The 103,972-nt window shown below is 67.7% G+C and carries 135 protein-coding genes, 3 tRNA genes and 2 pseudogenes (2 of these 140 running past the window's edge); 111 read left to right on the top strand and 29 right to left on the bottom strand.

Annotated elements, in window-relative coordinates; genetic code table 11:
• The 41 genes from ACFWYM_RS13035 to ACFWYM_RS12835 all read left to right on the top strand — a co-directional run.
• Positions 1-270 carry the 3' end of a hypothetical protein gene (locus ACFWYM_RS13035; RefSeq protein ID WP_384834553.1) on the top strand. 396 nt of this gene lie to the left of the window's left edge, so the window shows 270 of its 666 coding nt (coding positions 397-666); the start codon falls outside the window, past its left edge; the stop codon is at positions 268-270.
• Positions 249-482, top strand: coding sequence for a hypothetical protein (locus ACFWYM_RS13030; RefSeq protein ID WP_384834550.1), 234 nt, complete (start codon positions 249-251; stop codon positions 480-482). Before ACFWYM_RS13035 ends, ACFWYM_RS13030 begins: the two co-directional genes overlap by 22 nt.
• Before the next feature lie 156 nt (positions 483-638).
• Positions 639-1,373 carry a hypothetical protein gene (locus ACFWYM_RS13025; RefSeq protein WP_384834547.1) on the top strand — a complete coding sequence of 245 codons (735 nt, stop codon included), beginning with the start codon at positions 639-641 and terminating at the stop codon, positions 1,371-1,373.
• A 285-nt stretch (positions 1,374-1,658) separates the two neighbouring features.
• Positions 1,659-1,731: transfer RNA gene (locus ACFWYM_RS13020), tRNA-Arg, on the top strand.
• A gap of 40 nt (positions 1,732-1,771) precedes the next feature.
• Positions 1,772-1,844 (top strand) — tRNA-Asp (locus ACFWYM_RS13015).
• Between the two features lie 99 nt (positions 1,845-1,943).
• Positions 1,944-2,031: transfer RNA gene (locus ACFWYM_RS13010), tRNA-Phe, on the top strand.
• 141 nt (positions 2,032-2,172) lie between these two features.
• On the top strand, positions 2,173-2,340 hold the full coding sequence (locus tag ACFWYM_RS13005) for a hypothetical protein (RefSeq protein WP_384834544.1): 168 nt from the start codon (positions 2,173-2,175) through the stop codon (positions 2,338-2,340).
• Complete coding sequence (locus ACFWYM_RS13000; protein WP_384834541.1) at positions 2,337-2,708, top strand: hypothetical protein; 372 nt, start codon at positions 2,337-2,339, stop codon at positions 2,706-2,708. Before ACFWYM_RS13005 ends, ACFWYM_RS13000 begins: the two co-directional genes overlap by 4 nt.
• Complete coding sequence (locus tag ACFWYM_RS12995) at positions 2,705-2,866, top strand: hypothetical protein (protein ID WP_384834539.1); 162 nt, start codon at positions 2,705-2,707, stop codon at positions 2,864-2,866. The genes ACFWYM_RS13000 and ACFWYM_RS12995 overlap by 4 nt, the downstream gene beginning before the upstream one ends.
• A 181-nt stretch (positions 2,867-3,047) precedes the next feature.
• A complete protein-coding gene (locus ACFWYM_RS12990; RefSeq protein WP_384834537.1) occupies positions 3,048-3,374 on the top strand; it encodes a hypothetical protein in 327 nt (108 codons plus the stop codon).
• Positions 3,374-3,922, top strand: a complete 549-nt coding sequence (locus tag ACFWYM_RS12985; RefSeq protein WP_384834536.1) for a hypothetical protein — start codon at positions 3,374-3,376, stop codon at positions 3,920-3,922. The genes ACFWYM_RS12990 and ACFWYM_RS12985 overlap by 1 nt, the downstream gene beginning before the upstream one ends.
• A 298-nt stretch (positions 3,923-4,220) precedes the next feature.
• Positions 4,221-4,484 (top strand): endonuclease VII domain-containing protein, encoded by a 264-nt coding sequence (locus ACFWYM_RS12980; protein ID WP_384834533.1) that lies wholly within the window; start codon positions 4,221-4,223, stop codon positions 4,482-4,484.
• Positions 4,477-6,249, top strand: coding sequence for a hypothetical protein (locus tag ACFWYM_RS12975; protein ID WP_384834530.1), 1,773 nt, complete (start codon positions 4,477-4,479; stop codon positions 6,247-6,249). The genes ACFWYM_RS12980 and ACFWYM_RS12975 overlap by 8 nt, the downstream gene beginning before the upstream one ends.
• Positions 6,250-6,298: 49 nt before the next feature.
• Positions 6,299-6,910 carry a hypothetical protein gene (locus tag ACFWYM_RS12970; protein WP_384834527.1) on the top strand — a complete coding sequence of 204 codons (612 nt, stop codon included), beginning with the start codon at positions 6,299-6,301 and terminating at the stop codon, positions 6,908-6,910.
• On the top strand, positions 6,879-7,670 hold the full coding sequence (locus ACFWYM_RS12965) for a DUF6551 family protein (protein WP_384834525.1): 792 nt from the start codon (positions 6,879-6,881) through the stop codon (positions 7,668-7,670). Before ACFWYM_RS12970 ends, ACFWYM_RS12965 begins: the two co-directional genes overlap by 32 nt.
• A gap of 49 nt (positions 7,671-7,719) precedes the next feature.
• Positions 7,720-7,914 carry a BldC family transcriptional regulator gene (locus ACFWYM_RS12960; protein ID WP_384834522.1) on the top strand — a complete coding sequence of 65 codons (195 nt, stop codon included), beginning with the start codon at positions 7,720-7,722 and terminating at the stop codon, positions 7,912-7,914.
• A gap of 136 nt (positions 7,915-8,050) precedes the next feature.
• On the top strand, positions 8,051-8,242 hold the full coding sequence (locus ACFWYM_RS12955) for a hypothetical protein (RefSeq protein ID WP_384834519.1): 192 nt from the start codon (positions 8,051-8,053) through the stop codon (positions 8,240-8,242).
• The gene (locus tag ACFWYM_RS12950; protein ID WP_384834516.1) at positions 8,239-9,057 is read left to right on the top strand and encodes a hypothetical protein; all 819 of its coding nucleotides are present in this window, start codon (positions 8,239-8,241) and stop codon (positions 9,055-9,057) included. Before ACFWYM_RS12955 ends, ACFWYM_RS12950 begins: the two co-directional genes overlap by 4 nt.
• Before the next feature lie 119 nt (positions 9,058-9,176).
• Positions 9,177-9,911, top strand: a complete 735-nt coding sequence (locus ACFWYM_RS12945; RefSeq protein WP_384834513.1) for a VWA domain-containing protein — start codon at positions 9,177-9,179, stop codon at positions 9,909-9,911.
• Positions 9,908-10,036: a hypothetical protein gene (locus ACFWYM_RS12940; RefSeq protein ID WP_384834510.1), complete on the top strand. Its 129-nt coding sequence runs from the start codon at positions 9,908-9,910 to the stop codon at positions 10,034-10,036. The genes ACFWYM_RS12945 and ACFWYM_RS12940 overlap by 4 nt, the downstream gene beginning before the upstream one ends.
• Before the next feature lies 1 nt (position 10,037).
• On the top strand, positions 10,038-10,952 hold the full coding sequence (locus ACFWYM_RS12935; RefSeq protein WP_384834507.1) for a bifunctional DNA primase/polymerase: 915 nt from the start codon (positions 10,038-10,040) through the stop codon (positions 10,950-10,952).
• Positions 10,949-11,452: an HNH endonuclease gene (locus ACFWYM_RS12930; RefSeq protein ID WP_384834504.1), complete on the top strand. Its 504-nt coding sequence runs from the start codon at positions 10,949-10,951 to the stop codon at positions 11,450-11,452. Before ACFWYM_RS12935 ends, ACFWYM_RS12930 begins: the two co-directional genes overlap by 4 nt.
• On the top strand, positions 11,449-12,378 hold the full coding sequence (locus ACFWYM_RS12925) for a DNA-methyltransferase (protein ID WP_384834501.1): 930 nt from the start codon (positions 11,449-11,451) through the stop codon (positions 12,376-12,378). Before ACFWYM_RS12930 ends, ACFWYM_RS12925 begins: the two co-directional genes overlap by 4 nt.
• Positions 12,379-12,541: 163 nt before the next feature.
• Positions 12,542-12,739, top strand: a complete 198-nt coding sequence (locus ACFWYM_RS12920; protein ID WP_384834498.1) for a hypothetical protein — start codon at positions 12,542-12,544, stop codon at positions 12,737-12,739.
• Between the two features lie 215 nt (positions 12,740-12,954).
• Entirely contained in the window at positions 12,955-13,287 is a 333-nt protein-coding gene (locus tag ACFWYM_RS12915; protein WP_384834495.1) for a hypothetical protein, read from the top strand.
• Positions 13,284-13,523: a hypothetical protein gene (locus ACFWYM_RS12910; protein ID WP_384834492.1), complete on the top strand. Its 240-nt coding sequence runs from the start codon at positions 13,284-13,286 to the stop codon at positions 13,521-13,523. Before ACFWYM_RS12915 ends, ACFWYM_RS12910 begins: the two co-directional genes overlap by 4 nt.
• Positions 13,520-13,849, top strand: coding sequence for a hypothetical protein (locus ACFWYM_RS12905; protein ID WP_384834489.1), 330 nt, complete (start codon positions 13,520-13,522; stop codon positions 13,847-13,849). The genes ACFWYM_RS12910 and ACFWYM_RS12905 overlap by 4 nt, the downstream gene beginning before the upstream one ends.
• The gene (locus tag ACFWYM_RS12900) at positions 13,846-14,031 is read left to right on the top strand and encodes a hypothetical protein (protein ID WP_384834486.1); all 186 of its coding nucleotides are present in this window, start codon (positions 13,846-13,848) and stop codon (positions 14,029-14,031) included. Before ACFWYM_RS12905 ends, ACFWYM_RS12900 begins: the two co-directional genes overlap by 4 nt.
• Positions 14,032-14,139: 108 nt before the next feature.
• Positions 14,140-15,054 carry a glycosyl hydrolase family 16 gene (locus ACFWYM_RS12895; RefSeq protein ID WP_384834483.1) on the top strand — a complete coding sequence of 305 codons (915 nt, stop codon included), beginning with the start codon at positions 14,140-14,142 and terminating at the stop codon, positions 15,052-15,054.
• A complete protein-coding gene (locus tag ACFWYM_RS12890) occupies positions 15,054-15,275 on the top strand; it encodes a hypothetical protein (protein ID WP_384834480.1) in 222 nt (73 codons plus the stop codon). Before ACFWYM_RS12895 ends, ACFWYM_RS12890 begins: the two co-directional genes overlap by 1 nt.
• Positions 15,272-15,589, top strand: coding sequence for a hypothetical protein (locus ACFWYM_RS12885; protein WP_384834477.1), 318 nt, complete (start codon positions 15,272-15,274; stop codon positions 15,587-15,589). The genes ACFWYM_RS12890 and ACFWYM_RS12885 overlap by 4 nt, the downstream gene beginning before the upstream one ends.
• 112 nt (positions 15,590-15,701) lie before the next feature.
• A complete protein-coding gene (locus ACFWYM_RS12880; protein ID WP_384834474.1) occupies positions 15,702-15,923 on the top strand; it encodes a hypothetical protein in 222 nt (73 codons plus the stop codon).
• A 97-nt stretch (positions 15,924-16,020) separates the two neighbouring features.
• Complete coding sequence (locus ACFWYM_RS12875) at positions 16,021-16,221, top strand: hypothetical protein (RefSeq protein ID WP_384834471.1); 201 nt, start codon at positions 16,021-16,023, stop codon at positions 16,219-16,221.
• Complete coding sequence (locus ACFWYM_RS12870) at positions 16,214-16,408, top strand: hypothetical protein (protein ID WP_384834468.1); 195 nt, start codon at positions 16,214-16,216, stop codon at positions 16,406-16,408. The genes ACFWYM_RS12875 and ACFWYM_RS12870 overlap by 8 nt, the downstream gene beginning before the upstream one ends.
• The gene (locus ACFWYM_RS12865) at positions 16,405-16,584 is read left to right on the top strand and encodes a hypothetical protein (RefSeq protein ID WP_384834465.1); all 180 of its coding nucleotides are present in this window, start codon (positions 16,405-16,407) and stop codon (positions 16,582-16,584) included. Before ACFWYM_RS12870 ends, ACFWYM_RS12865 begins: the two co-directional genes overlap by 4 nt.
• A 324-nt stretch (positions 16,585-16,908) precedes the next feature.
• Positions 16,909-17,319, top strand: coding sequence for an SsgA family sporulation/cell division regulator (locus ACFWYM_RS12860; protein ID WP_384834462.1), 411 nt, complete (start codon positions 16,909-16,911; stop codon positions 17,317-17,319).
• Positions 17,316-17,585 carry a hypothetical protein gene (locus ACFWYM_RS12855; protein WP_384834460.1) on the top strand — a complete coding sequence of 90 codons (270 nt, stop codon included), beginning with the start codon at positions 17,316-17,318 and terminating at the stop codon, positions 17,583-17,585. The genes ACFWYM_RS12860 and ACFWYM_RS12855 overlap by 4 nt, the downstream gene beginning before the upstream one ends.
• A complete protein-coding gene (locus ACFWYM_RS12850) occupies positions 17,582-17,812 on the top strand; it encodes a hypothetical protein (RefSeq protein WP_384834457.1) in 231 nt (76 codons plus the stop codon). The genes ACFWYM_RS12855 and ACFWYM_RS12850 overlap by 4 nt, the downstream gene beginning before the upstream one ends.
• Complete coding sequence (locus tag ACFWYM_RS12845; RefSeq protein WP_384834455.1) at positions 17,809-18,024, top strand: hypothetical protein; 216 nt, start codon at positions 17,809-17,811, stop codon at positions 18,022-18,024. Before ACFWYM_RS12850 ends, ACFWYM_RS12845 begins: the two co-directional genes overlap by 4 nt.
• Complete coding sequence (locus ACFWYM_RS12840; RefSeq protein WP_384834452.1) at positions 18,021-18,218, top strand: hypothetical protein; 198 nt, start codon at positions 18,021-18,023, stop codon at positions 18,216-18,218. Before ACFWYM_RS12845 ends, ACFWYM_RS12840 begins: the two co-directional genes overlap by 4 nt.
• The gene (locus tag ACFWYM_RS12835; protein ID WP_384834450.1) at positions 18,215-18,790 is read left to right on the top strand and encodes a hypothetical protein; all 576 of its coding nucleotides are present in this window, start codon (positions 18,215-18,217) and stop codon (positions 18,788-18,790) included. Before ACFWYM_RS12840 ends, ACFWYM_RS12835 begins: the two co-directional genes overlap by 4 nt.
• On the opposite strand, the gene ACFWYM_RS12830 is transcribed toward ACFWYM_RS12835, so the two are convergent.
• Positions 18,772-19,011 (bottom strand): hypothetical protein, encoded by a 240-nt coding sequence (locus ACFWYM_RS12830; protein WP_384834447.1) that lies wholly within the window; start codon positions 19,009-19,011, stop codon positions 18,772-18,774. The two genes, ACFWYM_RS12835 and ACFWYM_RS12830, sit on opposite strands and share 19 nt — an antisense overlap.
• A gap of 126 nt (positions 19,012-19,137) precedes the next feature.
• Between ACFWYM_RS12830 and ACFWYM_RS12825 the strand changes: the two genes are divergently transcribed.
• The 34 genes from ACFWYM_RS12825 (at position 19,138) to ACFWYM_RS12660 (ending at position 44,298) form a co-directional block, all read left to right on the top strand.
• Complete coding sequence (locus ACFWYM_RS12825) at positions 19,138-19,461, top strand: hypothetical protein (RefSeq protein WP_384834444.1); 324 nt, start codon at positions 19,138-19,140, stop codon at positions 19,459-19,461.
• Positions 19,461-19,700: a hypothetical protein gene (locus tag ACFWYM_RS12820; RefSeq protein WP_384834442.1), complete on the top strand. Its 240-nt coding sequence runs from the start codon at positions 19,461-19,463 to the stop codon at positions 19,698-19,700. The genes ACFWYM_RS12825 and ACFWYM_RS12820 overlap by 1 nt, the downstream gene beginning before the upstream one ends.
• Complete coding sequence (locus ACFWYM_RS12815) at positions 19,693-19,929, top strand: hypothetical protein (RefSeq protein ID WP_384834439.1); 237 nt, start codon at positions 19,693-19,695, stop codon at positions 19,927-19,929. Before ACFWYM_RS12820 ends, ACFWYM_RS12815 begins: the two co-directional genes overlap by 8 nt.
• On the top strand, positions 19,913-20,614 hold the full coding sequence (locus tag ACFWYM_RS12810) for a hypothetical protein (RefSeq protein ID WP_384834436.1): 702 nt from the start codon (positions 19,913-19,915) through the stop codon (positions 20,612-20,614). Before ACFWYM_RS12815 ends, ACFWYM_RS12810 begins: the two co-directional genes overlap by 17 nt.
• A gap of 220 nt (positions 20,615-20,834) precedes the next feature.
• Positions 20,835-22,208 (top strand): hypothetical protein, encoded by a 1,374-nt coding sequence (locus tag ACFWYM_RS12805; protein WP_384834433.1) that lies wholly within the window; start codon positions 20,835-20,837, stop codon positions 22,206-22,208.
• Positions 22,209-23,289: 1,081 nt separating this feature from the next.
• On the top strand, positions 23,290-23,457 hold the full coding sequence (locus ACFWYM_RS12800; RefSeq protein WP_384834430.1) for a hypothetical protein: 168 nt from the start codon (positions 23,290-23,292) through the stop codon (positions 23,455-23,457).
• Positions 23,458-23,783: 326 nt separating this feature from the next.
• Entirely contained in the window at positions 23,784-24,179 is a 396-nt protein-coding gene (locus tag ACFWYM_RS12795) for a hypothetical protein (protein ID WP_384834427.1), read from the top strand.
• Positions 24,176-24,304 carry a hypothetical protein gene (locus ACFWYM_RS12790; RefSeq protein ID WP_384834424.1) on the top strand — a complete coding sequence of 43 codons (129 nt, stop codon included), beginning with the start codon at positions 24,176-24,178 and terminating at the stop codon, positions 24,302-24,304. Before ACFWYM_RS12795 ends, ACFWYM_RS12790 begins: the two co-directional genes overlap by 4 nt.
• Before the next feature lie 489 nt (positions 24,305-24,793).
• Entirely contained in the window at positions 24,794-25,894 is a 1,101-nt protein-coding gene (locus ACFWYM_RS12785; protein WP_384834422.1) for a transglycosylase family protein, read from the top strand.
• 69 nt (positions 25,895-25,963) lie between these two features.
• Positions 25,964-26,260, top strand: coding sequence for a hypothetical protein (locus tag ACFWYM_RS12780; RefSeq protein WP_384834419.1), 297 nt, complete (start codon positions 25,964-25,966; stop codon positions 26,258-26,260).
• A 550-nt stretch (positions 26,261-26,810) separates the two neighbouring features.
• Positions 26,811-27,095: a hypothetical protein gene (locus ACFWYM_RS12775; protein ID WP_384834416.1), complete on the top strand. Its 285-nt coding sequence runs from the start codon at positions 26,811-26,813 to the stop codon at positions 27,093-27,095.
• A complete protein-coding gene (locus ACFWYM_RS12770) occupies positions 27,095-27,577 on the top strand; it encodes a hypothetical protein (RefSeq protein ID WP_384834413.1) in 483 nt (160 codons plus the stop codon). Before ACFWYM_RS12775 ends, ACFWYM_RS12770 begins: the two co-directional genes overlap by 1 nt.
• A gap of 11 nt (positions 27,578-27,588) precedes the next feature.
• Positions 27,589-28,002, top strand: a complete 414-nt coding sequence (locus ACFWYM_RS12765; protein WP_384834410.1) for a hypothetical protein — start codon at positions 27,589-27,591, stop codon at positions 28,000-28,002.
• A 9-nt stretch (positions 28,003-28,011) separates the two neighbouring features.
• Complete coding sequence (locus ACFWYM_RS12760) at positions 28,012-28,317, top strand: hypothetical protein (RefSeq protein WP_384834407.1); 306 nt, start codon at positions 28,012-28,014, stop codon at positions 28,315-28,317.
• Positions 28,317-28,796, top strand: a complete 480-nt coding sequence (locus ACFWYM_RS12755) for a hypothetical protein (RefSeq protein WP_384834404.1) — start codon at positions 28,317-28,319, stop codon at positions 28,794-28,796. Before ACFWYM_RS12760 ends, ACFWYM_RS12755 begins: the two co-directional genes overlap by 1 nt.
• A gap of 3 nt (positions 28,797-28,799) precedes the next feature.
• Positions 28,800-29,189, top strand: coding sequence for a hypothetical protein (locus tag ACFWYM_RS12750; protein ID WP_384834401.1), 390 nt, complete (start codon positions 28,800-28,802; stop codon positions 29,187-29,189).
• Positions 29,190-29,193: 4 nt separating this feature from the next.
• A complete protein-coding gene (locus ACFWYM_RS12745; protein ID WP_384834398.1) occupies positions 29,194-30,954 on the top strand; it encodes a hypothetical protein in 1,761 nt (586 codons plus the stop codon).
• A gap of 384 nt (positions 30,955-31,338) precedes the next feature.
• Positions 31,339-31,908: a hypothetical protein gene (locus ACFWYM_RS12740; protein ID WP_384834395.1), complete on the top strand. Its 570-nt coding sequence runs from the start codon at positions 31,339-31,341 to the stop codon at positions 31,906-31,908.
• A gap of 46 nt (positions 31,909-31,954) precedes the next feature.
• Positions 31,955-32,482 carry a carbohydrate binding domain-containing protein gene (locus tag ACFWYM_RS12735; RefSeq protein WP_384834393.1) on the top strand — a complete coding sequence of 176 codons (528 nt, stop codon included), beginning with the start codon at positions 31,955-31,957 and terminating at the stop codon, positions 32,480-32,482.
• A gap of 9 nt (positions 32,483-32,491) precedes the next feature.
• Positions 32,492-32,992, top strand: coding sequence for a hypothetical protein (locus tag ACFWYM_RS12730; protein WP_384834390.1), 501 nt, complete (start codon positions 32,492-32,494; stop codon positions 32,990-32,992).
• A 17-nt stretch (positions 32,993-33,009) separates the two neighbouring features.
• The gene (locus ACFWYM_RS12725) at positions 33,010-34,539 is read left to right on the top strand and encodes a hypothetical protein (RefSeq protein WP_384834387.1); all 1,530 of its coding nucleotides are present in this window, start codon (positions 33,010-33,012) and stop codon (positions 34,537-34,539) included.
• A gap of 6 nt (positions 34,540-34,545) precedes the next feature.
• Entirely contained in the window at positions 34,546-34,857 is a 312-nt protein-coding gene (locus ACFWYM_RS12720; protein WP_384834384.1) for a hypothetical protein, read from the top strand.
• Positions 34,854-36,428: a terminase gene (locus tag ACFWYM_RS12715; protein ID WP_384834382.1), complete on the top strand. Its 1,575-nt coding sequence runs from the start codon at positions 34,854-34,856 to the stop codon at positions 36,426-36,428. The genes ACFWYM_RS12720 and ACFWYM_RS12715 overlap by 4 nt, the downstream gene beginning before the upstream one ends.
• Positions 36,429-36,502: 74 nt before the next feature.
• Positions 36,503-37,861: a phage portal protein gene (locus ACFWYM_RS12710; protein ID WP_384834379.1), complete on the top strand. Its 1,359-nt coding sequence runs from the start codon at positions 36,503-36,505 to the stop codon at positions 37,859-37,861.
• Positions 37,848-38,996, top strand: coding sequence for an HK97 family phage prohead protease (locus ACFWYM_RS12705; protein WP_384834376.1), 1,149 nt, complete (start codon positions 37,848-37,850; stop codon positions 38,994-38,996). The genes ACFWYM_RS12710 and ACFWYM_RS12705 overlap by 14 nt, the downstream gene beginning before the upstream one ends.
• Positions 38,997-39,057: 61 nt before the next feature.
• Positions 39,058-40,323, top strand: a complete 1,266-nt coding sequence (locus ACFWYM_RS12700) for a phage major capsid protein (RefSeq protein WP_384834373.1) — start codon at positions 39,058-39,060, stop codon at positions 40,321-40,323.
• 90 nt (positions 40,324-40,413) lie between these two features.
• Entirely contained in the window at positions 40,414-40,998 is a 585-nt protein-coding gene (locus tag ACFWYM_RS12695) for an endonuclease VII domain-containing protein (RefSeq protein ID WP_384834370.1), read from the top strand.
• A 2-nt stretch (positions 40,999-41,000) separates the two neighbouring features.
• Positions 41,001-41,417: a hypothetical protein gene (locus ACFWYM_RS12690; protein ID WP_384834367.1), complete on the top strand. Its 417-nt coding sequence runs from the start codon at positions 41,001-41,003 to the stop codon at positions 41,415-41,417.
• Positions 41,417-41,656 (top strand): hypothetical protein, encoded by a 240-nt coding sequence (locus ACFWYM_RS12685; RefSeq protein WP_384834364.1) that lies wholly within the window; start codon positions 41,417-41,419, stop codon positions 41,654-41,656. The genes ACFWYM_RS12690 and ACFWYM_RS12685 overlap by 1 nt, the downstream gene beginning before the upstream one ends.
• A gap of 87 nt (positions 41,657-41,743) precedes the next feature.
• A complete protein-coding gene (locus ACFWYM_RS12680; protein ID WP_384834361.1) occupies positions 41,744-42,295 on the top strand; it encodes a hypothetical protein in 552 nt (183 codons plus the stop codon).
• A gap of 10 nt (positions 42,296-42,305) precedes the next feature.
• On the top strand, positions 42,306-42,752 hold the full coding sequence (locus tag ACFWYM_RS12675; protein ID WP_384834358.1) for a hypothetical protein: 447 nt from the start codon (positions 42,306-42,308) through the stop codon (positions 42,750-42,752).
• Between the two features lie 10 nt (positions 42,753-42,762).
• Positions 42,763-43,110, top strand: coding sequence for a hypothetical protein (locus tag ACFWYM_RS12670; RefSeq protein WP_384834355.1), 348 nt, complete (start codon positions 42,763-42,765; stop codon positions 43,108-43,110).
• 274 nt (positions 43,111-43,384) lie between these two features.
• The gene (locus ACFWYM_RS12665) at positions 43,385-43,801 is read left to right on the top strand and encodes a hypothetical protein (RefSeq protein WP_384834352.1); all 417 of its coding nucleotides are present in this window, start codon (positions 43,385-43,387) and stop codon (positions 43,799-43,801) included.
• Positions 43,801-44,298, top strand: coding sequence for a hypothetical protein (locus ACFWYM_RS12660; protein ID WP_384834349.1), 498 nt, complete (start codon positions 43,801-43,803; stop codon positions 44,296-44,298). Before ACFWYM_RS12665 ends, ACFWYM_RS12660 begins: the two co-directional genes overlap by 1 nt.
• Positions 44,299-44,397: 99 nt before the next feature.
• On the opposite strand, the gene ACFWYM_RS12655 is transcribed toward ACFWYM_RS12660, so the two are convergent.
• Positions 44,398-44,727: an Lsr2 family protein gene (locus ACFWYM_RS12655; RefSeq protein WP_384834346.1), complete on the bottom strand. Its 330-nt coding sequence runs from the start codon at positions 44,725-44,727 to the stop codon at positions 44,398-44,400.
• 69 nt (positions 44,728-44,796) lie between these two features.
• Between ACFWYM_RS12655 and ACFWYM_RS12650 the strand changes: the two genes are divergently transcribed.
• From ACFWYM_RS12650 to ACFWYM_RS12600, 11 genes are all read left to right on the top strand, one after another.
• Positions 44,797-45,189 (top strand): hypothetical protein, encoded by a 393-nt coding sequence (locus ACFWYM_RS12650; protein ID WP_384834344.1) that lies wholly within the window; start codon positions 44,797-44,799, stop codon positions 45,187-45,189.
• Positions 45,190-45,203: 14 nt separating this feature from the next.
• Positions 45,204-45,476, top strand: a complete 273-nt coding sequence (locus ACFWYM_RS12645) for a hypothetical protein (RefSeq protein ID WP_384834341.1) — start codon at positions 45,204-45,206, stop codon at positions 45,474-45,476.
• A gap of 14 nt (positions 45,477-45,490) precedes the next feature.
• Positions 45,491-49,435, top strand: a complete 3,945-nt coding sequence (locus ACFWYM_RS12640) for a transglycosylase SLT domain-containing protein (RefSeq protein ID WP_384834338.1) — start codon at positions 45,491-45,493, stop codon at positions 49,433-49,435.
• The gene (locus ACFWYM_RS12635) at positions 49,435-53,397 is read left to right on the top strand and encodes a hypothetical protein (RefSeq protein WP_384834335.1); all 3,963 of its coding nucleotides are present in this window, start codon (positions 49,435-49,437) and stop codon (positions 53,395-53,397) included. The genes ACFWYM_RS12640 and ACFWYM_RS12635 overlap by 1 nt, the downstream gene beginning before the upstream one ends.
• 17 nt (positions 53,398-53,414) lie before the next feature.
• Positions 53,415-54,566, top strand: coding sequence for a DUF5047 domain-containing protein (locus ACFWYM_RS12630; RefSeq protein ID WP_384834332.1), 1,152 nt, complete (start codon positions 53,415-53,417; stop codon positions 54,564-54,566).
• Positions 54,567-55,640 carry a hypothetical protein gene (locus tag ACFWYM_RS12625; protein WP_384834329.1) on the top strand — a complete coding sequence of 358 codons (1,074 nt, stop codon included), beginning with the start codon at positions 54,567-54,569 and terminating at the stop codon, positions 55,638-55,640.
• On the top strand, positions 55,604-55,918 hold the full coding sequence (locus ACFWYM_RS12620; protein WP_384834326.1) for a hypothetical protein: 315 nt from the start codon (positions 55,604-55,606) through the stop codon (positions 55,916-55,918). The genes ACFWYM_RS12625 and ACFWYM_RS12620 overlap by 37 nt, the downstream gene beginning before the upstream one ends.
• Positions 55,919-56,067: 149 nt before the next feature.
• The gene (locus ACFWYM_RS12615) at positions 56,068-56,538 is read left to right on the top strand and encodes a hypothetical protein (RefSeq protein ID WP_384834323.1); all 471 of its coding nucleotides are present in this window, start codon (positions 56,068-56,070) and stop codon (positions 56,536-56,538) included.
• Positions 56,539-56,552: 14 nt separating this feature from the next.
• The gene (locus ACFWYM_RS12610; protein ID WP_384834320.1) at positions 56,553-57,323 is read left to right on the top strand and encodes a LysM peptidoglycan-binding domain-containing protein; all 771 of its coding nucleotides are present in this window, start codon (positions 56,553-56,555) and stop codon (positions 57,321-57,323) included.
• Positions 57,320-57,517: a hypothetical protein gene (locus tag ACFWYM_RS12605; protein ID WP_384834318.1), complete on the top strand. Its 198-nt coding sequence runs from the start codon at positions 57,320-57,322 to the stop codon at positions 57,515-57,517. The genes ACFWYM_RS12610 and ACFWYM_RS12605 overlap by 4 nt, the downstream gene beginning before the upstream one ends.
• Before the next feature lie 15 nt (positions 57,518-57,532).
• Positions 57,533-57,700, top strand: coding sequence for a DUF397 domain-containing protein (locus ACFWYM_RS12600; RefSeq protein ID WP_384834315.1), 168 nt, complete (start codon positions 57,533-57,535; stop codon positions 57,698-57,700).
• Between the two features lie 58 nt (positions 57,701-57,758).
• Here the strand turns inward: ACFWYM_RS12600 and ACFWYM_RS12595 are convergent, their stop codons facing one another.
• The 5 genes from ACFWYM_RS12595 to ACFWYM_RS12575 all read right to left on the bottom strand — a co-directional run bounded on the left by ACFWYM_RS12595 (position 57,759) and on the right by ACFWYM_RS12575 (position 60,118).
• Positions 57,759-57,977: a hypothetical protein gene (locus tag ACFWYM_RS12595; protein ID WP_384834312.1), complete on the bottom strand. Its 219-nt coding sequence runs from the start codon at positions 57,975-57,977 to the stop codon at positions 57,759-57,761.
• 22 nt (positions 57,978-57,999) lie between these two features.
• Positions 58,000-58,749: a hypothetical protein gene (locus ACFWYM_RS12590; protein ID WP_384834309.1), complete on the bottom strand. Its 750-nt coding sequence runs from the start codon at positions 58,747-58,749 to the stop codon at positions 58,000-58,002.
• 2 nt (positions 58,750-58,751) lie between these two features.
• On the bottom strand, positions 58,752-58,988 hold the full coding sequence (locus ACFWYM_RS12585; RefSeq protein WP_384834306.1) for a hypothetical protein: 237 nt from the start codon (positions 58,986-58,988) through the stop codon (positions 58,752-58,754).
• Positions 58,985-59,386 carry a hypothetical protein gene (locus ACFWYM_RS12580; RefSeq protein ID WP_384834302.1) on the bottom strand — a complete coding sequence of 134 codons (402 nt, stop codon included), beginning with the start codon at positions 59,384-59,386 and terminating at the stop codon, positions 58,985-58,987. Before ACFWYM_RS12580 ends, ACFWYM_RS12585 begins: the two co-directional genes overlap by 4 nt.
• Before the next feature lie 204 nt (positions 59,387-59,590).
• A complete protein-coding gene (locus ACFWYM_RS12575) occupies positions 59,591-60,118 on the bottom strand; it encodes a hypothetical protein (RefSeq protein ID WP_384834299.1) in 528 nt (175 codons plus the stop codon).
• 119 nt (positions 60,119-60,237) lie between these two features.
• Here ACFWYM_RS12575 and ACFWYM_RS12570 point away from each other — a divergent pair, with 119 nt between their 5' ends.
• Together ACFWYM_RS12570 and ACFWYM_RS12565 are read left to right on the top strand one after the other, a co-directional pair.
• On the top strand, positions 60,238-60,486 hold the full coding sequence (locus ACFWYM_RS12570) for a sigma factor-like helix-turn-helix DNA-binding protein (protein ID WP_384834296.1): 249 nt from the start codon (positions 60,238-60,240) through the stop codon (positions 60,484-60,486).
• A 31-nt stretch (positions 60,487-60,517) separates the two neighbouring features.
• A complete protein-coding gene (locus ACFWYM_RS12565) occupies positions 60,518-61,600 on the top strand; it encodes a hypothetical protein (protein ID WP_384834293.1) in 1,083 nt (360 codons plus the stop codon).
• Positions 61,601-61,639: 39 nt separating this feature from the next.
• Here ACFWYM_RS12565 and ACFWYM_RS12560 read toward each other — a convergent pair whose 3' ends face one another.
• Positions 61,640-61,855 carry a hypothetical protein gene (locus tag ACFWYM_RS12560; protein WP_384834290.1) on the bottom strand — a complete coding sequence of 72 codons (216 nt, stop codon included), beginning with the start codon at positions 61,853-61,855 and terminating at the stop codon, positions 61,640-61,642.
• An 81-nt stretch (positions 61,856-61,936) separates the two neighbouring features.
• Between ACFWYM_RS12560 and ACFWYM_RS12555 the strand changes: the two genes are divergently transcribed.
• Positions 61,937-62,149, top strand: coding sequence for a hypothetical protein (locus ACFWYM_RS12555; RefSeq protein WP_384834287.1), 213 nt, complete (start codon positions 61,937-61,939; stop codon positions 62,147-62,149).
• 53 nt (positions 62,150-62,202) lie between these two features.
• On the top strand, positions 62,203-62,406 hold the full coding sequence (locus ACFWYM_RS12550; RefSeq protein WP_384834286.1) for a LexA family protein: 204 nt from the start codon (positions 62,203-62,205) through the stop codon (positions 62,404-62,406).
• 2 nt (positions 62,407-62,408) lie between these two features.
• Here ACFWYM_RS12550 and ACFWYM_RS12545 read toward each other — a convergent pair whose 3' ends face one another.
• Both ACFWYM_RS12545 and ACFWYM_RS12540 read right to left on the bottom strand, forming a co-directional pair.
• Complete coding sequence (locus tag ACFWYM_RS12545) at positions 62,409-63,257, bottom strand: helix-turn-helix domain-containing protein (protein WP_384834283.1); 849 nt, start codon at positions 63,255-63,257, stop codon at positions 62,409-62,411.
• Positions 63,258-63,270: 13 nt separating this feature from the next.
• The gene (locus tag ACFWYM_RS12540) at positions 63,271-64,023 is read right to left on the bottom strand and encodes a DUF6879 family protein (RefSeq protein ID WP_384834280.1); all 753 of its coding nucleotides are present in this window, start codon (positions 64,021-64,023) and stop codon (positions 63,271-63,273) included.
• 174 nt (positions 64,024-64,197) lie between these two features.
• Here ACFWYM_RS12540 and ACFWYM_RS12535 point away from each other — a divergent pair, with 174 nt between their 5' ends.
• The 5 genes from ACFWYM_RS12535 (at position 64,198) to ACFWYM_RS12515 (ending at position 65,936) form a co-directional block, all read left to right on the top strand.
• Positions 64,198-64,413, top strand: a complete 216-nt coding sequence (locus tag ACFWYM_RS12535) for a hypothetical protein (RefSeq protein ID WP_384834277.1) — start codon at positions 64,198-64,200, stop codon at positions 64,411-64,413.
• A gap of 62 nt (positions 64,414-64,475) precedes the next feature.
• The gene (locus ACFWYM_RS12530) at positions 64,476-64,634 is read left to right on the top strand and encodes a hypothetical protein (RefSeq protein ID WP_384834274.1); all 159 of its coding nucleotides are present in this window, start codon (positions 64,476-64,478) and stop codon (positions 64,632-64,634) included.
• 202 nt (positions 64,635-64,836) lie between these two features.
• Entirely contained in the window at positions 64,837-65,031 is a 195-nt protein-coding gene (locus ACFWYM_RS12525) for a hypothetical protein (protein WP_384834271.1), read from the top strand.
• A gap of 123 nt (positions 65,032-65,154) precedes the next feature.
• Positions 65,155-65,670: a hypothetical protein gene (locus ACFWYM_RS12520; protein WP_384834268.1), complete on the top strand. Its 516-nt coding sequence runs from the start codon at positions 65,155-65,157 to the stop codon at positions 65,668-65,670.
• 32 nt (positions 65,671-65,702) lie between these two features.
• The gene (locus tag ACFWYM_RS12515) at positions 65,703-65,936 is read left to right on the top strand and encodes a hypothetical protein (protein ID WP_384834265.1); all 234 of its coding nucleotides are present in this window, start codon (positions 65,703-65,705) and stop codon (positions 65,934-65,936) included.
• A gap of 937 nt (positions 65,937-66,873) precedes the next feature.
• Here ACFWYM_RS12515 and ACFWYM_RS12510 read toward each other — a convergent pair.
• Positions 66,874-67,431, bottom strand: a complete 558-nt coding sequence (locus ACFWYM_RS12510; RefSeq protein WP_384834262.1) for a hypothetical protein — start codon at positions 67,429-67,431, stop codon at positions 66,874-66,876.
• 587 nt (positions 67,432-68,018) lie between these two features.
• Here ACFWYM_RS12510 and ACFWYM_RS12505 point away from each other — a divergent pair.
• Positions 68,019-68,177, top strand: a complete 159-nt coding sequence (locus ACFWYM_RS12505; protein WP_384834259.1) for a hypothetical protein — start codon at positions 68,019-68,021, stop codon at positions 68,175-68,177.
• Here the strand turns inward: ACFWYM_RS12505 and ACFWYM_RS12500 are convergent.
• Positions 68,161-69,684, bottom strand: a complete 1,524-nt coding sequence (locus ACFWYM_RS12500; protein WP_384834256.1) for a recombinase family protein — start codon at positions 69,682-69,684, stop codon at positions 68,161-68,163. The two genes, ACFWYM_RS12505 and ACFWYM_RS12500, sit on opposite strands and share 17 nt — an antisense overlap.
• A gap of 62 nt (positions 69,685-69,746) precedes the next feature.
• A pseudogene (locus tag ACFWYM_RS12495) lies at positions 69,747-69,887 on the bottom strand (TetR/AcrR family transcriptional regulator); the annotation flags it as partial.
• A gap of 182 nt (positions 69,888-70,069) precedes the next feature.
• On the opposite strand from ACFWYM_RS12495, the gene ACFWYM_RS12490 reads away from it, so the two are divergent.
• Genes ACFWYM_RS12490 through ACFWYM_RS12480 form a run of 3 tightly spaced genes read left to right on the top strand, consistent with a single transcriptional unit; the run spans position 70,070 to position 73,736 of the window.
• A complete protein-coding gene (locus ACFWYM_RS12490; RefSeq protein WP_384834253.1) occupies positions 70,070-70,372 on the top strand; it encodes an SHOCT domain-containing protein in 303 nt (100 codons plus the stop codon).
• On the top strand, positions 70,369-71,169 hold the full coding sequence (locus ACFWYM_RS12485; RefSeq protein ID WP_384834250.1) for an ABC transporter ATP-binding protein: 801 nt from the start codon (positions 70,369-70,371) through the stop codon (positions 71,167-71,169). Before ACFWYM_RS12490 ends, ACFWYM_RS12485 begins: the two co-directional genes overlap by 4 nt.
• Positions 71,166-73,736 carry an ABC transporter permease gene (locus tag ACFWYM_RS12480; protein WP_384834247.1) on the top strand — a complete coding sequence of 857 codons (2,571 nt, stop codon included), beginning with the start codon at positions 71,166-71,168 and terminating at the stop codon, positions 73,734-73,736. Before ACFWYM_RS12485 ends, ACFWYM_RS12480 begins: the two co-directional genes overlap by 4 nt.
• 62 nt (positions 73,737-73,798) lie before the next feature.
• Here the strand turns inward: ACFWYM_RS12480 and ACFWYM_RS12475 are convergent, their stop codons facing one another.
• Together ACFWYM_RS12475 and ACFWYM_RS12470 are read right to left on the bottom strand one after the other, a co-directional pair.
• Positions 73,799-74,275, bottom strand: coding sequence for an ATP-binding protein (locus tag ACFWYM_RS12475; protein WP_384834244.1), 477 nt, complete (start codon positions 74,273-74,275; stop codon positions 73,799-73,801).
• A gap of 240 nt (positions 74,276-74,515) precedes the next feature.
• The gene (locus ACFWYM_RS12470) at positions 74,516-74,851 is read right to left on the bottom strand and encodes a hypothetical protein (RefSeq protein WP_384834241.1); all 336 of its coding nucleotides are present in this window, start codon (positions 74,849-74,851) and stop codon (positions 74,516-74,518) included.
• Positions 74,852-75,206: 355 nt separating this feature from the next.
• Here ACFWYM_RS12470 and ACFWYM_RS12465 point away from each other — a divergent pair, with 355 nt between their 5' ends.
• Positions 75,207-76,304 (top strand): PLP-dependent cysteine synthase family protein, encoded by a 1,098-nt coding sequence (locus ACFWYM_RS12465; RefSeq protein ID WP_384834686.1) that lies wholly within the window; start codon positions 75,207-75,209, stop codon positions 76,302-76,304.
• A 1-nt stretch (position 76,305) separates the two neighbouring features.
• Here ACFWYM_RS12465 and ACFWYM_RS12460 read toward each other — a convergent pair whose 3' ends face one another.
• A complete protein-coding gene (locus ACFWYM_RS12460; protein WP_384834238.1) occupies positions 76,306-76,803 on the bottom strand; it encodes an SRPBCC family protein in 498 nt (165 codons plus the stop codon).
• Positions 76,804-76,868: 65 nt separating this feature from the next.
• The gene (locus ACFWYM_RS12455) at positions 76,869-77,732 is read right to left on the bottom strand and encodes a DeoR/GlpR family DNA-binding transcription regulator (protein ID WP_384834235.1); all 864 of its coding nucleotides are present in this window, start codon (positions 77,730-77,732) and stop codon (positions 76,869-76,871) included.
• Between the two features lie 403 nt (positions 77,733-78,135).
• Between ACFWYM_RS12455 and ACFWYM_RS12450 the strand changes: the two genes are divergently transcribed.
• A complete protein-coding gene (locus ACFWYM_RS12450) occupies positions 78,136-80,487 on the top strand; it encodes a hypothetical protein (protein WP_384834683.1) in 2,352 nt (783 codons plus the stop codon).
• On the opposite strand, the gene ACFWYM_RS12445 is transcribed toward ACFWYM_RS12450, so the two are convergent.
• The 4 genes from ACFWYM_RS12445 to ACFWYM_RS12430 form a co-directional block, all read right to left on the bottom strand.
• The gene (locus tag ACFWYM_RS12445) at positions 80,447-82,861 is read right to left on the bottom strand and encodes a right-handed parallel beta-helix repeat-containing protein (protein WP_384834232.1); all 2,415 of its coding nucleotides are present in this window, start codon (positions 82,859-82,861) and stop codon (positions 80,447-80,449) included. The genes ACFWYM_RS12450 and ACFWYM_RS12445 overlap by 41 nt on opposite strands.
• Positions 82,862-83,048: 187 nt before the next feature.
• Entirely contained in the window at positions 83,049-83,654 is a 606-nt protein-coding gene (locus tag ACFWYM_RS12440; RefSeq protein ID WP_384834229.1) for a hypothetical protein, read from the bottom strand.
• Between the two features lie 86 nt (positions 83,655-83,740).
• On the bottom strand, positions 83,741-84,565 hold the full coding sequence (locus ACFWYM_RS12435) for an MOSC domain-containing protein (RefSeq protein ID WP_384834227.1): 825 nt from the start codon (positions 84,563-84,565) through the stop codon (positions 83,741-83,743).
• A 53-nt stretch (positions 84,566-84,618) separates the two neighbouring features.
• A complete protein-coding gene (locus tag ACFWYM_RS12430; protein WP_384834224.1) occupies positions 84,619-85,059 on the bottom strand; it encodes a DUF6643 family protein in 441 nt (146 codons plus the stop codon).
• Between the two features lie 327 nt (positions 85,060-85,386).
• On the opposite strand from ACFWYM_RS12430, the gene ACFWYM_RS12425 reads away from it, so the two are divergent.
• Positions 85,387-86,724, top strand: a complete 1,338-nt coding sequence (locus ACFWYM_RS12425) for a TerD family protein (protein ID WP_384834221.1) — start codon at positions 85,387-85,389, stop codon at positions 86,722-86,724.
• A gap of 22 nt (positions 86,725-86,746) precedes the next feature.
• Here the strand turns inward: ACFWYM_RS12425 and ACFWYM_RS12420 are convergent, their stop codons facing one another.
• Entirely contained in the window at positions 86,747-87,973 is a 1,227-nt protein-coding gene (locus tag ACFWYM_RS12420; protein ID WP_384834218.1) for a glycosyltransferase, read from the bottom strand.
• A 58-nt stretch (positions 87,974-88,031) separates the two neighbouring features.
• Here ACFWYM_RS12420 and ACFWYM_RS12415 point away from each other — a divergent pair, with 58 nt between their 5' ends.
• Both ACFWYM_RS12415 and ACFWYM_RS12410 read left to right on the top strand, forming a co-directional pair.
• Positions 88,032-88,829 carry a glutamate racemase gene (locus ACFWYM_RS12415; protein ID WP_384834215.1) on the top strand — a complete coding sequence of 266 codons (798 nt, stop codon included), beginning with the start codon at positions 88,032-88,034 and terminating at the stop codon, positions 88,827-88,829.
• Positions 88,830-88,922: 93 nt separating this feature from the next.
• Positions 88,923-89,471, top strand: a complete 549-nt coding sequence (locus ACFWYM_RS12410; RefSeq protein WP_384834212.1) for a hypothetical protein — start codon at positions 88,923-88,925, stop codon at positions 89,469-89,471.
• Between the two features lie 49 nt (positions 89,472-89,520).
• On the opposite strand, the gene ACFWYM_RS12405 is transcribed toward ACFWYM_RS12410, so the two are convergent.
• Entirely contained in the window at positions 89,521-90,573 is a 1,053-nt protein-coding gene (locus tag ACFWYM_RS12405; RefSeq protein WP_384834209.1) for an O-antigen ligase family protein, read from the bottom strand.
• A gap of 235 nt (positions 90,574-90,808) precedes the next feature.
• On the opposite strand from ACFWYM_RS12405, the gene lnt reads away from it, so the two are divergent.
• Positions 90,809-92,413 (top strand): apolipoprotein N-acyltransferase, encoded by a 1,605-nt coding sequence (gene lnt / locus ACFWYM_RS12400; protein WP_384834206.1) that lies wholly within the window; start codon positions 90,809-90,811, stop codon positions 92,411-92,413.
• Here lnt and ACFWYM_RS12395 read toward each other — a convergent pair.
• The gene (locus ACFWYM_RS12395) at positions 92,382-92,849 is read right to left on the bottom strand and encodes a GNAT family N-acetyltransferase (RefSeq protein ID WP_384834681.1); all 468 of its coding nucleotides are present in this window, start codon (positions 92,847-92,849) and stop codon (positions 92,382-92,384) included. The two genes, lnt and ACFWYM_RS12395, sit on opposite strands and share 32 nt — an antisense overlap.
• 206 nt (positions 92,850-93,055) lie before the next feature.
• Here ACFWYM_RS12395 and ACFWYM_RS12390 point away from each other — a divergent pair, with 206 nt between their 5' ends.
• The 4 genes from ACFWYM_RS12390 (at position 93,056) to ACFWYM_RS12375 (ending at position 97,549) form a co-directional block, all read left to right on the top strand.
• Complete coding sequence (locus ACFWYM_RS12390) at positions 93,056-93,541, top strand: NUDIX domain-containing protein (protein ID WP_384834203.1); 486 nt, start codon at positions 93,056-93,058, stop codon at positions 93,539-93,541.
• Positions 93,542-93,597: 56 nt separating this feature from the next.
• Positions 93,598-94,797, top strand: a complete 1,200-nt coding sequence (locus ACFWYM_RS12385) for a methyltransferase (RefSeq protein WP_384834200.1) — start codon at positions 93,598-93,600, stop codon at positions 94,795-94,797.
• Positions 94,798-94,921: 124 nt separating this feature from the next.
• Positions 94,922-96,943 (top strand): FAD-dependent oxidoreductase, encoded by a 2,022-nt coding sequence (locus ACFWYM_RS12380; protein ID WP_384834198.1) that lies wholly within the window; start codon positions 94,922-94,924, stop codon positions 96,941-96,943.
• A 15-nt stretch (positions 96,944-96,958) separates the two neighbouring features.
• The gene (locus tag ACFWYM_RS12375) at positions 96,959-97,549 is read left to right on the top strand and encodes a PadR family transcriptional regulator (RefSeq protein ID WP_384834195.1); all 591 of its coding nucleotides are present in this window, start codon (positions 96,959-96,961) and stop codon (positions 97,547-97,549) included.
• Positions 97,550-97,625: 76 nt separating this feature from the next.
• Here the strand turns inward: ACFWYM_RS12375 and ACFWYM_RS12370 are convergent, their stop codons facing one another.
• Both ACFWYM_RS12370 and ACFWYM_RS12365 read right to left on the bottom strand, forming a co-directional pair.
• Positions 97,626-98,132 carry a hypothetical protein gene (locus tag ACFWYM_RS12370; RefSeq protein WP_384834192.1) on the bottom strand — a complete coding sequence of 169 codons (507 nt, stop codon included), beginning with the start codon at positions 98,130-98,132 and terminating at the stop codon, positions 97,626-97,628.
• A gap of 186 nt (positions 98,133-98,318) precedes the next feature.
• The gene (locus ACFWYM_RS12365) at positions 98,319-99,308 is read right to left on the bottom strand and encodes a fibronectin type III domain-containing protein (protein ID WP_384834189.1); all 990 of its coding nucleotides are present in this window, start codon (positions 99,306-99,308) and stop codon (positions 98,319-98,321) included.
• A gap of 274 nt (positions 99,309-99,582) precedes the next feature.
• Here ACFWYM_RS12365 and ACFWYM_RS12360 point away from each other — a divergent pair, with 274 nt between their 5' ends.
• Complete coding sequence (locus ACFWYM_RS12360) at positions 99,583-100,449, top strand: glycoside hydrolase family 75 protein (RefSeq protein ID WP_384834187.1); 867 nt, start codon at positions 99,583-99,585, stop codon at positions 100,447-100,449.
• Between the two features lie 46 nt (positions 100,450-100,495).
• Here ACFWYM_RS12360 and ACFWYM_RS12355 read toward each other — a convergent pair whose 3' ends face one another.
• Genes ACFWYM_RS12355 through dhaK form a run of 3 tightly spaced genes read right to left on the bottom strand, consistent with a single transcriptional unit; the run spans position 100,496 to position 102,614 of the window.
• A complete protein-coding gene (locus tag ACFWYM_RS12355; protein WP_384834184.1) occupies positions 100,496-100,906 on the bottom strand; it encodes a PTS fructose transporter subunit IIA in 411 nt (136 codons plus the stop codon).
• On the bottom strand, positions 100,903-101,610 hold the full coding sequence (dhaL, locus tag ACFWYM_RS12350) for a dihydroxyacetone kinase subunit DhaL (RefSeq protein ID WP_384834181.1): 708 nt from the start codon (positions 101,608-101,610) through the stop codon (positions 100,903-100,905). The genes ACFWYM_RS12355 and dhaL overlap by 4 nt, the downstream gene beginning before the upstream one ends.
• An 11-nt stretch (positions 101,611-101,621) precedes the next feature.
• Positions 101,622-102,614, bottom strand: coding sequence for a dihydroxyacetone kinase subunit DhaK (gene dhaK, locus ACFWYM_RS12345; RefSeq protein WP_384834178.1), 993 nt, complete (start codon positions 102,612-102,614; stop codon positions 101,622-101,624).
• Positions 102,615-102,924: 310 nt separating this feature from the next.
• Between dhaK and ACFWYM_RS12340 the strand changes: the two are divergent.
• Positions 102,925-103,972: pseudogene (locus ACFWYM_RS12340) on the top strand (PIG-L family deacetylase); it runs 1,304 nt beyond the window's last position.

Genomic DNA, 103,972 nt, shown 5'->3' with positions numbered 1-103,972 from the left:
AAGATTCCCTGTGCCCGCGCGCTGCGCTTCTCGCGCGACTGGATGGGGCGTCGTCAATCGGAATGGATTGAGGACATGCCCGGATGGGGCTGGTCGCTGGTGAGCGACTACGGCAAGCCGGAGCACCCTTGCCACGTGTCCCGCGCCGACTCGCGCGCCATGGCCGCCGACCACCTGACGGCGTTCCTCGCGCCGACCCGCGCGTACGGCGGCGACAACCTGACTGTGGACGAATGGGAGATCGGACCATGGCCGATGCCGAGCACCTGACGCCGCACTGGAGCGTGACGCCGGTCGCCTATGCGACCGGCCCGGTCCTTGAGTTCCGCGCCGCTCAGCTTGAACGGTATGGCGCAGAGGCCGACTTCCTTGCCACGCAGCGCGGCACGCTCGAAGCGTGGAGCGCTGGCCTCTACATGGAGTCCGCCTGGCTCGCTGAGTCGTGGGCGTACCACGCGGCCAAGGCAGTCAGCGAATCCTGACCTTCTCTGCCTCCGGGTGGGGTCCGGCGCACGCTGGACCGGGCAGGGAACCCCCGCGCTTCTGGAGGGCGGCGCGGGAAGAGGCGCCCCGGGGATCCACTCCTCGGCCCCGGGGCGCCTGCACACACATCAATTTGAATCTGAAGGGACACCCGCATGCCCAAGCTGAGTCAGATCGTCGCAGTGGAAAAGGGGCTCAAGTCCCGCACGGCGGCAGCGGTGACGAAGATCTATCACGACTTGCAGAAGCCCGCGCTCTTCGCGGGGCTCAGCCGGAAGTACACCCCTGTGGACGATGAAGGGGAACGGTTCCCGCCCGAGTCGACCCTCGTGCAGCAGCACGTTGACGACCAGCTCCGCAGTGCGGCAAGCCAGCTGACGAAGCTCTTTGATGTTGTGGCCACGAAGGAGGTGGGCAACACGGGGACGTTCGCTGACGTCGTAGTCGATGGCGTGACAGTGGTCGACGGCGCGCCCGTGCCGCTGCTGCTCTTCCTTGAGAAGCAGCTGGTCGACCTGCGCGCGATCATGGTCAAGGCGCCCACCTTGGACCCGTCCGAAGCGTGGCAACTGGACGAGAACGCGCACGGCTGGCGCACGGAGCCGGTGCAGACGATGCGCACGCGGAAGGTGCCGCGCACGCTAGTCAAGTACGAGGCGACCGACAAGCACCCGGCGCAGACCGAGGTGTACATGGTCGATGAGATCGTGGGGCACTGGGCCGCCACGAAGTTCAGCGGCGCCCTCGCGCCTGCCCGCCGTGACGTCCTGGTCGCGCGTATCGACGCCCTCGCGGACGCCGTGAAGCGAGCCAGGGAAGAGGCGAACGGCGCGGACGTTGAACAGGTACGCGTCGGCACCGCCGTGTTCGACTATCTCCTGGCGCCGTAAGGCGCCTCTAAGACCCCCGGGCTGAGCACCCGGGCCGCCCCCAAGATGAGGGGCGAAAGACTGAGTCTGAGATTCAGCCTTAGGCGCGCGTCGTGCGCTTCAGGTTCAGATTCTCGCTCCAGTCTCAGCACCTTCGCCGTTCTCCTGATCTACCTGGCGGGGAATCTGGCCGAGAGATGCCAGTTCAATTCTGGCTCGGGGCACTCGCGTCCCGATGGTGTAAAGGCAACACGCTCCGGTCTTCAAATTGAAACCCGCTCAACTGCGCAGGGGATAGAGCAAACCCAAGTGATGGCGCAATAGGCAGCGCTTCTGACTTCTAATCAGATTGTTGCGGGTTCGAATCCCGCTCACTCAAAACAGGGGGCCCCGGATGGTGATAGCCGGGGTCCCCGCCCGCCCTCGTAGCTCAATGGCAGAGCCGCGGCCAGTCATGCCGTGACAGAGGTTCGATTCCTCTCGTGGGCACCAACACCGCCAGTCCGGGCGCGGACTGACCCCGGCGCCCCCGGGGAGTTGCAGCACCACCCGTCGCATTGCGGTCCCTGCGGCGGCACAACTGAAGAGGCAGCTCCCGTAGCCCAAGTACGCGCGCGCCATGGCAGAGGCAGCCGACAAAGGTCGGTGACAGTTGCGGGTTCAATTCCCGCCGGGAGCGCGCAGGGGCGGGGGAATGGACGGCTATCCATGGCCGCCCCGCCCCTGCGCCCAACGCATGACACGTCCCCTCGGGGACCCGCGGCGCCGCATCTGCGGCGCCTTTCTCTTGACCCGCATCACCCGCCCTGAGGGGGGCGTCATGGCGACCATCGCCGATCTGGACATCACGCCGGAACAACTGAAGCGGCGCATCCGAGAGGGCGCACTCGCCCATGAACGGCACTTGCTGCACGACCCGGACCCGGACAGCCCGGACCCGCACGGATTCCCCGACCTGCGCAAAGGGATCAAGGGCGGTGCGCGGTGAAGGTGAACTGGTACGACAAGGACGGAATCCCCATCGACGCCGCGACCGCGAACGAACTTCTCGGAGACCCGGAGTACAAGCGGATCGGCTTGACTGAGGTTGCTTCTCGCGACCGGTCCGCCGTGCACCATGTATCAACGGTATGGCTCGGCCTCGATCACGGGTGGGGCACTGAGGGACTGCTCCTCTTCGAGACGATGGTGTTCGGTGAAGGTAGCTGGTCCGACCAGGACTGTCGGCGTTACGCGACCGAGCTTGAGGCGCGTATAGGCCACGCCGAAACGGTGGAGTTGGTCGCGGCCACGGTGCCGGATGAAGTCATTACTGAACTGGCCGCGTGGCCCTCGTCGGACGGCGACCCGTCATGACCCGCCGCGTCCGGCTCAAGAAGGCCGTACGCGCCCGCTCGCGGGGCGCTCAGACAGCGGCCGACGCGCAGGACCAGGAGCGCCCGGCGCGGGCGTCCAGGCGGGCGCGAGAGGTCACCGCGGCGGCGTCCCGGTTCCTTGCCCGGACCGAGCGGTGAACCGCCGCGACATCAGGCGCCGTTGCCCGCACGTCCCGCGCTGCACCCTGTGCGGCGCGTCGGGGGTGCGGCTGCATGCCGCGTCGATCCGCACGCACATCCTCAACCGTGACCTGTCGCCTGCGCTGCTGTGCGCGGGCTGCTGGCGGGACACGGCTCTCTCGGAAACGGAAGGACCGCCGTGACAGATCCAGTACCTGTTGAAGTGGACCGCGCTCTCGCGAAGCGCTTTGCCGAGCTGGCCAGCGCGAAGGAGGCGGCCGCCAGTTGGGCCAGGCACGTGAAGCAGTTGCGGGCCAGCATTCTCGAAGAGCTGGGCTATGACCCGGATGACCAGCGGCCCCCGTCGCGCATGGCCGTCGACTCCAGCGGCACGCCGTTGTTCGTGGTGGATGTGACGTACCGGGGCGACTTCGACAGGAAGGGCCTCGCCGCCAAGCACCCAGCGATCTATGCCGAGTTCGAGACCCTGACCCCGGTCAAGCAGATCAAGCCCCCGGACACGTGATGCGCGCCGATGTACGAGCCTTGATCGATTGGGCCACTGCGCACGGCTGGACGAATCTCGGGATGTCCGGGTCCGGCCACTACCGGTTGCGGTACACGAGCGGCGTCACGCTCACTGTGCCCAACACTCCATCCGACTCGCGCTCGATGCCGAACACGTGGGCTGATCTGGCCCGGCTCACGGGGCAGCGTCCGTACAAGCCGCGGGCCGCGCGCTATCGGCACACCGGCCAGCGGGCGCACTTCACCATGGAGGCCGCGGCCCGCGAGCGTGAGCGGCATCAGGCGATGCAGGCGCAGCGCCAAGCGGACAGGGAGCGACGGCGCAAGGCGGCACGGCAGAAGGCCAAGCACGTTCAGGACGTGCATGCCCGCCATGCCCGCGCCGTCGCGGAACTGCGCGCTATCGGGGGGCGGGTGGCGCAGCTGGCCGCTGGGTCTCCCGAACGCAGCCGTGCCCTGCGCCTGATTGCCCGGTGCCTGGATCTTGAGGCCGAGGCTGAGCGTCTCGGGGCACCGGTCCCTGTCCCCGTGGACGGCGGCAGCTGACACGCCATGTGCCGGAGGGATCTGCCCGAAGGGCATCTGTGGCTGTCGTCGATGATGGCTCATTCCATGAATACGGAATGCGATTACTGCTGTGCGTGCGGACATCCCCGTCCGGGATTCTTGGATCCGAGACTGAAATGGAAAGCGGAGGACAATGCCGCCGAAGAAGCGCACGTGCAAAGACTGTCCGCCAGGGTCGAAGCGCCCAACCCCGCACCCGGGGCCGAGGTGCGCGACGCATCACCGGGAAGAGGAGAAGCGGCGTAAGGCTGCGGCTCATGAACGGGCGGTGCAAACCATGTACGGACTGGCGCCCGGCGATTATGAGAAGCTCCGGTATTTGCAGAGTGGGCGGTGTGCTCTGTGTCGCCGCGCCAATGGGGCGACGATCCGCCTTTCGGTTGACCACGACCATAAGAGCGGCGCCGTACGCGGGCTGCTGTGCCGTCCCTGCAATTCGATCCTGGGGCACGGCCGCGACGACATCCAGTTCTTTCAGCGGGCGATCGGCTACCTGATGAGCCCGCCCGCCAGGCAACTGCAACGGGGGCCCGATGGCTGAGACCCGCAAATTCCATTGTCCGAGCTGCCGCAAGAACATCACAGCCACGGCGGGCAACTGCTACCGCAAGCACGACCGCGAGACAGGCACGGAGTGCAGCCGCTCGCGCAAGGATATTCCGGCCTGGCTACTCCAGCGCGGGCCGGAAACGGGGCCGGAGGACGACACCCCGGTCATCGGCCGCGACTACGCGCCGTGTCCCGAGTGCAGCCGCTCGCCGCTGCTGGACGGCGCGACCGGCTGCTACGTCGACCACACCACGGAGCCGCGCGGCCGGAGGTGCGCCATGTCCGGCAAGCCGTACGAGAGCGAGGACAGAGCGGCGGACGCGGCCGACTCCGCACCGCCCGAGGCAGAGGAGATGATCAGCAAGTGGGCGGCAACCGTCAAGAAGATCGAGGACAAGCAACTGCCCCCGTCCTCCCCGGAGTCGACGACTACGCCAAAGGGCTCGCCGCAGCGGCCGGACGCTCCAAAGGCGCCGCCTTGTGCGAGCACGGGCAGCGGTACACCCGCTGCGCCGTCGACGGTTGCGAGCACGCCGAAGAGCGGCAATGGAGCGCCTGCGCCGACGACCGTGAGCCTTGCTGCCTCAACCCTCAAGACGGCGTCTACGGAGAGTGCGACTGTCCCGAGGCCGACCGACGGCGAGGTGCAGCGGCCGGACGGGGCGCCGTCGATCGCAACTGGTACTCATCCGCGTGCGAAGACGGTTGCGAGTACGGCGTCTGCCGAGGCGCCGAAGGATGCGGAGCCTGTTGCCGCTGCGCCGGAGGCTGCATCGTCCAGCGCGAACGGGATAGCGAAGAGGATGCCGTACAGCGCCGACGCGACGAGCACGACCTTAAGTGGACGGTCGACGGCCCCCCTCTCGACTGCCCCCACCCCGGGCGTCATAGCGATCAGTGCGGACCGGACACCTGCGGATGCGCCGACCGCGACGGCTACGACTGCGACTGAGTTCAGCCAGCCTGGATCACCGTTCTCTCAGCCGGGCAAGATCGAACCGGCCCCGGCCGCAGTACCCATGTCGGTGGAGGGCGAGCAGGTCGCGGCGGCCCTGAAGCAGTTGTTCTTCGACTACGACCACCGCCGCAGTGGCGATAACCGCGGGGCTCAGGCGCATCTTGGGCCAAGCGAAATTGGATCGCCATGTGACAGGCGCCTCGCTATGGCGCTGCTCGGTATCCCGGCAGTGAATGCGGGCGGCGACGGCTGGTCGGCATTCGTCGGTACGGCTGTACATGAAGCCTTGTCGAGAATGTTTGAGTGGGCCAACGCGGGCAGCGGCAGATACGCGGTAGAGACTCTCCTCAACTTCCCTAATGAGCATGTCCCTAAAGGTACGGCGGATCTTCTTGACCGCACGCTCTGCATGGTCGGCGATCACAAGGTCCAAGGGAAGTGGTCACAGAGCAAGTTGCGTAGCGGCGGCATACCGCCCGGATACCGCGTTCAGCTTCACGTCTACGGATTCGGGCAGCGCCTGAAGGGCGAGCGCGTCGACCATGTGGCGCTCATCTCCTGGCCGCGCGAGTCGAGTTCACTCGATAATCTCTACGTGATCGTCGAGGAATACGACCCGGCGGTTGCACGCGATGCGCTCAGCAGAGTGGATCGAATAGCTGAGTTGATCACGGCGCTTGACCATGAGGACCCGCTCAAGTCGGCACGGGAATTCCCCGTCGCCGATGATTGCGCATTCTGTCCGTTCTTCGCGCCGGGTGATGCCTCGATGGAGAGGGGGTGCAATGGCCGTACCTGACCGTCTTGTTGAGGGCGCCGTACTCCTGAGCCCGGAGAAGGCGCGGCAGTTGACGGAGCAGATCAAGACGACCCTGTCCGTCGCGCACGAGCTGATCGTCACTGCGTGGGAGGGCCGCGCGTGGGAGGCGCTCGACTACGCCTCGTGGGATGCGTACTGCGCGGCCGAGTTCGCGGGCGCCCGCATGGTGCGGCTGGAGCGCGAGCAGCGGCGCGAGATCGTCGCGGACATGAAGGCCGCGCGCATGTCCAACACAGCCATCGGAACGGCGATCGGCGTCACCGAGTGCACGGTCCGCAATGATCTCAAGGCCCTCCAGCAAGATCGACCAACTTCGAAAAGTTTCGAAGTTGGTCCGCCGACGACGCTCGGCCTGGACGGAAAGGAGCGGCCAGCCGTGCACCCCGAGCCCCGCCCGATCCTCGCCGCGAACGGCAGACGTATCCCGCAGCGGGCGCAGCGCGACGCGATGACGTCGGGCCTGTCGACGCTGCGCGGACTGTGCGCCGGATTCGACTCGGTGGACGAGATCGAACCCGGCGTCACAGCAGATGAGGCCGCGCGATGGGCGCGCGACCTGACGGACACCATCCGTGTCCTCAACAAGATCCTCAAGAAGGTGAGGAGCTATGCCGACCATACAGCGAGCGACAGCGATTGAGATGATCCCGCTGTCCGCAATCGTGACAGACCCGCAGGTCAACACCCGCCCGGTAGACGACGGTTGGGTTGCGCGCCGCCTCAGTGACGGATTCGACTGGGGGAAGTTCGGCGTACCCACTCTGTCCGAGCGCGAGCGCGGCAGGCGATACGTGATCCTTGACGGACAGAACCGCACAGCGCTGGCGCGTCTTGCCGGATACGCGGACGAGAAGATCGAAGCCAAGGTGTACCGCGGTCTCGCGCTGCCCGATGAAGCCGCCCTGTTTCTGGGGCTGAACGACAGCCGCCAGGTCAAGATCATCTACAAGTTCCTCGCGCGGCTCACCGCCAAGGACCCGGACGCCGTCGCGATCAGCAACGCCGCTGCCCGGCACGGCTGGGAAGTCGCCGACCAGAACGGCACGGGCAGGATCCTCGCCGTCGCCGCGCTGGAGAAGGCGTTCCGCTATGGCGAGGACATCCTCTGCGAATCGCTCAGTGCCATCACGGATGCGTGGGGCCACGACGCGGACGCCGCAGCCGGGTCGATCATCCACGGCGTCGCCATGGTGCTGTACCGCTACGGCAGCGCGATCAAGTCCGCCGACTTCAGCAAGCGCCTGGCCATGTACCCGGGCGGCGCCACGGGGCTGGTCGCCGACGCCCGCGGGCTTCAGCGGTTCCAGGGCGGCAGCGTCGCGGCCAGCCTCGCTGAGGTCGTGGTGAATCACTACAACCGGCGTCGCAGCACTGGCCGCCTGCCCGACTGGATGGCGTGAAGCGACCGCCTGCGGGCGGCCCGACCACCCGCAATAGGAGGTGATCAGAATGGATAACGACCCCGAACCGCTGCTCACCCCGGGGCAGGTGGCAAGGATCTTCTGCGTGGACCCGAAGACGGTGACCCGGTGGGCCAAGGCCGGGAAGATCGGCTACGTCCGCACCGTGGGCGGCACGCGACGCTATCGCAGGGAAGAGGTCATGGCCCTGTACGAGGAATCACGTCACGAGCGTGTGACATGAGACGGCTCCGCGCGTTCATGCACCGGCTCTTCCCGCAGCTCCACTGGTGGGCCGAGGTATCCGGCGGACCGCTGCACTGGATATGCGCCGGATGTGAGGCGCGCCGGTATGAACTCCCCGTATCCGGAAGGAACTTATGAAGACCCGCGCATGGCTGGCCGCTCTCGCAATCGTGAGCGCTGCTGGATTAGTCGGCTGTGAGGACGGCCCCAAGTGCATCGACTGGGACACCAAGACCGTGACGACTCATTCGCGTGTGAACGGCAAGACGGTGTCGCACGCGAGGACTGTTCAGGTCTGTGACGAGTACGAGAAAGAGGACAAGTGACCACACCTCAAAGCCCGTTTGCACAGCCCAGTGCGGGCGGGGCAGGCGACAAGTTCGACGGTGTCCAGCTGAACGGGCATCTGTTGCTGATCTATCCGGGCGCCGTGAAGACCGTGCCGACACAGAGCTTCGGGGACAAGGAAGCCATAGGCGCAGAGGTACATGTGCTGGACGCCGTCGACCAGGCGACCGGATCAGCACCCGTCTTGCGGGATACGCTGATCTTCGGCGCCGTTCTTATCGGCCAGCTGAGGACCGAGGGACAGCGCGGCGGCATGGTCCTCGGACGGCTCGGCCAGGGGGCCAACACCAAGGGCAACGCCCCGTGGACGCTCATGGATTACACGCCCCAGGATGAGGCGGTGGCGCGGGCGTACATCGCCACGCACCCGCGCGAGCAGTTCACGCAGCCGCAGGCTCAGAGCGTGGCACAGCCCCCTGCCTGGTCCGCTACAGCCGTACCGGGAACGCCGCAGCACGACATGTGGGCGGGCGTGCAGGCGGCGCCCGCGGGCCCTCCGGCGGGGCAGTGGGGGACGCCGCCCTCCGGGCAGCAGCCCTCGCCGCAGGGTGCCCCTTCGAACGGGGCTGCGACGGCGGCCCCTGCGGGAGCTGCACCCGGTAACCCCGCCCCTCAGTGGGGGGCTCCTGCTGCTTCAGCGCAGGCAGCCCCTGCCCCGGCCGCCCCTGCCTCTCCGTCTGCCGTTGATCCGAAGGACGCCGAGATCCTTAGGTCAAAGGGCGTGAACCCTGACGGCATGTCAGCCGAACAAGTACGCATGATCGCAGCGACGCTCGGAGGGCCGCCCTTCTAGTCCCACTGCACCACCACGACGGACGCGACCCGGATGGGCGCGTCCTTTTCCATGTCCGAAAACGGGGCCCGTGGCAGCGCGGGCCCCTTCGTCATGCACCCACCCGCGAAGGAGTCCGCATGTTCCGCAGCAAGAAGACAAACGCCCCCCTGCCCGCGCCGACCGGCACCGGCCCGGCCGTCAGCCTGAGCAAAGTCCCACCCGGCCTGGTCAGCCTCACCAAGACCGCAGCCGTCAGCCTGGAGAAGTCGGGGCTGACCGGCCAGCGCGCCGCCGTGTATCTGGTCCTCGATCACTCGGGCAGCATGTACCCGTACTACGAGGACGGCAGCGTCCAGCGACTGGCCGAGCAGGCGCTCGGGCTGTCCGCCAACCTGGACGACGACGGCATTGTGCCGATCGTCTACTTCGGATCGGACGCGGAAGCCCCCGACCCCATCGACCTGGACGGGTACGCCGGAGTCATCGACCGCACGCACGCGGCTGTGTTCTGGGGGAGCACCGACTATGCGGCGGCGATGCGCGCCGTGATCGCCGACTACCAGGCGGGGTTGCAGTCCACCCCCGCGCTGGTCATCTTCCAGACGGACGGCGTCCCCGACAGCAAGGCCGATGCGGCGGACGTGCTCCGCGAAGCCTCGCTGCTGCCGATCTTCTGGGCCTTCGTCGGCTTCGGCCAGAGCATCAGCTTCCTGGAGAAGCTTGACGATCTTCGCGGCCGGAGGGTCGACAACGCCTCGTTCTTCCACGCCGCCGACCCGCACAGCGTCACGGACGCGGAGCTGTACGACGGCATCACGCACGAGTACGCAGCCTGGCTGGCCGCCGCGTCCGGTGCGGGCATCGTCCGGTGAAGCGCCTGGAGCGGGCGGCCGGGCCCCTCGCTGCCGTCATCGTCACGCTGTGGATCCTGCTTGTGGTCGCGGGCGTGGCACTCGGGTTCGCCGGGGCCGCCTGGCTGTGGGCGCACGCCCAGTAGCGTGGGCCTGATCGGATACGCCGTGGCAGCGGTGCAGCGAGGCTGGTCCGTCTTCCCCTGCAATCCCTGTGGCACCCGCTGCCCGCAGTCCGGCGACGTCATCGACAAGCAGCCGCACCTTGTCGTTCCCAGCAAGCCCTACAAACTGCGATGGGGCGAGTGGGCGACCAGCGACCTTGACCGCGTGATCGAGGCGTGGACCTACTCCCCGATGGCGAACATCGCGGTTGCGTGCGCGCCGTCCGGGCTGCTGGTCGTGGACTGCGACGTGTGCAAGGGGCCCAACCAACTGGAGGGCACCGCGTACGCGGACCTTCACGAGCGCCTCGGTCCGCTGGTCGACGGGACCGATGTGCTGCGCGAGATCTGCGAGCGGTGTGGCGGGGACTGGTCGGAGCTGATGGACACCTACCGCGTGCAGACGGGGCGGCTCGGCATGCACGCCTACTACCGGTGGCCAGCCGGACTGCCCGCCTCGCAGGCGTCCCCGGTCAAGGGTCTCGTGGACGTGCGCGGCAACGGGGGCAGTCAGGGCGGGTATGTGCTGGCTGCCGGTTCGCGCACCACGTCGGGCCCCTACCTCGTAGAGCACGACGCACCGGTCCGCGACGCCCCGCCGTGGCTTGTTGAGCTGTGCCGCGAGAGGCCCCAACCCGTCCGCGCCAAGCCGCTGTTCGCGCAGCCGCGAAGGACGGGCGGGATCTCGGGGCTGGCCGATACCGTCCGCGACGCCGCGCCCGGCAATCGTTCGAACGCTCTTTATTGGGCCGCTCGTTCGGCGTGCTCGGACGGCATCCCGATCGAGGACGCCGTCGACCAGCTCGGGGCGGCCTACAGCGGCGACGGCGGGCAGCGCCAGGCGCTAGCGACGATTAGGTCGGCTTATAGAAACCAGTCGAGAAAGGAAGGGCGTTGAGAGTTCGCGTCCTTAGCATCCTGCCGAAGTATGCGATCACCGAAGACGGCCGAATATACGGCCCTCGTGGCTGGTTGAACCCATCGGCAAATCCAATAAGCGGATACCTGCACATCACGACGGGGCCCGCAGGGGCTCCGAAGCGCTGGCTGGTTCACCGCCTCGTAGCGCTCGCCTATCTTGGGGATCCCCCCAGCGCTCAACACGAAGTAGCGCACCTCAATGGGAACTCGCGCGATAACCGGATCGAGAACCTTGCGTGGAAGACGCACGCCGAGAACGAGGCAGACAAAGCCATGCACGGAACAAAGCGGTGTGGCGAGCGGCACGGCAGCGCGAAGCTGACTGATGCGGAGGCCGATGAGATCCGCGCAGAGTACAAGAACGGTGTCCTGTCCCACGTCATGTTGGCTGAAGTCTACGGCGTTGCTTCATCAACCATCACGAGGATCATCAACGGCAATGCCTACCGCCCTGAGCAACGGAACGAGGGACGTTGATCCATCACCGCGACAACGGTGCGCTGCTCCTGGTCGGCGATGCGCTCGAAGTCCTGTCGGCCGCCCCCGAAAAGTCCGTGAACTGCATCGTCACCTCACCCCCGTACTTCGGGCTGCGCGACTACGGCACGCCAGGACAGTACGGCCTGGAGGCCACGCCCGCTGCGTATGTCGAGACGATGCGCGCGCTGTTCGACCAGGCGCTGCGCGTGCTCGCCGACGACGGGACGCTGTGGCTGAACCTCGGGGACTCGTACTACTCCGGCAAGGGTGAGCCGACACAGCCCGACGAGAAAAACGCCGCACGTCGTATGGGTAAGCGCGTCCTTGACGGCCCAACGTGGGGCCTACCCCGCAAGAACCTAATCGGTATCCCGTGGCGCGTCGCGTTCGCGCTGCAAGACGACGGCTGGATTCTCCGCAATGAGATCATCTGGCACAAGCCGAACGCCATGCCGCAGTCGGTGACTGACCGCCTGTCTGTGCGACGCGAGTCACTGTTCCTGTTCAGCAAGAAGCCCAAGTACTGGTTCGATCTGAACGCGATACGCGAGCCGCACTCTGCACCCAACCGGAAGGCAGGCGCCAACGCCTTCCGCGCCCGCGACGTGAGCCATGCAAGGACGGCGACGGGTGCATACACAGGCCCTCGCCCTGAAGGCAAGAACCCCGGCGACGTCTGGTCGATCAGCACCCGCCCGTTCCCGCGGGCCCACTTCGCCACGTTCCCGGTCGATCTTCCACTGCGCTGCATCACGGCGGGCTGCAAGCCGGGCGGCATCGTGCTTGATCCGTTCAGCGGGGCGGGGACGACGGGCCTGGCTGCACGGCAGTTGGGGCGCCACTACATCGGGATCGATCTCAATCCGGAGTACCACGACATGGCCATGGAGCGGTTCGCCAAGCAGGACAAGGCAGCCGCCTAGCCGAATGCCCGGCCGTCCGGTCCGGGGCTATTTCACCCGCGAAGGAAATCATGAAGCGACTGACCCAAGCCGTGCTGTCGTACCTCGTGTACTGCGAATACTGCCCCGCAGCCTTCAACTCTGTCGAAGCCCTCGGGGCGCACATCGCGGCGGAGCACTAGCCATGACCATGCTGCCCGTCACGATCGCCGAACTGTGGGCGCGCGCCGCACAGCTGAGGCTCCAGGCTGCACGGCTCGACTACGCGGTACCGATGGAGCAGCCCGCCACCGCGTCCCGCCGTCAACGTGGACGCAAGCGGCTGGAGCAGCAAGCCGCCGACTATGAGGAGCTGGCGAAGCTGGCAGAGGCAGATGGCTAGGGGCAAGCGCCCCACCGCCAACGAAATATCTGACGAAGCCCTGGCTAAAATCCGCGCCGATATAGCGCGGTGGCGGCCAGGGCTTTTTGCTGCCGAAGTGAATCAGGGACCCGCCTGTATCTGTGGGCTGGCCGAGCACTACATCACCGGTAATCGCGGCTACACCCGCTACGGCATTCCTTCCGGGGTGTGCCACCGGCACAAGGAGAAAGGCAATGGCTCGCAACACTGAACTCCTGGTCAAGATCCGCGACATGATCCGGGAACACCCGGAACAGCACGACCAGGACCATTGGGCGAAGCGCACCTCGTGCGGCACGACGTACTGCATTGCCGGGTGGGCAGCCGTTCTTACCGGCGCACAGCTGGACTGGATACCCGTGCACGGCGGCTGGTCGGCGAACACCATCGACAACGAAGACGAGTACATCGAGATCTGCGCGCAGCGGGTCATGGGTCTGAGTGACGAGGAAACGGATCTCTTCTGCTTACACAACGCCGAAGCCCTGCTCCTGCTCAATGAGCTGATCGAGGAAGCCGCCGCATGACCACCGTAGCGAAGCGGCGTCAGCGTCGGCGCCGCCTGCCTGCCACCGAGCCCCGGCGCCGCGCCTACTGCCCGCAGTGCGGGGAAGTCCAGCGGAGCTACGGCCACTGGCGCGCCCTGTACGGCAGCGACGTGCACCCGCACTGGCGCGAAGTCGTCCAGCACGGCAGCTCCGCCGTCACGTCAGTCCGGTGTCCTGGCGGACGCGTTGATCTCACGAAGGACCGTGCCCCATGACGACACTCATCATCAGCCTGTCCGTGACCGCGTACGCCGTGGCCGTCCTGTTCGCGGCCCGCTACCTGTACGGCGTCATGCGGGCAAGGATCATCGACGGCTGGACGTACACCTATACAGGCCCGATCGAAGGCTTCAACAAGGATCGCGGCATGTATGCCGTGCTTGCGTTCCTGATAGCCGCAGCCTGGCCACTGACGCTGGCAGGTCTAGCCGTGTACTGGTTCATGACCACCACGCCCGTGCGATCTCAACACGAGATCAAGCAGGAGCGCGACGCCATGGCCAAGCGCATCAGCGACCTGGAACGGGACCTGAAGCTATGAGCGACCTGCCCGACCTGTTCAGGCCCGTGACCCTGCCGCAGTACACAGCCACGCTCACCATTCAGCGCGACGACGCCGACGGCGAGGTCATCGTGCACGGCGTCATCACCGGGACGTCCGCCGTGGTGACCGACGCCGTTGCAGCGCTGGCCGACGCGTTCAAGACCGAGGTGGAACGGTGAGCCAGCCGAGCCGCAGCGAGGAAGAGCCCGATCACCACTACGAGGAATCACCGACCGCGCCCGTACCCGAGGCATGGTCGGTAGAGCCGATCGAGGAAGAGGACGGCGATGCCCAAGCACAAGCGACGTAAGCGCACACCACTGATCATCACTGCATCCGGGGCCGCTCTCGTAGCGGCCCTGCTTCTTGCCCCCGGCGCCGACGGTGCGCCGTCCCCGAACGCGATGCCCAAGGGCGACCTGCCCGGGTGGAAGCAGATCTACGCCGACAACTTCAACAGTGCGGTCAACGCCCCCGTACCGGTTGGCTCGTTCAGCGGCTGCGATCACTACGCCGACACCCCGCGCGCCTACTGCTCCGGGCTGTCCGGCCACTGGCGCGACACCCTGTGGGCCTACCCGTCGGGCTGGTCGGACACGGCCAGGAGCGGCGCCGACGGCAACGGCGGCGCTCCCTTCGGCGGGACGTACGAGCCGCAGCGCACCGTGTCCATCGGCAAGGGCTACGACGGCACCGGCACGCTCAAGGTGTCCATGTACCGTCCGGCCAGCGGGGGCAGCAACGTCGTCGCCGCGGTCGTGCCGCGTAAGTGCATGGACCTGCGCGACGGGAGGTACAGCGCCCGCGTCAAGGTCACGCGCGCCGACTCGGGGTTCAAGAGCGCGTGGCTGCGCTACGAGGGGCGCGCGGAGCTGGACTACCCCGAGGTCGATGACTACCGGGGTACGAACGTCGCTGCCTTCAGCCACGGCAGTGGCAGCGAGTGGAGCGTCCAGACGCCCGCGTACATGACGACCGCGCACACCTACACGTGGGAGCGGCGCGGCTCCACGGTGACCGTCTACCTGGACGGCAGGCGGCTGCGCTCCGGCGGCACGTCGCTGACCACGTCGTCGTGGGTGTGGCAGAACGAGTCCCGGATCATCGGCGACCGCTCCAAGAGGAACAGCGGCTACGCCGTACCCGGAGCGAAGGCCGTCCTCGAAGTCACCTGGGCTACGTGCTACAAGGCGGTGGGGTGATGGACTTCAAGATCACCATTGCCCCGTCGCGGACCCAGCCCCGTCGCTGGGCATGGCTGGTCGTGCCCAGCGTAGACGGTGACGGCCCTTCGGCCAACGGGCAGGCGACGACGGAGCGCGAAGCGGAGCGCGCGGCCGAGGCGCGCGCCGACGAGATAGCCCGGGAGATCGAGCAGCGGCACATCTACACGTACTCGACAGACACGGGGGTCCGCTCATGACCTCCCTCCCGCGCCACAACGCCACCGACGCCACCCGCGCTCTGGCCCTGGAGATGTTCAAGGACAAGGTCCCCTGCTTCATGGCGATCGGGGATCCACCGTGCCCGCACCAGGCGGCATGGGTCGTGTACTTCACGCACCTGTCAGCCGAGGACTGCGGCGGCCAGCCTCCCGCCCCGGTGTGCACCGTGCACCGGGACGGCCTGAAGCAAGCAGTGCACCCCTTCTGGCGGGCGTGGCTGAACACGGACCCGATCCCGTGCCAGCAGTGCAGCGCAGAGATCACGATTGATCGATTCGAGGCGATCACATGAAGCCGACCATGAGCAAGAACACAGCCCCGCCGTCCGACACGGCGTGCGAGTGCCGCTGCGGCTGCTGCACACCGTGCTGCCAGCCATGTGTATGCGGATGCGGGTGCTGCTGATGAGGAACCGCACCCATGCGACGCACTGCGACTACGGCCTTGTGTCCGCGGGCGAAAGCGTGCCCTGCACCTGCGGGGTGAGCCCCGTCCATCTGACGGCGGACCAGGTGATCAGGGTCATTGCGCTCCAGCACGCCATGCAGCGAGCGGGCGGCTACACGAAGTCCGTGCTGGCCGAGGCCAAAGACTTCGAGACCTACATCAGGGGCGGAGGCTCATGACCGGCACGGCACTGCTGGCCGTCCTCTTCGCCGACCTTGTGGTCAAGGACGTATGGGCCGCCTGGAATCGCAGGCTCTACAAGAGGGGCGACGGCGCATGACCAATCCCTTCACCCGACCCGATGCCCCCGCGGAGCCTCCCGGGGGCGTCCGTTTTTTCTACGCCGAAGATCAGATGGAGTGCACGTGCTGCGGCAGCGACATCTTCCCCGGCGAAGCGGCGGGCTACATCGACGGCGACACCGACGCCTCGTGTGCTGGCTGCTGCGACGACGCGGAGGGGAACGACTGTGTCTGAACGTGCCGTTGACCCGATCGTCTTCGGGCCGCACTACATCACCCGCTACGACGCAGCGGCTCTCGGCATCGGCCTGATGTGCCCCGGCTGCAAGCGCTACCCGCGCCGGGATGAGCACTGGGGATTCATCAACTACGAGGCGTTCTGCGGCGACTGCTGCGACGCGGAGGAGGAGCGCCGCTCATGACTGATCGTGTGATGTCCTGCCCGGTCAGCAGCTGCACCTACGAAGAGTGGGTGTTGCCCAACGACGAGGACGGATCATTCTCCGAACTCTGGAACCACGTCGTACGCCGACACACGGGCGGTGACGGCACCGAGGCGTCAACGCTCATGGCCCTGGTGGAGGCGGAGGAGCGATGATCCGTCGACCGCGGCGGCTGATGATTCCCGTCTGCCCGTTCTGCCTGCGCGTCAAGTGCATCTGCACGCGATGCACGAGGCTCTGATCATCCTGGCCTGCGGCGGCATCGGCGGGCTGGTCGCGGGGGTCACTGTGTCCCTGCTCCAGCCGCGCGGGCGCCGCCGCGGGCCGCATCACCGACGCCTGTGGCACAGGGCCCCGCGCCCTGATCCACACGAGGCAACTGACGTCCCGGTCACGGGACGTGAATCCGTTGATCCCGACGCCCCCACCGAAGAGCTTCCGGTTCCCGGTGGGGGCGCTGTCGTCTCCGAGGGGGAGACATGCTGAGCGTACCGATTGACCTTGAAGTGATCCTGCCGCACGGGCACGTGGCCTACGCCGACGGCTCCATGCTGGAGTACGACCCGGCCGACCCGCTCGCGGTGACCATGGCCATAGCCGACCCGCTGCACGGAGGCGTCAAGCCGTGGATCTTCGCGCGCGACGTCCTCGCCGACGGGCTGTGCTGTACCCGCGAACCCGGTGACGGAGACGTCCGCGTCTGGCGCTGCGGCCCCTACGAGGTGCACATCACCCTGGACAGTCCCGAGGGAACCACAGAGATGCACGCCGACCCCGGCCAGGTCGATCACTTCCTGACGCTGTCGTACCTCCTGGTGCCGCTCGGTCACGAGCTGGACGCCGTGGACGCAGAGGCAGAGCTGGATGCGCTCTTGGACGGTGCGGCATGAGCTTGCGCTTCGAAGAGCCTCCGCCGCGCACGTGGCGGCAAGGGCGAGTTGACCACAGGGCTGCCGCCGCTGCGCTGCGCAAGCGGCCCGGCGAGTGGGCCATGGTCGGCACGTACGCCAGCGCCAATGCGGCCTGCGGGGCAGCGCACCGGATCAAGACGGGCACGTACCGCGCGTACGTGCCCACCGGAACGTTCGAGGCGACGACCCGCACCGTGGACGGCGAAGCGCGCCTGTACGTGCGGTATATGGGGCAGCGGCCATGAGCGCGCGGGACGAACTGATCGAGATCGTGATGCGCGACCAGATCTCCTGCGCAGGTGATGAGGTCTGGGCAACCGATCTCGTCGACGCGCTTGAGGCCGACGTCCGGCGCGCGTGCGCGGCCACCGTCCGCACCACGAAGCTGCGCCGGATCATGAACGACGACGACAAGCGGATCAATCGCGCCTTGGAACGGGCCGCATGGCTGATCGAGGAGGGGCAGAAGTGAGCGCGCGAGATGAGCTGATCGAGATGCTGGACGACGAGCACACCGTGTCGTACTGGGGGCCGAAGCTCAGCGCCTACCGCAACGAGATCAAGAACGAGGACGCTGCCATCGTCCGCGCCGCGAAGGTCCGCGAGCCCATCGACGAGGCCGAGGAGTACCTGAACGCGGCCTTGGAGGACGTCGCGCGGGCGATCGAGAGGGGGCGGGGATGAGCGCCCCGTACCGGATTCTCGTCACCGGCTCGCGCGACTGGACGGACATGGACCGCGTGGGGCGCACCGGACACGAGTACTGCCAGACGCAGGCACAGCGCTACGACGGCACGGTCAAGATCGCGGGGCAGTGCAAGTTCTGCGGGGCGCCGTGCCGTTGCCGGTGTCACGGGGGAAGGAAGCGGCGACCATGAAGGAGATCCTCACTGGCGCCTTCTGGCGCTCCGTGTGGTGGTACTGGGGCCACCCTGGCGTCTCTGCCCCGGCGCCGGAACCCCGCGTCGCTACCCCGGAGAAGGCGGCGGCGCCGGAGCTGTGCTGTGTCTGCGAGCGGGCGCCCGCCGTGTACCGCAACTACAAGGACCAGCCGTTCTGCTGGCCCTGCGCCTGCGGTGAGCGCGAGACCGTCCACGCCGTACCGGGACCCGATGACGAGGTCACGCCGTGCTGCGGGCGAAGGATGTACCAGCTGCCGGGCCATGAGCGGATGACCATGGATGCCGACGCGGTGACATGCCGTCAGCGCGACGACTGCCCGCACTGCCATGACGCCGTCTTCGACCTGGAGGCGCACCTGACGTGGTGCACCGACGCCCCCGTCCCGGTGCCCAGGGGCACGCTGAACCGCCTGACCCAGGTGGCCCGGTGGGCGGCGTCGTGCCGTGGCCGGTACGGGCCTGAGGTGGCGCTCATCTACCCCGTGGCGGACCGCGCGCTCGCGGAGCTGGACGAAGCGGGGCTTCTCGATCAGCTCAGGGAGGACTGACCCAGCGGCGGCACCGTGTGATCACGAACCACGTCGGCCGCCGCTTCGGCGCTGTCTGCTACCGCCTGGAGCGCATCGGCGAGACGGGGGTAGAAGTCTGCGCCCCTGACCGCCTCACGGATAGAGGCAGCGTACGAGCGCAGCTCTTCGGCGGCTTCGGTATTCCCGGCATTTTCCAGCGCATCGGCAAAGGCCATTACTTGCCCATCGAGTGAAGTCATGGGGGAACTGTGCGGGCCCTCGATATGGGCTGTCAAGGTGAATCGATTTCTATATTCGATTCCGCATTCCCTCAATCGCATTCCACGTCTTCCTGATTGTGTTCCACACTTCCTTTAAGGGGTTCCATGAAGGACTACATCCACCACGGCGAGGCGCTGCCCGCCGATCTTCTGGAGCGCATCGCCGACGACGTCAGGGCGTTCGACCGGATCCGTACACCTGAGGCGCGGACCGCCAGGGCGCTGGAGAAGATCGCAGACCGCGCGCTGCGCTTCAAGGTCGACGTCGCGGAGCTGGAGCGCAAGGCAGAGCGGATCACGCTCGCCAGCGAGATGGCCGCAGCTGCCGCCATGGGCGTTCCCGCCGATGACCTGTACCAACTGCCCGCGGTGCGCTCCATGTTCATGCGCCTCGGACTGCCGCTGCCGCCGCGTACGGAGGAGGGCTGATGCGGCGCCTTACCGGAAGCGGCTGCTGGACGGGCGAGACCTGCCCCGACGTCATCGAGCTGGACGACGGCAGCTATCTCGTGATCGGAGCCTTCCCCTTCCTCACGGTCGAGGCGTGGCAGCGCGTCTACGCCCTGGGGGCCGGAGTAGGCGAGGGCGAGGTGTCCGTGATCGTGCCCGGCGACGTGCTGCGCGAGGCGGCGCGGCGGATCGCGGGCGAGCGGAGTGACAGTGAATGACCTCGGACGCCAGAAGCTGACCGACGCACTCGGCACGCTGCCGCAGCCGCTGCGCGACGTCCTCGTAACGGAGATCTACGACGCCATCGCGCACGAGCTGGCCGAGAAGATCCGCGGGGCGCAGCACGAGCATCACGACCACATCAGGTGTGTCCCGTGCTTCGTCTACGGCGAGGCTGCCGACCTGATCGACCCGCGCCTGAAGGAGGACAATGACCAAGAAACCTGATCAAGAAGGGGCTTGCCCTCTGTGCCGCAAGTCGATACCCCTGGTCGTCGGTGACCAGGGGTCTCTTATTGTGCGGACCCATCACCGGGTGACCATGACGCGGGTGTACGACGTCGCCGAGTGCAAGGGCAGCGGCAAGGCGCCCGCCGCGCTGGACGACGGCGGCGACTGGTCATGGGTGAAGCCTGAGGCGCCGATGAAGGAAACTGACGATCACCGGATTGTGCCGGACGACCGCACCCAGCCGCTGATCGACCGCGTTACCGAGTCGGTGGTCCGGGCGTGCTACGAGACGACCGGCCTGGCCCTGGATGACGTCACCGTGTCCCTGCACCGTGTCTGGCACCAGTGGGACTCGCTCGCCATGAGGGTGCGCATCGCCTCCCAAGCCCTGACCGCTGAAGCGACCGTTGATCCCACGGCCCTGGACAGCTCGCACTATATGGACGCCGTCGCATGGGATGTGTCGCAGCGCGTGCGCGACACCCTGCGGCGCAGAGCCGCCCTGCGCGAGGGCGCGACGGTGTGCGGCGCGCGGGAGCTGGCCTGCCGCTGCGTGCGCGTCGACTGCGACGGCAGGCACGAATGCCGCTGCGGCCAGTCCTGGTCAGGGACACCCGGACGCGAGGACTTCGTCCAGCACAGCCCCCCGGAGCTACCGGCGTACTGGTGGCGGGAGCGATGAGCGCCTGCCCGCGGTGCGGCGGCGCACCGGACGCCGTCATGTCACGTCGGGGGCCGCGCCTGGCCGAACACCCCATGCAGCTCTGGTCGCACAGCGCGGTGCGGATCCGCTGCCCCGGGTCGGGGACTGCGCTTCGGGGCGAGGCGGCGCGGGCCCTCGCGGCGGACGTCCAGGCGGTTATGCGTAGTGCCGATGGCAACTGAACGAAAGGCGTATGGCCGTGACGGAGACAGCAGACCAGAACGGCCACGCGTCATCATTCCCCCCGATCCTCTACACGCTCGCCGACTACGCGGCGACGCTCAATATTGATGACCAAGTCCGTCTCATAGAACCGCAGATACCGAAGCCTCTCCTTCCGGATTTCCTCGGTATCACACAACGGCGAAGGGAGGAAATCAGAGCCGACGTCGAAGCGCGCAGGAGAAGGGGCGCGGAGGCGGAAGCCGACCGGCTCAGAGAACGCCGCGAAGGGGCCGAGATCGACGCTGCGCGACAGCGCGCCCTCATGCCCCGCACATGGGTCCCGGCGGACATCAAAGCGGCGTGGGACGCTGCGGACGACGAGACGCGTACGGAAGTCGGCTATCTGTCCGGGGACTTGCCGCTCGCGCTCTTCTACCGGGGCAAGCTGAACGGCGTCCATGCGGAGTCCGAGGCGGGCAAGTCGTGGCTGTCCTGCCTGATATCCGTCCAGGAGATCGCGGCTCACCATCACGTCGCCTACATCGACTTCGAGGACGACGCGATATCGATCATCCGGCGCCTCAAGCTGCTCGGAGCGCGCCGCGAGGACGTCGCCGCCTACTTCCACTACCTGAGCCCCACCGGGCCGCTCACCGAGGCTGACGCGGAGTCAGTAGCCGCCCTGATCGCCGTGGGCGGCTCGCTCGCGGTGTTCGACGGCATGACGGAGGCCATGGCCCTTGAGGGCCTGGACGGCCGCCTTGAAAACGATGTTGCCGCCTGGCACGCCAAAGTGACCAAGCCCTTCGCCGCGGCCAACTGGGCTGTCGTCGTCCTCGATCACGTGCCGCACGCAGAGAAGCGGGCCATCGGCTCGCAGCACAAGCGCAGCGCCCTGACAGGCGTCTCATATCTCCTCGAACTGATCACCCCCATCGGCAAGAACATGAAGGGCAAGAGCCGCCTGAGAGTCGAGAAGGACCGCGGGGCATGGGTGCGCGCCCATGCGGTACCGGGGCCGCGTCCGCAGTGGTTCGCAGACATGGTCATCGACTTCGAGGGCAAGGCGGCGCCGACGGCGAACGTGTGGCCCGCCTGGCCCGCCGACGACGCGGAAGTCAAGGGGTACGACGATCCGGACCCGAAGCTGTGCCGCGCGGTCCTCGCGTACGTCGCCGAACATCCCGAGTCGTCGACCAAGACCGACATCAGGGACGCGGTCCGCGGGAACAACTCCAAGATCGGCCGGTGCGTAGATTGGCTGGTTTTGCACCAGTTCCTCACTGCGGAACGATCAAGAAATAGCGTCATGCACATGATGGGACCAGAGTCATTCGATCAAGAAAATGAAGAAAGATCGTCCCCGGCGCTAACTTTTGCAAGCACCCTATTTGACCAGCAAGTTTAAGAGTTTCTATGCGACGCCGTCCCTTCGTTCCGTGATCGTTCCCTTTCGTTCCGGAACTTAGTCCTTCTCGTCCTCCCCGTTCCCGCCCTTAAAGGGGCGGGACGGGGGACGAAGGAAAGAGAACGGGAGGAACAAGAGATAGATCATTTACTGGACACACAGGTAAAGATCGCCACCTGCAACCGATGCAAGAGCTACGTCTTCGCGTGCCAGGTCTCCGGACTCGCGACAGCCGTAGATCCCCAACCGCTGGACGCAGAGCACTACCGGGCCGCCCTGACCGCTGGACGCCGGACCTACGACGTGATCACGCAGGCTGGACGGCCCTGGAAGCTGCGGCTGCGCACCGCGAGCGTGCCGACGACCGGGTACGAGATCGTCGCGTCCCACGCGTGCGGCGCTCATGGCCAGGACTCAACCCGGCTGGACGTTACGGAGGTTGCCCCGGACCCTCCCCGAGCCCGTGTGAGCGCTACTGGGCACCAGGACCTGCCCTGTGCCTCCGCGACGCCTCAGGCGGGCGCACAGGGGATCCGGCACCCCGTTCCTGCGAGCGCTGCGACCCCACGCCGTATTGATCACCGCCCGCACCGCTGCCGCTCCTGCCGACGCCTGATCGAGGACGGTCAGCCGTACTGGGCCATCGATCACGAACGGCTGCACTGGGCTGTCCACGACGAGTGCCCCTAGTTACCGATGAGTTAACTCCCTGACGCGTTGGACCCCCGCCCTGGCTCCCTGGCGTCACCGGGAGGCTGCGAGGCGCTCTGACACGTCTGACTGACGCGATTTGAGGCATCTATGAGTCAGACCGAGGGGCAGCTTCTGCCCTGGTATGCGATCAAGCACCCCGCGTGTGGGCGGTGGTGGACCGGGCTGACCCGGTCGCACTGCCCCGCGTGCTGCCGGACGTTCAGCTGTGACAGCGCCGCCGACCGGCACCGGATAGGTCGGTACGGCGTCGACCGGCGTTGCGCCGACCCGGCAGGTGTCGGCCTGGTGGTCCGGCGCAAGTCCTTTGGTGATCTGTGGGGCTGGCCATCGAGCGAGAGCTATGACTTCGCCGGGCGGAGGGGTTCCGATGCTGCTTGATCTCTGGCGGCTGATGGAGCTGTTGCACCGCTCGCGGCATCCCGCCGATGCGAAGCTGACGATCACTCAGTGCCCGTTCCACGACCCGAAGGCGTTCGAGCGCGAGGCACGCCGGATCGCGCGGCTTGCGCGGCTGGGTATCGGCAAGCGGCCATGAATGATTCCGAGTTCATAGCCAGCCTTGTTGCCCAGCTGGCCGACGGCTGGGAAGAGCGAGCCGAATATCAGGTACCTATTACGAGGCATGTGACGCTGTGTCAGGTAGGGCGATCGTCTATGCCGCCCGGGAGGCGCAGGCATCATGAATGCGGCTGTCCGACGCATTTCGAGGCGCGGGCACACACTGCACAACTCCCGTCTCTAATTGATCAGTTGCAAGATGCGATATCGGAGCCCGTATCGGCGGCGGCGAGTGGAAGCATTGGATCAAGCGACAAGCCGCATTCCAATCCCCCTGGAAATCAAGAGGCGTTGGCTCTTCTGATGACCATTAAGGCCGACGCGCGCAAGCATTACGACGCCCTGCGGGAGGTGCTCTATCCGGAGCATGGCGAGCGGGAGGGCGTGACCGTGGTCAGCGTCCTGCGCGCATTGCCCGACTGGTGCGCCATGGCGAGCGCTGATGGACACGACGACCTTGTTTACGAAGTGAAAGAGGATCTGCGCAAGCGCGTGCGGTCGGCGCGGATCATCCTGGGATACGACGCGCCGCAAAGGATGTTGAAGGACTCGGTCTGCGGCGACTGCGGCGGCGCGCTGATCGTTGCTGACGATGCGTCATCGGATGTGCGGTGCATCGGCACACCCGAGGCGCCGTCGTGCGGTACGAAGTACTTCAGGTGGCAGTGGATCGAGCTACTCGAAGGGGAGGGCGCGTGAGCGATGAGCCGGAGCCGGTCTACTGGTGGTGCAACGGGTGCGGCGAAGAGGTCCAGGACGAAGCGGACGACTGCTGTGACAGCGGCGAGATCGTTCCCTCGTATGACGACGGCACCGCGCCATGAGGCTGGTCGACACCGAGGCCGTATGCCTCTACTGGGGCTGCTCGCGCCGCGCTCTCTTCAAGTGGGCCAGCGAGGGGCGCTTGATCCGATACGGCACGGCCGGGCGTCGCCTCTGGGACCTGGACGCTATGGCGCCTGCGATTCCCGGTAAGCCACGGCCACGGCCCCCGAAACGCCAGATCAAAGGCGGTGATTGACCATGTAACGATGAATGGTGCACTATCAAGGCGTGTCAGGCGTGCCCAAGAGCGCCTGACAGACAATCAAGGCCCGCCAGGAGCGGGCCTTTTTGCTGCGCGCCGCCCGAGGGGGGCGGCAGCGCTCATGACCTTGTCGCGGCACTGACCGCGATCACTGCGGCCCATCGAGGGGCCGCTTCCTCATGCCCGCATCAGGCGGGCGGTCTGAGCAGGGGCGGACCCGATCCCATCGGAGATCTCTCACATGGGGCACGACCGCAACAAGCACAGGAAGATCAGGAGCACCGCAGTGAAGCGGGCTCTCGCTACGACGGGCGTCACCGCCCTCGTGGGTACGACCGTCACCGTGGCCGGAGCAGGCACGGCAGATGCCGCCCCGGTCAGCGTCTGGGACGCCGTTGCCCGGTGCGAATCCGGCAACCGCTGGAACATCAACACGGGCAACGGGTATTACGGCGGGCTCCAGTTCACCGCGAGCACCTGGCGCGCATACGGCGGAGGCCGGTACGCCTCGCTCGCGCACCTGGCCACCAAGGCACAGCAGATCGCCATAGCTGAGAAGGTGCTCGCCTCCCAGGGCCCCGGAGCGTGGCCCGTATGCGGCCCCCGCGCCGGACTCAGCCGAGGCGGCGTGAAGCCCTTCAAGGCGGCGCCGAAGGCCGCGAAGGCCACGCCCAAGGCGAGGCCACGGGCGGTCGTCAGCGGCACCGCGGCGCGAGCCGTGGCGTACGCCCTGGCGCAGCTCGGCAAGCCCTACGTGTACGGCGCCACCGGCCCCCACTCGTACGACTGCTCGGGGCTCACGCTCGCGGCATGGCGTGCGGCGGGTGTCCGCATACCGCGCACGTCACAGGCGCAATTGGCCAGTCTCAGGCACGTGTCACCGTCGGCCGTGCGGCCCGGGGACATCGTGGTCTACCGGGGCGGTGGACACGTCGCCCTGTACGTCGGGGGCGGCAGGGTCATCGAGGCGTCGCGGCCGGGTGCTCCCGTCCGCCTCGCACGCTGGCGTACGGGCTGGTATGCCTCGCACTTCACGGCTGTGGTCCGCCCCGCAGGCTCGACATCGGGGGGCGCCGTACACAAGGCCACCCCCTCTCTGCCGAAGGGCAAGGGGAGCGCCACGAACCGGGGCGTACCTCACCGGCCCCGGGTGGCTGCGAAGAGCAAGGGGCCCTCGCATCACAAGGCGGGGCCTCGCACAGGGCGGGCGCCTACAACGTGGGGCGGGAAGGCGTACAAGGTCAGGCGGGGTGATTGCCTGTCCCGGGTGGCTGCCGCTCATAACGTGCGTGGTGGCTGGCACGCCCTGTATGCCGCTAACCGCACGGTCGTTGGGAGCAATCCCCACCTGATCTACCCCGGTCAGGTGCTGCGTTTGCCCGGCTAGATCTACTTCGCTTGTGCTACCTGATCCATCCTCACCGGCACGGTGTGCCCCCATCCATGGAGGTGCACCGTGCCGGTGACCAAGTGCGCTGGTCGCAGTGGCGCGCGGTGGCGCCGTGCCGTCGAGCAGCTGCGGCGCGAGGCGCCACCGATCTGTCACCTGTGCGGCAAGAGCATCGACATGATGCTGCACTACCTCGACCCGATGGCATGGCAGGCAGACCATGTGCCGTCACGTGGCGTACTGCTGGCCCGTGGTGATGATCCCGATGACGTTCAGTGGCTCAGACCCTCGCACCGCGTGTGCAATCAGCGTAAAGGTGATCGCGACGCCCGCCCTAAGCCGGTTGCCTCGAAGCGCTGGTGAATGCATAAACGATGTATAGGCATGCTGCATAAATGATGTATGGCTATGCATTAAAAGGCGATCAATTAGAGATCAATGACCATGGAGAAAGGGAGGGGAGCAGGCGTGATCGACCGTGGGCGGATCATTCTGTGGATCTCCCTTGCAATGGGGGGGAGGGGGTTCGCTGCAAAGAATCCTTTCGGTGACCCGAAACGCCCCTGTGTCCGGATTAACCCTCTATTGAATTGCCTGCAAAGCCCCAGCTCAGAGGCGTGATCGACCGCAATTGACCTGCCGCTGCGCTAGCGCGGCCATGATCCTCGAAGAAGCCGCAGGTCAGAGCTTTGTCTATTGCGGTCAACTCCCGTAATCCGTCCGTCCTGGTTTCGGGTAGCGAATTCGCATTCCCTTGATCGAGCCTTGATGGTGGCTGATCGTCGCATGAGTCTGCCTGCGTCGGAGAGCGATGCATAATCCCTGTCGATCAAGTGCATAAACCGCTGCATAGATCCCCTGGCGTTTATGCATGGCCATTCGTCGATATTGCATAGACTCAGAGGGGGTATCCATGCCGGACGTCGTGATCCCCACCTACCTCAAAGATCCGGACGCCGTCCTTGACTGGATCTGGGACTGGTCCGACTGGCTCGCCCCCGGCGAAACGATTGTGACGAGCGTGTTTACGGTGGGCGCCGGTCTCGATCTCGACAGCTCCAGCCACAACACGACGTCGGCGACGGCATGGCTGTCCGGCGGCGCGCCCGGCTCGCCGTACACGGTGGCGAACCGGATTACGACGAGTGCCAGCCGGACCGACGAGCGATCGATCGTGATCAGGGTCAAGAACCGGTGATGGCGCTTTACGTCGTGATCGGCCCGCCCGCCGCAGGCAAGAGCACGTGGGTCAACGAACGCGCGCGGTCCGGGGACATCGTCATCGACTATGACCGCATCGCCAACGCCCTGACCGCGCCGGGAGCCGCTCCGCACGGGCACAAGCGCCCGCTGGCCACCGTGGCGTTCAGGGCCCGCGAGGGCGCCATCACGGAGGCGCTGCGGCACGTGAAAACGCACAGCGTCTACATCATCCATTCGGTGCCGAAGCCGCAGGCCATGGAGCGCTACGCCCGGCACGGCGCCGAGGTGATCACCGTCGATCCCGGCCGCGCGGTAGTCGAAGAGCGCTGCCGTGCCGAGCGTCCCGAGACCTACATGGACGGCGTGCGCCGCTGGTACCGCGAGGCTCCGCGCCTGCGTCCGCGATCGGCGAGCGTGGCGCCTGTACGAGATCAGCAGAGCGGGCCGCGGACGGCCGCAGGCTCCCGCGCGTGGTGAAGGGAGTCTGAATGGCGGTCCAGTTGGCCACGGCCGTGCAGAACACGATGTGTAATGCCGCTGTCGACTATCTCGACAGCGGCGGCAGCAACGGCACGATCAAGATCTACAGCGGCACTCAGCCCGCGAACGCGAACTCCAGCATCACGGGCACGCTGCTCGCGACCTTCACGCTGGATCTTCCCGCCTTCAGCTCCGCCACGGCGGGCGTTGCGACACTCAGCGCTGTGCCGATCTCCACGACCGGCGCCGCCGCGGGGACCGCGACGCATTTCCGCGCGGCGACGAGTGCGGGCGGCACCGCCTTTGACGGCTCGGTGACCGTGACCGGTGGTGGCGGCCAACTGGAACTCAACACAGTCACGGTGTCGGTCGGGGTGAGTCTCCAGATCACCGCCGGAACGTTCACGCAACCTGCGGCGTAAGGGGGAGTGATGGCACTTCACCTTGCTAATGAACGGCGTTGGTCGTGCCCGAACTGCGAAACGACGGATCTTACGCGCGGTCATGTGACGAACCGATTCCACAACTGCCCTGGCCTGAAAGGGCTGACGGCCCCTCTGGTGCTGGACGGTACGGAATGCAAGGTCGAAGCGGTCGAGCGCGACGACTACATAGGCACGGAGGACGTGCGGCTTGACGGTGACGGGCGCCCGGTCATGTCCGTGGTGACGACCCGCAACGAGGGTCAGGACTGCGTGGTATTTGCTGCAACGGCACATGCGAAGGGTGAGAACTGATGGCTTGGTCAGGTAGTGCGATCTTTCGCGAATGGCCGATCACGATGTTTCAGTCAGCCGGGACCGGCTTCACGGGCCTCGACTCCGACACGGTGAAGGTGTCGCTTCACAACAACTCGATTACTCCGGATAAAGATGCGGCCGTTGGGTCCACTGGATTCAACGCTGGTCAATGGAGCACGACTAACGAAGTAACGGATGCAACGAACTGGGTAAGTGGCGGGCGCTCCCTGGCGTCGAAGACATTTACCACGCCGTCGACCGGCGTTGCTATGTTTGATGCGGCAGACCTCGCGGGCGGTGGCGCGGTAACACTTTCCAATGTTTATGGGTGCTTCGTTTATGACGACACGATCAGCGGCGGTACTGTTGCTAAACAGGGCATTTGCTTTAACTATTTCGGGGGCGCTCAATCTGTGACAGCTGGGACGTTCACGGTCGTCTGGAATAGCTCGGGTATCGCCAGATTTACGGTGTGAATCATGGCCGATAGTAGTGTCGCTATTACCGCAGGCTCCGGCACGAACATCGACACGTACCAGATAACTGGCGGCGACCATCAGCAAGTAGTGCGCGAGGCACGCGCGTCGGCCGCAGCCGCTATCAACACCTGGACGCCCTCAACGACTGCGAGCACATCGCAGATAGCCGCTGACGCGAGCCGTGTTGCCGTGCTGATCACCAACGCATCGAATGTCCGGGTGTACCTGCGCTTCGACAGCACCGCGCCCACGTCGGCCACTCACCATTGGTACCTGGACGCGGGGGACCGGTGGGAAGTGCCGGTACAGCTCTCAACGCTGGCCGTGTCCATGCTGGGAGCGTCGACCGGCACCGGCACCGTGAATTCACTTCTGGCAACGGCGGGGTGATCGTGTGCCGCTGACGCCACGTAAGGACTATCAAGTCCCCGACTTCTGGACCGTGTTCGGCCACAGCTATATGCAGTACGCATTCGGCACCTTCTACCAGACGGGTCGTGCCGATTCCCTGCTCCGGGGATCTTTCGACATTGAGCATGCCAACTGGCAGAACTTCAGCGTGAATGGTGCGCGCGCCTTTACCGAGGGCGCGTCGACCGGCGGCTTCGGCCGGTTCCTCAACCGGGTCAAGCGCCCGCAGCGCGGGGGCCCGTACGTGGCTGACGGTGGCGCCCTGTTGCTCGACTACGGGATCAATGACATCGGGCTACTCGGTAATACCACGCAGCTGCGGACCGGGTGGATTCATGCCTTGCGCACCATGATTTCCCGCTGGCGCGCAAGCGTGATCTACGAGAATGGATTCCAGGTCGGCACCCGCACGTCGTACGGCGCGGGATTCGGTTCTGTGGCGGCCGTCGGATACACCTCCGGAGATTCGGCGCACTGGTGCACATCGACCACGAATGCAAACTTCACCTTGACGCTGCCGAGCGACTACGCCGGAGAGCCGGTATGTATCGGACTGGTCGGCGCATCCGGCACGTCAGGCGGCATTGTCACGTGGTCCGGTACGGCCGGAGTGACGGGCACGACCAGCGTTTCGGACATCATGCCGACCGCGGCGGCTACTCACGCCCCGGTGACGAAGAGGATTACGAACCTGACCAGCTCGAATGCCGGTCAGACGATCATCGGCACCGTGAACACCCTGGATTCGGGCGGCGCGGTCATGCTCGATTGCTGGTGGCTTGAAGCCAAGTCTCCGCCCCCGGTGGTTGTATGCAATATCGCCAAGCTGACAGCCAGCGGCTACACCGGCAACTATGCCGGATGGTCAGGCACCGAATCGTCGCGGGACTCGGACGTGGACGCGTGGAACGCCGACCTTCGAACCCTGGTAGCCGAGTTCGATTCCATGGTGCAAATCGCCGACCTGGACGCGGCGATAGGCAAGGACGCGACATCTCTGTACACGGATGGGCTGCATCCCAACGAGCAGGGCGCCGCGAGGATCGTGGACGCGATTCGTGATGCGGTGAAGCGTGTGACACCGACATCGACGTCCGTCACCTTCAACATGAACACGTCGGCGCCCCGCGCTGGCTCGCCGCTGCGGCCCCACGTCAACGGGCTGTGGTACACGATGGACCACGCCAACGCAGAGGTCTCCACGGGCTTGACGATCACCGCTGGCGACATGTGGGCCATCCCCATCTGGGTCACTCAGGGCCGCGAGTTCTGGAACCGGCTAGCGGTACGTACGGCGGTTACTGGAACATCGGGAACCACATCAATCCGATGGGGCCTTTATGATGACGTGGGCTGGTCCGGGTACCCGTGCGAGCTGGTCAACGAGGCTACGGCTGCGGGCGCCCTGGCTATCTCCACGGCGGCCAACACCATTGTCATGAGCCCCACTTCGGGGACTGGCTCTATTACATGGGTCCTTGACCCCGGCCTGTACTGGCTGTGTGTCAAATTCACAGTCATTCGCACGGGCCAGACGATGACCCGTCTACAGGGCACCAATAACGTCATGACGCCGTTGACGTCGGGCGCGGATGTGAATACCAGCGTGGCCAACATGCCGAACGGATACAAGCTCACCGGCCAGGGCACGACTGCCTTGGCGAGCACGTTCCCCACGGGTGCCACAGCCACGGCGGGCGCCCCCTATGTCGCGGTGCAGGCTTTCATCCAGCCGACCAACTAGGGGGCACATATGTCCCTCCTGCTCCTGCTCCGTGCGCAGGCTGTGGCGACCAACGCGGCGGCTGAGTCGACGACAGTAACCGGCGCCGCGAGCGCGGCCGTTGCCGACGTCTCCCCGGCGCCGGGCGCACCGGCCGGTACAGGCGCTGCGCAGGTGCCCGCCGTGGACGTCCAGGCCCCGGCCGGGAGCGCTGCGGCGTCCGGCACGGCGGGTGATGCGATAGCGGATGCGCAGGGCTTGAGCGGCGCCGCTATGGCCACGGGCGCGAGCCTGGACGTGTCGGCCGCGAGCACCACGGGCGCTGAGGCTGCGTCAGCGTCGGGCAGCGCCCCGGATGCTGTCGGGAGTACTACGGCCCCGGCAGAGGCTGCCTCGGGGTCCACCGTGGCGTACGACGCCACGGTGAGTACGGTCTCCAGCACTGACGCCCCCGCGGAAGTGGCGACGGCCGCGGGGGCGTCGCCTGCGTCATCGGCGGACGTCGCACCGGCCGCTGAGTCAACAACCGGCGGAGCGACGGCACTTGATGCCGCACCGGCATTCACGGAGCTGCCGGGCGCACAGACCGCGTCGGGGTTCGCCCCTGATCCGGTGGCGCAGGCGGACATCCCCGCGGGCGCGACGTCGGGCACCGGAACGGCGTGGGATGCGTCGCCGTCGGGCGCGGCTGTTGCGAGCGCCGCAGATGCCGCCGCGTCATCCGCCGATGTGTCGTCCGCCCTGGACATCGGTGCCGGAGCAGCGGCGTCCGTAGGCGTGGCGCTGGATGCGACAGTGTCCGCCATGAGCGCCGTTGAGGCTCCGGCGGGCGTGGCCTCTGCGGCGGGGTCGGTCGACGACGTGTTCACGGATCTCATGACCGCAGCTGGGCTCGCATCCGGTGTCGGCGAGGCCCTGGATCTGGCGCCCGTACAGCTCATGACCAGTCTGCGGCTGCGCGTAGTGCACAACTGAGGGGCAGGCTATGCCGGGCAGTGATCAGTCACTCTGGGGCCCCAACGTGGGTACGGCGGACGGCAGTGATTTCGAGGGCGGTCTGGGCGGTTGGAATGCAGGCACACAGGCGTCTGCGGTGGCTACGAGTACGGATCAGGCGCATAAAGGCACGCAGTCGCTGAAGATCACCCGCAATGCGACAGCATCCGGATATCTGGCCGTTTCTAACTCCGCTTTCCCGGTGGGCGCTTCAACTAACTACTACTTCCAGGCGTGGATTTACACGAGCGTAGCGGCAGGCGTGATCCGCTTCGATTTCGACTACTACCAGGCCAATGGCACCACGTACATCAGCTCATTCACCAGCGCAGTGCCGGACACGGCGCTGATGCAGAACGACTGGACGCGGTGCGGCCCGATCAGCTTTACGACGCCCACCCTCACGGGTTTCGTACGCACGATTCCGGTGAGCGTCTCCGGCTTCTCGAACGCCAACACGTTGTACCTGGACGACCTTTTCATGGGGCGCCTCTTGGTCCCTCGTGGCCAGCTGGTCATGCCGCAGGCCCTGACCCGGACGTCGACTCGATAGGGGGCCCGCATGGCGCTGTACGTGGCATACAACAACGCATTCGGTACAACGACGAACACCATGGCTGGCACCAGTTATGCCACCGGCGCCAAAGTTGCCATCCAGCTGGCCACGCCATCGACCCTTCAGATACGGATAGTTGAGTGGGGGATCAGCTTCAACGGCAGTGCCGCAGCGACCCCCGCCGTGTGCGAACTGGTGCAGAACGGCACGGCGTCCACAGTGTCCACGCAGCACACTACGACGACGATTCAGCCCATTGGCGACAACGCCAAAGCGTCGGGCTTGACCATGGGCACCACGTCGTCCGGATACGGCAACGGATCGATTACATCGGCCACGCCGGACAAGTACTTTGACGCTCAATATGTCGGGCCCACTTCGCAGTACATCAAGATGTGGCCGCTTGGACGAGAGCCGGTCATGGCTGCCTCGAAGTACTGCCAGTTACGCGTGAACACGTCCGCAACGCTGACCGCCCTTGCATACATCGTCTTCGAGGAGTGCTGACCCAAGGGCGGTGACCCATGGCCCGTCTCGGTCGCGGCACTCCGGCAGCCGCGTACGTCCGCGTCCTGGCGCAGCCCCTAGAGGCGGATGCGGCGCCTAACGCAGAGAGCATCACGGCGACGGGCGCGGCGTACGACGTCGAGGCCGACGTCCAGGCCCTGCCTGATGCGGCGTCAGGTACCGGCACGGCGCCGGACCCGTCGACCGCAGTCACGACCCCCGCAGACGTGGCCGCAGCCACCGGCACCGCGTACGCTCCCACTGCCGCAGTCGGCGCGGCACCCCCCGTGGCGGACGCATCCGGGGCTGCGGCCACTCCCTCTACCGACATCGCGAGCCCGATCGGCTCCGCCGACGGCACTGGCAGCGCGCTGGATGTTGTCCCGGGCGCGGGCGCGCTCTCCGCCGAAGCGCTCAGCGCCGGAACCGCGTACGCGCCTGCCACGGACGTCGTCGTCGGCGCCGGGGCAGCGGCGGCTACCGGCACGGCGCCGGACCCCGTACCGGGCGCAGGTGCCCTTGCCGAGGGGCCTGAGGGCGCGGGCTCGGTCACGAACGCGACCGTCACCACGAGCCAGACCACCAATGCCCCGGCGCAGGCCGCATCGGCCGCGGGGGCGGCGCCGGACGCGTCTGCCGACAGCACGGCGGGCGCTGGGACAGCCGCTGTCGCCGCCGATGCTCAGGGCCTGGCGCCAAGTGCCGTCGCGGAGGCGGCTACTGGAACCGGTACCGCGCTGGACGCGTCTGTGGACGTCACGACCGGCGCGGACACCGCAGCGGGTGCGGGCGCCTGCGACGGCTCGCCCGGCGACGGCGCAGAGCTGTCCCCGGTCCCGCAGGCAGCTGCGGCTATGGGTGAGGCGCTGGACGCGATCGTCCCTGAGAACACGTACGCCCCGGTGCCGCGGATCGATCTGGACGGCACTGTTTCCGGGGCGGGAACGCTTGGCGTCGCGGCTCCTGTGCCGGTCGTGGATGTGGACGTCACGGCCACGGTGAGCGGCACGCTGGCGACGTCGGCGCCCGTGCCGGTGATCATGCTCGCCGGCTCAGCCGTAACACCCGGCACACTGAGCATCACAGCTCCCGTGCCCGCGCTGGACGTCGACGCCGTGGCTACGGTGAGCGGTCCCCTCGGGGTGACTGCTCCCGCTCCCGTCATCGACGCAGACGGGGCGCTGACGGTATCCGGGGCGCTCGCGGTCACGGGGCCCTCGCCGCAGATCCACGCGACAGGATCCGTCGCCGCACCGGGCGTGCTCGGTGTCGTCGCCCCGGTGCCGGTCGTCGACATCGACGGGACGGTACGCGTCTCCGGCGTCCTGGACGTCGTGGCCCCGGTGCCTGTCGTCGACGTGCTCGGGCTCGGCCGCCCCACCGGTCCGCGCGTCGTTGTGATCGCCGACGAGTCGCGAGTGCTGGTCGTCCCGGCCGACTCGCGGAGGGTCCTGGTCGCTGAGGACTCACGTCTCCTGGACGTGCCGCCTGAGCTGCGCACGCACGTCATCCCCGCCGAAGACCGTGAGCTAGAGCTAGTGGGGTGATCTCGCATGCAGGACTTCCGCGAGGTCATCGCCGGAGGTGACAAGAGGCAGCAGCTCGAAGCGATCCGTGACCGGATCGCGCTGGAGATGAGCGGCGAATTCGACTGCTGCTCGTGCGGTAAGCCGCGACGGTCAGCGGGCAGCGAGACAGCGGCTCTGGCGCTTCGACTGGTCAAGGTTCTTGAAGACCTGGAGTCCATCCCGAGCGCGGCTGAGGTCTCGCCGTTGGATGAACTCCGCGCCCGCCGTACGGGCGGCACGCCGTCGGCTGCGCGGCGTCAGGGCACCGGACGACGGCGCAGGGGCACCGGGGCATGAGCGGTGTCGTCATACCGGGGCGCGGCGACCAGGCGCCCCGGATCCTCAGCGCGCCGCCGCGAGTCTCCAGCGCGGGTGCCGACGTCGCGGAACTCGCGGAGATCGCGGGCCTCACCCTCGACCCCTGGCAGCGCCTCGTACTCGACAACGCCCTTGGCCAGCGCGCCGACGGCACGTGGTCCGCCTTCGAGGTGGGCCTCGTGGTCGGTCGTCAGAACGGCAAGGGCGTTGTACTCGAAGCGCGCGAACTGGCCAGCCTCTTTCTCCTGGACGAAGAGCTGTGCATTCACAGCGCCCACCTCTTTGATACGTCCCTCGAAGCGTTCAAGCGCATTCTTGGTCTGATCGAGAGCACTCCGGACCTGGATCGCATGGTCAAGCGGGTGTCCCGATCACATGGCGAAGAGGGCATCGAGGTCTTCCGGGACGGTGCCCTGCGGCGCCTGCGCTTTCGAAGTCGCACTGCGGGGGGCGGTCGTGGATTCAGCTGTGACTGTTTGGTCCTCGATGAGGCGATGATTCTTACGGACCGGGCCGTCGGCGCGATCCTGCCGACGCTGTCCGCCGTTCCGGATCCGCAGGTCTGGTACACGGGCTCGTCCGGCACGCGCGATTCCACGGCGCTCGGTCGCGTACGTACGCGCGGCATCGGCGGCGACGATCCTCGCTTGTGCTACCTGGAATGGTCGATTGATCCCTGCACGCAGTTCTGTCCGGTCAACTGTGAGGACCACGACGCACAGTCCTTTACCCCTGACCCGCGCTGGTCGCAGGAAGAGCATGACCGGCAGCTCTCGCGCCTGTACGCCTCGTACCCCCGGGCGAATCCTGGTTTTGGCATTCGTATCGGCGGCACGCAGTCCCCGGAACGCAGTGTCGAACACATCGAGGCCGAGCGGCGCTCGATGTCGGCTGAGGAATTCGCGCGTGAGCGCCTCGGGGTGGGGGACTGGCCGGTTGAGGGCGAGTCGTGGCGCGTCATCGGAGAGGCGTACTGGAAGGCGTGCGTCGATGCCGCCTCGGTGCCCGACGGGGAGTTGTCGTTCGGTGTTGAGCTGACGCCCGACCGTAAGGCGGGCTGCATCGTCGTCGCCGGGCTCAACGGCGATGGGCTGACGCACATTGAGATTACGTCCAGCGACGTCCTCGATCACCGTCCCGGGGATCGATGGATCGTGCCGCGCATCAAGGAGTTGGCGGCCCGGTGGCGGCCTCGCGCGGTGGTGATTAACCGTGCGAGTCAGGCGGGCGCTTTGATCCCTGCGCTGGAGAAGGCCGGGATCACGGTGCTGTCGCCGACGGCCCGCGAGTACGCGCAGGCGTGCGGGTCGCTGGCCAGTGCGGTGGTCCCCATACGCGGCAACTCGCCGACCCTCGTACACCTTGACCAAGTCCCGCTGACGACTGCCGTGGCCGGGGTCGAGAAGCGGGCCGTCGCCGACCTGTGGGCGTGGGACCAGCGCTCAGCAGCGGTCGACATCTCGCCCTTGCAAGCCGCGACGCTCGCACTGTGGGGCCTTCAGCAGAGTGACAAGAAGGCGCCCGTAGAGGCCGGATGTGCGTGGGGGTGACTGTGGCCTGGCAATGGAAGTGGCCATTCATTACCCGCAATACGAAGTCCTTTACGCAGCCTGACTTTTGGTCCATGGACGCGGCGCCGTTCTTCATGGGAAGCACCGCCGACAAAGAGCGGATTGAGACCGATTTCGAGGGCTATGTAGAGGGCGCGTACAAGCGAAACGGGCCAATTTTCAGTTGTGTTACGGCCCGTCAGATGGTGTTCGCAGAAGCGCGTTTCCAGTGGCGCCAGTTCAAGAACGGTCGGCCGGGCGACTTATTCGGGACGGCTGACCTTGCACTCCTGGAGAACCCTTGGCCCGGCGGCACGACCGGTGAGCTGCTCGCGCGCATGGAGCAAGACACTTCGCTGGCCGGTAACTCGTATTGGACGAAGGCCGATGATCAGGGGCGGTTCGGGAACGCGGCGAGCGGACCGGGGCTGCGCCTTGCACGGCTGCGCCCCGATTGGGTCTCGCTCGTCATCGGCTCGTACTCCGGCGACCTGTACGCCGCCGATGCCCGGGTGATCGGAGTTCTGTACGAGCCGCGGCAGTTCGGTGTCGTGGCCTCGGGCGGGCCGAACACGTCCGGCGGTGCGGTGCTTCTGCTGCCCGACGAGGTCGCGCACTTCAGTCCCATACCTGACCCGGTAGCGCGCTTTCGCGGCATGTCCTGGCTGACGCCCGTAATTCGCGAAATCGAGGCGGACACCGCAGCGACGACGCATAAGAAAGTCTTCTTTGAGCACGCGGCTGTACCGAATATGGTCGTTAGGTTTGACAAGGACGTCAGCAAAGAGCAGTTCGACTCTTTCGTCAAGGTCTTCAAGGCGGGGCATCAAGGTGCCTGGAACGCATACAAAACACTCTTTCTCCAGGGTGGAGCCGATGTCACTCCGCTTACCCATGATTTCCGGCAGTTGGATTTCTCATCCACGATCGGTAAGGGCGAGGCGCGTATAGCGAGCGCGGCCGGAGTGCCTCCGTCATGGGTGGGATTCTCCGAAGGGCTCCAAGGCTCGGCGATCAACTCTCAGAATTTCGCGGCGGCCAGACGGCGATTCGCCGATGGAACGATGCGCCCTCTGTGGCGTATGGCAGCGGCCAGTCTTCAGAGTCTTGTCACTGTCCCGGCGGGAGCCTCGCTGTGGTATGACACGAGAGATATTGCATTCCTGCGCGAGGACTCCCGCGACCGCGCGGATATTGCACGAGTCCAGGCCAACAGCATCGACTCGCTGATCAAAGCAGGCTTCGAGCCGGATGCGGCGGTCCGTGCCATTACGGCAGAGGACATGAGCATCCTCATTGGTCAGCACACCGGACTCGTATCCGTCCAGATGCAGCCGCCCGCAAGCCTCGATCCCGCGGCGTCCGACGCGTCGCCCAACCCCCTTGAACTGGAACCAACCGGCACGCCGGAAGGACAAGATGATGGAGCGTAAGAGCCTGTCCGGCGTGGAAATCAAGGACGCGGACCGGGGCGAGGTAAGGGCCGTCTTTTCCACGATGGGCGTCCGGGATCACGACGGAGATTTCACGCGCGAAGGCGCCTTTACTGACGGCACCAAGGTGGCGATCAGTGCCTACGGACATAAGTCCTGGGAGGGTGCTCTCCCCGTGGGCAAGGGTGTCATCCGGGTCAAGGGCAAGAAGGCTGTCCTTGAAGGCCAGTTCTTCATGAACACCCAGCACGGCAAGGACACCTTCGAGACGGTCAAGTCCCTTGCCGAGGACGGACTTGGGGAGTGGTCGTACGGCTTCGATATCGAGGAGCACTCGTACGGCAAGGAGAAGGACCAGCCGGTTCGGTACCTCGATCGCGTCACCGTGCACGAGGTGTCGCCCGTCCTGCTGGGCGCCGGGGTCGGCACGCGCACGCTGACCGCCAAGGAGCGGCAGGGGCCCGCTGAAGGGGATCCCGCGATGAAGGCTGGGACCGCGGTCCGCGGCCCGATTCCGCCCAGGGAGACGTCAACGCTGACGCGCGCCTGGGACGGCGCCAAGACCATCGGTGACCTGCCTGAGGACGCGCGTCCGTCGCAGCTCCGCACCGTGTATGCCTGGGTCGATCCGGACGGCGATCCGGAGCTGAAGGAGTCGTACCGGTTCGCTCACCACCACGGCATAGATGGACCGGCCAATATCCGGGCGTGCCTTCAGGGCATCGCCGAACTCAACGGCGCGAAGGGCGATTCCGGCGTACCGGAAGAGCACCGGAAGGCCGTATATGACCACCTGGCGGCGCACCTGCTTGACGCCGACCGGGAGCCGCCGGAGCTGCGTACGGCCGACGGCGGCACCAAGGGAAGGCAGCGGTTCGCGGACGAAGCCACAGAAGTAATGGCCAATCTGTCGAGCCTTATTGATCGTGCCACGGAAGTCATGGCTCTCCGTAAGCAAAAGGGAAAGGGAATGTCCGCAGGCTCCGCAGATCTCCTGTCCTGGATCAGGGATGACGTGAACCGGCTGGACGGACTTCTTTCGATTCCGGTGGAAGACGATGCCTTGCCTGAGCCGAGTGCCGAGGAAATCGGCGCCGCGGTGACAGCGGCTATAGCGCGCATCAACGGAATCTGACGAAACATTCTTTCAGGCCCCCCTCGATGGGGGCCTTTTTCATGCCCAAAAACGGAGAGCCATGTATAACGACTCCAGCCGGGTCGCTGAATTCCCGGCCCTGAAGCAGGCCCAAGAGAAGCTTGACGCCAAGCGCAAGGCGCTCGCGGACGTCCTCAACGAAGCGGGCCCCGACTATGACATGTCTAAGGTCAAGTCGATCGACGGGGACACGCATGCGAAGGTTGCTGAAATCGGCAAGATGAATGCCGAGATCGACGACTGCAAGAAGCAGGTAGACGAATATCTTGTTGTCGCACGCGCTGCGGCACAGGCGCAGCGCGACGAGAAGGCGACAGAGTCCGGCGATGGCGCAGAGTCGAAGAGCCCGGAGCGTAAGGATTCCCGTGGGCGCTTCGACCTCGGCGAGAGCTTCGTCAAGTCGCAGGCTTTCAAGGGCTACAATGTCGGTGCGCAGTCCGGCCCTTCGGCCAGCCTGGATGTCAATCTGAAGACCCTTTTCCAGACCACTGCCGGTTGGGACTCCGAGGATGTCCGCACCGGGCGCCTGGAGTACATGCCGACGCGCCCCGCGCCGCACGTCACGACCTTCATCCCGCAGACGACCACTGGCATGTCCGCGGTCGTCTACATGGAAGAGACGATATACACCAACGCTGCGGCGGAAATCGCTGAGGCGGGCACCTACCCCGAGGCCACGCTTGCGCTGACCGAGCGGTCGTCTCCGGTGCGCAAGGTGGCTGTCTTCCTGCCTGTCACAGACGAGCAGTTCGAGGATGAGCCGCGTGCGCAGGGCTATGTGAACAACCGCCTGCCTTTCATGATCCAGCAGCGTATGGACTCTCAGGTCCTCAAGGGAGATGGCATCGCGCCGAATCTTCTCGGCATCGAGAACGTCTCGGGTATCCAGACGCAGGCAATTGGAGCGGACAACACCCCGGACGCCATCTACAAGGCTGCCCGGAAGATACGTGACGACGGCTTCGCTGAACCGTCTGCGATCTTCATTGCGCCGTCGAAGTGGGAGACGGTCCGCCTTCTCAAGACTGCGGACGGCGTCTACATCTGGGGACACCCGTCGATGCCGGGTCCGTACACGTGTTGGGGTATTCCGGTCGTAGAGACCACGGCGGTGACGTCCACAAAGGCCGTGCTCGGGGACCTTCAGAACTTCACCGAACTGTCGATGCGCCGCGGGCTGGACGTCCAGGTGTCTAACAGTCATTCGACCTTCTTTGCCGAAGGCAAGCTCGCACTCCGGGCAGACGTCAGGGCTGCATTCCTCGTGTATCGCCCAAAGGCGATGGCCGTCGTTACGGGACTTTAGATCTTGAAGTGTCCTGATTGCGGCGCAAAGTTGGGCGGTCGCTGGGGGAATCGATGCTATTTCTGTAACGGCCGCCCAAAGACGGGCGAGATGAAGATCTGCAAGACGTGCGCCACTGAGTTTTATGCAGCTGGGTGGCAGCTGCGAGATGTGCAGCGCAATCAGGGCGCCTACTGCTCACGTGAATGCAAGTCTCGGGCGCAAGAGGTGACGGCCAGCAAGGTTTGCACAAAATGCCTCGCCAAGAAGCCTTTGGATCAGTTTCCGCCGAATAAGAAGATGGTGACTGGTCGAGCCAGTCATTGCCATGAATGCATGCGTGCCGCAACAGCAAAGTGGCGTGCGGAGAATGCTGAGCACTACGAAGAGCTTAAGAAGTCTCCGCGCACGGAGCGGCAGCGTTTGCGTAGGTTTGAGCTTGATCTGTGGCAAAAGTACGGCATCACGCTCGAAGAATATGAAGCCATGCAGGAACGGCAGAACAACGTTTGCGCGATTTGTGAAGGGCCACCGAGAGGGCGTGGCGCCGACAAGGGGCGTTTCCACGTGGATCACTGTCACGCGACCGGGAAGGTGCGCGGACTTCTCTGCTCGCCGTGCAATACCGCCATCGGCCTCCTGGAGGACGACGCCAAGCGAGCGATGCGCGTCGCTCAATATCTTGAGGAGACATAGCAATGGCCGTACAGGCTGGGGCCGGTGCCGGAAAGGTCGGGCTCTCGTACCAAGTAGGCCGCATCAAAGCGGCTCGCTTCTTCTATGACTTTGCGGTGGAGGGCGGCGCCGTCGGCGCCATCACCCTGCGCGGCGAGACGATCCCGGCGGGCTCGCTCGTGCTCGCCACCTATGTGGACGTGAACACCGTAGTGACGTCCGGCGGTGCTGCCACGGTGTCGCTCGACATCGAGGCCGCGGCCGACGTGCGGGCTGCGGCCACGCTTGCGACTGCGCCCGCGCTGTCGACGGCGACACCGAAGGAAGCACTGAACACGATCAGGACCACGGCGGTGCGCTCGGTCGTTGCGACAGTCGGCACGGCGGCTCTCACTGCGGGCAAGTTCAGTGTTGTCGTGACCTATGTGGAGCTGGCCTGATGTCCGGCGACGACTGGGTCAGGATCACTCGGCACTGGTGCTTTACCGAGGACCGCACGCGGGTGGTGCCGGAGACGTCGCCGCTGGCCCGGTGGCTTCACTGGAAGCCGGGCGATCTGGTGAAGCGGTCTGAGGCGGAGCGGCTCGGGGCAGTTGAGCGAGACCAGGAGGCCGAGGCCAAGAAGGCGGCGCCTGCCGCCAACAAGTCCCGAACCCCCGCGCATAACAAGCGGCGATAACTTCGGGGGTGCGCCTTGGCCTTGGGGGATTCGTACGCGCAGCTCTCGGAGCTGAAGACGCGTCTCCAGAATCTCGACGAGACAACGATGTATGACGACGTCCTCACCGAAGCGCTTGCATCGGTGTCTCGCGAGATTGAGCGGCACTGCAACAGGCAGTTCAATCAGCAGAGTTCGGCAACGTCGCGGGAGTACGACGCCGACCATGTGTATACGGTGCGCGACGGAAGCCGTCGCATTCACTGGGTCGCTGTAGACGACTTCCATGACGCGGCGAGCCTGGTTGTGGAGTCGGGCGGGACGACGTGGACGGCGTCTGACTACCGGCTCTATCCGCGTAATGGGGTCGTGGATGGACAGCCAGGCTGGCCGTATTACGAGATTCGCGCAGCGAGCCCGTCGACCCTGAGCTTCAGCGCTGACGGCGTCACCGTCACCGCCAAATGGGGCTGGTCGGATGTGCCAGCGCCAGTGAAGCAGGCGTGCTTGATCCTGGCGGCCGAAACATTCCAGATTAAAGACGCGCCGTTCGGTGTCGCAGGCATGGATCAATTCGGTGTCATCAGGGTCCGCGACAACCGCATGGCCGCCTCGAAGCTCGCGCCATATGTACGTGATCCGGTTCTTGTCGGCGCTTAGGAGGTGACGCGTGGCCTCCTTGACGGAAATACGAACTGGCATCAAGTCGGTCATCAAGGCGAACATCTCGAACCTGAACGTCTATTCAGAGGTCGCCGACGTAGCGCAGGTTCCCGCGATCGTCATTATGCCCGCCCTGGACCATCTGTCGGGCGGCATGGTCTGCGATTACGACGGCGCATTCAAGCGGGGCATGGATACCTGGCACATGGACCTTTCTGTCCTGGTGGCCCGTACCGAAACGTCGCTCGCTCAGGTGGAGCTGGACAAGTACATATCCGGCACCGGGCCACGAAGTATCCGGCGTGTCATCTACGAAAACTCCGGCTTGGGGCTGACGGACGGCACCGACGCGCACGCGAGCGGAGTGCGTCTTTATGGCGGCAAATTCAACGCAGCTCAGATAGATCACGTGGGCGCAGTTGTGCGCCTGATAGTGCGTACCACTAGCGCATAGGCGAGGAGCAATGGCAGCGCTCACGACACAGAACATTGTTGCGGCAGGGACGAAGCCGACGTTCAGCGCTGCGGCGCTGACGGATACAGCAGAAGTCGGCAATGGGCATAACACGTTCATTGTCTACAAGAACACCGATTCCAACGCCAAGACGATCACTATTACGGTGCTTGGCCTGACGGCATACGGCGAACAGCAGCCGGACCCTGCGCTCACTCTGGGCGCCACCACGGGTGAGCTCTGGATTCCCCTGCGCCGCGAGTATGACCAGGCTGACGGTTTGGGCCGCGCGAGTATCACGGTGTCCGGCACCGGAGGCGTCACTGGGGTCACTGTCGCCGTGGTGAGGATGAGCTGATGCCGCGGGCGCAGAGCCGCCCGGACCCCCTTCCCGTTCAAGACCGCCCGGCAGATCCGCCGAGGCGGTCTTTGCGTATCCCGAGGGAAGAGCCGACCGAGCGCGAATACGAGGTCATTGGACCGAAGGCCGTAGGCGGAAAGACGAAGGGTGAGCGGGTGACGCTCGCCCTTACTGATGCCCAGGAGCGGGCGCTTATCGAGGCAGGGCACGTGGTGCCTGCCACTGAATCTCCCCGGCCATCGCTGGCCGCAAAGAAGGAAGTGAGCTAGCGATGGCCAAGCTTGTGCTGCGCGATTGCGCCATCATCGTCAACGGGGTTGATTTCTCCGACCACTGCTCATCGGTGGAAGTCAATCTTTCTAAGGATGAGATCGAGACCACGAATTTCAGCGGCTCCGGTCGTGAGCGCGTCGCGGGCCTCAAAGACGATAATTTCGTCATAAACTTCCAGCAAGATTTTGCGGCGGCAGAGGTCGACTCGACCCTTTTCCCGCTGTGGAACAACGAGACGGAATTCATTGTCGAGGTGCGGCCCACGGCCGCCGCTGCGTCGGCAACGAACCCCAAGTACACGGCGACCTGTATTCTCCTTGAGTATCAGCCGCTTTCCGGAGACGTCGGCGACCTTTCGGAAACCGAGGTCACGTTCCCGGCGCAGCGGACCGGCATCACCAGGGCGACCAGCTGATGGCCCGTTCCAATGGCGTCAATGTTCACCTAGGCGAGGAATTCCGGCGCGTGTCCATTGCGCTGCGCGAGGTGGACCGGTCCCTGCCCGGAAAGCTGCGCAAGGGCCTCGAACGCTCAGTGCGCCCCGCCGTCGCCGATGCCAAGAGGCGCGTACGGAGCATCCCGACCCACGGGGCGGCGCATACCGGTCTGAGGCGCCGGGTGGCGCGTGGCGTAGCGATCCAGGCCCGTACGAGCCGCAGCCCGATCCTCCGGGTGACGACGTCGATGGCCGACCCCCAGGAGCGGAACCTTCCCCTGTACCTGGACGACCCGTCGGGCTGGCGGCACCCCGTTTTCGCCATGCCCGGCCGGGATCGCGTCTGGGTCCACCAGGACACGGGCGGATCTTGGTTCCGGGAGACCTTCGCGGAGCATCGTCCCGAAATCCAGCGGAGTCTTCGCGAGGTCCTGGACGGTGCTGCAGAGACGATCGCCGCGGCCGGTCGCGGCTGATCGGTGCGGGCCGACCGGGGCCCGCGGGTGTCCCGGTCGGCCGCGCGCATGACGAAGCCCCCGGCGCCGTTTCGCCGGGGGCTGTTCGGGTCGTGCGGACTAGTGGGCCTTCTCGTACGCCTCGCGGATTGCGGCGGGGACACGGCCCCGGTCGTTCACCTCAAAGCCGTTGCCCTTGGCCCACGCCCTCATGTCCTCCGCGCTGGGGGCGCCGGGATCGGACTTGCGGGCACTGCGTCCCCGGCCCCGGCCCTGCTTCCGGCCGTTATCGATGAACGGGGCGAGTGCGTCGTATAGCCGGTCATAGCTATCCGGCGTGAGATCAATTTCGTACGTCACCCCGTCCAGCGAGAACACGTGAGTGTGGATCTCGTCGGATTCCTTGCCGGTGAGGTCATCCGTGTAAATCGTCACCATCTTCTGAACCATGACCGGATGCTACCCCAATTCCAGGATGTGTCCACCCGTGATTATCCACCCGCGACCGAGAGGTACCTCATGCTCCTTTCCCGTGACCAGATCTTGAAGGTTGATGACCTCAAGACAGAGGATGTTGATGTTCCCGAATGGGGCGGATCTGTCCGGCTTCGGATGCTGACCGGCGCGGAGCGCGACAGCTTCGAGCAGTCCATGATTGACACCCGAGGGGGCAAGCAGAAGACCAACCTGGCGAACTTCCGGGCCAGGCTCATAGCTCGCTGCGTGGTCACGGACACGGGGGAGCGAATGTTCAGCCCGCCGGACATCGATGCGCTGGGCCGGAAGTCAGCGGCAGCTCTCGGTCGTCTCTTCGACGCTTGCCAGCGTATGAACGGCTTCAGTGCCGCCGACGTGGAGGAATTGACCGAGGGTTTCGGCGACGCCCCGAGCGCGCCCGCTACTTTCGACTAGCTCGCGCTCTGGGCATGACGGTCCGTGAGCTGCTGGAGCGCATCGACTCCCGAGAGCTGGCCGAATGGCAGGCATATGAGCAGCTCACCGGACCGCTTGATGACGCCTATCTGGCTGAGGCGCTAGCGAGTCTGCACGAGCAGATGCAGACGCAGAATCGCATGATCGGCGCCGCGCACTTCACGGATAAAAAGCATAAGAAGAATCCTGCGCCGGAGCCCAAGCATTTCCCGCGCCCTCATGAGCTGTGCGCTGAGGACTCCTCAGATGAGGAGGGTGACAACTGAATAGGTGGTGAACCGTGGCCACCATTACGTCACTGTCCTTTGTCATTACGTCCAGCTATGACGGCGCTGGAATGCGGCGGGCCCGCCGCGACATCAATTCATTCGGCAGCAGCACCAAGACGCTGCACAGCATCCTGACTCCCTTCAATTCCCAGCTCAAAATAATGTCGTCCTTGGCTCTTGGGCTGGGGCCTGCGCTGCTTCCCGCTGCCTCTGCCGTCGGAGCGCTGGCCGGTGGGCTGGCCGCGGCCACGACGGCCGCAGGTGCTGCGGCAGGGATTTTCGGTGGCGCCCTGGCCGGTGCGATTGCCTCCACGAATAGCGCGACCAAGGCGGCGCAGCAGCAGCTTGACCGGCAGAAGGCTGTTCTGTCGGGGCTCACCCCGGGGACGAAGGCATACGCAGAACAGCTGAAGAAGGTTCACGAGGCAGAGAAGAATCTCAGGACCGTTATTCAGGGCCTTAGTCCGGCTCAGCAAAAATACATCGCCTCTGTCTCTGCGATGAAGAGCGGATGGTCCAGCTTCATCAAGGCGACGGCGAAGGACACGCTCACGCCGACGTCCATTGTCCTCAACGCGATAGGCCGGAACTTCGACAAGCTGATACCTGTGGTCAAGGCCGTCAGCCCCTTGATCACGAACCTCGCCAAAGATTTCGCCGGGTGGCTTGATGGCCCCGGCCTGGACCGGTTTATCACGGCCGTGGAGAAGCACGGTGTACCGGCGCTGCACAATTTCATCGAGACGGGCCGCGATGTCCTCGCCGTCCTGGGAAAAGGATTCCGCGACTTTCTGCCTCTTGGTGATCAGATCGTCAGGAAGCTTGCCGACGGCGCAGAGACCCTCAGGGGCTGGGCAGAGGGCGGGGGTTTTGAGCGCTTCATTAACAAGGTCGTCGACAACGCTCCAGCGCTGAAGGACATATTCAAGAGCCTCATCGTCATTCTGGGCAATGTCGCCGGATCGATGGAGGATACGTCCGAAGCGTCGATCACTATTGTCGGCGTACTGACGGATCTTCTGACGCTGCTGAGCCCTGAGCTGATCACAGCTATAACATATGCGTGGCTCGGGTGGAACCTTGCACTAGAGGCGTACGCCCTCTACTGCACGGCGGCAGCGGCAGCGAGCGTCATTCTCGCAACGGCTACATCGCCATTTTTGCTCCTTATGGCGGGGGCCGCCCTTACGGTGCTCGGGGTCGTTGCAGCGCTTGCGGCATTGGCTGCCGCTATCTATTTCCTGGTCAAGAACTGGGACACGGTATGGGGTGCGATCAAGGCCACATGGGATTTTGTGTGGAACTGGATCAAGACGACTGCCGTGACGATCTGGGGATTTCTCTCGGACGGATGGGGTCAGTTCCTCCTTCTGCTCATGGGGCCGATCGGCATTCTCGTTCTGATCGGCCTGCACTGGAAGCAGATATGGGAGGCAATGCAAGTCGCCGCACAGGTTGTGTGGAGCGCACTGAAAACTGGTTGGTCCGCATTCACTTCCTGGCTCTCGTCGACTTGGAATTCAATATGGGGCGGACTGCTCACTGCCTGGCACGGATTTATTGATCCCATTGTTCAGTCATGGAATCAAGTATGGCCCGAACTGAAGCTCGCCGCTCAGAATGTATGGAATTTTCTGAGCATTGCATGGGCGGCCCTGTGGCAGGGTGCGTCTGTTGCATGGGGGGTCTTCTGGGGCAACTTCGGACCGATATTCACTGCTGCCTGGAATGGCGCGGTAGCCAACGCTAAGGCTGCATGGGGCCTGCTGACTGCCGCATGGGACTTGCTGTGGACGACTGTTCTCGCCATTTATCACATCGGCTGGGCGCTGCTGTCTGGTTCATGGCAAATTGGCTGGACGTGGCTTACTGGTGCCGCCCGAATAGCCTGGTCCATATTCACGGGTGCCTGGTCCGTTCTCTGGACGACGATCACCGGAATCTGGAATGTATTCTATGCGACATTCCGGGCCATATTCGCCGGTGCCTGGAACGTTATTGTTGCACTCGCCACTGGAATATGGAATGTCGTACGCGCTGGCTGGGATGCGCTGTGGAAAGTAGTCACGGCGATTTTTCTTACCTTCACTGCTATTTTCACAGGTCATTGGGGTAAAGCCTGGACGGCGATCAAGGATGCCGCGCTGGCTATATGGAATTTGATCAAGGCCGCATGGCAGGCATTCGTCAATACTATTCTGGCGATCTTCAATGCCTGGGTCGGAGTTTTTGTAGCGGCATTCCGGGCCCTTTGGCTCGCTATACAGGCTATTGCAATGGCTGCCTGGAATGCATTCCGCGCATCGTTTCAGGTATTTCTTTCTGCGCTGCAAAATCTCTGGAACACTACGTGGAATGCCGTACGCAATTTCTTCCAGGCCATCGTTAATTCTGTGGCGGCAATTGCTCAGGCCGGATGGAATCTTATCCGTGCGGGAGTTCAGGCACTCCTCACCTATGTACTGTCTCTATGGAATACGACATGGACGACTATCCGGACACTATTCCAGGTGGCCGTTAATGCCGTAGTCGCTGGGGCCCTCGCGTTCTGGAATTCGATACGTACGGCCTTCTCGGCCGGTTCGACCTGGCTGCGTGAGACGTTCTGGAATCCAGTAAACAATTTCTTCACGAAGACGATCCCAGAGGCGTTCAAGAAAGGGGCAGACGCGCTCGGCAAGGCATGGGACTCGATCAGGAACCTGGTGCGTAAGCCGATCCAGGCTGTTGTGGATATTGTTTACAACAAAGGAATCGTGGCGCTATGGAACAGGGTCGCCAAGGTATTTCACGCTGACGAACTTCACGAATTTACGCTGCCCGCATTCGCCAAGGGCGGGCCGACGGGCTCAGGTTCTAGTAAGGGATTTCCGGCCATTGTCCACCCCGGTGAACATGTCTGGACGTCGGCCGAGGTAAAGGCGCTGGGTGGTCATGAGGAGGTGGCCAAGCTCAGGGCCATGGCGCTCGGGAGGGGACCCGGCAGTGTCCGCGTGATGGGCGGGCCGAACGGCCGCTTTGATGGCGGAGGCGGGATCCTCGGTACGGGGTGGGGTCCGGATACGGGACCGGACCTAGTGCCAGACGGCATTGTCAAGAATGCCGTGGGGAAGCTTAAGGATCTCGCCCTCGGTGGCGTTTCGAAAATCCTATTCCCCGCCTTGGATGCCATGCTCAAGGGAGCCAAGGCGGTTATCCGTGGAATCGTTCCCGGCAGTGACACGCCCATGGAGCAGCTCGCTACCGGAATTCCTCAGAGAATGGTCGACGTCGTCAAGGCGTGGGTGAAAGACAAAGATGTTGCCCCGATCTCCCTGGGGCGCGGTGGCAAGATGGTCGGCGCTATCCCCAAGGGCGACCACCTGCGCATCATCAACGCCGCGCTCAAGGCCGCGGGGGTGCCACCGCCGGGAACTCTCTCGCAGTGGCAGAAGGGGCTTAACACTCTCATCACCCGAGAGAGCGGTTGGAACCCGAACGCCATTAATAACTGGGACAGTAATGCTGCCGCCGGGATGGCCAGCCGCGGCCTTGCACAGGTTATCCCGCCGACGTTTGCAGCCAACCACGTGCCGGGCACGAGCAGCAACATTTTTGACCCGGTCGCGAATGTCGCGGCTGCTATTCGTTACATCACCAGGCGTTATGGGAACATCACCAATGTAGCTCAGGCGGATGCTTCAGCGATGCCGCAAGGCTATGCTCTGGGTACGCCTGGCGCCCGTTCCGGCTGGGGGATCGTCGGTGAATATGAACCTGAATTGGTGCGCTTCCGCGGCGGCGAGCGCGTCGACCCGCTACGCGAACTCATAGGCGGGTCCCGACGGGACGTCCACGTGGAAGTCCATATCCCTATTAGTGGGCGGGTTGACCATGGAGTTGTCGACCGTCTTGAACGGCAGACCATTCCCCGTCTGACCATGGCCATTAAGCAAGGGGTGGGGAGGCGTAGCTAATGACCGGCTTGGCCCATATTTGCAATGACGACTTTCGCAATGAGGGCTGGGTCCTGGTCGGCTCCGGCGTGAGCAAGCTCTTCCACTGCTGGAACAACGACGACGACTCGAAGTACTGCCGCAACCCGCCCCACAAGGGGCGGGCTTGTGTGCGCTTCCCGGTCGATATCAACACGGTCCCCGAGGGCGCTGTCATCACGAGCGTGACCATCTACATCCGGTGCGCGAAAGTGGGCAGTGGGTCGCGGTCGATCACGGTGAATGTGGTTTGTCTGGACGACACGTCGAAGTTCACGAGCCGCACCATCTATCCGACGACGACGCCGACCACGTATGAGGTGGCGACGTACACCCGGGATCCGCTCGGGCATCCGTGGGACATTCACCGGCTGAACAAGCTGCTGTGCCAGTGCTTCTCGGTAAGCGCGGTCTTCGACTGCATTCGGGTCTACAAGGTGTGGGCGCAGATCAACTACCGGGTTCGTCCTACCGTCACAGTCGAGGCGCCGACCGGCACTGTCCTCACGCCGTCGCCCACGATCTCGTGGACGTATGCGCAGGCAGACGGCGATCCGCAGGCCAAAGCCGAGTACAAGATCTTCACTGGGATCCAGGCGGCAGAGTCGACCTTCTCGCCGGACACGATGCCGCCCATCTATGCCACCACGGTCAGCGGTGACCTTACTTCGCAGATCCTCCCGACGTCGATTAACGCGGACGCCTATGCCGTGTACGTGCGGGTGTACAGCTCCTTCGGCGCCAAATCCGTGTGGGTCGGGCGGCAGTTCACTGTTCAGGGGCCCACACCGGGCGTGCCCGGTGACGACAACACGGTGAGCGGAACCCCCGGTATCGGTGTCATCTCCGTAGTGCCGGACGCGTACGAATCGTGCGTGGCCCTCACGCTCCGGGACAGCTCGAACCTCCTGAGCGTCCAGTCCGCTGACTTCGAGACGCTGACGGACGCGCCGGAGTACGTGACGACCAACTGCACGGCGGCGCAGGACACATCGACGTACTACGCGGGCGTGGCCTCTCTTCGGCTGGCGGCGTCCAGCGGGGCGACCATGTCCGTGCTGGGCCCGTTCGTTGAGCTTGCGCCGAACGCTCCGGTGACGGTGCGCGCGCAGCTGCGGGCCGCGGTGACCGCGCGCACCTGCACCATCCGGTTGCGCTTCTACGACGAGACGTACACCGCTATCACGGGCATGCTCACTGGCTCGGTCGTAGACTCCACTGCCACGTGGACCGAGGCCGTCGCGACGGGCACGTCCCCGGCCGCAACCGTCTACGGGCGCGTTGAGATCGAGGTAGCGAGCCCCGCGAACGCTGAGATCCACTACGCGGATCACGTCGGCTTGATGTACGGGGCGTCGGCGCCCTGGTCCGACGGCGGTCATGCGAGCCGGAACATCCTGAGTGCGTTCTCTGCCACGGGTGATGATCCGGTGGGGGATAACTGGATCGCGGGCACTGGCAGCACGATCAGCCGCGTGGCGGTCACCGGCACGGGCGCGCACGGCACGTTGACGAAGCGGCTGACGTACACCGGGATCACTCCGAGCGTGGGCTTTCGCGCCACCGGCACGGCGTTCACGAGTCCGACGTCCGGCACGGATTTCACGTTGAACAAGCCCGCGGGTACGACGACCGGTGATCTTCTGGTCGCCTTCGTCAGCTCCAGCCAGCACAGCGCGATTTCGCCGCCCGCAGGCTGGACGGCGGTCAACACGGCGTCCATCGACGACGGCACCACGGACACGGCGCTCTTCGTTCTGAAGCGGACGGCGGGCGGGAGTGAGCCGTCCACCTGGACAGACGGCAGCCTGAGCGTGGCGAGCACCCGGCGGTACGCCGTGGTGGTCGCGTACTCTGGTGCCGCTGATGCAGCTGATCAGTTCCTTGCGGAAGGCGTCCTCACCCGGGCGACCGGGACACCGCTGTACCTGACGTCAGCAGTGATCAACAACAGCGACGTCAACGCCTGGCGGATCAGCGCCTTCGCGGTCAGCGACAATGCCGCGGGCGGCTCGATGGTCGCCAACATCGCGCCGCCGACCAGCTCGGCAGACATCGCGTACGTCGGCAAGGGCTCTGCCTGGATCATGGAGTCCAACGCGACCAGCTATACGATCAACCGTCCGTCGGGCGTCGTTCCCGGCGACCTGATGATTGCGACGGTGGCGATCAGTGACACGGTGATCGCGACGCTGACGGCGCCGTCCGGCTGGACGATCGTCCGGCAGATCGCGGAGGTCGATGGCACGGCCAGCCTGCGCTTCGCGGTACTGAAGCGCACCGCGGGCGGCAGCGAGCCAACCGCCTGGACGGGCACGCTGTCGGCGACGGTCAAACCGATCGTCGTGCAGTGCACGGCGTATCGGAACGCGGACCTGGCCAGCAACCAGTTCATTGCCGAGAACACCTCGCAGTCCGGCAGTGGCAATAGCGTCACGACGGCCACAGTCACGAACACGGATAGTCGCGCCTGGCGCGTGTGCGCCTTCGGTTCGAGCGGCGACTACTTCACGTCGTGGGGCAGTACGTCTGAGGTCGCGGAGCGAGCCGACAACTCAGCCGAGTACCAGATTAGTTCTTGGTCCTATCGCACAGCGACGCTGATGATGGCGGACAGCAACGGGCCTGTTGGCACGGGTAGCCATAGCCGGACAGGGTGGCTGAACCGGAATTTCTATGGCGGCGCGAGCTGGATCGGCATTCTCAAGCCGCTGCCGTCAGCGCCTGCCCCGGGAGCCAATGAGACGGAGCGCTCAGACGTCACGGTGGGCAGTGCGGATCCGTGGCTGACGACCGCTGTCTACGATTCGAACGGCGTGGTGCCGATCGGCTCCATGAGCGTGACGGGGGCGTTCACTCCGGGCTCAGGGACGGATCTCAATTCGGCAGCCTCGTGGATTGGTCTCATCAAACCGGCCGTTCCTCTCGTGGCTGGCCGGACGGTAGCGACCATGCCGGACGCTATTGATATCTCCGCTATTGATCCGGCGATTCTTGAACTGGCCGGGAATCAGGTCACGTTCACCAGCGGGTTTCTTGGGTCGACCAGCGGGACGCCGTTCTTGACGTTGTATTTCTATCGGGCCAACCAGCTGATCAGCAGCCGCACGGTTCAGGGGAATAGCTTCGGGACCGCGACATGGATCAAGTCGGCGGGCACGTACGACATCCCCGACGGGACGACGCGGATCAAGGGCGAAGTGGCCGTGACGGACCGCGCAGTTTCGGATCTCGTGTACTTCGATCGCGTCGGGATCATGCTCGGGTCATCGGCGGTGTGGCGCAACGGGACTGGCCGGACGACGCATGCCGTCTGGCATGCGCCCGTGATCCAGTACGCCGACGACGACGGCACCGGATATGGGGACTGGCAAGAGTTGTCCGGACTCGACACGAGCCCGCCCGTCTATGACTCGCTCACCGGGATTGCCACGTACACGGATCACACGATCGTGCCGCTGGTCAATCGCAGATACCGGGCGCAAACTATTGCCTACGGTCTGGCCGGTGATCGCTTCGTATCCGGGTACGGGCCAGCGAGTGATGAGATCTCGCTGGCCGCGCTCAACTGGTGGCTCAAGGACATTACAGACCCGACGCTGAATCTGGCGCTGCGGGTCAAATGGAGTGTGACCAGCGTCGGCACGACCGGCACGAGCGTCATGTATCAGCCGCTCGGAGAGGCGTACCCGATCGTGCTGAGCGAGGGATTCAAGGGCGATGCGCTCGAACTCACGCTGATACTTCGGCGTGAGGAGTATGCGCCGCTGCGTGTGCTGCTCACTTCAGGCCGCACGCTTTTCCTTCAGTCCGACGTCGATCATGCCTGGTGGGTGCGCCCGGTTGGCGATATCAAGGCCGACATCCTGCCGACCGGGCAGCGGAAGGTTGATCCCATCCGCGAGGTGACGATCACCTTCGTCCAGGTTGCGGCGCCGACGTAGCGAGCGGAGGCGAGCCGATGACTGTGCAGCGTGCATCGGCTCGCCTGCTCGCCGAGATCCGCAGGTCACACACGGTCTACTCGTACGTGGACGTGATCTCTCCGACGCAGGAGCGGGTACGTTTGCCCGCTACCGGGGGAGAGGTGAGCTGCGACCGTACGGCCGCGGTGCGGCGGACCTGTAAGGCTGTCTGCGTAGATCCTCTAGGGACGCTGGTCCCGAGCGACACGACCAGTCTGCTCACGCCGTACGGAACGGAGCTGCGCCCGTACCGGGGCGTCCGCTACGCACCTACGACGGAGCATCCCGAGGGCGAGATAGACGTGCTGCCTCTCGGGGTGTTCCGGCTGTCGAAGGTCACCATCCAGGACACCACGGGCGGCAGCCCAGACATTCAGCTCGAAGCCTTTGATCTGTCCCGGACTGTGGCTCGCGACAAGTTCACGTCGCCGTACGTGATCGCCGTAGGCACGAACATCGTAGATGCGATCAAGGGCATCCTGGCGCGCACCTTCCCCGACTTGTCGTACGACTCGATCAGCACGACCAGGACCACGACGGCGCCGCGGCTCTACGATGTCGGCGATGATCCGTGGGACGCGGTGACGGAGCTGGCGCAATCCCTGGGCTGTGACATCTATTTCGATGTTGAGGGCTGGGTGGTGATCGCGCCGCCCGCCGATATCGACGCTTTGCCGACGCCCGACTTCACGTACGTCGAAGGCGAGCGCTGCACGATGATCGACCTGTCTAGGGTCTTCACTGACGAGCCTGGATACAACGGGGTCGTGCTGACGGGGGAATCACCCGGGGATGAACTGCCGCCCGTAAGAGCAGTCTCGTGGGACGAAGAGCCCACGTCGGCGACGTACCACCTGGGGCCGTACGGCGAGGTGCCGCAGTTCATCACGGACCAGCTGATCAAGACTGTCGACGAGGCGCAGGCCACCGCTGATCAACTGCTCAGGAACCTGCTTGGTTTCAGCTCGCAGCTCTCCATAAGCGGCATCGTCAATCCGTCCTTCGAGGCCGGTCAAGTCGTCCAGGTCGTACGCGCCCGCTCGCATGTCTCCGGTCTCTATGCCGTGGACGCATTCAATGTCCCGCTGGACGTCTCCGGCACACAGTCACTGACCTTGCGCCAGAAGCGCACGGCGGGGGGTGGGTAGATGTCTACTCCCTCCGAGCCCGGCGAGTCCGTTCCCCAAGAACCGCCCGTAGTCCCGGAAGAGGCCGCGGCGCAGGACCAGGCGGCCGAGCAGCAAGCCGCGGACACTGCGCAGCTGGACGCGATACGCGAGCTGGCCACGGAGATCGCCAAGCAACAGATCTTGGCTTTCGACCCGGCGACGATCCGCAAGGGCACGGTTACCGCGATCGCGTCCACGTCGGCGCCGCCGACGCTGTCCGTCCAGATCAGTGGCGACACCACGACCACGATCGACGGCATCCGCTACATCGACAGCTACGCGCCCGAGATCAACGACACTGTTCTGATCATCAAGCAGGGTACGGACCTGGTCGCCCTCGGGGAGATCGCCGGGCAGTTCAGCGAGTCGAGCTGGACGACGGTGTCACTCGCCGCAGGCTTCAGTCACAACGGCAACAGCAACGGCAACGTGGAGATCCGCCGCATCTGGGATCACGGGTGCTGGAAGGTCCAGATGCGCGGCGCCGCGAACCGCAGCTCCGGAACGCTGATTGCCAACGTCCCTGCCAACTACCGGCCCACCGCCCGGCGTTCGCTGCTCTGCACCAGGACGGCCACGGGCGGAAGCAATGTCGTCAAGATCGACGTAGAGACGACAGGCGATATCAACATGGTCGGCGGCACCACGGCGCCGAACGGCGGCAACACCGGGGACGAATCCGCCCACAGTCACGGCATGGAGAACAACGACCATGACCACGGCGGCGGCGTTTCCTATGAGGGGTCCCACACACACGGTATTGCCAACAACGATCATAACCATGGCGGTTCGACGAACTCGGCATCCGGCCACACGCACGGCATTCAGGTCACTACACACAAACACGGTTCTCCCGCCGACGGTGAGCCCGGCGGTACGACCAGCGTGAACAATCACAGCCACAGCCTGAACACCACGACGCATAAACACGGCTCGGCGACCGCTGGCCAGCCGGGCGGTACGACAGGGACAGAAGCGCACCATCACAGTTTCGCGCCGACGGTCGATGACCCGTCATGGATTTCTTTCAATCAAATCGAGTATTTCCTTTGATTATTGCAGCTGATCCGGCTACTGGCGTCCTTGTCCAGTACGGCGCGGTTGGTGCAGTGGCCTTACTTGCGCTGGCCGCTGTGCGAGTTCTGTACGCGAAGATGAGCGCGGCGCTGGACCGAGAGACGCAGCGCGCCGACCGCCTCGAAGAGGAATTGCGCAAGCTCAATGAAACGGTGCGCACTGAATATGTCGACACCATCAATACCGCTGCGCAGGCTATCGCTGAGGCGAATCGGGCTATCGAAGACGCCAGAGCCGCGGTCAGACGGAGCTGATCCTATGGCGGGAGAAGGCAGAATTGACAAACTGCTGGCCGACTCGGAAAGGCTACGCAATGAGCTGCTGCGCATGGCAGGGAAGCTGGCGGCGTTCTCGGCCGAGCTGACGTCAGAGGCGGCCTCGCTGCGGCGGGAGGCGGGGGAGGATGAAAGAGCCGGGGACAGATCGCCTCGCGCGCCTGACTGAACTGGCGCAGACGCTTATCGACGAAGTGGCCGAGCTGGCCGGAGAAAACGGCGCGCAGCTGGTGACGCTCACCAAGCGATCGCGCACTAATCGCAGGATGATTCTCGTCACGCTGGCGTCCCTTGTGCTGGACGTGGCGCTGACGGTGACGATGGCGCTCGGTCTCGTACGGGTCGACCACAACGCCGACCGGATCGACTCTCTGACGCATCGCCTGGACGTGGCACAGTCCGATACCCGGCGTAAGGCTTTCTGTCCGTTGTACACGATTTTCCTCAGCTCGAAGTCAGCGCAGGGGCGCAAAGCGGCTGCGGACCCCAAGGCATATGACCACGCTTTTGACGTCATTGAAGAGGGGTATAAGGCCCTGAATTGCGGCGAGTTCATCGACGACGCGCAGCCGCCTTTCACCGAGGCGCCGAAGAGTTGAGGGAGGGGAGCTTCATGAAGACCGGCCCGCAGAAATATCCGAACGCGTCCCTGGCCTACTTCTACCAGTCGCGTCTCGGCGGCGACGCGATGGAGGTAAACGCGATCGTCTGGCATACGACGGAGGGGACTTCGCTCCCGTCGTATGACGGCGGAACGCAGGCTCCAACGCTGACGGCCGTACCTGACTTCCGGGCGCACAAGCTGAAGTGGTTCCAGCATTTCGACTTCGATGTCTCTGCCCGAGCGCTGGTCAATCGGTCTGGCGGGGTGCAGACGAACACGCTGAACGTGGCACAGGTCGAACTAGTTTCGACGTGTGACCCGGTGACCCATGCCCGCTGGACCAGGCAAGGGGTACAGCACCTTTTCGCCCCTGAGGTTCCGGATTGGGTAATCCGCGACCTGGCGGCATTCGCGAAATGGGCGAACGAGAAGCACGACGTTCCGCTCTCCAGCGGCCTCACGTTCAAGGCGTATCCGGCCAGCTATGGAGCTTCAAGCGTCCGTATGTCGCCGTCGCGCTGGCTCGCCTTCAAGGGGCACTGCGGACACCAGCACGTACCGGAGAACGACCACGGGGACCCGGGGAACTTCCCGATGGCCGCGATCCTCGCAGCGGCGAAGGCGCCGACCACACACACCGTCCGCCCCGGTGAGACCTTGTCCAGCATTGGCGCCCTGGTCGGCGTGCCCTGGCTGGACATCGCGCGGGCCAATCACATCAGCACCCCGTACCGGATCTATCCCGGCCAGGTGCTCACGATCCCGAAGAGGCAGTCATGAAGACGTATCTGATCCGGCTCGGCGAGCTGGTCGCTGTGGCGTTCGTCGGCGGCGTCGTAGAGTCCCTGCGCTCCGGCGGATGGAGCCTGAGCCATGCCGCCCTTGCGGGGGCGCTGACGGCGGGCGTGATGGCCGTCTATGGGCTACTGGCCAAGCAGGGCGGCGGCGACCCTCAGCGGCCGACCCTGAAGTGATCAACTGGAGGCACAGTGAACTGGCACAAGTCCACGTACAGCGACGTGCAGAGCTGCATCGAGGTCGCCGACGGCGACCGGGCCGCGGTCTTCGTCCGCGACACCAAGGACCACGCCGAGGGAACCCTCACGGTCACGCCCGCCGCGTGGCAGGCGTTCGTCACCGAGGCGAAGCGTCGCTGAACCAGCAATAGCGAAAGCCCCCTTCACCTTCGGGTGGAGGGGGCTTGTTTGCGTGGGGTCAGTCTGCCTCTTGCCTGTATTCAAGGGCCTGCGCGATGCGCTGCCGAGTCCTCGCGTACAGCTCCGGCCCCCCGCTGGACCTGACAAGCTTGTTTACGAGATAGTCGGCCTCTTTGTGTCCTGAACTCAGAATGATTTCGAAGAGCCATTCAGTCTCCAGGTGGGTAAAGACGGGGCGGGTGGCTGCGATGGCGGAGCGCAGCGGCTGACTGCTCATCACTGGTCATCCCTTCACGTGATCAACTGTGCTTGAGCTGCCTGGAATCGGCGTCGACCGTCCATTCCTCGGGCGGCGTGATGGCGCGGGCAGGTCCCGGCCGGTTGGGCATGCCCTTGATGGGACGGGACGCCGGGGCGACCTGGCGCGTATCGGCCAGGAACGTCACGGTGCGGTCCGCTCGGTCCACACTGGCGATCTCGCCGGACATCAGATAGCCGTCGACTGCCCGGAAGGTGACGCGCTGGCCCGCCTCGAAGCGGCCGTTGGCGCCGCGGACGAAGGCGGGCTCTTCCGGGGCGGGCTCGTCGGCCGGAGCTTCGTCGGCCGGAGCTTCGGGCTCAGGGCGGGACACAAAGCGATAGCAGCCCGCCGGACTGCGAAAGACGGCACCCCCAACGTGCCGCGTCGCATAGTCCCCGAGAGCGCTGGCACCTAGCCAGGTGGCCCGGCCGAGCGTGTAGACGCTCTCTACGATGTCACCCTCGCGCAGCTCATCTTCGGGGGTGGGCTCAACGAGCGGACCAGTGGGCGCGGTTGTCCGCTCATGCTCGCCCCACCCCGCGTCGGTGAGCTGAGCCTCGAAGACGCGGGTACGAAGGCTGCCCAGGATGCGATCGGCGGCAAGCCGGGTTGTCACCGTGCACAGTCCGGCCCGCTCCAGGGCGCGCACCGTGGTCACACTGAAGCCGTCGCCGGAGTGGACTGTTCCGTGGTGCGCGCGCATGTAGTCCAAGGCCCGCTGCTGGGCGGAGGTGAGCTTGGCGGTCATGTCTACTTGACTCCCAGAACGCGGGTTGCGACGGTCCGTGCGCCCTGCCTGCGGAAGTCGGGCAGAGCCTTCTTGGTGGCCTCTTCGATCGTTGCCAGGTTGCTGTATCCGGCGTGGCGCCACCGGTCCTCGCGGGGGTCGAACCACCACGTTGCCCACTGCGGGACCTTGCCGCCCTTGGTGTGCTCGATGGTGCCGCCGTCGGGATGCTCAATGATGTACGTCGGCCGGTCTGTCACAGCTCCTCCTTCGAGATCAGGGCGTCCTCTTCCATGGTCACGTCCTGTCCCTGGGCACCCCGCTTCTTGCCGAGGCTGAAGGCGTCCTGTGGGCTGAGTCCCCGGGCGATCACTTGCCCGTCGATCAGCACCTTCCACGTGACCATCTCGTACTGCTGCCGGACGTAGAGCACCGCTTCGGCAACGGCCTCGGGGTGGTCGGGCTTGTGCCGGGCGCGGTTCACGTAGGCCGTGAACGCCTGTTGGATCATCGAGGGGGAGGGGGCGCCGTCCGGCGCCGCCTCATCCAGGTCCTCGTACAGGTACGTGACCGCCATGTCCCGGACGATCGGATCCTTGATCAGCGCGTTGCGCTCTTCCAGCATGGCGAGGCGCGCGGCGCGTTCATCCGGGGTCATGATCGGCTCTCCTTCATGTCCACGCCGACACTCGCCACGGCGATGGCCAGCAGGGCAATGATGTACCAGTGCGCCCATATCCAGCGCGCGACGTCGAACAGGATGAAGTCCATGATCCCTCCCATGCCGATGGGGACTTGCTGAGTGCTCCCGGTCTGCCTTTGCGGCTACGTCCGTGGTGACCGTGACCGGGGCTGATGATGCTCACTGACCGTTGTCGATGATCTCGGCGTCTGCGCTGAAACCGCCGTCCACGCGAACCGGGACGACCGTCACACTGGTAGCACCGGCCAGACCGCGCCCGCCGCCGATGGTGTCAGCTTCGGCAGGCACGCGGACGGTTCCCAGGTAGAAGCCCTTCTTGGCGTTAGCGGCGCGCTCCCTGTCGGGGTTCCGCGAAGTGGACTCGTTCAGGTACTTCGAGCCCAGCAGTGCGCGGGCTTCGGCGTTGAAGACGATCCAGGTAAAGCCCCACTTGCCTTGCTCGCGGACGGCGGGAATGGGGGTCCCCGCGGGGATGACCGCCCCGTCGGCGCGCTTGAGATCGGCGGCAGTGAAGATGGCGCGGAAGTCCCAGACGCCGCCGTTCTCGTCGACCTCGGCTTGTACCTCGCGCTCTGCGGCCATCACGCCGTGGGCCCACTGAGAGACGAAGCCATCAGTGTCACTGCGCTCGTACGATTCCTGCGCCTTGGCCCGCTCTTCAGCGGCGGTGGTGTCGGTGTCCTTCATGATCTCTCCCTGGGTGATCACTCTGTGGTCTGTCTTCGTTCTACCTCATTTATAGGGCCCTATAAGTCTCGGTGTCCAGAGGTCTCGCCAAGATTCTTATAGGGGGCTATAGTGGCGCCATGGACCAGACGCCTGGAGCGGCCGTGCGTGCCGCCGTTGATCAAGCCCTGGCGATGGGTGACCCTGCGGAGCGCGCGTTCGCGATCACCGAGATTCTGGCTGTGATCCAGGATCGTCAGGGGGAGCTGAAGGGGGCTCGTCAGGCTGACGTTCGCACCCTTCGCGAGACGCTCACCCTGGAAGAGGTAGGGGAGCGGATCGGTGTTAGCACCGGCCGCGTCTCGCACATCATGACCGGGCGCACCTGAGCGCCCCGACGCTATGCGATTGAGGAACGCCATGACTTCTCCCGCCGACCCGAGCCCCTCGCTTCGCGCCGCCGACGTCTCCCGCAAGATCGCTCCGGCCCTCCAAGCCGTCGGGCTGCGCAAGAGCGCTGCCTACGGATGGACGGTCCGTCAGTACGCCCCTGGCGCCGTCGATGTCACCCTGAATTTCTTCGGGGACGGTGATGACGCAAAAGCCCTGGACATCATCCGTGAAACCCTCGGCGATGCCTATGGCGTGGAATATATTCCGGCGCTTTCCGATTACGAGCACCTGCCTGACGATTTGTACCGCTGCGCTATCGTCAGCATTACCCGTGTTCCAGCCAAGGAGCGTTCCAGCATGGACGAACAATCCGTCGTGACCGTTAAGGTTCCCGGCGCCCTGGATCACGAATACAGCACAGTTCACGAGAATGACGGCGACACTCTTGATGCTGCCGACCGGGCCCTATATGAGGCATGGGGGCGGCGTCGTACATCTCCGGCGGGAAAGGTCGTCACCGTAGCCGTGCCGAGCGAAATTCTGCCCCAGTTTGCCCTTCACTTCAGTGAGCTAGCGGACTTTCATCTCAGCGACAAAGAGAGCGAGGCTGACCCCGCCCTTGGCGAAGAGGCCCTGAAGGTGCTGAGTGCACTGGCAGAGCAGGGTATTAAACCGGCCGGGGTGTCCGGCTACCGGATGCCCAATGCTGATGACCAGGCCCGCTTGGACGCCGACATTGCGCACGCCGACGAGAAGCGGCAGCAACAACAGGAGCGCAAGGCCGCACAAGACGCGCGCGCTGCGAGCTGGGATGCGCTCGGCCGCGAGGAGCAGCAGAGGGCCGAACTGGAGCTGCTCGACAGGGCCGCGAAGACGCTGGGTGTGCAACGACCGGAGGGGCGGCGTTGGCTACAGATCGACGGGCGCACCGTGGCACGGGTCGGCCGCGGCCGGTTGAACATCGAGGCCAGCAGCCTCCGTGATGAGGTAACTGCTGTGCATCAGGCGCGCGCTGCACTGGCTGCCGCTGGGTGGGTCGACTACGCCGACGATGACCGCTACGTCAGCGCCCTGCCCCCCGAGCGCAGCGAAGAGCCCCCGGCTCAGTGAGGAGTCGGGGGCTCTTGCCGGTGGCCGCCGGTCATCTTCCTATCGCAGTGTTCCGTCTCGCTTCAGCTGCTTGACGTATGCCCGCTCACTGTGCGCCCGCTGCCGCTTCTCGCGGTTCGCCTTGATCTTTTCGCGGTTCTCGTTGATCGTCGCCTGATTCCGCTGGAACCGCCGCATCCGGGTCCGGTAGAACGGCGTCAGTAGCTGGCGCAAGATCGGATGCTTTGCGTCGCGGCTCTTCGGGATGTCGCCCATGATGTCCCCCTCTCCCCAGCATCGACGGTACTCGCGCCGGGGCCGATGGCCACTGCACCGCGTCGCTTAAGCTTCGACGACGTGACAGACATTGATTTCCCCGCCGACCTGATCGAGAAGGAAAGTCTCTGCTGGAGTGAGATCCAGCGGGGCGCACTGACCGTAGAGACCGCGCTCGCCGTGCACGAGGGGATCGCGGCGCTGGCCGAAGCGTCGGGACACTCGCGGCTCGACATTGAGATGGCGCTCAAGAGGCTGGTCCGGCATCCGGAGATCGAGGCGGCGAAGAGCTGAAGGTCTGCACCGCAGCTTGCTCAGAAAATCGAACACCTGCTCTAGTGGTGTGCATGACCGAACGGCAGGAACAGATCATGCGCTGCATCCGGCAGCGGATCGCGGACACGGGGGAGTGCCCGACGCTCGCGGAGATCGCGGCGGACGTCGGGCTCTCCAGCCGGTCATCCGTGCACTACCAGCTGGGGCAGCTCCAGGCGCAAGGTCTGGTCGTACGCGACGGCCAGCGCTGGCGGGCGTACCGGCTCGCGAGCTGATGTCACCGTGACCCAAGCGCCCGCCGCGCCGAGTTGATCAAGTTGTGGGCGTCGGCACCGTAGACGGCGGACTCACGCAGGGTGTTCCAGACGCGCAGGTAGGTGGCCACACTGTCGGCGTCGTCGATCCACAGCTCTGCGTGCCAGCTCTCTGTGATCACCCGGTGCTCGTCATAGATCCAGAAGCCACCAACAGGGGGGATCTTCAGGGACGCCTGTAGCGGAATGATCCCTAGGGTTACGGTGCTCAGTCCCATGATTCCGGTAAGCCGGTCAAGCTGAGCGGCCAGCACGGCAGTTGGGCAGACGCGGGCATGCAGGGCCGGTTCCCACATGAGGATGTTGTACCGCTTGCCGCTGGAGTAGAGAGCGTCTTGCCGTTTGAGGCGGGCGCCTACGGCCTCCTCGATGTCCCGCTGAGACTGCTGGAGGCTGGCATAGCGGCCGAAGATCGCGCGGGCGTAGTCGGCCGTCTGGAGAATGCCGACGATCATTGCACTCTGGAAGCCGTGGAACGTACGCGTCTGCCGGTGCTCTGCGTTGAGGGTCTCTTGCACGGGCCGGTGACCGCGGGCGAGCTGCCTGCGCCATGACCTGACGTCCAGTTCGATATTGCGCTGCTTGGTCAGCAGTTCATCGGCGGCTTCGGGGTGGCCGGTTGCGACGGTCCACGCCTGAAGATCTTCCGGCGCTGCGTTCTGGCGCCCCGTTTCCAGCTTGGAGATCTTCGACTGCTCCCAGTTGAGGAGCACGGCAAGTTGTTTCTGGGTGAGCCGACCCCCAGGGCGCGAGAGCCGGAGTTCGCGGAGACGCAGCCCAAGGGCTACCCGCGCTTGCTGGAAGTCGGTCACCTAGTCACGCTCGCTACTCCTCCGCGGTCATCCTGGCCGCGAACTGCTCGTAGGGGATGGCGTGGTGCATGGCCGCATCGCGCGCCTGGAGGTATTGGTTGACCTTGACCGGTTCAGTGATCAGCTCAACATCGAGCAAGGTGTCCTCAGCGTCGAAGTTGAGCAGAGCAACAAGCCGGGAATCGAAGATCCAGAAGTCTTCCTCCGGCAGACTCAGCCGTTCCACGTCAGTCCGTGCCAGGCTGCGGATGTCCTCGCCGACTGTCGAGTTCCGGCGCGCGTTGTCGAGAAGGTAGAGCTGGCCGATTGAGGGCGGGTTGTCGACGACGCGCACACGCTCAACGCGCTTGCCCTGGCTGGCGAGTTCGCGTCGGTGCCGACACCACGGGGAGTCAAGATCCCACGAGGCGTGGCCAGTTGCCATGAACTCGCGGTAGGTGTCCGCGGCTTCGTCGGACGCGTAGCGGCGCCGCATCTCAAGGCGCCACGCGGTGTGCTCAAAGGTGGTGAACAGCTTCGCGAACGCGTCCAGATCGATCAGCTTGGGCACCCGGTTGACCTCCTTGGGGGCGAAGTCGATAAGCAGTTCCGGCGGTACGACGATGGCGACTTCGCCGTCCCCGAGGTGCCGAAGCTGGCCGATGTCCTCGGGGTCGGTGAGTGCCGGGCCGTGCACGATGACCTCGTGTGAGTCGAGATCCACGTGCACGGACGGGCAGCCGTCGTCCCCGCTGCCCGTGCCATTGAAGCGCAGTCGTCGGGCCATGATCAGTGTCCCTTCACTGGGAGTTGATCCACTCATCATGGGCGGGTAGTTGGCCCTGCACCACAGGGTGCACCTGGACCACGCGAGAATATAGGGCCATATTCAGTCAGCGCAGAAGAATATCTGAGCATATGGCGTAGTGATGCCCACCTCGCCGTCCCTACCGTCCTGGTCATGGCCACTACGCAGGAGCAGGAGCCGCAGAGCGTTGATCCCTTTGTGGCGGCAGAGACCCTGAGGACGGCACTTACAGATGCGGGCATCGTCTTCCCCTCGCTTGCGGTTGACGTCGCCTCACCCGCCCTGGCTCTCGTGAATCTCGGGCGCATCCGTGCGGAGGTGGCCATACAGCTAGCTGATCAACTCCGGCGAGGGGGCCGCGAGACGTGAACGCCAGATGGCCTGACGGCGCCCTAGTCGTCGACACAGAGACAAACCGACCCGGCTGGGTGATGGGCCACATTGGCCCGTACGTCCAGCTGCGGCCCCCGGGTGGCGGACGTGAGTGGGACGCCGACCCCGCCCGCGTCCGCGCCGCCACCCCTGACGAGCAGCTGCACGCGAACGTGACCGAGACCAGCCTCAACAAGGCAGCGGAGCAGACGTCATGAGCACGGTGGCGAGTCTTGATCCGAGCATGCTGAACGGTGATCAGAAACGCGGCTGGGCCTGTGCTCTGTGCGGCGCGCGACTCTACAGGGACCGGCCGCTCGGCGAGGTCACCCTGACGACAAAGTACGAGACCGAGGTCATTGAACTTTGGGGCTGCGCGCCAACGTGTGAGGACGTGGCCCGCGTTCGTGGAGCACAGTCATGACTGTCTGCCGCAAGTGCGGCCAGGAGACGGAAGCCCCGATAGCCGTGGCGCTGGAGCACGTGGCGTCTGGTGCCGGACGCGTGGTCTATCTCTGCGAATTCTGCCGCGATCTGCTCGGGCTCGTGCCGCTGGACCAGCACCCCAAAGGCAGCTGGGGATTCCCGCTGTACGAGACGGCGATAGCTCCCTAAGACGTGACGGCGGGCGGCCCCTCCCTGCTCAGCCCGTCGTCACTCGCAATCCCGCCCCGGCCATCCCACTGCCAAGCGATATAGCCGGGGCGGGCCGCCCTCTACAAGAGAGGAAGTCCCATCATGTCCGAACCTCCTTATCCGCTTCCCCCTGATCCGCCGGGCGGGCCGGACCCGGCGTCGCCGCGCACCCTGATCCCTGCCGCGCAGTACGTCAGTTGCCGCAAGACGGTCATGGATGCAAACCCCGACATGGCCGAAGAGATGGCCGGACGGATCGTCGATGAAGCCCTGAAGTTCGTGGCTGCCTGCGCGGCGCATCCGGCGGTGGGGCTTGCCCCGTCCAGGATTGTCGACGAAGGGTGGCACGCGCTGATCCTGCACACGGCGATGTACGCAGAGCTGTGTGACGATCTCGGCATGTTCGTGCACCACTTCCCTGGGTGGGATCCGACGCACTATGACCCGGAGATCTTGAACCGTACGCGCGCACTCATAGGCGCGTGCGGCTATGTCGCGGACGCTGAGCTGTGGGGTCCGCCGACGGGCAAGACCTTGGTGTCCGTGGCGGCGAACTGCCAGCACGCGCCCGAGTGCACGATCAGGCCCATGCCGCAGCCGGAACCCCCGGTCAGCTGATGAGCCAGCCACGGGGGCCGTACGCTGGCCGCATGAACAAGGATCAAGCGCGTCATCTTGAGCGCCTGCTCGGTCTGTGCGGGATGCCCGGCGTTGCGGCCCCGGTGGCCGAGGCGGAACCAGCCGGTGAGTGGCGGATCTACGACGGCACTGACCCGGCAACGCGGAAGGACATCACGGCTGCATCGCGTCAGCGCCTGGACGACGGTGCGAATCGACGGCCGACGGGAACGGCGGCCCGCGGCTTCATCGTCCCCGGCTCTTAGCTGAGTGTCATAGACAAGCATCAGGTGTGCCCCCGCTCCTTCACCATGAGGAGCGGGGGCGTCGTCGTCTGGCGTAGGCGCGTCTCAGCCGCGGGCCGTGGCGCACACCCGGTGTGAATCGCGCGCGATAGATATATGCGTGCATGCTCTGGCCCCACTCGATGCACTGCGCAACAGTGGCATATGCCCACGTGGTTGAGGCAGCAACCGGTTGCCGTGCGGAGATCCATGACGGGGCGTGGCGCGTGTAGATGCAGGGGGCAACGGCCTTGGGGCGTGAGGGGAGTTGGAGAAAATCTTGAACCGGACATTGGCGGACACGTTGACACCTGTCGGACACGGAGGAATATGGACCACCTCACCGAGCGTGGTTAATTCCTCCATCAGTGAGGAGCGATCAAACCGACTGTCCCTGTGTGCGGTGTGGAGCCGACGTGAGGGGGCTGAGGCAGATGTAGGCACCCGCCGCAGACGGCGGGAGGGCATGCCGGGTCTCCCTGATCCCGGGTCCTACGTCCAGAGTCATGACGGCCGCGGACCCGCGAATCCGTGTGAGCCACGGGAGACCAAAGATCAGGTAGCACAAGCGAAACAGAAACGTTCTGACGTGCGTGCGCTGTGATCACCCTGGGTCGCCCGTCCCATCAAACGGTGTTGGTGATCACGGCGCGCGCACGATCAGAAGCCCCGGAGACGGCATGGCCGTGTCCTTCGATGGAGCCCCGGGGCGCGAGGAGAGACCCGGACCCTGTCGCTCCGTCATGTCTCGGCTATCGAGGGCGAGGGAGCATCGTGCCAGCCGGAACCGCAGACGGCGAAGATGACGATGAGAGAGAGACATGGGCGCGGGCCATGGTCCGCGACCTACCGGCCATGAGCCGCACTGACGTTGAAGACCTGGAATCCATCCATGTGGTGATCCACGGCGAAGAGCCGCTCACAGCCGAGGCACGGAGAGAATCAGCCTAGGAGGGGAGATCCTCTTCCGTACCTCGGTGGCAGAGTCCACGGACGATCCAGGAGTGACGAACATCTGGAAGCCGCGCCACACCTTGCGGAGATCGGCGTATCGCGCCGCGGGTGCGGCGGACTGCCATCCCGTAGCGATACGGCCAGCGGTCTCGTCATCCAGGTCGGGGACCGGCACCGTGTCGAGCTGCGTCAGCACTGCCCGCGCGGATGTGATCGCTTCGTCCAGTTCGGCTACCGCCTCCGCATGCTGGTCAATAGAGATCACCCCGTTGGTGAGCCGCTGGTCCCAGTACGATCTGATCTTCTCGCGCTCTGAGATCTCTTCCAGGTAGGGCTCCCGCTTCGCTCGATGATCGGCCTGAATTTTTCTGATCAAGGCGAGCTGCTGAGGGTCCGTCAGGCGCTGGAGCGTCATAGCGGAGATCTCGGCATCTAGAACCCGCTGGTCAGCGATCGTTCGCCCGCACCCGCCGCCGTCTCTGGACGACCGATAGTGGTGGCGGGGCTCGTCGTCGGAGTACACCGCCCCGCGCTGATGGACGGTGGCGGTCAGATGCCCGCCGCAGGCGGCGCAGCGGATAGGGGAGTCTCTGCCGCTGCACAGGTAGGGATCATCATGGGGGCGCCCTGGTCGGCGTGAGGGCTGCGCAGGCGGCACGGATGATCCTCCCGGGTGAGGGATCTTGAAGGATGCGCGCGAGCGACCATAGCTCTACATGTCTTTCACTGCACTACCGATTGACACATTGATCCAGAGGGCGGCAAGCCAAACGTCGCTTCCTGGTCGTTGATCGTGCGCCAGGTTGCGAGTGGGACCGCATGGTGTCCGGTGGTGACCGCGTGCCATGCGTCGTCGGCTGTCGCCGCACGCGCGTAACTGTCCCGCATGCGAGGGCCATGCCGATAAGGCTAGCTCTGGCCAGAGGTATACGTACCTGTCGGGTGTTGAAATTTTCAGTAACTCTTTCCTGCTCACATCCCGTTCTGACCAGGGGAGATGCTGCGGCACATGGGTCAGGAGCATGCGGGCATTTCATTCATGACGGCGCTCTTCGTGGGCTCTGTGAAATCAACAACCGCCGGTATCGCGCATGCTGCTAGGGGGATCGCATGGACTCCAGCGAAGACGGCACAGATCGTGATTACAGAGAGAGGCTTAGCCGGATGCTCGCGCAGTTCCCGCCTATATCGGCTGAGGCGCGGCAGAGGCTCGTCAAGGTGTATGTGTCGATAGAGGAAGGAGAGTCCGAGGTCAGGGAATCTGCCTAGGGTCTGGCCGCATCCTGTCCAGTACGTCAGTGTCCAGGGATGAGCCAGGTACTACGTAGAAGGGGCGCTCTTCGAAAGCCCGTATGAACATCGCGCGTTGCCCTTTGGGCCCTGCCGACTCCCATTTCCGCAGCACTGATTCCCGGGACTCGATCTCTGGTGGCGCAGCCAAGACTTCGCCGATCTCATCCAGCTTCGCCCTCTGGGCCTTGATCTTCGAGTTGAGGTCGGAGACGAGGAAGGTGTGACGGTCAATCGTCATGTCCTCCGCCCCTTCGTTGAGTTGCTTGTCCCAGTGATCGCGAATGCGCGTCAAGCGCACGATTTCCTTTTCGTAGGGCGTGCGCTCCTGCTGCCTCTGCTCCCTCTGGCGCCTTAACTCTTCGGCGCTTTCGGAGCTGGACAGTTCCTCGATCACGGCGTCACGTACGTGACCGTCCAGGACGTACCGATCCGCGATCGTCTTGCCGCATCCGCCCGCCGTCTTGTCGCACAGGTAGGTGCGCTTCACTTCGTCGCGGCCCGGGTACGTGAGGCCGTGCGAGCTTCGCCGCTGCGTGAGGACGGTAGAACAGTTCCAGCAGCGCATGGGCACCTTGCCGGTGCACAGGAAGACCTGAGTCGGTGGGCGCCCGCGGCGGGACGAGATGAGCATGAGTAACTCCTGATGGTTCACCGGATCGAGGATAGGTTCGCCGGGCAACCGGCCGACCAGCTCTTTGCCGAGCCGCGAATACCCCGCCATGCGCGGGGACTTCATGGCGCCCTGAAGCCCGTTCTCCGTCCAGGGGGCACCCGTACACGCGCAGTCATACCGGCGCAGCTGATACGCGGTCAGTAATTCTTTGATCTCGGTGCACTCTTTGGTGTGCCGGATCGCGGTGGAGTAGATCCCATTTCGGGTCAGGTACTCAACCGCTTCTTTCCAGGTCTGGCCCTTGACGCGAATCATCTGGTCGACTTCACGGATGTGCGGGCGCTCCGACTCGCGCACCGTCGTGCCGTCGTCCTCGAAGCCGAAGGCCCGGTACCGGCCGCGCTTGCCTTCGCCGTTGATGGCGCGCTGGCGGTTGCCGCGTGAGACCTTTTCGGAGAGGCGCGAGCTGTACGTCTCGGCAGCGATGGCCTGTTTGTAGAAGGCGTCCCGCCCGCTGGTCGTCGTGAGATCAAACTCCATATCGGAGTCGAAGACCTTGAATCCGAGCTTCGCGAGATCGACGATGCGGACAGCGTCTTTGACCTGACGGAGGAACCGTTCAAGGTCGAAGATCACGACCCCGTCCGACTCGCCGGAGGCGTGCCGCGCGATCAGCCGGTGCCAGTCCTTGCGGTGCACTTCAGGGTTCCATGCCGACTTGCCTTGGTCATCGAGACGTTCGCCAAGGGTGGCGCCAAGATCCCTGATGCGCTGCTCATTTGAGGCGTGCTGACCGGTGACGGACAAGCGTCGCTTGTCGCCGCGTCGGCTTTCCCTGGCATAGCTGTCCAGGACGAGAGGCCGTTTCATGGCCGAGGAGCGTAGCCCTGACGGTCTGGGGCTGTGGTGCTTTGGGGCAGAAACTACGTCAAGTTCTGGTACATGCTGCCCTGCCCGGCCCCCGCGCGCTGCTGGATCGCCTTGGGGCTCGTGCCCACGTAGCCGCGCTCCCAGAGGAGCTCGCGGGTGGACTCGATCAGTCGCTCCGGAGTGGTCATGAACGCACTGTACATACTAGTAGGTACAGAGGTCCAGGTGGCGGGGGAGCGGCGGCCGGGAAGTAGCCGCACCCGCCTCCCGTACTCCCCGGGAGGTACACCCACTGCCGCTGGCCGTACGACGACTTCGACCCCCTCTCGGAGCGAGTCTCGAGGCAGCACAGGACAGCGAACCGCTACCGAGGAGATGACCTCAGATGAACACCCTGGCGCAGCAATGGAACGGCGGCCCCGGACCGTGGATCCTGCTCTTCCCGCTGATCTGGGCGGCCGTCGTGGTCGGCGTCGTGACGCTGCTGCGGCGCACCGTGTGGCGGGGGCGGCGCGGGCCCTGGAGGAGTGCCGGTGTCGACGAGAAGTCGCCGATCGCCGTGCTCGGCCACCGGTTCGCCGCCGGTGAGATCGACGAGGACGAGTACTGGCGCCGGCTCACCGTCCTGAACGAGGAGTTCGGCCGCCACGCCCACGAGGGCCGTGGCCGCAAGGGCGGTGCGGCATGAGCACCATGACCGGCACGGGAGTGCGCACCGCCGCCCGGGTCACCGACGCCGTGAAGGTCTACGGCTCCGGGGACACGGCCGTACGGGCCCTGGACGGGGTGAGCGTCGGCTTTCCGGCCGGACGGTTCACCGCGATCATGGGCCCGTCGGGCTCGGGCAAGTCGACCCTGATGCACTGCGCGGCGGGCCTGGACACGCTGACGTCGGGCGCCGCGCACATCGGGGACACCGAGCTCGGCGCCCTGGACGACCGGCGGCTCACGCTGCTGCGGCGCGACCGCATCGGCTTCGTCTTCCAGGCGTTCAACCTGGTGCCCACGCTGACCGTCGCCGAGAACATCACGCTGCCGATGGACCTGGCGGGCGCGCGCGGCGACGCCGCGTCCGCGGAGTGGATCGACGCCCTCGTGGACGTCGTGGGCCTGCGCGACCGGCTGCACCACCGGCCGTCCGAGCTCTCCGGCGGACAGCAGCAACGCGTCGCCGTGGCACGGGCGTTCGCCGGGCAGCCCGACGTCGTCTTCGCCGACGAACCCACCGGCAACCTCGACTCGCGCTCCGGCGAGGAGGTCCTCGGCCTGCTCGGGCGGGCCGTGCGCCAGATGCAGCGCACCGTCGTCATGGTCACCCACGACCCGGTGGCCGCCGCCCACGCGGACGAGGTCGTCTTCCTCGCCGACGGGCGCCTGGTCGACCGCATGGCCGCCCCGACGGCCGACAAGGTCCTGGACCGCATGAAGGCGTTCGACGGGGCCGCCGAGCCGGCCTCGCGCGCACAAGGAGGCGACACGTCATGAGCTCCCTCGGCGCCACCACCCGCATCAGCCTCGCCTCGCTGCGCGGCCACAAGCGGCGCTTCGCGGGCACCTTCCTGGCCGTGCTGCTGGGCGTCGCCTTCCTGGCGGGCACCCTCGTCATGGGCGACACCCTGCGCGCCAGCTTCGACACGATGTTCGGCAATGCCACCAGCGGCACCGACGCCGTCGTCCGCAGCGCCGACACCATCACCGCGTCCGGCGAGACCCAGGGCGTGCGCCGGCCGGTCCCCACCGACCTGGTGGGCACGCTGGAGAAGGTGCCCGGCGTCGCCGCCGTCGCGCCCAGCATCCAGGGCGCGGGCCAGCTCGTCGGCAAGAACGGCAAGCCGATCGGCGGCGAGGGCCCGCCCACCCTCGCGGGCAACTGGATCGACGACAAGGACCTGAACCCGTATCAACTCGTGGAAGGGCGCGCCCCGTCGAGGTCCGGCGAGGTCGTCATCAACCGCGGCGCGGCCAAGACCGGCGACCTGAAGACCGGTGACACGACGACGCTGCGCACCCCCGACCCGGTCAAGGTCACCGTCGTGGGCCTCGCGACCTTCGGCGGCGAGGACGGCATGGCGCAGACCACCTTCACCGGCATGACCCGCGCCGACGCCGAGAAGTACCTGACCGCGAAGCCCGGCGAGGCCGCCACCATCCAGGTGCGTGCCGGTCCCGGTGCCAGCCAGCAGGAGCTCGTCGACGCCCTGAAGTCCGTACTCCCCAAGGGAGTTGAGGCCATCACCGGTGAGGCGTCGGCCGCGGAGAACACCGACAACATCTCCGGCCAGTTCCTCACCCTCTTCACCAGCTTCCTCCTGGTCTTCTCCGGAGTGGCGCTGCTCGTCGCCACGTTCTCCATCCACAACACCTTCGCGATCGTCGTCGCCCAGCGCACCCGCGAGAACGCCCTGCTGCGCGCGCTCGGCGCCGCCCGCCGCCAGGTCACCACGGCCACCCTGGTCGAGGCCACCGCGGTCGCCGTGGCCGCCTCCGTGGTGGGGCTCGCGGGCGGCATCGGCATCGCGGCCGGGCTGCAGGCGCTCTTCCCCGCCATCGGATTCCCCTTCCCCGAGGGCGACTTGGTGATCAGCCCGCTGTCGATGCTGCTGCCGCTCGCGGTCGGGATCGTGGTCTGCCTCTGCTCGGCGGTCGTGCCCGCGCTGCGCGCCGGACGCACCGCTCCGCTCGCCGCCCTGCGCGAGACGGCCGTCGACCACTCCGGTGCCTCGCGGCGGCGCGCGGTCCTCGGCGGTGCGCTCGCGCTCGCCGCGGTCGGCCTCGCCCTGACCGGTGTGCTGGCGACCCCGTCGGTGTGGCTGGCCGGGGCCGGGGGAGTGCTCGCCCTCGTCGCCTTCGTGGTGCTCGGCCCGGTGGCGTCCTCCCGGGCGGTACGCATCCTCGGCGGGCCGCTCGACCGGCTGCGCGGCGTCACCGGCGGGCTCGCCCGGCGCAACGCGCTGCGCAGCCCCAAGCGGACCGCGGCCACCGCCAGTGCCCTGATGATCGGCGTCGCCGTCGTCTCGCTCTTCACCGTCTTCGGCGCCTCCCTGAAGGCCACCATGGACCAGACGGTCGCGCGCTCCTTCGCGGGCGACATCGCGGTGAGCACCCCGTCGTTCGGCGCGGGCGGCAGCGGGCTCAGCCCCGAGCTGGCCCCCGCCGTCGCGAAGAGCCCCGAGGTGGCGACCGCCGTCGGGCTCGGCCGGGGCGTGGCCGAAGTCGACGGCAAGGGAAGGGCGTTGACCGTCACCGACCCGACGCTGCTCGCCAAGTCCTTCGACCTCGGCAGGGTCGACGGCTCCATGGACCAGCTCGGTGACGACGGCATCGCGATCACCCGCAGCGAAGCCGACAAGCAGCACCTGAAGGTCGGCGACACGGCCCGACTCGCCTTCACCGACGGCAAGAAGAAGCCCTTCACGGTCCGCGCCGTCTACGGGCAGTCCGAGCTCGCGGGCGACTACGTCATCACCCGCGCGGCCTGGGCGCCGCACCGCACCCAGGACGCCGACACCCTCGTCTCGGTCACCTTCAAGGACGGCGTGAGCACCGACGACGGCAAGGCCGCGGTCAAGAAGATCGCGGCGACGTACGGGAATCCCGAGGTGCAGACGCGCGGCGAGTACGCGCAGTCCTCGGCGAGCGGCATCGACATGATGCTCACCCTCGTCTACGCGCTGCTCGCCCTCGCCGTGGTCATCGCGCTCCTCGGCATCGCCAACACGCTCACCCTCGCCGTCCACGAACGCACCCGCGAACTCGGCCTGCTGCGCGCCGTCGGACAGACCCGGGCGCAGCTGCGGGCCATGGTGCGCTGGGAGTCGGTCCTGGTCGCGGCGTTCGGCACGGCGGGCGGCCTGGCCCTCGGCGGCTTCCTCGGCTGGGTCCTGGTCAAGGCGTCGGACGGCACGACCGCCACCGCCTTCGCGTTCGCGGTGCCGCCGGTCCAGCTCACCGTGGTCGCCCTGGTGGGCCTGGCCGCGGGCGCCCTGGCGGGGATTCGCCCGGCGCGCCGGGCCGCTCGCCTGGACGTCCTTGGGGCCATCGCGACCGAATGACGTCCGCGCGGGCGCACAGGGGTCGTCCGCGCGGACTTGAAAGAGAGCGGGTCACCGCCCGGTCAGCCGGCAACGGCCGACCGGGCGGGAGCGTATTCCGCGGCCGCTCCGTACACCGGGTACGCGGGCAGGGCCACGGCGGGGGAGGGGGCCGGCAGCGAGAACCAGACGATCTTCCCGGCGTCGCCCTGCGGGCGCACCCCCCAGCTCGCGCTCACCGCGGCGACCATGGCGAGCCCGCGCCCACTCGTGGCGAAGGGCTCCGCGTCGCGCACCACGGGCAGGTGGGGGTCGTGGTCGTGGACGGAGATGGTGAGCCGGTCCAGGAGGAGCTCGATCTCCACGGTGCACACCTTGTCGGGCTCGGCGTGCCGGTGGACGTTGGTCAACAGCTCGGTCACGCCTAGGGCGGCGTGGTCTATCAAGGGATCGAGATGCCAGTAGCGCAACTGCGCAGAGACGATTCTGCGGACCTGGCCGATCCGCGACGGCAGGGCTTGGAGCTCTACCGTGCAATGCCTGCTCGGCTGGCTGATCACGGCTGCGACTCCCCGAATTGAGGTCCGGAAGAAGACGAAGAGCGGATCCAGCAGCTGTCGCCGTCGGGGGTGGTGAGCGCGACCGCCTGCTGTCTGACCGGCGGGCTGGTTCGCAGCGTCATCGCCGGTAAACCCAGAGTGATGTGACACCAGAGTGACTCAGGGGGTGCGGGCGTGCAACTCGCACCAGGGCACCACGCGGAGGGACAGGGGGGCAGTGCCGGTCGTGCGGATCAGGCCCTAGGCCCGCGGCCGGTGCCCGGCGGCGGCGCGCACCGCCTCGATGAACCTGCGGGCCGAGGGCGGTCCGGGCTCCCCGGGAGCGGGGTCCTGCTCGCCGAGGGTGAGGCGGTAGCGCGTGCCGTTGACATCGACGGCGGCGAGGGCGCGGTCGTCGGAGGAGAACCACGGCTTCCCGGCGCGCACCGCCTGCACCGGGGCGCTGTCGATCTCGCTGCCGTAACTGGTCAGCAACTGCAGCCTGCCGTCGCTGATCCGGACCTGACCGGCCCGGGTCAGGGAGCGCAGCCGCCGTCCGATCCGCACGCCCGTGGCCGTGAACTCCGGCTCCGCCATGTCGCTCCGCCCCCTAGTGCCTGAATCGGACCGTCCCTGCGGACGATACCCATGTCCCGTGCGGTGCAGTCTGCACGCACCCGGGCTCGAGCACCAGTGCGCACGACGGGCGTTGTGCCAGGCAAGGGGCCCTTGCGGCCGGAACCCGACACCCGCACGAGGTGTCCCGCGGCCCTGCTCCGACTGGCCCCGCCAGGCACTCCTTTGGGACCCCCAAAGGCATGTTTATGCAGGTGAGAAGGGTGCGGAAGGTGTTTATGATCGAGGCGTCCGGCCAGTTCCACCGGGGGTCGGCACGACGCGAAGGAGCCCCGCGGTGAGCACGACACAGCAGCAGCATCAGGCCGACGGCGCGATGGCCACACTGGACGTCGACCGCAGCGACGTCGCGTACCGGACATGGCTCAAAGAGGCCGTGCGCAAGGTGCAGGCGGACTCCAACCGCTCGGCCGACACCCACCTCCTGCGCTTCCCGCTGCCCGAGGAGTGGGGGATCGACCTGTACCTGAAGGACGAGTCGACGCACCCCACCGGCAGCCTCAAGCACCGCCTCGCCCGCTCGCTGTTCCTGTACGGGCTCTGCAACGGCTGGATCCGGCCCGACGCCCCGGTGATCGAGGCGTCCAGCGGCTCGACGGCCGTCTCCGAGGCGTACTTCGCGAAGCTGATCGGCGTGCCCTTCATCGCGGTGATGCCCCGCACGACCAGCGCCGAGAAGTGCCGCCTGATCGAATTCCACGGCGGCCAGTGCCACTTCGTGGACGACTCGCGCATGATGTACGAGGAGGCGGCCAGGCTCGCCGTCGACTCCGGCGGCCACTACATGGACCAGTTCACCTACGCGGAGCGGGCCACGGACTGGCGCGGCAACAACAACATCGCCGAATCGATGTACCAGCAGCTGAAGTTGGAGCGCTACCCCGAGCCCGCGTGGATCGTCGCGACGGCCGGGACCGGCGGCACCTCGGCGACCATCGCGCGCTATGTGCACTACATGCAGCACGACACCCGCATCTGCGTCGCCGACCCGGAGAACTCCTGTTTCTTCGACGGCTGGGTCAACCACGACCCGGACGCCACAAGCGACTGCGGCTCCCGCATCGAGGGCATCGGCCGCCCCCGCATGGAGCCCAGCTTCGTGCCCGGCGCCGTCGACCGCATGATGAAGGTCCCGGACGCGGCGAGCGTCGCGGCCGTACGCGCCCTGGAGCAGGCCATCGGCCGCAAGGCGGGCGGCTCGACCGGCACCGGCCTGTGGAGCGCCCTGAAGATCGTCGCGGAGATGGTGGCGGCGGGCCGCACCGGCAGCGTCGTGACCCTCATCTGCGACCCGGGCGACCGCTATCTGGACAAGTACTACTCGGACGCGTGGCTGGCCGAGCAGGGCCTGGACATCACCCCGTACGCGCAGACGATCGACACGCTCCTGGCCACCGGCGCCTGGCCCGAGTGAGTCAACCGCGGTCGGTGGAGCGGGAGTCGGCGGCCGCGAGCCGCCGGTCCAGCGCGGTGACCGCGTCCCTGAAGGAGCGCCCGAGACCGGCGCGGGCCAGCTTCACGGCGAGGCGGAACGGCGCCGGGCCGTCGGCCGCGAAGGTCCACTGCACCCGGGTGCCGGTCGCGGCCGGGGTGAGGCGCCACTCCTCCAACAGGGCCCGCATGCCAGGGGCGTTGGTCTCGTCGACCCGGTAGGCGTACACCGCCGGATCCTCGGCGGCCATGATCGTCTCCTGGAAGCGCACACCGCCCTTGAGCCGGATCTCCCGGCCCGCGCCCTCCCTGGTGGGCCGGGCCACGGCGACCGAGGTGAACCATGCGGGCCACTCCGTCACGTCCAGGGCGAGCGCCCGGTAGACGGCCCCGGGGGGTGCGGCCACCTCACGGGCGAAGACCAGACGCAGGGGAGCGGACTCGATGAAGTCGAGCCCCACCGGGCGCAGTCGGCGTGCCATGGAACCCATCTCCCCAGCGGAATCGGGTGGTTGACCGGGCAGGGGTCACCATAGCTGAGGGTCCGTCAGATGTCTTCAGGGGCCTCGGGGTCGACGGCGCCCGCCGACTCGATGAAGCCGTCCTCGCCGGTGATCACCAGCTGGCGCAGCTGCTCGGAGATCTCGACGCGCGCCTGCGCGGGCAGCCCCGCGTCCGTCACCAGGGTGTCCACCTGGTCCAGGGTGGCGAACGAACTCAGGCCCACCGTCCCCCACTTGGTGTGGTCGGCGACCACCACCACGCGCCGCGCGGACTGCACCAGGCGGCGGTTGGTCTCCGCCTCCGCGAGGTTCGGCGTGGAGAGCCCGGCCTCCGTCGATATGCCGTGCACCCCGAGGAAGAGGACGTCGAAGTGGAGCGCCCCGATGGCCTGGTCCGCCACCGGCCCGACCAGCGAGTCCGACGGGGTGCGCACGCCGCCGGTCAGCACGACCGTGGCGGCGCCCTGGCGCTGGCCCGCGCTGCGCTGCGCGGAGTGGAAGACGTCCGCCACGCGCACCGAGTTGGTCACCACCGTCAGGTCCGGCACGTCCAGGAGGTGCTGTGCGAGCGCGTACGTCGTCGTGCCGCCGGACAGCGCGATCGCCGTGCCCGGGCTCACCAGGGTGGCCGCGGTGCGCGCGATGTCCTCCTTGGCACTCAGCTCCAGGCCCGACTTCGCCTCGAAGCCCGGCTCGTGCGTGCTGGCCTCGACCACCGGGACCGCGCCGCCGTGCACCTTCTCCAGGACTCCCTGGCGGGCGAGGGCGTCCAGGTCGCGGCGGACCGTCATGTCCGACACACCCAGTTTCCGGGTGAGTTCATTGACGCGGACCCCGCCGCGGCGGCGCACCTCGTCCAGGATCAGGGCGCGGCGCTGCTCGGCGAGGAGGTTCTGATTCTCGCTCACGTCAGGTCCGGCCCCTCTGCCTCGTACTGTCCCGTTCTGCCTCGTCACGCCCTCGCGCTCGTCACGCCCGTCGCGGAAGGCAGCTTCATCCTCGCACGGGCCGCCGACGTGCGGACCACCGCCCGGAGTCGATCCGACACGGAACGGGGAGATTACGTGACGAGGGGTGCGCCCAGGGCCGGGAGCCGAGATCCTTGGAGTCCTCGTCACACGCCTCTCGGGGGAAGCAGCAGTGAAGCGTGCCGCAGCGGACCAGTCCGCCACAGCGAACACCACGGCCGAGCCCGGCCCCCTCACCGCACCGGAACAGGCGCCCGGCGCCCCGCGCGCGGGGACACCGGACCAGGCGGCGATCGCCCTGGAGCTGCTGGTCCACGGAGTCGGGGGCACCACATCCGAGGAGATGCTCGGCGACCCCAGGACCGTGCGGATCTCCGGCGACGAGACGGCGGCCGTCTTCCGCCGCACCGAGGACGCCGACGCCGAGCAGCGGCCCGGGGACTACGAGGGCAAGCCCGTCCCGGAGGCGTACGTCTGGTGCAACCTCACCTCCGGCAACGGCGCCCGCGCCCTGTGGCTGCTCCTGCTGCCCTTCATGGTCGTCAACCTCGCCCACTGGATGCGCCCCACCTCACGACGGCGCCGGCGCACCGTCCGCGTCTACGGCCTCCTGGTGCGCCTGACCGGGCTCACCCTCACCGTGCTGCTCGTCGCCGCCGCCTGCGAGGTCGCGCTCGACCTGGTGGCCTGGCAGTGCGCGGGCGCCCCCGACTGCTCCCGCGACCGCTCCTGGCTCGGCTTCCTGACGACCGCCGACGGCAGCGGCGGCTGGTGGACCCAGCCGGGCCGCCGCCTCGCGCTCGCCGCCCTCGTCCCCGCCGGGCTCACCGGACTGCTCTGGTACCTCTCGCAGCGCACCTGGAGCGCGTACGAGTCCGTGCAGCCGCTGCCCCACCAGCCCGACCCCGAGGAGGAGACCAGCCGCACCGCGCTCGCCAGGCCCGGCTTCTGGTACGGGCGCCGGCTGGTCGCCCGGCTGCGCGCCGCCCACACCGCCGCGGGCTTCCTCACCGTCGCCGCGGCCGTCGGCTCCACGGCCGCCCGCCACGACCGGCACGACGCGGGCCCCGCCCTCCTGGACGCCCTGGGCCGGGCGCTGGACACAACGTACGTACTGGGCGCGGCCTTTGTGGTCTGGGTGGTGTGCCGCAGGGGCCGCAGCGAGAACCGCCTCGACCGCACCCTCGACAACACCCTGATCCGCTGGCTGCCCCTGGCCGCCCTCTCGCTGCTGGCCCTCACGCTCGTGTACGCGGGCTGGTCGCGCCCCGACTGGACGTCCGAGGGCCGGCTGCCGGGCAACGCCACCTTCGGGGGCATCGCCCTCGTCCAGGGCCTCCTCGTCGTCGCCCTCGCCGTGGCCGCCGTACTCCTGCAGCGCACCGCGCCCGACCGGCGCACCGCCATCAAGGGACTCGGCGGACCGGCCACGGCGATGCTGGCCTGCGCGCTCGGCGGCGTGATGTCCGGCGGCGGCGCCCAGCGCGTCGCCGACTGGCTCGACGGCGCGCACGGCTCGATCGACGGGCCGCCCGTCCTGCTCACCTGGCAGGCATCGGTGATCCCCCCGCTGCTGGCCGTCGTCGCCGGGCTCTGCGCCTTCCTCGGCGTCCGCACCTGGCAGCGCAAGAAGGAAGAACTCGCCTTCGTGGTGCGCGACTACGAGGGGGAGCGCGAGGACAAGGAGCGCACCCGGCGCATCGCGGGCACCCGCGCGCGGGCCCTGCTCACCGACCGCGTGCCCCTTCTGGTCGGCGTCATCTCCGCCGTGACCCTGCTGCTGGGCGCAGGAGCCCTCGTGGGCGCCTGGATCAGCGACAAGGTCCCCGGACGGGCCGCGCGCCACGCGCCCGACGTCGTCGAGGGCGCGGCCCAGACCTCGCAGGCGCTCGGCTCCTGGATGATCGGCTTCGGGTTCATACTGTTCGTCACCTGGGCCCGGCGCGCCTACAAGGACCCCTCGGCCCGCCGCACCATCGGCATCCTCTGGGACGTCGGTACCTTCTGGCCGCGCGCCGCCCACCCCTTCGCCCCGCCCTGCTACGCGGAGCGCGCCGTGCCCGACCTCACCTGGCGCATGCACACCTGGACCCGCACGACCGGCGGCCGCCTCGTCCTGTCCGGCCACTCCCAGGGCAGCGTGCTGGCCGCGGCCGCCGTCTGGCAGTTGCGCCCCTCCGTGCGCAAGCGGGTCGCCCTGCTGACCTACGGCTCCCCGCTGGAGCGCCTCTACGGCCGCTGGTTCCCCGCCCACTTCGGACCCGCCGCCCTCACCGCGCTGCACCGCGAGGCCGCCTGCTGGCGCAACCTCTACCGCACCACCGACCCCATCGGCGGCCCCGTCCGTCTCTCCGGCGACTGCGGCCCCCAGGTCGACTGCGCCCCGCTCAAGGACCCCCTCGCCTACGGCCGCACCGAACAACACCCGCTGCCCGCACCGATCCTGGGCCACGGCGAGTACCAGGCCGACCCCGCCTTCGACGAGGAGCGGGCCCACCTCCTTGCCCGCCTCAAGCCGGGCGTGCCCGCACCGCGCGAGGCGACGCCACCGGAGCCCGGGCAACAGGGGTCCGCGCAACCAGGGCCCGGACAGCCGGGGCCCGGACAGCCGGGGCCCGCGCAACCGGAGCCCGGACAGCCGGGGCCCGGCGCGGCTACGGAAGGTCCGGCAGATCCTCCGGGAACAGCAGGGTGAGGTCGTCCGTGCTCGGCTCGTCGAGCTGGGCGACCCGCCCCGCGTGCCGCTCCACCATGGCCTCGAAGGTCTGCCGCGCGGTGCGGCCGTTGCCGAACGCGGGGCCCTTCGGGATCGCCGTGAAGTACTTCAGGAGCGCCTCGCCCGCACCCGTCCCGAGGCGGTACTCGTGCTCGTCGGCCTGCTGCTCCACGATGCGCAGGAGCTCCTCGGGGGCGTAGTCGCCGAAGGTGATGGTCCGTGAGAAACGGGACGCCACACCGGGGTTGACCGACAGGAAGCGCCGCATCTCCTCGGTGTAGCCCGCGACGATCACCACCACCGCGTCCCGCTGGTCCTCCATCAGCTTCACCAGCGTGTCGATGGCCTCGCGCCCGAAGTCCCGCCCCGAGTCCTCCGGCGAGAGCGCGTACGCCTCGTCGATGAACAGGACGCCGCCGTGGGCGCGTTGGAACGCCTCCTGGGTGCGGATGGCCGTCGAGCCGATGTGCTCGCCCACCAGGTCGACCCGGGACACCTCGACGAGATGGCCCTTCTCCAGGACACCGAGCGAGGCGAGGATCTCCCCGTAGAGGCGCGCCACCGTCGTCTTGCCCGTGCCGGGGGAGCCGGTGAACACCAAGTGCCGCCGCGCGGAGGCCGCCTTGAGACCCGCCTGCTGCCGGCGCCGCCCCACCTCGATCATGTCGGTGAGGGCGCGCACCTCGCGCTTGACGCTCTCCAGGCCCACCAGCGTGTCGAGTTCACCCAGGACCTCCTTGGAGGAGCGCGTCTCCTGGGCGGGCGGCGCGGGCTCCTCGGGGGCCTGCCGGTCCAGGGCACGCTGGCCGGGGATGGAGCCGAGCAGGCCCGCCGTCTCCGTGGCCGTCTGCTGCGCCACGGGCTCCGCCGTCGCGGGCCGGACCCCGCCGCTCTCGTCGCTCGTGCAGTCCTCCACGAGCGGCCCGTCCTCGGAGAACTCGTAACCCCCGCGCGCACACCGCTCCGTACGGCACTTCTTCAGCGTCGTACGGCAGCCGTCGATGATGTGGAAGCCGTAGCCGGCGCTGTCCGTCACACGGCAGCCGTGCAGGGTGCCCCGGCCGTCCGCCGAGACATAGAACCCGGCCTCCGCGGCGCCCGTGACCGTGCATCGCTCGATCGTGGGATCGGCGCCCTTCGTGACGATCACGCCCGTCTGAATGCCCTCGAAGGTGCAGCTCGCGAGGGTGCCGCCGCTGCCGTGGTCGCGGAACCAGGCGCCGGTCGCGGCCTCGCGGACATGGCAGTCGTCGAGCTGCGCCGTCGCGCCGTCGCTCACCGAGACCGCCGTGTTGCGTACGTGGAAGAGCTTGCTGTCGACGACGTCGGCGCGCGAGCCGCGGTCCAGGACGAACAGGGCGTCCGGCACGTCGTGCACCGTGCAGGACTCCAGGACGGCGGTCGCCCCGTCGCTGACCCACACCGCCGGGTAGTCGCCCGTACTGTCGTGGATCTCGCACTGGTTGGCGTCCACGCGCGTGCCCGGGTCCCACACCGACAGGCCGTTGCGCCCGAACTGGCGGACCTTGGAACGGGTCAGCGTGAGCACCGAGCGGGAGCGCAGATCGACCGCGTTCTCCGGGATGTCGTGGATGCGGCAGTCCGCGAGGGTGAGCACCGCGTCCGTGTCGAGCGTGACGCCGTCGGCGGTCGTGCGGTGCACGGCGCAGTCCGTGAGGTGCGCCGAGGCCCGTGCGGTGATGTGCACGCCGGTGCCCTTGACCTCGTACACCTCACAGCCGATGGCTTCGAGCCCGGTGTGCTCGCCGGTCACTGAGAGGCCCGCGCCCGAGGCGTGGTGCACCCGGCAGCGCTCCAGGCGCGGATGCCCGCCGCCGCGCACCGAGACCCCCGACTGCCCGGCCGCGACGACCTCGCACTCCTCGAACAGGCCGCCCCCGCCGTCGAGTACGGCGATGCCGATGCCGCCGGGGTTGTCGACGGTGCAGCGGCGCACCGTCGGCCGGGCACCGCCGCGCACCTCGATCCCGACGGCCGAGCGCGTCACGATCCGCACGCCGGCGAGCTCCGGCGCCCCGTCCTCCACGAGCAGCGCGGGCGCCGCCGCGTCCTGCCCCTCCACGTGCAGGTCCTGCACGACGGCGGAGGCGCGCACCGTCAGGGGCACCCCGTCGACGGGCGCGATGCGCACCGAGCCGGGGGAGCCCTCCGGGCCGCGCAGCGTCACCGCGCGCTGCACGACGAGGTTCTCGCGGTAGGTGCCGGGGGTGACGGTGAGGACGTCCCCGTCGCTCGCGGCCTCCAGGGCGGCGGCCAGCGAGGCGTATTCGCCCGTGCGGCGCCGCCACCGCGAGGTACCCGTGTGCGTCACCTGGACCGTGCCCTGTGCCATGGAGTTGCTCTGCCCCCACCTCGTCGTACGCGGGACCTTGCCTCGTCCGGCGGGGGACTCGGGCAAGAAGCCGAAGAGTTCGGCCGGTCCACCGTAGCGCGCGCGGGGCGGGCGAGTTGACCCGATGGCCGGGCTCTCACCAGGTCACCCACGCATCCTCACGGAGTCACGAGGACATCGGGAACCGTCAGGAACCGGTGCCGGTGCGGCCCCAGTCCGGTCCGGCCTGCGCCCATGCCTGGTCCCAGCGCGCGTACCGCCGCCGGATCAGGCGCCACACGATCAGCCGCCTGGCCCCCTCGACCAGGCCCGTGGTCGCGGCGGCGGCGCCGAGGCCCGCGAGCGCGGCGTGCGTCGTCGCCGTCGGGGAGTCCAGGGGGCGGCCGACGATGCGGCCGTGCCGGTCGGTCCAGAGCTTGAACGGGTCGCCGGTGTGCGGGGACTTGAGGTCGGCGACGACCGTGCCGGAGTGGGAGGTGCCGTCCGGGCCCGTCCAGGCGGCGAGCACGCGGCTGTGCGCGTCCCGCCGGGTGGCCGTCTCGGGGTCCGGGTCCAGGGGTGGCTGGCGCACCTCGCGCACGACCGTCGCGGTGATCTGCTGCCGGGCCGCGCGCTGGTCGCGCACCGCCCGCTGCAGGGCGTTTCCCGTCAGGACCCCGGAGAGGATTCCGGCCAGAGGGACGGCGACGACGAGGAGCAGCAGGGCGACGAGCGCCACCCATGCCTCGACGCGGTCGGTCCCGCGGCGCAGCGGGTTGTGCCGCCAGCGCCAGAGTCCGGCGATTGCTCGCACAGTCCGCACCCCCTACGGCATTCTCGGCGACGCTCGACCTTTCTCAACGTCCGCACCACACGGAGGAGTTCCCTCACGGAGCCCAGCTATTCGAGGATCTCCAGCGGATCGCCGATTCTGATCGTTCCTGTCGCTTCGGGGACGAGATTCTGCCCGAAGACCAACTTGTCGCCGATGCGCCGGTGCCGGGCGAGCGACATCAGCGGTTCCTTGCCGCGCGCCGCCGATTCCTGGTCCGTGGTGGTCACGACGCAGCGGCCGCACATCTTGACGACGCGGAAGGTCAGCTCGCCGATGGCGATGCGAGTCCAGTCGTCCTCGGCCCACGGGTCCGTTCCGGACACGACCACATTCGGCCGGAAGCGGTTCATGGGCAGCGGGCCCTCGTGCGGATGACGGCCCTGTGCGATCAGGGCGTTGAGCGCGTCGAGCGAGGCCGTGGTGGTGATCAGGAGCGGAAAGCCGTCGGCGAAGCTGACGGTCTCGCCGGGCTCGGCGTACTCCGGGTCGACGGGACGGCGCCGCGCGGGGTCGTCGAGGTGCACGAGCCGGACGTCGGTCCCCAGATAGGCGCTGAACCAGGCGTGCGCCGCCGCGTCGGCGGGCACCGCGTCGACCTTGTCCCGCCAGACCTCCACCGGGACGGTGAGGAGGGGCTCGGGCACGGCGACGGTGAGCGGCTCCCGGCCGGGCGCGGACAGCCGGAGGCCGCCGCCGGGCAGTGCCTCGGCGGCGGCCAACGCGAGCCGCGGATGGGCTCGTTGCGTCAGAAAGCGCCCCGCGTCGTCGACCAGCAGCCAGCGTCTGTCCCCGGCGAGCCCCCAGGGCTCCACGACGGCCTCACGCGGTGCGTGCCCCCTGGCCGCCTTGAGGGGATAGAAGTGCAGCGACTCGACAACTGGACGTCCCATGGACTCATCCTGCCAGCAGTCACCGACAGGGGAGCCCGGAGCGGTCGCCCGCGTCAGTAGCCGCGGTACGGGCGGTTGTACGGGTCCTCGTAGGGCGCGGGCGCCGGGCGGGGCGCCGCGGGGCGCATCGCCTCGTAACCCGTGCCGGTCGCGGGCCGCTGCTGCTGTGGCCGCTGGGGCTGGGCGCCGGGGTAGCCGCGCGGGGCGGCCGCCTGCTGCGGGATGTAGGGCGCCGGGGCCTGCTGCAGCGGGGCCTGCGGACCCGGCGCATAGCCGTATCCGGCCGGCTGGGCCGGTGACGGGGCCGCGGGCAGCGCGGGCAGGGCCACGGGAAGGGCGGGCAGGTGGCTGCCCGTGTCGTACGCGGAGGGGACCCGGATCGGGGCGATCTGCGGGGTGCCGCGTTCAGCGACGAGCGAGTCGTAGATCGGGGTGTCCGGGAAGGACGGCGCGGAGTAGTAACCGCCGCCATAGGTGGAGCGGGGGGAGGTCATGCGTCATAAGTTAAGCCCACGATGTGCTGGTTGGGGAGACCGATAAGAGGGTTGTTTTGCGTGTCGACAGTGAACGCGGATCCCCAATGCGAACGAACCTGGCAAAAATCGGTCGCCCGCAGCCGTAGGGATCCTGTAAAAGCCACGCCCCCAACGGGTTACCGTCGGTCCTGCGGGAGTTGACCCGGGGGCTGCGCGGGGCTCCGGGCAGGGGGCTCGCGGGCCCGCTGCGGGCCTCTTCGTGCATCGGTTCGCGGCCCAGGTAATAGGTTGGGCATGGATCGGTCGATGGCCCACCAGGGCCCACACCTTGCGATGGGGGCGGACATGTCAATGCCTAAAGGATCGAATGTTCCCGTGCCCGCACCTGCGGTACGGGTCGAATTGGCATGGGGCTCCGGACCCGGAGTGCCCGACGCCGACGCTTCGGCGTTGTTGTTGAGCGCTTCCGGAAAGGTGCGTTCGGATGCCGACTTCGTCTTTTACAACCAGCCGCAGCACTCCTCCGGAGCGGTGCGGCACGAGGGCAAGCAGAACGCCGGGGGGCGCGTCACGGACACCCTCGCCGTGGACCTGGCGCGGGTGGAGGCCGACATCGACAAGGTCGTGCTCGCCGCGTCGTCGGACGGCGGGACGTTCGGGCAGGTGCCGGGGCTGAGCATCCGGGTCCTCGACGCCGCCGACGGCCGCGAGATCGCCCGCTACGACAGCGCCGACGCCACGGTCGAGACCGCCTTCGTGCTGGGGGAGCTGTACCGGCGCCAGGGGGCCTGGAAGTTCCGCGCGGTCGGACAGGGTTACGGCAGCGGGCTCGAAGGGCTCGCGACGGACTACGGCATCACGGTGGACGAGCCCGCCCAGGCCGCCCCGCCCCCGGCCGCTCCCGCTCCGCCGCAGGCCGCGCCCACCCCGCCCCCTGCTCCGATGCCCGCCTCGCCCCCGCCCCCGCCCCAGGCGCCCGCTCCCACCGGCCCTCCCGTGCCCGCGTCCGTCGCGCCCCCGCCGCCCGCCGCGGCCGCTCCTCCGGTGCGCCTGACGAAGGTCACGCTCACCAAGGAGGCCCCCGCGGTCTCCCTGACGAAGCAGGGCGGCACCTCCGGCGCGATGCGCGTGAACCTCAACTGGGAGGTGCGCAAGCAGTTCAAGGGGTGGGGCGCCAAGCTCGGCCGGGCCGTCGCCATGCACGCCGACCTCGACCTGGACCTGTGCGCGCTCTATGAACTCGCCGACGGCCGCAAGGGAGTGGTCCAGGCGCTCGGCAACGCCTTCGGGGCGTTCCACCAGCCGCCGTTCATGCAGCTCGACGCGGACGACCGCACGGGGGCGTCGGCCAGCGGCGAGAACCTCACCATCAACCTCGACCACGCGCAGGACTTCCGGCGCATCATCATCTTCGTGACCATCTACGAAGGCGCGCGCAGCTTCGCCGACCTGCACGCCACGGTCACGCTCATGCCTCAGCACGGCGCCCCCGTCGAGTTCTTCCTCGACGAGTGCACGGTGCCCTCCACGGTGTGCGCGCTCGCGCTCATCACCAACAACGGAGGGGACCTCGTCGTGCAGCGCGAGGCCCGCTACCTGGTGCCCGAGCGCGGGGTGAGCCCGCAGCGCACCATCGACTACGCGTACGGCTGGGGCATGAACTGGACGCCCGGCCGCAAGTGACGCCGCGGCGGGGGCGGTCGGATCAGGTCTGCTCCAGGTCGGGTCTGGCGTCGGGCCTGGCGTCGGACACGACATCGGGTCTGGCGTCGGGCTTCGCATACGTCCGGCCCTTCCAGGCTGCCCCCCGCCCCCGGTAGTGCTGCACCGCCGAGTCCACCGTCATCAGCAGGTACAGGAACGCGGTGCAGGGCAGCAGCGGCGCGAGCCACAGGGGCTGGCGGTAGTAGCGCAGCATCGGGACGTACGTCGCCGTCATCAGCAGCCAGGCGAGGCCGCCCGCCCCTGCCACCGCCGCGTTCCCGGCGGCCAGGCCCGCCACCAGGGCCACGGGCGGGACCAGATAGACGACGGCGAGCCCGGCGACCGTGCCGACGAGCAGCGCCGGGCTGTGCCGCAGCTGGGCGTAGGCGCTGCGGGACACCATCCGCCACAGGTCGGCCAGGCGCGGATAGGGCCGCACGCTGTCGACGCGGTCGGCGAGGCCGAGCCAGATGTGCCCACCGGAGCGCTTCACCGCGCGCGCGAGGGCGACGTCGTCGATGACCGCGTGCCGGATCGCGTCGGGCACCCGGGCCCGCACCGCCGCGTCCGTGCGCAGCAGCACACAGCCGCCCGCGGCCGCCGCGGTCCTGCCGCCCCTGCGCGCGATCCAGCGGAACGGATACAGCTGCGCGAAGAAGTACACGAACGCCGGGACGACCAGGCGCTCCCACCGGCTCACCACGCGCAGCCGGGCCATCAGCGAGACCAGGTCGTGGCCCCCGGCCCGGGCGGCGGCCACCAACTCCCGCATGCTGTCCGGCTCATGGGCGATGTCCGCGTCGGTGAGCAGCAGATACTCGGGCTCACGCGCGCGTGCCAGCCCGATGCCATGGCGGACCGCCCACAGCTTGCCCGTCCAGCCGGAAGGGGGCTCTCCGGGCGTCGTGACGGTCAGCGGGAGGCCGCCGTGGCGCGCGGCCAGGGAGCGGGCGAGCTCGCCGGTGCCGTCCGAACTGCCGTCGTCGACAAGGAAGATCTCGGCCCGCCCCGGATAGTCCTGGGCGAGCAAGGAGGGCAGGCTTTCGGCCAGCACCTCGGCCTCGTCGCGCGCGGGGACCACGACGCAGACGGCGGGCCACGTCGGCGGTTCCGCCGCTTGCGCGCGAGGTGGCAGCCGCAGGTCCGTACGCCAGAAGAAGCCCTGCCCCAACAGCAGCCACAGCCAGGCGAGAAGAGAAGCTGCGGCGATCCATACGACGGCGCTCATCCGCCGCAGTCTGCCCCACGCCGACGGGCCCGTGGGGGCGATCGGCTAGGGTGACCGGGTGAAGATCGCGCTCATGGACTCCGGTATCGGGCTGCTCGCAGCGGCGGCCGCGGTGCGTCGCCTGCGGCCCGGCGTGGATCTCGTTCTCTCCTCGGACCCGGACGGACTGCCGTGGGGGCCGCGCACGCCCGAGGACCTCGTCGAGCGCTCCCTCGCCGTCGCCGAGGCGGCCGCGAAGCACGGCCCGGACGCGCTGATCGTGGCCTGCAACACCTCGTCCGTGCACGCCCTGCCCGCGCTGCGCGCCCGCCTCGAGCCGGAGATCCCGGTCATCGGCACGGTCCCGGCGATCAAGCCCGCCGCGGCCGGCGGCGGCCCCGTCGCCATCTGGGCCACCCCCGCCACCACCGGCAGCCCCTACCAGCGCGGCCTCATCGAGGAGTTCGCGCCCGGCGTCGCCGTCACCGAGGTGCCGTGCCCCGGCCTCGCCGACGCCGTGCAGTACGCCGACGAGCAGGCCATCACGGACGCGATCAACGCCGCCGCGGCCCTCACCCCGACCGATGTAAGTACCGTCGTCCTGGGCTGCACCCATTACGAGCTGGTTGCGGAGCGTATTCGTTCAGCTGTCCAGCAGCCCGGTCGGCCGCCGCTCGTGCTGCACGGTTCGGCGGGCGCCGTGGCCGCCCAGGGGTTGCGCAGGGCCGCCGAGCGAGCCGGCGGGGACGGTGCCTCCGCTGTCGCCGAGGACGGCCGTCTCACCGTCATCCTCAGCGGACGCGAGGCCGAGCTGCCCGCGGCCGCCCTGAACTACGCCGAGGGCAGGCTCCTCGCGTCGGTCAGCCCCGCGCGCTGACGCACCCGCCGCCCCGCGCGCGGGGACCCCTCCGGAGCAGTGACTCTGTGCGACGCGGTGCCTTCACAGCGGAACGTGAGTAGTCTCTTGCCCATGAGGGACCACACCCACGGCGAGCACGGCGCCGCCGACTCCCTGCCCGAGATCTGGACCGGACGCGCGACGAACCGCGCCCAGTGGCTGCTCGCCGTGGCCGGTGCCGCCTGCATGGCGCTCGGCATCGAGCTGGCCGTGGACTCCGTGTGGACCTCCGGGATCGCGCCGCTCGTGATGTCCGTCGTGGGCTGCATCGCCGCCGGGCTGCTGATGCTCTACGGCACGCTGGCGTTCGTGCACGTCGCCGTGAAGGTCGACAAGGACTGCCTCGAGGTGCGCTGCGGCCACATGGGTCTGCCGCGCCGCCGCATCCCGCTCTCGCACGTCGTCGGCGCCGACTTCGCGCCCAGGGTCACCCCGCGCCAGTGGGGCGGCTGGGGCTACCGGTGGCGGCCCGAGAAGGGCACCGCCGTGGTGGTGCGGCGCGGCGAGGGCGTCGTGCTCAGCCTCGGCGACGGCCGGAAGTTCACCGTCACCGTCGACAACGCCGAGGCCGCGGTGCGCATCATCCGCGACCGGCTGCGGCTCGCCGGAACCGCCGCATAGCCACCCACCCCACACGCTGCCACGAAGCGGTGCGGGACTCCTGAGGCTTCTAGCCCGGGGCCCGCACCGCTTCGTCGTGGAAGGGGCGTGCCGTCGCGATGCCCGCGAGGAGTCCCGCGCCCGTCGTCACGGCGGTCACGCTCAGTGCGTTGCCGACGGTGGCGACGAGCGCGAGCGCCGTGAGGGCGGCGCCCGCAGAGAGCACCACCTGGGTGGAGCGGGGGGAGCGCCACAGCGCGTACAGGAGCCAGCAGAACACCGCCGCGAACAGGGCCACGCCGATGAGGCCCTGCTCGGCGGCCTGCTGCAGCGGCGCCGAGTGCGGCTTGCCGTCCGAGAGCAGTGTCCCGGCGGCCGTCGGGCTGACGTCGCCGAAGCGGCCGGGGCCCGCGCCGAGCGCCGGTTCCCGGGCCGCGATGTCGAAGGCGTCCCGCCACAGCAGCAGCCGGTGCTCGGTCAGTTGGCCCTCCAGCGAGGCGTTGAGCCCGTACGGCAGGACGCCGCCCGCGGCGATCGCCCACACCAGGCCCGTCACCAGGGCGGTGGCGCCGGCGAGGCCCGCGAGGCCGAGGCCCCGGTGGTGCATCAGGGAGGCGGCGAGGGAGCAGAGCAGGATCACGGCGCAGGCGATGAGCGCGGTGACCGAGCCGAGGACGCCCGCGATCACGGCGGTCGCGGCCGTGAGCAGCCGTAGGGCGATCCGGGCGCCGGGCCGCCGCGCCGACCAGGCTGCGCAGCAGGCGCCCCCCGCGGCCAGGATCAGGAGCGCGGCGGTGGCGCCCTCGGGGCCGAGCGGCGCGTTGGCCTCGGGGCCCCGGACGACGTGCGGCGCCGCCACCGCGAGGGCGAGGCCCACCAGCGCGCCCGCGCACGGAGCTGCCACCGGGAGCAGGGCGCCGCAGATGCGTCCGCCCGCGTACCCCGCCGTCACGGCGAGCACCGCGAGCAGGACGCCCTCGGGCTGTCCGCCGTGCACGCCCGCGCTGATCAGCGCCCAGGCCGCGCAGGCCCCGAGCAGCGCGATGCCGGTCGCGTCGGAGGCGCCGCGCCGTTCGCGCGCAGCCGTCGTCCCCGTCGTCGTGGCCGTCCCCGTTGACCCCACCCCGTCGCCCCCTGATGCGTGCCGGTCCCGGGACGCCGTGGCCGCATGCGTACGTGTGGCCGATTCGCGCCGGGCGCCGGGGACTCGGGCACACCGTAACGGCTGCCGGTCCCCTTTGTGGATGTGTTGCGCAGGAACGATCCCGCGACGACCGGGATGTCCCCCTTTTCCGGGTGCTCCAGGAGGCGGTGGACCACGCTGTCCGGGGCCTGGTCACGCGCCGTACACTCCCCGGGTGACCGCCACCACCACCTCCGTAGACGAGTCGGAGCAGCTCGGACCGCAGCCTGAGCCCGAAGCCAGGACCGCGCGGCTGCTGCGCCGCTTCGGCCCTGCCGTCGGGGCCGCGCTCTCCGGAGTGCTGCTCTACGTCAGTTTTCCGCCACGCACCCTGTGGTGGCTCGCGGTCCCGGCCTTCGCGGGGCTCGCGTGGTGTCTGCGCGGCTGCTCGTGGAAGGCGGGGCTCGGGCTCGGCTATCTCTTCGGGCTCGGCTTCCTGCTGCCGCTCCTGGTGTGGACCGGCGTCGAGGTGGGGCCCGGTCCGTGGCTGGCGCTCGCCGCGATCGAGGCCGTCTTCATCGCGCTCGTCGGGGCGGGCATCGCGACGGTCTCGCGGCTGCCCGCCCTCCCGCTCTGGGCCGCCGCCCTGTGGACCGCGGGAGAGGCGGCACGCGCGCGCGTGCCGTTCAACGGCTTCCCCTGGGGCAAGGTCGCCTTCGGCCAGGCCGACGGGGTCTTCCTGCCGCTGGCCGCGCTCGGCGGTACGCCGGTGCTCGGATTCGCCGTCGTGCTCTGCGGGTTCGGGCTCGCCGAGGCCGTACGCCAGGTGGTCGCCGTGCGGCGCGGCGGGGGCCTGCGGCGGGGTGCCGCGGTTGCGGCCGCGCTCAGCGTGCTGGTGCCCGTGGCCGGGGCGTTCGCGGCGAAGCCGCTCGTCAGCGACGACGCGGAGGACGGCACCGCGACCGTGGCCGCGATCCAGGGCAACGTCCCGCGCGCGGGACTCGCGTTCAACGCGCAGCGCCGGGCCGTCCTCGACCACCACGTGCGCGAGACCGAACGGCTCGCCGCGCGGGTCGCGCAGGGCAAGGCGCCCCAGCCCGACTTCGTGCTCTGGCCGGAGAACTCCTCCGACATCGACCCCTTCACCAACCCCGACGCGCGCGGGGTGATCGACGGCGCGGTCAAGGCCATCGGCGTGCCCCTCTCCGTGGGCGGCGTCGTCGAGTCCAAGGACGGCAAGCTCTACAACGAGCAGATTCTGTGGGACCCGGACAAGGGCCCCATGGACACGTACGACAAGCGCCAGATCCAGCCCTTCGGCGAGTACATCCCGCTGCGGTCCGTCGTCGGCGTCTTCAGCAGCGAGATCGGCAAGGTCCGCCAGGACTTCAGCCGGGGCAGCAAGCCGGGCGTCTTCACCATGGCGGGCACCAAGGTCGGCATCGCGACCTGCTACGAGGCGGCCTTCGACTGGGCGGTGCGCGACACCGTCACGCACGGCGCCCAGCTCATCTCCGTACCGAGCAACAACGCGACCTTCGACCGCAGTGAGATGACCTACCAGCAGCTCGCCATGTCGCGGATCCGCGCCGTCGAGCACAGCCGGTCCGTCGTCGTGCCGGTGACCAGCGGTGTCAGCGCGATGATCATGCCTGACGGGCGGATCACGCAGAAGACGACGTGGTTCACCGCGGACTCGCTCGTGCAGAAGATGCCGCTGCGCTCGTCCACGACGCCCGCCACCGAACTCGGCATCCTGCCCGAGATGGTGCTCGTCCTCGTCGCGGCGGGCGGCCTCGGCTGGGCGGTCACCGCACGGGTGCGCTCGCGTCGCTCCTGAAGGCGATCCACACGTCCGGCGGCAGCTCCGGGCGGCCCGGGACCGGCCGCCGCTCCTCGGTCCACGCCTCACCGGCGACCGCGGCGGCGACGCGGCGCCAGAAGCGGACCGCGGCCGCGTTCTCGTCCTGGAAGGCGACCTCCCACGGCCCGGGGTGACGGGCGACGACCTCGCGCACGGCCCGCAGCCCGAGCCCGTTCCTGCGGGCCGCGCGCACCACGAAGAAGCTGTTGAGGACGCGCGTCGGCCCGTCGAGGCCACGGACGAGGGCGAGCCCGACCGGGGACGCGCCGCGGCTCAGCAGATACGGCGCCCAGCCGGTGCTGCCCGAGAGGGCCAGTTCGAGCCGGTCGCTGCGGAAGGTGCCGTCGGGGTTCGGCAGCAGGCCGGTGAACTCCGACAGGTCGTGCCGGAACATCAGCCAGAGCCGTTCCATGAGGGGGCGGTCGGCGGGGGTCGCGAGGCGTAGGGAGAGGTCGGTCGCGTCGGTCACGGGGCTCCTTCACGGGGTGGGACAGGACAGGTTCACGGGGTGGCACAGGACAGGTTCACGGGGTGGGACAGGACAGGGTGAATCTATTCCGGGTGGCTGAAATCGGGCTGCCCGTAAGGGCGGTGGCCGGGCGCGGTTAGGGTCGGGGCATGGCTACTCCTGATTTCATCCGTGCGCTCCGGGCCGACGCCGGCCACCAGCTCCTCTGGCTGCCGGGGGTCACCGCCATCGTCTTCGACGACGCCGGACGCGTCCTGCTCGGGCAGCGCGCCGACAACGGCAAGTGGTCGGTGATCGGCGGCATCCCGGAGCCGGGGGAGCAGCCCGCGGCGTGCGCCGTGCGCGAGGTGTACGAGGAGACGGCCGTGCACTGTGTGCCCGAGCGGGTGGTGCTCGTGGAGTCCCTGAAGCCGGTCACGTATCCCAATCAGGACCAGTGCCAGTACATGGACATCACCTTCCGGTGCCGCGCGGTCGGCGGGGAGCCGCGGGTCAACGACGACGAGTCGCTGGACGTGGCGTGGTTCGACGTGGACGCGCTGCCGGACCTGCACGAGTTCAGCGGCTTCCGGATCAAGCAGGCGCTCGCCGACGCGCCCACGTGGTTCGACCCCGGGCTCGCCCCCGGACAGTGATCCCGCTGCCGGACGGTGATCGGGAGGGCGGCGCGCTCCGTTAGCCTGAGGTCACGATGAACCGTTTGAGCACGTCGTGGGGCGCGTACGACCTCACCCGCTTTCCCGAGGACCCCCGCGACCAGCTCCGTGCCTGGTCGGCGGCCGACGCCTATCTGCTGCGCTACCTGGCCGGTGAGGACGGCGGCGGCGAGACGCCCGTCGACCTGTCGGGGACGGTCGCCGTGGTCGGCGACCGGTGGGGCGCCCTGACCACCTCGCTCGCCGCCCATGCGCACGCGACGGTGCAGATCACCGACTCGTTCCTGACGCGGGAGGCGACCCGGGCCAATCTCGCGCGGGCCTCTCTCGCCCCGGACGCCGCCCGCCTGTCGACGACCCGGGACGAGCCGCCCGCCCGCAGCAGCGTCGATGTACTGCTGGTCCGCGTACCGAAGTCGCTCGCGCTGCTGGAGGACCAGCTGCACCGGCTCGCGCCCGCGCTGCACGCGGGCAGCGTCGTGGTCGGCACCGGCATGGTGACGGAGATCCACACCTCCACCCTGGAGGCGTTCGAGCGGATCGTCGGGCCGACCCGGACGTCCCTGGCCCGGCAGAAGGCGCGGCTCATCTTCAGCACGCCCGCCGCCGGGCGAAGTGCCGAATCCGCCGACTCCAGCCCCTGGCCGCGCAGTTACGTCCTCGACGGGGACGCCGGGGCGGGCGCGGGCCTGACCGCCGTCAACCACGCGGGCATCTTCTGTGCCGAGCGGCTCGACATCGGCACCCGCTTCCTGTTGCGGCACTTCCCCCGCATCCCGCGCGGCGCCCGGGTCGTGGACCTCGGCTGCGGCAACGGGATCCTCGGTGCGGCCGCCGCCGTCGCCGGGCCCGGGGCGGAGGTGACCTTCATCGACGAGTCCTTCCAGGCCGTCGCGTCGGCGGAAGAGACCTTCCGGGCCAACGCCCCCGAAGGTGCCGAGGCGGAGTTCGTGGCCGGGGACGCGCTGGACGCCGTGCCGCCCGGGTCCGTGGACCTCGTGCTCAACAACCCGCCGTTCCACAGCCATCAGGCGACCACCGACGCCACCGCCCGGCGCATGTTCGGCGGGGCGCGGGCCGCCCTGCGCGACGGCGGTGAGCTGTGGGTCGTCGGCAACCGCCACCTCGGCTATCACGTGCGCCTCAAGCGCCTCTTCGGGAACGTGGAGGTCGTGGCGAGCGACCGGAAGTTCGTGGTGCTCCGAGCGGTCAAGACGCAGCACGCCAAGCGCTGACCCGGCGACGAAGGTCTCGGCCGTCGTGCCGCCGTGATGCCGGACACCTCTTTGTGCAACTAGTTGCATAAGGGGGTCGGCGGCCTCTACAACTGTGGTGACGACACCGCGTACGGAGGGCCGCATGAGCCGTTACCCGAACCTGCTGAACCCGCTCGACCTGGGCTTCACCACGCTGCCCAACCGCGTCCTGATGGGCTCCATGCACGTGGGCCTGGAGGAGACGCCGGGCGGCTTCGAGCGGATGGCGGAGTTCTATGCGACCCGCGCGCGGGGCGGCGTCGGTCTGATCGTGACCGGTGGCATCGCACCGAACGAGCTCGGCCGGCCCTGGGACGGCGGCGCCAAGCTCACCACCGAGGCGGAGGCCGAGGAGCACGCGGGCATCACCGCCGCCGTGCACCGCGAGGGCGGCCGGATCGCGATGCAGATCCTGCACTTCGGGCGGTACGCGTACCATGACCAGCTCGTCGCGCCGAGCGCCCTCCAGGCGCCCATCAGCCCCTTCGTGCCGCGCGCCCTGGAGGACGACGAGGTCGAGCAGACCGTCGAGGACTTCGTGCGCGCCGCCGAGCTGGCCAAGCTCGCCGGGTACGACGGCGTCGAAGTCATGGGCTCCGAGGGCTACTTGATCAACGAGTTCATCGCGGCCCCGACGAACCGGCGCACCGACCGGTGGGGCGGGTCCTACGAGAACCGGATCCGCTTCCCCGTCGAGATCGTCCGGCGCACGCGGGAGCGGCTCGGCTCCGACTTCATCATCATCTACCGGCTCTCCATGCTGGACCTCGTCCCCGGCGGCTCCACCCTCGACGAGGTCGTGCAGCTCGCCAAGGAGATCGAGGCCGCGGGCGCCACCCTCATCAACACCGGCATCGGCTGGCACGAGGCCCGCATCCCCACCATCGCGACCTCGGTGCCGCGCGGCGCGTACAGCTTCGTCACGAAGAAGCTCATGGGCGAGGTCTCCGTCCCGCTCGTGACCGTCAACCGCATCAACACCCCTGAGATCGCCGAGCAGTTGCTCGCCGACGGCGCCGCCGACATGGTGTCCCTCGCCCGGCCGCTGCTCGCCGACCCCGACTTCGTGAACAAGGCGAAGGCCGAGGACGCCGACGCCATCAACACCTGCATCGGCTGCAACCAAGCCTGCCTCGACCACACCTTCCAGCTGCAGATCACCTCCTGCCTGGTGAACCCGCGCGCCTGCCACGAGACCGAGCTGGTGCTCGCGCCGACCCGCACCAAGAAGCGCGTCGCCGTCGTCGGAGCCGGTCCCGCCGGGCTCGCCTGCGCCGTCTCGGCCGCCGAGCGCGGCCACGCCGTCACCCTCTTCGACGCCGCCGCCGAGATCGGCGGACAGCTCAACGTCGCCCGCAAGATCCCCGGCAAGGAGGAGTTCGACGAGACGCTGCGCTACTTCCGTACGCGGCTCGAACGGCTCGGTGTGGACGTGAAGTTGAACCACCGCGCCACCGTCGACGAGCTGGGCACGGACGCGTACGACGAGGTGGTCGTCGCCACCGGTGTCACGCCCCGTACGCCTGAGATCCCCGGCGTCGACCACCCCAAGGTCGTGGGCTACCTCGACGTGCTGCGCGATCAGGCGCACGTGGGGGAGCGGGTCGCGATCATCGGTGCGGGCGGCATCGGTTTCGACGTCGCCGAGTACCTCACCGACAGCGGCGACAAGGCGAGCCTCGACCCCGCCACCTACTTCAAGGCGTGGGGCGTCGACATGGACTACCGCGACCGCGGCGGCCTGACGAAGCCCGACCGGCCGACGCCGCCGCGCTCCGTCCACCTCCTCCAGCGCAAGACGTCCAAGGTCGGCCAGGGCCTCGGCAAGACCACCGGCTGGATCCACCGCACCGAGCTGCGCCACCGCGGCGTGACGATGGTCGCGGGCGTCGGCTACGACCGCATCGACGACGCGGGCCTGCACATCACCGTGGACGGCGACACCCAGCTCATCCCGGTCGACACCGTCGTCCTGTGCAGCGGCCAGGACCCGCGCCGCGGCCTGTACGAGGAGCTGTGCGCCGCCGGTCGTGAGGCGCACCTCATCGGCGGCGCCGACGTGGCCGCCGAGCTGGACGCGAAGCGGGCCATCAAGCAGGGCACGGAGCTCGCGGCCGCGCTCTGACCGTAGGGTGCCTGCATGTCACTGCCGCACGCGATCCTCACCGCCCTGCTCGAGAAGCCGTCGTCGGGGATCGAGCTGACCCGCAGGTTCGACAAGTCGATCGGCTACTTCTGGTCGGCCACGCACCAGCAGATCTACCGGGACCTCGGGAAGCTGGAGCGGGACGGGCTGATCCGGGCGCTGCCCACGGATCAGCCCACGCGCGGCCAGAAGAAGGAGTACGAGGTGCTGCCCGAGGGCCGCGCCGAGCTGGCCCGGTGGACGGCGGAGAGCCAGGACCCCAAGGCGCTGCGCGACCCGCTGGCGGTGCGGATCCGGGCCGCCGCCGTCGTCGGCACCGAGGGCCTGGTCGCTGATCTTCAGCGCCATTTCGACCTGCACCAGCGGCAGTTGGAGACCTACCAGGAGATCGAGAGGCGCGACTTCCCGGCGGACACGGAGGCGCTCGACGACCGGCTGCGGCACCTGGTGCTGCGGGCCGGGATCGACATGGAGACGTTCTGGACGAACTGGCTCACGCAGGTGCTCGAGGAGTTGGGGCAGGAGCCGCCCGGGGAGGCGCCGCAGGCGCCGGAGGCGTCGTCCGAGGGGGACTCCTCCGCCTGAGCGTGGCGGGCGGACGACTGCCGCCGGTCCGGCACGGGGCCGGGCCGGCGGCAGCCGGTGTGCGGTGGAGCAGGAGCTAGCTCCGGTTCTGTGCGCCGCGGCGGCGGATGTACCAGGCGCCGCCCCCGCCCGCGGCCGCGGCCACCAGGGCCCCGCCCGCGACGAGGGTGATCGTCCCCCGGTCCTCCGTACCGCCCCCGAGCCCCCCGCGGACGCCGCGCGTGGGCGACGTCGTCGAGGAGATGGTCGGCGAGGTGCCGACCGTGACGGTCTGGGTACCGGCGGTCGAGCCGTCCTGGCAGACCACCGCCACCGTGTAGGTGCCGGGAGTGACGCCCTGCCAGGAGCCGCTGCCGTTCGTCAGGTCCACCTGTCTGCCACCGGCGAAACTGGCGTTGCCGTTGCCCATCAACGAGGCGCGCGCCCCGTTGGGACAGGCGCTGGTGCTGACGTTGACCGTGGATCCGGTGGCGGTCACGGAGATCCCCGAGCCCGCGACCGCCGGGGAGGCGGCCAGTGCCAGCGGAACGGCGAAGGCGGCGACGGTCAGGCCGGAGCGGACGGATATGTGAGTAGTACGCATGATGTCTGCCCTCCGGAGGCACGGGAGGCGGGACATCCCTTGCGCCGCCGAATTAGGGAAACCCCGTGCTACCTGACGTCGAGCCAACGCGCCGGTCAGGCGGAGCGCATGCGGACCGCCCCCGGGCAGGTGACGGAATCCTTCGTCCGGCCGACGTCCGGCCGGCGTCCGGGCGGGCGCGCGCCCTCAGCCGCCGGTCGTGACGGTCCGCTCGGGCGCGTATCCGCCCCACGTTCCGTCAGGAAGCTTGGCCCGCAGCTTCACGCGGTGCGACTCGCCCGCCTTCTTGCCCACGTAGAAGCTGTGCCGGGCGGTGCCCTTGGGCGGCTTTCCGCCCCAGACCAGCGAGGTGGCCGACTGTCCGTCGAGCCGGATCTGGTACTCCGTCACCGCGCCTCCGGTGTGCGGGGGCGTCCACGACAGGTCGATGTAGTACGCCCCGTCCTTCGCGTGCGTGCGGGCGCGGAAGTCCGTCGGCGCGGTGCCCTGGGCCTCGCCCTTGCTGTCGTCGCCGTCCGCCGTCGTGGTGACGGCGGTGGCGGGGCTCGCGGGGGAGACGTTGTCGGCGGCGTCCCGCGCCTTGACCGTGAAGCGGTAGGACGTGCCCGGGCGCAGACCGGTGAGCACGGTGCTCGTCTCGTCCCCGTCGACGCTGTGGATCTGCGATCCGCCCTGATGGACGGCGTACGAGGCGATGCCCTGGTCGTCGTGCGACCTGCTCCACGACAGGGTCACCGCGCGGCTCCCGGCCGGCCGCGCGCGCAGCCGCCCCGGCCGGGTGGGGGCCTCGCCGTCCTCGGCCTTCGCGGCGGGCGTGGTGACCGAGAGGCGGGCGCTGTCGGCGGAGACGTTGCCCGCCTGGTCCCGCGCGCGGACCGTGAAGGTGTACGCGGTGCGGGGCTTCAGCCCGGTGACGTCGACCATGTGTTCCCGTTCGGGCAGCGACTTCACGCGCTTGCCGCTCCGGTACACGTCGTAGCCGGTGACCTCGGTGTCGTCGGTGGCCCTGTTCCACATGACGTGCACCGAAGTGGCGCTGCCCGCCTGGGCGGTGACGCCGCGCGGTGCCTCCGGGGGCCGGGTGTCCTTGCCGTCCTGGCCGCCCCAGGCGCAGGCGGTCAGGGCGCAGGCGGCGGTGACGGTGACGGTGGCCAGGGCGTGGGGGGTCCGTCGCACGGTCGTGCCTCTCGCTGGGCGGGATGGGTTCCGGAACGGGTTCCGGGATGGGCCGGGTTTGGTCCAGACCTATTTGACACAGGTGGCGAGGTCACATCAAGAGGTCGGAGGGGGCGGGTCCGGGTCCTTTCCTGTCCCTGCCAGGTCCCCTGAGGGACCGTCATGCACCGTCCGGACCCTGAGCGGTGGCCGCTTCCCGCGACGGGCACCAGATTGGGATGCCTGGCCCACGGGCCGTCATGTCCCCAGTTCCGTACGGAAGGTCCCCACTCCGATGCGCACCCGAACCGTCGCCCTCGCCGCGGCCGCAGGCGCCGCCCTGCTCGCCCCGGCGACGATGCCCGCCGCCGCCCGCCCCGCGGACGAGCCCGCCGCACACCCGGCCGACGAGCCCGTGAGGCCCGCCCTCGAAGCTCCGAGGGAGCCCAACTCCCGTATGGCGAAGGAGGGTTCCGCTTCCCGTATCGCGAAGGAGGGTTCCGCTTCCCGTATCGCGAAGGAGGGATCCGCCTCCCGTACGGCGAAGGAGGGATCCGCCTCCCCTACGGTGAAAGAGGGGTCCGTCCGGGCGGCGGACCTCCTGGCCCGGCTCCGCTCGTGCAGACAGATCTCGCACGGCAAGTACCGCACCGACGACGGCGCCCGCGCCTCCGTCCCCGTCTGCGGCGGCAGGGGCGCGGTGTTCTGGAAGGCCGACATGGACATCGACTGCGACGGCCGCCCCAGCAGGGCCTGCAACCACCGCACCGACCCGCTCTTCGCACCGATGACGGCCTTCCAGCAGTCCAACGGCGACCACTTGAGCGCGGAGCGGCTCCCGTACGTCGTCGTGCCCGGCGCGAGCAGCCGCTGGAACCCGGCCGCGCACGGCATCAAGGGCGGCGGGGTGGCCGCCGTGATCTACCGGGGGAAGGTCGCGTACGCGGTCGTCGGCGACACCGGACCCACCGACCTCATCGGCGAGGCGTCGTACGCCACGGCGCGCGCCCTCGGGATCCCGCCGAACCCGCGCACGGGCGGGGCCGGGCCCGAGGTCACGTATCTGCTCTTCAAGAACTCGCGGGTGTCCCCGGTGGAGAGCCACCGGGCAGCGGTCGCGCGCGGCGACGCGCTGGCCCGGCGGTTCCTGGGCGAGAACTGACGGCGGCCCGCCCCCGCTGCGCTGCTCTTCTGCCGCAGGGCGGGACCTACTCCTTCCGGTACGCGTACGCCTCCGTGGCCGCCGCCTCGACCGCGGCCAGGTCGGCCCCGGCCGACGCGGTCACCACGGCGGCCACGGCGCCCTCCACAAAGGGGGCGTCCACCAGGCGTGCGCCGTCCGGGAGTTCGTCGCCCTCGGCGAGCAGCGCCTTCACGGTGAGGACGGCGCTGCCGAGGTCGGCCAGGATCGCGACGCCCGCGCCGCGGTCCACCTTCGCGGCGGCCGCCGAGACGAGCTCGGAGCTCGTCCCGAAGCCGCCGTCCCCGGTGCCGCCCGCCGCGGCCACCGGGGCGGTGGCCCCGCCGCCCGCGAGCCCCAGCGCCAGCCCGGCGACGGACTCGGCGACGGCGGCGCTGTGCGACACGAGCACGACGCCGACGAGTTGACCTTCGCTCACTTCTCTCCTCCCCTCGCTCCTGCGCCGCCCGTCTCCGCAAGGGCGGCGAAGAGGAGTGCGGCGGATGTCGCCCCCGGGTCCTGGTGCCCGATGCTGCGCTCGCCCAGGTAGCTGGCCCGGCCCTTGCGCGCCTGCAACGGCGTGGTGGCGAGCGCCCCTTCCTCGGCCGCGTCCCGCGCCGCCGCGAACGACTCGGTGAGCGCGTCGACGCCGGGCACGAGGGCGTCCAGCATGGTCTTGTCGCCGGGTGTCGCACCGCCGAGGGCGCTCACCGCGTCCACGCCGACGCGCAGCGCACGGGCGAACTCCTCCCGGCTCACCCCGACCGCCTCGCCGTTCGCATCCGCATCCGCATCCGCATCCGCATTCGCGCCCGTGTCCCCGCCCGCCGCGCCGAGCGCCTTCCCGGTGCGCCGCAGCAGCGTCCCGTAGAGCGGCCCCGAGGCGCCGCCCACGGTGGAGATCAACTGCCGCCCGGCGAGGGCGAGTACGGCTCCGGGAGTGCTGGGCGCCTCCTTCTCCAGAACCTCCACGACGGCCGTGAAGCCGCGCTGCAGATTGCTGCCGTGGTCGGCGTCACCGATCGGGGAGTCGAGTTCGGTGAGCCGCTCCGCCTCCCGGTCGACGAGCGCGGCGGCCGCCGTCAGCCAGTCCCGGAAGAAGGCGGCATCAAGTACGTCCCGTGCCTCGGGTACCTCGGGCATCGAATCTCCTCTCACATTCCCCACCGCAGCCCGGCGGTGCGCACCGGCGCGTCCCACCGGCGCAGCAGTTCTTCGTCCACCTCGCACAGCGTGACCGAGGCCCCGGCCATGTCCAGGGAGGTCACATAGTTGCCGACGAGGGTGCGGGCGACGGGCACACCGCGCTCGGTCAGCACGCGCTGCACCTCCGCGTTGAAACCGTAGAGCTCGAGCAGCGGCGTGGCCCCCATCCCATTGACGAGCAGCAGCACGGGATTGCGCGGCCGCAGATCGTCGAGCACCGCCTCGACGGCGAAGTCGGCGATCTCCCGGGAGGTCATCATCGGCCGCCTCTCCCGCCCCGGCTCACCGTGGATCCCGATCCCCAACTCCAGCTCCCCGGCGGGCAGATCGAAGGTGGGGCTGCCCTTGGCGGGCGTCGTGCAGGGGCTCAGCGCGACACCGAAGCTGCGCGCGCTCTCGTTCACCTGCCGGGCGACCGCCTCGACCCGCTCCAGCGGCAGCCCTTCCTCGGCGGCGGCACCGGCGATCTTCTCGACGAAGAGCGTGGCCCCGGTCCCGCGCCGCCCCGCCGTGAACAGGCTGTCGGTCACGGCGACGTCATCGTTGACCAGCACCTTGGCGACCTGCACGCCCTCGTCCTCGGCGAGCTCGGCGGCCATGTCGAAGTTGAGCACGTCACCGGTGTAGTTCTTCACGATGAACAGCACGCCCGCACCGCTGTCCACGGCGGCCGCGGCCCGCACCATCTGGTCCGGTACGGGCGAGGTGAACACCTCACCGGGGCAGGCGGCCGACAACATCCCCGGCCCCACGAACCCCCCGTGCAAGGGCTCATGCCCCGACCCGCCCCCCGACACGAGGGCCACCTTCCCCGCGACCGGGGCGTCCCTCCGTACGACCACGCGGTTCTCGACGTCCACGGTGAGCTCGGGATGCGCGGCGGCCATCCCGCGCAGGGCGTCGGCCACCACGGTCTCGGGGACGTTGATGAGCATCCTCATGGGTACCTCCGGGTGAGATGAGCAGCCTGGCCCCTGGCCGGTGTCTCTGCTGGCCAGAGTGGATGCCTTGTGGGCGTTGGGTCTTGTGCAGGATGCCATTGGGGCGCGGGGCCGGAACAGGCCGGAGCGCCTGGACTGCGGCCGCCTGATCACGGGGCCGCTCGCAGGCAGGTGCATGCCCTGCCTCCAGGCCGTCGAGGGGCATGTGACGACAGTCACTGAGGCCAACCCGGAGTGCCGGAGTGTCATCCCAATGATCAAGCGGCTCATGGCCGAACGGCCAGCACTTCAACAGAAAGCACTCCGTGTCATGCCTGCCAAGGAGCGCGGTTTCCCGCAATCCACCCGTCGTCACGTCGTCACGGTCGCCATGCTGTGCGCCGTCTCCCCGGCCGGTCTGCTGGTCTCATCGAGGAGACAGGATGCGGCGGTCCGTCCCCAGCACCTGCCACCGGACATAGCAACGCCGACGCCCACCGGTTCGTGGGCGGGCACCGGGCCGCCGCCCCGGACCGAGGAGTCGGTGGTGCAGATCGTCGCCCACCCCGACGACGACCTGTTCTTCATCAATCCGGAGGTCGGCCAATCGCTGTGCAGCGGCCGCCCCGTGGCCACGGTCTACCTGACCTCCGGTGAGGCCAGCGGCGTCAACGGCGCAACCAGAGGCGCCTTCCGTGGGCGCCCGAAGACCGGGCGTGACAAGCGCAAGTACACCAAGGCGAGGCAGAACGGCATCCGAGCCGCCTACGCCGAAATGGTCACCGGCCGGGCCACCCATCCGTGGCGGCGGACCGTGATCACCACAGCCGGCGGCGGGTGCGCGGAGCTGGACACGCTCCAGGGGCACCCGCACATCCGCCTGGTGTGGACACTGCTGCACGAGGCCGGAAGCATCACTCGCGAGCGACCGCGGAGTCTGCATGGGCTGTGGGAAGGCCGAGTGCGTACGCTCGGTTCGCAGCTCGCCCACGGTGGTGTGGTCACCTGCAACTTCTCGTACACCCGAGAACAGCTGGTCCAGACCCTGACCGGCTATCTGGAACGCTTCAGGCCGACCCAGGTCCGGATGCAGAACCCGGCGCCCGGCCGGCTCGACCGCAACCTCAAGTGCGCAGATCACCAAGACCACCGCTACGGTGCCCGGTTCGTCCAAGAGGCCCTCGTCCGCTACGCCTCCTCCAGCCCGCGCCCTCACTTCACCGTGCAGACCTACATCGGATACTTCAACGGGGCTCTGCCCGTAACCCTCGACACGGCTTCCGGTACGTCCAAGGACCGCACCCTCGAGACGTACTCCTGGAGCGACGCGCCGCGCAACTCCTGCCAGGACGTGGCGGGTTGCGGCGACCTCAAGGTCG

The organism is Streptomyces sp. NPDC059009 (assembly GCF_042740175.1).
Lineage (GTDB): Bacteria > Actinomycetota > Actinomycetes > Streptomycetales > Streptomycetaceae > Streptomyces.
Note: the sequence above shows the minus strand (reverse complement) of the source record. Positions and strands in the feature narration are given on the sequence as shown.

What these genes read in the sequence shown, in the direction of transcription:
- ACFWYM_RS12580 (WP_384834302.1), bottom strand. Translation starts at nt 59,386, where the DNA reads ATGACCCCGGATGAACGCGCCGCGCGCCTCGCCATGCTGGAAGAGCGC.
- ACFWYM_RS12465 (WP_384834686.1), top strand. Translation starts at nt 75,207, where the DNA reads ATGGCCACACTGGACGTCGACCGCAGCGACGTCGCGTACCGGACATGG.
- ACFWYM_RS12960 (WP_384834522.1), top strand. Translation starts at nt 7,720, where the DNA reads ATGGATAACGACCCCGAACCGCTGCTCACCCCGGGGCAGGTGGCAAGG.
- ACFWYM_RS12645 (WP_384834341.1), top strand. Translation starts at nt 45,204, where the DNA reads ATGACGGTCCGTGAGCTGCTGGAGCGCATCGACTCCCGAGAGCTGGCC.
- ACFWYM_RS12450 (WP_384834683.1), top strand. Translation starts at nt 78,136, where the DNA reads ATGCTCGGCGACCCCAGGACCGTGCGGATCTCCGGCGACGAGACGGCG.
- ACFWYM_RS12520 (WP_384834268.1), top strand. Translation starts at nt 65,155, where the DNA reads ATGTCCGAACCTCCTTATCCGCTTCCCCCTGATCCGCCGGGCGGGCCG.
- ACFWYM_RS12985 (WP_384834536.1), top strand. Translation starts at nt 3,374, where the DNA reads ATGCGCGCCGATGTACGAGCCTTGATCGATTGGGCCACTGCGCACGGC.
- ACFWYM_RS12825 (WP_384834444.1), top strand. Translation starts at nt 19,138, where the DNA reads ATGAAGGACTACATCCACCACGGCGAGGCGCTGCCCGCCGATCTTCTG.
- ACFWYM_RS12420 (WP_384834218.1), bottom strand. Translation starts at nt 87,973, where the DNA reads ATGAGCGCCGTCGTATGGATCGCCGCAGCTTCTCTTCTCGCCTGGCTG.
- ACFWYM_RS12795 (WP_384834427.1), top strand. Translation starts at nt 23,784, where the DNA reads ATGACCATTAAGGCCGACGCGCGCAAGCATTACGACGCCCTGCGGGAG.
- ACFWYM_RS12375 (WP_384834195.1), top strand. Translation starts at nt 96,959, where the DNA reads ATGTCACTGCCGCACGCGATCCTCACCGCCCTGCTCGAGAAGCCGTCG.
- ACFWYM_RS12650 (WP_384834344.1), top strand. Translation starts at nt 44,797, where the DNA reads ATGCTCCTTTCCCGTGACCAGATCTTGAAGGTTGATGACCTCAAGACA.
- ACFWYM_RS12525 (WP_384834271.1), top strand. Translation starts at nt 64,837, where the DNA reads ATGACTGTCTGCCGCAAGTGCGGCCAGGAGACGGAAGCCCCGATAGCC.
- ACFWYM_RS12700 (WP_384834373.1), top strand. Translation starts at nt 39,058, where the DNA reads ATGTATAACGACTCCAGCCGGGTCGCTGAATTCCCGGCCCTGAAGCAG.
- ACFWYM_RS12575 (WP_384834299.1), bottom strand. Translation starts at nt 60,118, where the DNA reads ATGAAGGACACCGACACCACCGCCGCTGAAGAGCGGGCCAAGGCGCAG.
- ACFWYM_RS12560 (WP_384834290.1), bottom strand. Translation starts at nt 61,855, where the DNA reads ATGGGCGACATCCCGAAGAGCCGCGACGCAAAGCATCCGATCTTGCGC.
- ACFWYM_RS12855 (WP_384834460.1), top strand. Translation starts at nt 17,316, where the DNA reads ATGAGCTTGCGCTTCGAAGAGCCTCCGCCGCGCACGTGGCGGCAAGGG.
- ACFWYM_RS12685 (WP_384834364.1), top strand. Translation starts at nt 41,417, where the DNA reads ATGTCCGGCGACGACTGGGTCAGGATCACTCGGCACTGGTGCTTTACC.
- ACFWYM_RS12955 (WP_384834519.1), top strand. Translation starts at nt 8,051, where the DNA reads ATGAAGACCCGCGCATGGCTGGCCGCTCTCGCAATCGTGAGCGCTGCT.
- ACFWYM_RS12665 (WP_384834352.1), top strand. Translation starts at nt 43,385, where the DNA reads ATGGCCAAGCTTGTGCTGCGCGATTGCGCCATCATCGTCAACGGGGTT.
- ACFWYM_RS12975 (WP_384834530.1), top strand. Translation starts at nt 4,477, where the DNA reads ATGGCTGAGACCCGCAAATTCCATTGTCCGAGCTGCCGCAAGAACATC.
- ACFWYM_RS12480 (WP_384834247.1), top strand. Translation starts at nt 71,166, where the DNA reads ATGAGCTCCCTCGGCGCCACCACCCGCATCAGCCTCGCCTCGCTGCGC.
- ACFWYM_RS12945 (WP_384834513.1), top strand. Translation starts at nt 9,177, where the DNA reads ATGTTCCGCAGCAAGAAGACAAACGCCCCCCTGCCCGCGCCGACCGGC.
- ACFWYM_RS12680 (WP_384834361.1), top strand. Translation starts at nt 41,744, where the DNA reads ATGTATGACGACGTCCTCACCGAAGCGCTTGCATCGGTGTCTCGCGAG.
- ACFWYM_RS12460 (WP_384834238.1), bottom strand. Translation starts at nt 76,803, where the DNA reads ATGGCACGCCGACTGCGCCCGGTGGGGCTCGACTTCATCGAGTCCGCT.
- ACFWYM_RS12490 (WP_384834253.1), top strand. Translation starts at nt 70,070, where the DNA reads ATGAACACCCTGGCGCAGCAATGGAACGGCGGCCCCGGACCGTGGATC.
- ACFWYM_RS12670 (WP_384834355.1), top strand. Translation starts at nt 42,763, where the DNA reads ATGGCAGCGCTCACGACACAGAACATTGTTGCGGCAGGGACGAAGCCG.
- ACFWYM_RS12915 (WP_384834495.1), top strand. Translation starts at nt 12,955, where the DNA reads ATGGCTCGCAACACTGAACTCCTGGTCAAGATCCGCGACATGATCCGG.
- ACFWYM_RS12565 (WP_384834293.1), top strand. Translation starts at nt 60,518, where the DNA reads ATGACTTCTCCCGCCGACCCGAGCCCCTCGCTTCGCGCCGCCGACGTC.
- ACFWYM_RS12360 (WP_384834187.1), top strand. Translation starts at nt 99,583, where the DNA reads ATGCGCACCCGAACCGTCGCCCTCGCCGCGGCCGCAGGCGCCGCCCTG.
- ACFWYM_RS12595 (WP_384834312.1), bottom strand. Translation starts at nt 57,977, where the DNA reads ATGAGCAGTCAGCCGCTGCGCTCCGCCATCGCAGCCACCCGCCCCGTC.
- ACFWYM_RS12965 (WP_384834525.1), top strand. Translation starts at nt 6,879, where the DNA reads ATGCCGACCATACAGCGAGCGACAGCGATTGAGATGATCCCGCTGTCC.
- ACFWYM_RS12830 (WP_384834447.1), bottom strand. Translation starts at nt 19,011, where the DNA reads ATGACTTCACTCGATGGGCAAGTAATGGCCTTTGCCGATGCGCTGGAA.
- ACFWYM_RS12615 (WP_384834323.1), top strand. Translation starts at nt 56,068, where the DNA reads ATGAAAGAGCCGGGGACAGATCGCCTCGCGCGCCTGACTGAACTGGCG.
- ACFWYM_RS12470 (WP_384834241.1), bottom strand. Translation starts at nt 74,851, where the DNA reads ATGGCGGAGCCGGAGTTCACGGCCACGGGCGTGCGGATCGGACGGCGG.
- ACFWYM_RS12875 (WP_384834471.1), top strand. Translation starts at nt 16,021, where the DNA reads ATGACCAATCCCTTCACCCGACCCGATGCCCCCGCGGAGCCTCCCGGG.
- ACFWYM_RS12505 (WP_384834259.1), top strand. Translation starts at nt 68,019, where the DNA reads ATGGACTCCAGCGAAGACGGCACAGATCGTGATTACAGAGAGAGGCTT.
- ACFWYM_RS12760 (WP_384834407.1), top strand. Translation starts at nt 28,012, where the DNA reads ATGGCACTTCACCTTGCTAATGAACGGCGTTGGTCGTGCCCGAACTGC.
- ACFWYM_RS12800 (WP_384834430.1), top strand. Translation starts at nt 23,290, where the DNA reads ATGCTGCTTGATCTCTGGCGGCTGATGGAGCTGTTGCACCGCTCGCGG.
- ACFWYM_RS12755 (WP_384834404.1), top strand. Translation starts at nt 28,317, where the DNA reads ATGGCTTGGTCAGGTAGTGCGATCTTTCGCGAATGGCCGATCACGATG.
- ACFWYM_RS12500 (WP_384834256.1), bottom strand. Translation starts at nt 69,684, where the DNA reads ATGAAACGGCCTCTCGTCCTGGACAGCTATGCCAGGGAAAGCCGACGC.
- ACFWYM_RS12840 (WP_384834452.1), top strand. Translation starts at nt 18,021, where the DNA reads ATGAGCGCCCCGTACCGGATTCTCGTCACCGGCTCGCGCGACTGGACG.
- ACFWYM_RS12775 (WP_384834416.1), top strand. Translation starts at nt 26,811, where the DNA reads ATGCCGGACGTCGTGATCCCCACCTACCTCAAAGATCCGGACGCCGTC.
- ACFWYM_RS12890 (WP_384834480.1), top strand. Translation starts at nt 15,054, where the DNA reads ATGGACTTCAAGATCACCATTGCCCCGTCGCGGACCCAGCCCCGTCGC.
- ACFWYM_RS12635 (WP_384834335.1), top strand. Translation starts at nt 49,435, where the DNA reads ATGACCGGCTTGGCCCATATTTGCAATGACGACTTTCGCAATGAGGGC.
- ACFWYM_RS12610 (WP_384834320.1), top strand. Translation starts at nt 56,553, where the DNA reads ATGAAGACCGGCCCGCAGAAATATCCGAACGCGTCCCTGGCCTACTTC.
- ACFWYM_RS13025 (WP_384834547.1), top strand. Translation starts at nt 639, where the DNA reads ATGCCCAAGCTGAGTCAGATCGTCGCAGTGGAAAAGGGGCTCAAGTCC.
- ACFWYM_RS12625 (WP_384834329.1), top strand. Translation starts at nt 54,567, where the DNA reads ATGTCTACTCCCTCCGAGCCCGGCGAGTCCGTTCCCCAAGAACCGCCC.
- ACFWYM_RS12995 (WP_384834539.1), top strand. Translation starts at nt 2,705, where the DNA reads ATGACCCGCCGCGTCCGGCTCAAGAAGGCCGTACGCGCCCGCTCGCGG.
- ACFWYM_RS12710 (WP_384834379.1), top strand. Translation starts at nt 36,503, where the DNA reads ATGGACGCGGCGCCGTTCTTCATGGGAAGCACCGCCGACAAAGAGCGG.
- ACFWYM_RS12535 (WP_384834277.1), top strand. Translation starts at nt 64,198, where the DNA reads ATGGCCACTACGCAGGAGCAGGAGCCGCAGAGCGTTGATCCCTTTGTG.
- ACFWYM_RS12770 (WP_384834413.1), top strand. Translation starts at nt 27,095, where the DNA reads ATGGCGCTTTACGTCGTGATCGGCCCGCCCGCCGCAGGCAAGAGCACG.
- ACFWYM_RS12370 (WP_384834192.1), bottom strand. Translation starts at nt 98,132, where the DNA reads ATGCGTACTACTCACATATCCGTCCGCTCCGGCCTGACCGTCGCCGCC.
- ACFWYM_RS12835 (WP_384834450.1), top strand. Translation starts at nt 18,215, where the DNA reads ATGAAGGAGATCCTCACTGGCGCCTTCTGGCGCTCCGTGTGGTGGTAC.
- ACFWYM_RS12385 (WP_384834200.1), top strand. Translation starts at nt 93,598, where the DNA reads ATGAACCGTTTGAGCACGTCGTGGGGCGCGTACGACCTCACCCGCTTT.
- dhaL (WP_384834181.1), bottom strand. Translation starts at nt 101,610, where the DNA reads ATGCCCGAGGTACCCGAGGCACGGGACGTACTTGATGCCGCCTTCTTC.
- ACFWYM_RS12390 (WP_384834203.1), top strand. Translation starts at nt 93,056, where the DNA reads ATGGCTACTCCTGATTTCATCCGTGCGCTCCGGGCCGACGCCGGCCAC.
- ACFWYM_RS12730 (WP_384834390.1), top strand. Translation starts at nt 32,492, where the DNA reads ATGGCGCTGTACGTGGCATACAACAACGCATTCGGTACAACGACGAAC.
- ACFWYM_RS12715 (WP_384834382.1), top strand. Translation starts at nt 34,854, where the DNA reads ATGAGCGGTGTCGTCATACCGGGGCGCGGCGACCAGGCGCCCCGGATC.
- ACFWYM_RS12445 (WP_384834232.1), bottom strand. Translation starts at nt 82,861, where the DNA reads ATGGCACAGGGCACGGTCCAGGTGACGCACACGGGTACCTCGCGGTGG.
- dhaK (WP_384834178.1), bottom strand. Translation starts at nt 102,614, where the DNA reads ATGAGGATGCTCATCAACGTCCCCGAGACCGTGGTGGCCGACGCCCTG.
- ACFWYM_RS12705 (WP_384834376.1), top strand. Translation starts at nt 37,848, where the DNA reads ATGATGGAGCGTAAGAGCCTGTCCGGCGTGGAAATCAAGGACGCGGAC.
- ACFWYM_RS12425 (WP_384834221.1), top strand. Translation starts at nt 85,387, where the DNA reads ATGTCAATGCCTAAAGGATCGAATGTTCCCGTGCCCGCACCTGCGGTA.
- ACFWYM_RS12720 (WP_384834384.1), top strand. Translation starts at nt 34,546, where the DNA reads ATGCAGGACTTCCGCGAGGTCATCGCCGGAGGTGACAAGAGGCAGCAG.
- ACFWYM_RS12395 (WP_384834681.1), bottom strand. Translation starts at nt 92,849, where the DNA reads ATGGAACGGCTCTGGCTGATGTTCCGGCACGACCTGTCGGAGTTCACC.
- ACFWYM_RS12820 (WP_384834442.1), top strand. Translation starts at nt 19,461, where the DNA reads ATGCGGCGCCTTACCGGAAGCGGCTGCTGGACGGGCGAGACCTGCCCC.
- ACFWYM_RS12850 (WP_384834457.1), top strand. Translation starts at nt 17,582, where the DNA reads ATGAGCGCGCGGGACGAACTGATCGAGATCGTGATGCGCGACCAGATC.
- ACFWYM_RS12530 (WP_384834274.1), top strand. Translation starts at nt 64,476, where the DNA reads ATGGGCCACATTGGCCCGTACGTCCAGCTGCGGCCCCCGGGTGGCGGA.
- ACFWYM_RS12910 (WP_384834492.1), top strand. Translation starts at nt 13,284, where the DNA reads ATGACCACCGTAGCGAAGCGGCGTCAGCGTCGGCGCCGCCTGCCTGCC.
- ACFWYM_RS12810 (WP_384834436.1), top strand. Translation starts at nt 19,913, where the DNA reads ATGACCAAGAAACCTGATCAAGAAGGGGCTTGCCCTCTGTGCCGCAAG.
- ACFWYM_RS12380 (WP_384834198.1), top strand. Translation starts at nt 94,922, where the DNA reads ATGAGCCGTTACCCGAACCTGCTGAACCCGCTCGACCTGGGCTTCACC.
- ACFWYM_RS12905 (WP_384834489.1), top strand. Translation starts at nt 13,520, where the DNA reads ATGACGACACTCATCATCAGCCTGTCCGTGACCGCGTACGCCGTGGCC.
- ACFWYM_RS12485 (WP_384834250.1), top strand. Translation starts at nt 70,369, where the DNA reads ATGAGCACCATGACCGGCACGGGAGTGCGCACCGCCGCCCGGGTCACC.
- ACFWYM_RS12690 (WP_384834367.1), top strand. Translation starts at nt 41,001, where the DNA reads ATGGCCGTACAGGCTGGGGCCGGTGCCGGAAAGGTCGGGCTCTCGTAC.
- ACFWYM_RS12430 (WP_384834224.1), bottom strand. Translation starts at nt 85,059, where the DNA reads ATGACCTCCCCCCGCTCCACCTATGGCGGCGGTTACTACTCCGCGCCG.
- ACFWYM_RS12660 (WP_384834349.1), top strand. Translation starts at nt 43,801, where the DNA reads ATGGCCCGTTCCAATGGCGTCAATGTTCACCTAGGCGAGGAATTCCGG.
- ACFWYM_RS12920 (WP_384834498.1), top strand. Translation starts at nt 12,542, where the DNA reads ATGACCATGCTGCCCGTCACGATCGCCGAACTGTGGGCGCGCGCCGCA.
- ACFWYM_RS12620 (WP_384834326.1), top strand. Translation starts at nt 55,604, where the DNA reads ATGGATTTCTTTCAATCAAATCGAGTATTTCCTTTGATTATTGCAGCT.
- ACFWYM_RS12515 (WP_384834265.1), top strand. Translation starts at nt 65,703, where the DNA reads ATGAACAAGGATCAAGCGCGTCATCTTGAGCGCCTGCTCGGTCTGTGC.
- ACFWYM_RS12750 (WP_384834401.1), top strand. Translation starts at nt 28,800, where the DNA reads ATGGCCGATAGTAGTGTCGCTATTACCGCAGGCTCCGGCACGAACATC.
- ACFWYM_RS12410 (WP_384834212.1), top strand. Translation starts at nt 88,923, where the DNA reads ATGAGGGACCACACCCACGGCGAGCACGGCGCCGCCGACTCCCTGCCC.
- ACFWYM_RS12605 (WP_384834318.1), top strand. Translation starts at nt 57,320, where the DNA reads ATGAAGACGTATCTGATCCGGCTCGGCGAGCTGGTCGCTGTGGCGTTC.
- ACFWYM_RS12550 (WP_384834286.1), top strand. Translation starts at nt 62,203, where the DNA reads ATGACCGAACGGCAGGAACAGATCATGCGCTGCATCCGGCAGCGGATC.
- ACFWYM_RS12980 (WP_384834533.1), top strand. Translation starts at nt 4,221, where the DNA reads ATGTACGGACTGGCGCCCGGCGATTATGAGAAGCTCCGGTATTTGCAG.
- ACFWYM_RS12865 (WP_384834465.1), top strand. Translation starts at nt 16,405, where the DNA reads ATGACTGATCGTGTGATGTCCTGCCCGGTCAGCAGCTGCACCTACGAA.
- ACFWYM_RS12695 (WP_384834370.1), top strand. Translation starts at nt 40,414, where the DNA reads ATGAAGATCTGCAAGACGTGCGCCACTGAGTTTTATGCAGCTGGGTGG.
- ACFWYM_RS12630 (WP_384834332.1), top strand. Translation starts at nt 53,415, where the DNA reads ATGACTGTGCAGCGTGCATCGGCTCGCCTGCTCGCCGAGATCCGCAGG.
- ACFWYM_RS12540 (WP_384834280.1), bottom strand. Translation starts at nt 64,023, where the DNA reads ATGGCCCGACGACTGCGCTTCAATGGCACGGGCAGCGGGGACGACGGC.
- ACFWYM_RS12900 (WP_384834486.1), top strand. Translation starts at nt 13,846, where the DNA reads ATGAGCGACCTGCCCGACCTGTTCAGGCCCGTGACCCTGCCGCAGTAC.
- ACFWYM_RS12860 (WP_384834462.1), top strand. Translation starts at nt 16,909, where the DNA reads ATGCTGAGCGTACCGATTGACCTTGAAGTGATCCTGCCGCACGGGCAC.
- ACFWYM_RS12725 (WP_384834387.1), top strand. Translation starts at nt 33,010, where the DNA reads ATGGCCCGTCTCGGTCGCGGCACTCCGGCAGCCGCGTACGTCCGCGTC.
- ACFWYM_RS13005 (WP_384834544.1), top strand. Translation starts at nt 2,173, where the DNA reads ATGGCGACCATCGCCGATCTGGACATCACGCCGGAACAACTGAAGCGG.
- ACFWYM_RS12655 (WP_384834346.1), bottom strand. Translation starts at nt 44,727, where the DNA reads ATGGTTCAGAAGATGGTGACGATTTACACGGATGACCTCACCGGCAAG.
- ACFWYM_RS12765 (WP_384834410.1), top strand. Translation starts at nt 27,589, where the DNA reads ATGGCGGTCCAGTTGGCCACGGCCGTGCAGAACACGATGTGTAATGCC.
- ACFWYM_RS12570 (WP_384834296.1), top strand. Translation starts at nt 60,238, where the DNA reads ATGGACCAGACGCCTGGAGCGGCCGTGCGTGCCGCCGTTGATCAAGCC.
- ACFWYM_RS12895 (WP_384834483.1), top strand. Translation starts at nt 14,140, where the DNA reads ATGCCCAAGCACAAGCGACGTAAGCGCACACCACTGATCATCACTGCA.
- ACFWYM_RS12885 (WP_384834477.1), top strand. Translation starts at nt 15,272, where the DNA reads ATGACCTCCCTCCCGCGCCACAACGCCACCGACGCCACCCGCGCTCTG.
- ACFWYM_RS12435 (WP_384834227.1), bottom strand. Translation starts at nt 84,565, where the DNA reads ATGGGACGTCCAGTTGTCGAGTCGCTGCACTTCTATCCCCTCAAGGCG.
- ACFWYM_RS12880 (WP_384834474.1), top strand. Translation starts at nt 15,702, where the DNA reads ATGAGGAACCGCACCCATGCGACGCACTGCGACTACGGCCTTGTGTCC.
- ACFWYM_RS13030 (WP_384834550.1), top strand. Translation starts at nt 249, where the DNA reads ATGGCCGATGCCGAGCACCTGACGCCGCACTGGAGCGTGACGCCGGTC.
- ACFWYM_RS12590 (WP_384834309.1), bottom strand. Translation starts at nt 58,749, where the DNA reads ATGACCGCCAAGCTCACCTCCGCCCAGCAGCGGGCCTTGGACTACATG.